The sequence below is a fragment of the uncultured Acetobacteroides sp. genome (assembly GCF_963667355.2).
Taxonomy (GTDB): Bacteria; Bacteroidota; Bacteroidia; order Bacteroidales; family ZOR0009; genus Acetobacteroides.
Genome location: NZ_OY763328.2, coordinates 1,382,387 through 1,497,729, shown reverse-complemented (window position 1 = coordinate 1,497,729; position 115,343 = coordinate 1,382,387). Strand labels below are relative to the sequence as shown.

Sequence of the window (115,343 nt, the reverse complement as noted above, 5' to 3'; positions counted from 1 at the left end):
AAAAGTAGGCTAAAGAGAGTTCTCTTAGGGAACTGAATCGGTAGTCTCTTAAGAACGAAGTCACGTGAGGTATTTATCAAATAGGAAAAGCAAGGATACATCATGTATCCTTGCTTTTCTTTATAGTTTACTATCTCGTTGTAGAGTATTTTACAGCCTTACTTTTACGGTTTTGGTAGGCTTGCTCTCGTTGTATAGGCGGTCAAGCGCAGTTACGCTAAAGTTGTAGCGTCTTCTGCCTTTCTCTCTCTTTATGAGGATAGAGGTATCCCTTGTTATCGTGTAAATGTTTGCTGGGTTGTTGTAGTCCATTTTATCTTTAAATCGGTATACAACAAAGTACCTAGCCTTATCAAGTTCCGAGGTTGTGGTGTCGTTTACCGACCAGTTAAGTTTAGCCCCTTCCTTACGATTTTTTACTGAGAAATGTGTTGGAGCATTTGGTGGAAGGCTATCGATAAAATTCATCTGAGGTATGAGAGCGGGATATTGGTAGAATTGGGCTTTCAGCTGCTCATTAACGTTAAGGTTATCGTCAAGGAACGACTTTGCACTGAAAAAGATGCTGCCTCCGATTCCTGGAATCGTCCGGTTAAGCGTCATCTGTCGGCTAATCTCCTTTCCATCGGCCCACTCCTTAGTTTTAGAATTAGAATCAACTCTGTAATATCCCTGTCCTATATATAGCGGAGTGCCGTTGCTGTTTTTGCTCCACCATTCAGCAAGCGTTTTGTAGTCAGCAACTTTTAATCCGATGTGCCAGTAGAGTTGGGGTACAACGTAGTCTATCCATTTATTCTGCATCCATAGCAAAATGTCGGCGTAGAGTTCGTCGTAGTTCGATCCTCCGTTAGTTTCTGATCCTCGAGGGTCGTTAGCCTTATTTCTCCAGATTCCAAATGGTGAGATCCCAAATTTGACGTATGGCTTAGCAGTTCGAATGCTATCGTGGAGCATTCGAATAATGAGGTTAACGTTATCGCGGCGCCACATTTCTTTTTGATCGGAGGTAAAACTGCGAGGATAGGTGGCAAACGAAGCACTGTCGGGAAAGTCCACACCTTTAATTTTGTAGGGGTAGAAGTAATCGTCGAAGTGAACACCGTCGATATCGTATCGTTTTACTACATCCATGATAACCTTAAGCACGTGCTCACGGGTTTGGGGTAATCCTGGATCGAAGTAGCGCTGGTTGCCATAGGTAACTAGCCATTCGGGGTGCTGCTTAATTATATGTGCTGGATCGATTTCTTTATAGGAGGTATCTTTAACGGTTCTGTAGGGATTAAACCATGCGTGAAACTCCATGCAGCGCTTGTGACACTCCTCTATCATAAACTTAAGAGGGTCGTAGAATGGATTTGGAGATACACCTTGCTTACCTGTGAGATACATTGACCATGGCTCAAGTTTGGAGTCGTAAAGAGCATCGGCACAAGGACGAATTTGAACGATGACGGCGTTTATGCCAACATTCTTAAGTCGATCGATCAACTTAATGAATTCTTGACGCTGCTGATCAGGGGGGAGATTCTTTGCTGATGGCCAGTCAATGTTCTCCACGGAAGCAATCCAGGCGGCTCGCATCTCATGTTTTGGACTTAAAGTTCTTGCTCCAGCGGTCGCTATTATGGCTAGTAGCAGAGCCGTCAGGATAGGACGTAAAAATGCTTTCTTCATGTGTTTAAAGGTTTCAATTTTAATCAAACTTGGTGCTATTTTTGATTGATGGTCTCTGTAGGATACAATAAAAGGGGACATCAAATAAGACGTCCCCCTTTTTATTACTTGTTGATAGCCTAGTCTAGTGTTTTCTTCACCTCAATTAGTTCGTAGCCTTCAATGAAGTCGCCAGTTTGAATGTCGCTATAGTTCTTAATGCTCAAACCACACTCGAAGCCGCTCTTAACCTCCTTAACGTCATCCTTAAAGCGCTTAAGCGAATCCAACTCTCCCGAGTGAACCACAATACCGTCGCGGATAATGCGGATCTTGGAGTTGCGAACAACTGTGCCCTCGCGAACAATACATCCGGCAATCGTCCCCACCTTGGTAATCTTGAATACTTCCATAACCTCAACAGAGCAGGTTGTCTCTTCCTTGATTTCAGGAGAAAGCATACCCTCGATCGCATCCTTAACCTCGTTGATAGCATCGTAGATGATCGAGTAGTGACGGATTTCAATACCCTCGTTCTCTGCAATACGGCGAGCGTTGGTTGATGGACGAACCTGGAATCCAACAACGATTGCATTTGATGCAGCAGCCAACAAAACATCAGATTCAGAGATTTGACCTACTGCCTTGTGGATTACGTTAACCTGTACCTCTTCGTTCGAAAGCTTGATGAGCGAGTCGGTAAGTGCTTCGATAGAACCATCCACGTCACCCTTAACGATGATGTTAAGTTCTTTGAAGTTTCCAACGGCAATACGGCGACCGATTTCGTCGAGTGTAATATGCTTGGTTGCACGTAGACCCTGCATACGCTGCAACTGCTCACGCTTGTTGGCGATATCCTTTGCCTCGCGCTCTTCAAGTACATTGAAGGTTTCACCTGCGGTTGGAGCTCCGTTCAAACCGAGCATCAGTACAGGAACAGATGGTCCTGCCTTGGTTATCTTCTTACCGCGCTCGTTGAACATTGCTTTTACGCGACCGTAGTATGGTCCCGAAAGAACAACGTCTCCAACTTTAAGCGTTCCTGCATGAACCAGCATAGTAGTAACGTAACCGCGACCCTTATCAAGAGTCGATTCGATAACGGAACCTACTGCATTCTTGTTTGGATTTGCTTTTAACTCTAGCATTTCGGCCTCTAGTAAAACTTTATCTAAAAGTTCCTGAATGCCTTCGCCCTTTTTGGCTGATATTTCTTGAACCTGATACTTACCGCCCCAATCCTCTACGAGGTAGTTCATGGCGGCAAGCTGTTCGCGAATTCTTTCTGGATTGGCTCCTGGTTTATCCACCTTGTTGATGGCGAATACCATTGGAACACCTGCGGCAACTGCGTGGTTGATGGCCTCCTTGGTTTGAGGCATCACGCTATCGTCTGCAGCAATAATGATGATGGCAATATCGGTAACCTTAGCTCCACGAGCACGCATCGCAGTAAATGCTTCGTGACCTGGGGTGTCGAGGAACGTAATTCTACGCTCGTCGTCGATCTTTACAGAGTAGGCTCCAATGTGCTGGGTGATACCACCTGCCTCACCGGCAATTACATTTGCTTTACGTATGTAGTCCAACAGCGATGTTTTACCGTGGTCTACGTGACCCATTACGGTAACAATTGGAGAGCGGGGGAGTAGATCCTCTGGCTTATCCTCCTCTTCCTGGATAGATTCTTGAATTTCAGCAGCAACGAACTCAACCTTATAGCCAAACTCTTCAGCTACCAAAACAAGGGCCTCTGCATCCAAACGCTGGTTGATAGATACCATCAAACCTAGGTTCATGCATGCTCCAATTACATCGGTAACCGGAACATCCATCATGTTAGCCAACTCGTTTACGGTAACAAACTCGGTTACTTTGATGATGCTACGTTCTGCCTCAGCAAGTTCTTGCTCAGCCATCATACGCTGACGAACATCGTCGCGCTTATCTCTACGATATTTCGAACTCTTGCTCTTCGCACCTTTTGCAGTAAGACGAGCTAGAGTATCCTTAATTTGCTTTTGTACATCTTCGTCGCTAACCTCTTTATGTATAGGTTTCTTAGCGGCAAACTTTGATCCACCTTTTTGTGGACCTGCTGGATTACGGTTAACCTGTAGACGGTTACCACCTCCTTGACCTTGCTGTGCTCCTGGCTGACCTTGGCGAGGTCCTTTTTGTGGACGGCTAGCGTCAGTTTGCTTTGGACCCTTTTCAAGTGGTTTTGCACGAGGTGGAAACTGAGGCTGACGAACGCCGTCTTGAGCCTTAGACTCTCCTTCTACGTTAACTTTTTGATCGGGCTTAATGCGCTTGCGCTTCTTCTTGTTCTTATCTCCTGCATTTGGGGTATTTGCCGAAGTAGCAACTGGCTTCTTCTTAGGCGCAAAAGCCGACAAGTCAATTTTGCCAACAACGGTTGGTCCCGAGAGCTTTTCTACGTCAGCCCTAAAAAGTTCTTCGCTGGTTTCGGTAGTTGTTTCAACCACCTCTTCTTTTACAACTACTTCTTTCACTAAATCTTTTTTCGTTTCTTCAACGCCCTTTTTAGGTTCTTCGGCGATTTCCGGCTCTTTCTCAGGTGCAGGAGTTGGCTTGGGGCGGTTTGGTTGTTTACCTTCGGTATCGTCAGGTGTTGCTGGCTTTTCTTGCACAGGCTTAACCTCTTCGACTATTTTATTCTCGACTGGTGCAGAAGGTTTATTTTCTGCAACTACTTTATCTTCTACAGCAACTACAGGAGTAGCAGGTTCTATTTCTGCCGCTTTTTCAATTTTGACTTCTTGTGTTTTTTCGATAGGCGAAGGTTCGGTTTTCTCCGCTTTAACCTCAGCAGCAGGTTGCGGTTTTACTTCCTCTTCGATAGGTGATTCGTTGGCAGCAGGACGGGCAACGCGCTTAGGCTCGAGATCTATTTTGCCTATGATGTTCGGTCCCTTAATCTTTGGAGTCTCAATTTTTTCCACCTCTGGCTCATGGTGCTTATGCCTTTCGGTGTTGGTGTTGTCCTTTAGGATGATGCTCCGTTCGCTATCGTCCTCGCTTTCATCTTCGTCGTCAGGGGTTGAGCCTTTAAGCACGTCGTCTATAGACACAGTAGCCTTTTTTTCTCGGATGCCCTTAAGGTCAACCTTGCTGGCTTCTGCTTTTAGCTTAAACTCCTTGCCGAATTCCTTCTCCAGCAATAGGTATGCTTCGGTGGTTATTTTGGAGTTAGGGTTCGAGTCGACCTCTATTCCCTTCTTATGAAGAAAATCTACAATGGTCTGAACCCCTACGTTTAACTCCTTAGCTGCTTTAAGGAGCCGTGTTGATTTATCCTGCGTCATACTTATCCTATCGATTTTTTAGTGAAGGCAAATTTAATACAATGTGCTACGCATCAAACTCCGAACGAAGAATGTTTACCACTTCGACTACAGTTTCTTCTTCTAAGTCGGTTCTGCGTACCAACTCGCTTACCGAAATTTCGAGTACGCTCTTAGCTGTATCGCAGCCAATATTCTTGAGCTGATCGATGATCCAGCCTTCGATTTCATCGCCGAATTCGTCTAGTGATACGTCTTCGTCGTTCTCTGAGTTTTCTCTGTAAACGTCGATTTCGTAACCGGTTAGCTGACCTGCCAACTTGATGTTGAGTCCACCCTTACCAATGGCAAGCGATACTTCGGTTGGTTTTAGGTACACATCTGCTTTGCTATTTTCCTCATCGAACTTAATGCTGCTAATCTTAGCGGGGCTAAGGGCACGAGAGATGTACAGCTGCGTGTTATGCGTAAAGTTGATAACGTCGATATTTTCGTTGCGAAGTTCACGAACGATTCCGTGAATGCGTGATCCTTTCATACCAACGCAAGCTCCAACTGGGTCGATGCGCTCGTCGTAGCTCTCTACGGCTACTTTTGCGCGCTCGCCAGGTACGCGTACAATCTTCTTTATGGTGATTAGCCCGTCGAAAATTTCGGGTACTTCCTGTTCGAAAAGGCGCTCTAGGAATACGGGTGATGTTCTTGAAAGGATGATAAGTGGGTTGCTGTTGCGCATTTCAACGCGAACAACTACTGCCTTTAGCGTATCGCCTTTGCGGTAGAAGTCAGATGGAATTTGTTCGGTGCGGGGCAGGATGAGCTCGTTGTTTTCATCGTCGATAACAAGGATCTCTTTCTTCCAAACTTGGTACACCTCTCCGTTGATCACTTGGCCTACCTTGTCTTTATACTTGTTGAAGATGCTCGCTTTTTCGAGATCCATGATTCGGCCTGCTAGATTTTGGCGGAGTGCAAGGATTGCGCGGCGTCCGAACTTCTCGAACCTGACCTCTTCAGATACTTCTTCGCCAACTTCGTAGTCCTCGTCAATCTTTTTGGCTTCGCTAAGCGGAATCTCTTTAGTCGGATCTTCCAACTCGCCATCGGCAACCACGATACGGTTGTGGTATATCTCAAGGTTCCCCTTGTCGATATTCACGATGATGTCGAAGTTTTCGTCGCTTCCGTAAAGTTTTACGAGAAGGCCACGAAATACGTCCTCAAGAACGCTCATCATGGTTGGACGGTCTATATTCTTGAGTTCTTTAAACTCTGCGAATGTTTCTATAAGGTTAAGATTTTCCATCTGCAACAAGCTTATATCTCTTTCTTACTTGAATGATATTGTTTCTTTAGTCGATTTCGCATCGGCAAAGGCAATGCGCTGCTTTACCTCTACGACCTGCTTTTTCTTGGTTCCCTCGATTTGCTCCTTTCTGGAGAAGGTAACCTCGAAATCCTCGGGAGTTACCTCGCTTAGGGTTCCGGCAACTTTGGTTCCGTCGAGCAGCTGCACCTCTACCAAACGGCCTACGGCTTTGGTGTACTGGTGGTGAACTTTGAAAGGTTGACCGACTCCAGGTGATGCAACCATTAACTCGAAATCTTCTTTTTCGCGGTCGAGCGAGCCCTCTACGGCGCGGCTAACTGCAATGCATTGGTCGATGCCTACTCCGTTATCGCCATCAATGGCAATGTCGATTTTGTTTGCGGTATCGATTTTCAAATCTACAAGGAACAGCTCCAGTTCGGCTAGTTTTTCCTCTACGATTTTTTTTACAAATGCCTGATCTACCATATATTTTTGATAACAAAAGGGGGGACATCGTGTCCCCCTCGGTATCGGATTTTCTCCTTTACGAGCGCAAATATAGTATATTTTCGGACGAAATTGAAAATATTGCTGAAAATTAAGCAAGTATAGTTGATTGGTTAGCTCTTCTCTGCTGCATAAATGCATTTTAGGCGTGTAAAATATTAGCGAAAAATAACAATACCTCTCCGTTTTCGTGCAATATTGGGGGTGTGCGACAGCTATTATCCGTTGTTGAGCGGCCAGAATGAAGGCTTCAAAATCGCCCTATCCCTAACTTTTCGAAGAACAAGGGCGGTGCGTGATGGCAGGTACAACTTGAGCCATTCCTTGCTGTTGCTCCTATGGAGGGGGGGCGGCTGAGTGAGGTGCTCTATGCTGTCGTCGTTGCTGCCAAAGCCACCAAACTCTTTGGCGTCGGTGTTGAGGATTACCGTGTACTTCCCGGTTGGGGCTAGGATGCCGTAGTCCGTGAATGACTGGTTGGGGTTAAAGTTGAAGACGAAGACGAGGTCGTTCCGCCCGAAGGCAAGTACTTGGTCGTCGTCTTTATCCCAGAGCTTGGCAAGGGCGGTGCGGTGAAAATCCTTCATCCCCTTTAGGAGGCTAACCATTGCCCTGTCGAACTTGGCTAGGTACTGGTACTTTAAACTTGGGTCGGTGGCTAGGCTCCACTGTCGTCGGGCGTACTTGTACGACCAGCCATTTCCTTCGCGGGGGAAGTCGATCCATTCGGGATGCCCAAATTCGTTGCCCATAAAGTTGAGGTATCCTCCGTTTATGGTTGCTGCCGTAATCAGGCGAATCATCTTGTGGAGGGCAATGCCCCGATTGACGGTCAAGTCGGCATCCTCAATCCGCATATGCCAGTACATCTTGGCATCGGTAAGCCTAAATATGATGGTCTTATCGCCTACAAGCGCTTGGTCGTGGCTCTCTGCGTAGCTGATTGTCTTTTCCTCCTTCCGGCGGTTGGTTAGCTGCCCGTAGATGTCGCTGGGCCTCCATTCCTCATCCGTATGATCTTTGGTGAGCTTTATCCAGTAGTCGGGGATGCCCATGGCCATGCGGTAGTCGAAGCCAAGGCCGCCATCTTCCTGCTTGGTGGCTACGCCGGGCATGCCGCTCATCTCTTCGGCTATGGTTATGGCATTGGGGTTGAACTGGTGTACCAGCTTGTTGGCAAGGGCAAGGTAGGCGATGGCGTCTTCGTCCTGGTTGCCGTTGTAGTAGTCGTTGTAGCTGGTAAAGGCTTGGTTGAGGCCGTGGGTGAGGTAGATCATGGAGGTTACGCCGTCGAAGCGGAATCCGTCGAACTTGAACTCTTGGAGCCAGTACTTGCAGTTGGAGAGGAGGTAGTGCTGCACTTGGGGCTTTGCGTAGTCGAAGCAGAGCGAATCCCAGGCGGGATGCTCTCGCCTCGATCCCTCGTGAAAGTACTGGAACGGGGTGCCGTCGAAGGATCCAAGCCCTTCCACCTCGTTTTTTACGGCGTGCGAGTGGACGAGGTCCATGATAACGGCAATGCCCAGCTCGTGGGCGGCATCTACGAGCTGCTTCAGCTCTTCGGGGGTGCCGAAGCGCGACGAGGGGGCAAAGAAGCTCGAGACGTGGTAGCCGAACGATCCGTAGTAGGGGTGCTCCTGAATGGCCATCAGCTGGATGGCGTTGTAGCCCAGCGCGGCAATGCGCGGAAGAACGTTCTCCCTAAACTCGTTGAAGATGCCAACTCGCTCCTGTTCGGTGGCCATCCCAATGTGGCACTCGTAGATGAGGAGCGGAGAGGTGTGGGGCTTAAAGTGCTTAACGCGAAATTCGTATTCGTACTGTGGATCCCAAACCTGCGCGGAGAATATCTTGGTGGAATCGTTTTGAACGACGCGGGTTGCCCACGCGGGGATGCGCTCGAACTTGCCGCTGCTGCTGTGGATGGACAGCTTGTAGTGCTGACCGTGCTGCAGCTGGCTGGGCTCTAGCCAAAGTTCCCAGACGCCATTTTCGAGGGGGTAGAGGCGGAACGTTTCCTGCTCCTGCCATCCGCTAAAGTCGCCGATCAGGTAGATGCGCGATGCTGCAGGAGCCCACTCCCGGAAAACCCAGCCGTCGGAGGTGCGGTTCAGGCCAAAGTACATGTGGCCGTTGGCGAATTCGCCAAGCGAAAGCTGGCCTTGCGTGAGCTCCATCTCCCGTTTTAGGATGTTGGCGTGCCGGCGGTTGATGGTGTCGGCGTAGGGCTGGAGCAGCCTGTCGTGCCGGATGATGCCTAGTTCGTTGTTCATGCTTCGGATGGCGTTTGGTAATCGTTGCTGCCCGCTGGGGCGATGGTAAATGTAGGGAATTATCAGGAGGGCTTCCACTGCTTTTGCAGTTTCCTGCCGCCAGATGGAGCGGAGATGTCGGGAGGATGTTTTGGGTTCCGATTGGTGCTTCCGTAGGTGTACGGAAGGTGTTTCTGGTTCCGGTTGGTGCTTCCGTAGGTGTACGGAAGGTTTTTTCGGTGCCGATTGAACCTTCCGTACTTGCTGTCATAAAACAAGAAAGCTACCCAATTCTTTGGGTAACTCTTTCGGGTTGATGTCCTTTACCGTATTTTCAGCAGGCTTCCGGATTCGCTTACCGAGAGCCGGTATCGCACGCCAAAAGCCATGGCGTAGTTGGGTTCGAGGTGCCCCGCCGGGATGCCAAAGCCTACCGGGATACCCAGCTGCTGGGTGTGCTCGTGAACGATCTGCTCGGCGGTTTTTCCAAATGGAATGGTGTTGTCGTTCATGTCGTTCAGGTAGCCCACCGCAATGCCGGCGAGCTGGTTTAGGACGCCGCTCTGCCTAAGGCTCAGCATGGTTCGGTCCATGTGGTAGAGGTACTCGTCAAGATCTTCAATAAAAAGAATCTTCCTCTCGGTGTCGTGCTGCAGGTCGGTTGCCATAAGGCTGTAGATGAGCGAAAGGTTGCCCCCCACAAGCACACCTTCGGCTTCGCCGGATACGTTCAGCGGGTTGGCGGCTGCGGCAAGGCTCGCATGCTTCCCCCTAAGGCTGTCGAACAAACTTCGGGTTGATGCGCTGGCCGACCCGTCCTTCGGAAAGTTGATGGGCATGGTGCTGTGCAGGCTTGCTATTCCCAGCCTGTTGTACAGCGCGTGCATTACGGTGACATCGCTATAGCCGCAAAACCACTTGGGGTGGGCCTTAATGGCGTCGTAGTCCAGATGGCCGAGGATGCGGGCCGAGCCGTATCCGCCTCTGGCGCATAGGATGGTTTTTACCTCGCCATCGTTCACCATTTGCATAACGTCGGCAGCGCGCTGCTGGTCGGTGCCGGCAAACTGGTTGTCTTCCTCAAAGAGGTTGTTCGCCAGCTTCACCCTAAATCCTTCGGCGGTAATCAGCCTAACGGCGGGCTCCAGCTCTTCGGGCGACACCTTGCGGGCCGTAGCCACGATGCCAATCGTATCGCCCGGCTCTAAGTATTTTGGGATCTCTATCATTTCCGGAACAAATTTTTGCAAATATAGTAGCGGGTTCTGGTGCATTGTCGTTTTTGGACTAAATTCCCTTAATCATGGCGGGCAACGATCTCCTGACCTTGCTCAGCGGGCTTCCCTTAAAGGTGTACCCTAGGCTCCAGTACAGGTACTGCGCCTGGCTGAATCGGGCGGCCCGTATGCCAAAGGTGCCAAAGAGGTTATCCTTCAGGAATACCTTCACCCCAATAACCTGATACAGCCGCTTGTCGTAGGAACTTCCGTGGATGATGTTGTACCCGAAGTTGGCAAAGATGGAGTAGTTGGGCAGCACCAGCTCGCCCTTGGCCGATAGGCCCGCCGAAAAGCGATGCCAGAACGGGCCAAGCGTTACCCGGTCGTAGATCTTTCCATCCAAGGGGTTGGTGGCGCGCCACGCCTTGGCGCCTGAGCTCTCGTCGTAGAGGATGTCGAGGCTAGCGCCGTACTTGTACTTGTAGCTGCGCACCAGCATGGGCGCAAACGAAAGGCCGTAAACGCCAAAGTTGCGGTCGATGTACTGCGACGGAAGGCCGGTGCCGGTGGTGTCGAACTTCTTCTGGCGCGAGGAGATGTTTACCAGCAAGTCGTAGTCGATTCGGGGCTCCACAACCGGGGGAATGAAGCGGCTCTTGCCGTTAAGCGAGAGCCTGCTGTCGAAGTTGTACTTAAACTCGAAGAAGGGGGCAAACAGGTTGACCCCCTTGTTGGGCAGGCGCGAGGCGCCGTTGGAGAAGTGGGTCATGCCAACCCCAAAGTCGAGGTCCCAGCGGGGAAGCAGCTGGTAGCTGGCGTAGAGGTTGAGGCCCACGTACACGTTGGAGGTGGAGCCTAGCGAAATATTCTCGTGGTTGGTAAACGCATCGTAGGGTTTCCAGTTGAACGAGGCGCCCAGCTGCCACTCGAACTTAATCTTAATCGGCTTCGAGTAGTCGTTAAGCGTCGTTCCCTGAAAGGCGAAGAGGGCAAACGGATTTCCGAGGGCATGGTTGTCGTTGTAGAAGTTGGCCGTGTAGAGGCCTATCCCGCCGTAGGGCATCCCGTAGGCGTAGTCCTCCCAGCAATCGCCCGCCGAGGAGTAGCCATACTTAAGGGTGTAGGAGGTAAACGAGGGGTTTGTCTTTTGCTTGGAGATAAAATCGTTGGTGGGCAGCACAATGCCCCCCTGGTAGTTGAGCGACAGAAATGGGTTTTGCAGCTTAGTTTTGCCTAGCGAGTCGAGGTTAATTATGCTGCTCGCCGAAGCTCCGTTAGCTATAAGTATAAGTAAGATGAGGAACCGCTTCTTCATTACTATTTGAAATAAGGTATGGTTGAAAATTAACGGACAAAAGTGCGAATAATAAAGATTTTAACCGTTTGGAGTTGGCTAATTTTAGCTGTTCGGGAGTACACGTATCACTCCAATTAGGCTAAAAAGTGCAGCTGGCAGCCGCCAAGCGGGGCAACGAACCCGGTATTTCGGCAGCAATTGGTAGGGGCCGAGCCAGCGGCTTCGTCCCTCGTTGTCCACTCTCCGCAATGGACATTCAAGAGGGCAAAAAAGTTCCGCGCAATGGGTATCCTGTGCCACTACCTCCACCAATCGCAGCCATTTTTTAGAGTTCCTAGAGCAAAAGGCCAATTTTGCCAATCGGTTTACTATTTTTGTTTGGCAGATATTTATCAACTCGAGGAGATAATGCTTTTTAAAGATATTGTAGGGCAAGATGAGCTGAAAGAGCGGCTAATACGGGGTGTTCGCGAAGGCCGTATCAGCCATGCGCAAATGTTTTTAGGGGAACCGGGTTCGGGGACTATTCCTTTGGCGATTGCCTACGCGCAATACCTCAACTGCCAGAATAGGGGCGAACACGACTCCTGCGGCGTTTGCCCATCGTGCCATAAGATGCAGAAGCTGCAGCATCCCGACATTCACTTCACCTTTCCCGTCAACAAAACTTCGGAAATTGGCGACAAGGTTGTGGTGAGCGACCTGTTTTTGAACCATTGGCGCTCAATTGTCGAAAAGCTCACCTACTTCGACGAGCAGGACTGGTACTCGCACATCGACTTGGGCAATAAGCAGGGGCTAATCAACGTGGCCGAAGCCGACAACATCATTAAAAAATTATCCTTTAAGTCGTACGAGGCGGAGTACAAGGTGCTCCTGATGTGGCTTCCCGAGCGGATGAACATTGCTGCCTCGAACACCCTGTTGAAGCTGGTCGAAGAGCCCCCTCCTAAAACCATATTTCTGATGGTTGCCCAAGAGGAGGGCAAGGTGCTTAAGACCATCCTTTCGCGAACTCAGATTATTCGCGTACCCCGCATCAAGTACGACGACATGGGCCGATCGCTAGCCGAAAGGTATCCCGCCTCATCGATGCCAATAGAGAGCGTTGCCAGGTTATCGTCGGGAAGCATGATTGAGGCTCGACGTCTGCTCGAACTCGACGAGGAGGGCGACGAGTTTTTTAACTACGTCATCGGATTGCTCCGCCTCTGCTACCAGTCGAACGTAATTGGGCTCATCGAATGGAGCGAGGAGGTGGCCACACTGGGGCGCGACCGCATTAAGCGCCTGCTGGCCTATGCCCAAAGGGTGGTCCGCGAGGCGTTTATGCTGAACCTCCGGATGGAGGCGGTTAGCTACCTTCCGCTCAACCCCGAGCAGCAGAAGTTCTACGCAAACTTTAAGCCTTTTATTAGGCCCAACAACATAGAGGAGACTTTTATGCTTCTCAACACCGCAGTTCACCACATAAACGCCAACGGCAACGCCAAGATTGTGCTTTCCGACATGGCGCTGAAAATGGTGAAACTGATTAAGCCGTAAATTTTTATTACTTTTGCAGATTGCAATAACACTATTCGAAAGATGAACGGAAACCCCCAAGATATAGATTTTTCACGCGGTTGCTGCTTCTCGCATAACGATCAGGATGAGTCTATAGCGCTTAGCCTCGACGGAGGTCAGAAGTTAAGCACCTACGACTGGCTGAGTGATTTACCTCAGACAGCTATTGAGCACGATGTATTTGAAGTACGCTTTAAGAATACCCGTAAGGGATACTACCGCAACGCTAATAAGCTGACTCTGAAAAAGGGCGACATTGTTGCCGTTGAGGCATCGCCCGGGCACGACATCGGCATTATCTCGCTTACCGGGGAGCTGGTGGCCCGCCAGATGAAAAAGACGGGTGTACATCCCAATAACCTCGATTTTAAGAAAATATACCGCAAGGCAAAACCTTCGGATGTTGATAAGTGGCAGGAGGCCATTGCCCGCGAGCAGGAAACCATGATCAAGTCGCGCCAGATTGCCAATCGGCTAAAGCTGAACATGAAGGTGGGCGACGTGGAGTTTCAGGGCGACAACACCAAGGCGATCTTCTACTACATTGCCGATGAGCGCGTCGATTTTCGCCAGCTGATAAAGGATTTGGCCGAGGCGTTCAAGATCCGCATAGAGATGCGCCAGATTGGTGCTCGGCAGGAGGCAGGGCGTATCGGCGGTATTGGGTCGTGCGGGCGCGAGCTTTGCTGCTCGACCTGGATAACCAACTTCTCGTCGGTTACCACCAACTCGGCCCGCCACCAGGAGATATCGCTTAACCCCCAGAAGCTGGCCGGCCAGTGCAGCAAGCTAAAGTGCTGCCTCAACTACGAGCTCGACACCTACGTGGACGCCCAAAAGGAGTTTCCTAGAGTGTCGGAGCCGCTGCAGCTGTTCGACGGTTTGGCATTCCTTCAAAAGACCGATATCCTAAAGGGGCTAATGTGGTTTAGCTCGGCCCCCGACTCGACGCTCAACCTTACCGCTGTATCGGTTGACCGGGTTAAGGAGATTCTAGCGCTTAACCGTCGCGGACAAAAGGCCGACAAGTTGCTTGGCGAAATTGGCGAGGAGATGCTGGCAAAGGCTAAGCTGATGGAAGAGCCCACATTCAAGAATGTGGTGGGCGAGGATAGCATCACCCGTTTCGACCGATCTGGCAAGCGTAGCAGCAGCTCGCGTGGCGGAAGGAACAGAGGCCGTGGCGGAAATTCCTCACAGAACAGCGGGCGTCAATCGCAGCCACCGCAGCAGTCTCAGCAGCCTCAACAGCAGGAGGCGCGCCCTAGCCGTGGTCCTCAGGATCGCCCTGAACGCCGTCCGAGCCAGAACCGCTCGGAGAATCGTCCTGCACGCGACGAGAATCAGGCGAGCGCTCCCGGACGTACCGAGGGGCAGCGCCCAGAGCAGGGGCTTCGTGGCGAACGAAATCCTCGCAGCGAGCAGCGCCGTCGTCCATCGAATGGCGGTAATCGCGAAGGTGGCAACCGTGAAGGGGGTAGCCGCGAGGGAGGAACCCGCGAGGGGGGCAGCAGGGGAGGCGATCGTCGCCCTAACCGGAATCGCCCCAGCCGTCCTAGCGAGGGAGATAGTAGCGGCAGCAACGGTAGTAACGAGTAGGAGCAGCTTCAGGCTTGCGGGCATGCAGCTGCATTTCGACAGATCTTCATAGAGCATCAAGAATGAAAACAATTAGAAATATAGCGCTCCTAGTAGCAGGAGCGCTTCTTATCTCGCTGGCCTCGTGCGATAAGTCGCGGGTGTACGAGCAGAGCAAGCCCTTGGGGGCGCTCTGGAGCAAGGATTCGCTGGCCCGCTTCGAGGTGAACATTGACGACACCCTGAGCACCCACAGCGTTTACGTGACCCTGAGGAACGCCAGCACCTACCCCTACAGTAACGTTTACCTGTTTGTGACCACGGTTGCCCCCTCGGGCGCGTTCGTGCGCGACACCATGGAGTGCGTCCTGGCCGACGAGTCGGGCCGATGGCTGGGGAAGGGGTTTTCCAAGTACTGGGATGGCCGCTTTGCCATGCGCAAGAACGTGAAGTTCCCCGAAAAGGGTGTCTACTCCTTTACCATCCAGCAGGGCATGCGCCTGGAGGAACTCCCCGGAATTCACGATGTTGGGATTAGAATTGAACGTGTAAAATCAAAATAGGACTATTTAGGTGGGAAAGAATAAGCTTCAGCGGTTTGCTGAGAACGAGACGTTTAAAAATTTGGTTCAGCCGGAGTTTGATGCCGTGTTTGGCTGCGACTATCACTTAAAGGGAAACTGGCACGCGAATTTTTTTGGCAACAGCAAGCCCATTGTTTTAGAGTTGGGCTGCGGGCGTGGCGAGTACACCGTTGCCCTAGGAGAAAAGTTCCCCGAAAAGAACTTCATCGGAATTGATGTGAAGGGCGCCCGCCTGTGGCGCGGAGCCAAGACGGCTACCGAGGGCAACATGGACAACGTGGGCTTCCTGCGCACCCGTATCGAGTTCATCCGCTCGCTATTCGGCAAGGACGAGGTGGCGGAGATCTGGGTTACCTTCCCCGATCCCCAGCTCAAGAAGAGCCGCCTCAAGAAGCGCCTCACCTGCTCGGGATTCCTGAACAGCTACCGCGAGTTCCTGGCCCCCGACGGCATCGTGCACCTGAAAACCGACAACCAGAACCTCCACTTCTACACCAAGAAGCTACTCGAGGAGAACGGCATGGAAATCCTGGTGGCCACCAACGACCTTTACAATAGCGGCATGGCCGACGAGATCCTCTCCGTAAAAACCAAGTACGAGCAGGACTACCTGGCCAAGGGGATGCCCATCACCTACCTCAAGTTCCGCATCAAGGGCGATGTGCCGCTGGTGGAGCCCGCCGATATCGAGCCGTTCGTGATCTAGGAAGCGTCGCGCGTCGCGCGACCTTCGACTAAAATATTCAGCTAGAATGCCGGGACCTCCCGGCATTCCTCGTTTTATGGCTATAGGAAGGGCGTAGCCGATCCTTCGAAGGGCGTCTCACAACCTGTGAGAGTAATATTCGACCCGCTGATCATCATCTCACAGCCTGTGAGAGCCAGGTTTGAGCCCCAGACCATCGTCTCACCGCTTGTGGGAGCTAGATCAGTGCCTCCGATCGTCGTCTCACCGCTTGTGAGAGTAGCATCCGACCCTCCGATGGCCATCTCACAGGCTGTGGAAGTGGTACTCGACCCTCCGATCACCGTTTCACAGCCTGTGAAAATCCCCTCAACCACCGTTCCTCTTATCTCTGCACTCGGTGGCTGGCCGCAGGATTCTCGTATGGTCTGCTGAAAAACTCAGCCATATTTACCCCCAACCCCCTAAAGGGGGCTACCGTACAGCACCTATCGTAACCAGAAGTCGAATAGACGTTCGAGATTTCTCCTGATGGCTGGGCTGCCTCGAAGTCCCCTTTAGGGGATTTAGGGGTGAATGCCACGTTTAGTCAATCGTAAAGGCAAAATTCTTGTGGTTCTTCGTGAGGAATCAAAATGTGCAGAAAAAGTTTTGAGTTAACGTTATTATGGATTATAAATGAATAATTAACTTAGCGATGTCTGATCAAAATACTACTACTATGAAATTTACAAGTATTCACTTTAGCAACATTCGAGTTAAAGAGCTTTCCGATTTTCTACATGTGATATTCCCAATCCTTAACGCGCTTGGCGTGCACAACGCCAAGCTCAAGGGACTGCTGGTGGGGCTGAGCCTGGCCATGGCGGAGCTCGACGCGGCCATCCCCAAGGTATCCCTTAAGGGCGAGACCCGTGGCATAAAAGAATGCGACGACCACCGCGATGGCGAGTTCCTCACTTTCCGCACCTTCATCGAGGCGTTTACCCACAGCCGCAACCCCACTATCCGCGAGCAGGCAATGCTGGTCTACGATACGCTGAAGTCCAACGGCTACCACACTCTCAACAGCCTGCCGATGAAGGAGGAGAGTACGGCCATCCGCACCCTCGATGCGCTGTTTAAGGTAGGCCGCCTGGCCGATGCGCTAGCGGCGCTTAACGGCAAGCCCCTTTGGCAAAACGTGGTGGTGGCCCAGGAGGAGTTCGATGGGGCCAAAACCAACCGCAGCGAGCTGGAGGTAGCCGAGGATGCCGGCGATGCCGCCTTCCAGGTGGGCAAGCGCGCCAAGGCCAAGTGCTCCGAGGTGTTCGACCTGGTGGAGGCGCTCTACATGGTGGAGGACAAGGCCGAGTACGCCGCCGCCATGACCAAGGTGAACCTGGAGATCGACGCCCTAATGGCGCTGATGCGCACCCGCGCCACCCTTGCCGCCAAGGCCAAGGAGGAGAAGAAAAAGAAGGAGGGCGACAAGCCATCGGCATAGGTCGTTAGCCCAATCAAGCATAGGTAAAGCGCAACCCACGGTTGCGCTTTACTTTTTGGGTATATTTGGTGGCGGCTTTGCCTAGCCTCAGACGCTGATGAAGGCTTCTAAGAGCGAGTAGGCTTTGGTTGACAGAGGAGCATATTAATTTAAAATTATGATTCAAAAATTATTATTGATTGCATTAGTTATCAGCACTACAAGTTGTATTTCTGCCGGAGATACGGTTGTAAGATGTTATAGCAGGCTTTATGCTGATGAAAAAAAGGTGGTTAAGGAGCTAAACGATTTTTGGGAGAAATATCCAGAAAATCGGGTAGATGGGAGCACCATACGCAAAATCCAAAAAGTTTATCCGAGAATGTTTGTAGCCAATATTTTTGTAGATACTTCTTCTAGCGGGTGTGTGCAATCATATGTTTTCAAAAGTGTGACTGTAAATGAGGATTTTAAAAGGGAAGAATGGTATGTAAAATCGGCTGATGGTAGAATGGTATTCATTGTGGATATTGCCAATAAAGGTGAATGGATAAATGGATTTAATTGTGATTTATGCTTAATGAGAGTACTCTTTATGGATAAAGTGAATTTGAATTTTAGAAATTGGGAATTGTCATCAAAAGAAAAGAAAGATGCTAGAGCTACTTTTGAAAATGATGTTCTGGTCAAATTGAAGAAGGTCCTTTCTGAAAGTAAATGACCTGTTAGGGAAATATGAAAACAGCAAAAGCCCGGAGCAATCCGGGCTTTTATCGTATACTTGCAGCCAAACAATCGGCGTATGACTTTCGATAAGCTATCGTTCTTCGAGCAGGTGTACCAGGTGGTGGAGCTTATCCCTGCGGGGAGGGTTACCTCCTACGGCGCCATTGCCCGCTATCTGGGTACGGGGCGCTCGTCGCGCATGGTGGGCTGGGCCATGAATGCCAGCCATACCTGCGGCCGCTACATCCCCGCCCATCGGGTGGTAAACCGCAATGGGCTGCTCACCGGCAAGCACTGCTTCGGCAGCCCTACGGCTATGGAGGAGCTGCTTAGGAGCGAAGGCATCGAGGTTGTCGACGATAAAATCGTCGGCTTCGAGCGCTACTTCTGGGATCCCTCCGTGGAGCTGGACATTAGCTAGCCTTGCTGCTGCTAAAGTACTTCACCTTAATAAAGGTGTAGATTGGCGGAACCAGCGATATGGCAATGATGGCGAATACCACCAGCGTAAAGTTCTGCTTTATGGTAGGGATGTTGCCAAAGAAGTTGCCGGCATAGGTAAACGACAATACCCAAAGGATGTTTCCAATTAGGCTGAAGGTGAAAAAGCGCAGGTACTTCATTTTTCCAACGCCTGCCACAAAGGGGGCAAAGGTGCGGATGATGGGCATAAAGCGCGCCACGATGAGGGTAGTCTTACCGTGCTTCTCGTAGAAGGTGTGGGTCTCGTCGAGGTACTTTCGCTTAATCAGCTTGTAATTTTTTTCGTACACCCGGTCGCCAATGAGGTGGCCAATCCAGTAGTTGGAGTTATCGCCCAGCACCGCAGCGCACAGGAGCGTTGGCACCAGCAGGTTTACGTCGATGGGGTTGCCCGGCATGGCCGAGATAGCGCCAGCGGCGAAAAGCAGCGAGTCGCCGGGCAGGAATGGGGTTACCACCAACCCGGTTTCGCAGAATATGATGGCAAACAGGATCAGGTAGGTCCACGTTTGGTAGTCGGTAACAATTTCTAAGAGATGCTTGTCGATGTGAAGGATGAAGTCGATAAGCTGCTGTAAAAGATCGAGCATGGTAAATTTTATTATTTTCTAGTAGTTACACGCTTAGGCGTGCATTCAACTGCGCGGTAAAGGTATCCATCAAACCCATTCGAGGTCTTAGGCACCCCCGCTATTTATAGGATTATCACAATTATTGACAAAATGCAACAGATGCATCCTCTACTCCTTTTTAGGCTGACGGATGTGGTGGGGCATCTCGAAGGGGATCACAAACGAGAACTCTACCAGTCCGGCAACCGCTCCATCCTTATACCATGGAGTTTGGTAGATGATCTTCTTCACATCGCCCTTTTCGATGGTGTAGGCGTTGGTTTCGGCGTTGGCAATTAGGCGCTCGATGGTTTCCTGCGAGCTGGCCTTGTGGCAGCCCATCATGTTTTGGCCTACCATGTTGCCGAATACCTCGGCAGCCTTATCGTTCATGTAAAGCACGTTTCCTTCGGTATCGCTTACGGTGATGCTTCCGCCTATGGTTTTAAAGAAGTCGAATTCCATCATAAAAAATTAAGATTAGTTAGGTGCGAAATTAATCCTATTTACGATACAGGTGGCGCACATCGGGGATTTGCTTTGGTTTTAACAATAACTTTGGGTTAACGATAATCTCGAACTAAACAATAAGCGATATGTCTTCAAGTAAGCTAGACGATGAAGCTCTGAGCTACCACGAGCAGGGTAAGCCAGGTAAGATAGAAGTTGTTCCTACTAAACCGTATAGCACGCAGCACGATCTGGCGCTGGCCTACTCGCCCGGAGTGGCAGCACCCTGCTTGGCTATAGAGGGAAACCCCGAAGATGCCTACCGGTATACCGCTAAGGGAAACTTGGTGGCCGTAATATCCAACGGTACGGCCGTACTCGGCTTGGGCAACATTGGCGCGCTGGCCGGCAAGCCGGTAATGGAGGGCAAGGGGCTGCTCTTTAAAATATTTGCCGATATCGATGTCTTCGACATTGAGGTAGACCAACCCGATGTCGACAAGTTTGTGGAGGCGGTTAAGGCTATTGCCCCCACCTTTGGCGGAATTAACCTCGAGGATATTAAGGCGCCCGAGTGCTTTGAGATAGAGGAGCGACTGAAGAATGAGCTCGACATCCCCGTAATGCACGACGACCAGCACGGCACGGCCATCATCTCGTCGGCGGCGCTGCTCAACGCGCTGGATATCGTGGGCAAGAAGATCGGTGAGGTTCAGCTGGTGGTAAACGGTGCTGGCGCCTCGGCGGTGGCCTGCACGAAGCTCTACATTGCGCTGGGCGTAAAGAAGGAGAACATCGTGATGTGCGACAGCAAGGGCGTTATCCGCACTACCCGCAAGAACCTTTCTGGCGCAAAAGCCTTCTTCGCTACCGATCGTAGCATCGAAACGCTGGAGGATGCGCTAGGCGGTGCCGACATATTCCTCGGCCTATCGGCAGCCGACGTGCTTACCCCAGATATGATCCGCAAGATGGCATCGAAACCCATCGTCTTTGCCCTAGCCAACCCCAATCCCGAAATTAGCTACGAGCTGGCCATGGCATCGCGCCCCGACATCATCTTTGCCACGGGGCGTTCCGACTATCCCAACCAGGTAAACAACGTGCTGGGCTTCCCCTACATCTTCCGTGGCGCTCTCGATGTGCGTGCCACCAGCATCAACGAGGCAATGAAGGTAGCCGCCGTTAGGGCGCTTGCCGCTTTGGCCAAGGAGCCAGTTCCCGATGTGGTATCCATTGCCTACAACAACAACAAGATCGTATACGGGCCCGAGTACCTCATCCCCAAGCCGCTCGATCCACGGCTTATCTCCACCATATCGGTGGCCGTTGCTAAGGCAGCTATAGAGTCGGGGGTGGCGCGTAAAACCATTGATGATTGGGATGCCTACGTGTTCGACCTCGAGCGTCGCATGGGTCACGATAACCGCCTTGCCCGCACGCTTCGCAACAAGGCCAAGAGCAACCTTAAGCGAATCGTATTCGCCGAAGGGGGCAACATCAACATCCTTCGCGCGGCTCAAAATGTGCTTAATGATAAGATTGGCATTCCTATTCTTCTTGGCAGTAGGGAGAAGATCATCCAAACGATCAAGGAGAATAACCTAGACCTTCAGGGCGTCGAGATTGTCGAGTTCTTTGGCGAGGAGGAGCGCTGCCGCCGCGAGAAGTACGCCGAGATGTACCACCGCAAGCTCGAGCGTAGCGGGGTGATCTATTCCGAAGCGGTAGAGCACATGTACACGCGCGACTACTTTGGTACCATGATGGTGGAGGCTGGCGATGCCGATGCCTTTATCTCGGGATACGCCAAGCGCTACTCCTACACCATCGAGCCCGCGCTCGAGTACTACGGGATGAACAATATGGGCAGCCGCCTAGCCGGGTTGTACATTGTAATGACCAAGCGCGGCCCTGTCTTCTTTGCCGATTCGAGTTCGATAAACCCCAATCCAAACGCTTCGGATCTGGTGAACACCACCCTTTTGGTGGCCGACGAGGTGCGCTCGTATGGCATTGAGCCTCGCATTGCGCTTCTCTCCAACTCCAACTTCGGGTCGGTAGCCGAGGGAGAACCTTCGGTTGTTCACGAGGCTACTCGTTTGCTACACGCCCACTACCCCGAAATTGAGGTGGATGGTGAGATGCAGGTACGCTTTGCCCTGAATGCCCAAAAACGGATGGCGCAGTATCCCTTTACGAAGCTAAGGGATCTGGAGGTAAACGTGCTGGTATTCCCCAACTTCTCGGCCAGCAATATTGGCTACAAGCTTATGCAGGACTTAGCCAGCTTCGAGGTTATTGGCCCGGTACTCCTTGGAATGCCCAAGTCCATCCACGTAGTACCGCTCGACAGCAGCGTGCGCGAAATCGTGAACATGGCCACCATTGCCGCCGTTGACGCCCAGCGCACCGATCGTTCCGAGTCACTCACCATCGACCCTGCCATCTAGCATCGATTCTACCAAAATAGAAGGCCCATCTGGCACAGCGCCGGATGGGCTTTTTTGGTTTTAGCTGAAGTCTTTGTACATGGTACAAATCCGTCGCCGGAGTTCCGTTGGCCGCTTTGTACATGGTACAAACCTTCCGCCGGAGTTCCGTTGGGCCATTTGTATATGGTACAAACCCTCCGCCGGAGTTCCGTTGGGCCATTTGTATATGGTACAAACCCTCCACCGGAGTTCCGTTGGCCGCTTTGTATATGGTACAAACCCATCACCGAAGTTCCGTTGGGTGCTTTGTATATAGTACAAAGGCTTCGTCGGAGTTCGGGTGAGCAATTTGTACATGGTACAACCCCTTGCTGATGCTCTGTTGGGCGTTTCATCAGCATAGCAGCGGCATCCTGCTACATGAAAATCTAGCAGGTTTCCAAAATCTGTTAGGCTTTACGCATATAGACTTTGCATGAGCGATCCTTGCGGGATGCCTTAGCGCACGATGCCGGGGATGGATATTCCGGTGATGTTACGGTAGAGCTCGAGGGCGTACACGTCGGTCATCCCCGAGATGAAGTCCACCACGGTCATCAGCTGCTCGTAGGGGGTGGCGGCGCTGTTGTGGTACTGTTCGGGGATGCGCGAGATGAGCTTCTGCGAGAGCATCCGCTTGGGGTGCAGCATCGCCTCGGTGTACTCGTGGCACAGCGTCGACAGGATGCGGTGGCCTGCAATCTCGATCTCCACAACGGTGTGGTGCTTGTAGATCTTTTGAATGGATAGCTGGGTGATGCGCTCGGCGGCATCGAGGTAGGTCTTGGGCAGCAGCTTAACGAGGGGCAGCACGGCCTCTCCCCGCTCAATCTTAACGATATTATCCATGTAGGCCGATGCGCAACCCTGTATCAGCTTGCTGATGCCCACCGCCCTCAGGTAGGCGATGCGCTCGTTGGGGTCGGTAACGATGTTGAGGTTGTCGTGGAGCTCGGCGCTGCTCTGCTCGTCGGAGGCGAGGGGAAGAAGGAGGTCGAACACCTCTCGGCTGGATAGGATGCCGAGCTTGTGGGCATCCTCCAGGTCCATCAGCAGGTAGCAGATGTCGTCGGCGGCCTCCACCAGGTAGGTGAGCGGGTAGCGGGCGATGTGAAGCGGATCGTCGCCGGTAACGTGCATCCCCAAGGCATCAGCCATGCGGCGCACCAGCTCCTTTTCGGACTGGAAGAAGCCGAACTTATTCTTGGTGGCCAGCGTCGACTCGTAGGGGTACTTGATGATGGAGGCCAGCGTGGAGTAGCTTAGCCCAAACCCGCCAGCCCTACGCCCATTGAGCTGGGCCGTGAGTAGGCGTAGCGCGTTGGCGTTACCGTCGAAGAAGATCAAGTCGTTCCACTCGCCCTTGGTCAACTTCTCCTGGTTGTAGAGGTATTCGCAATTATCCCTAAAGTATTCCGATATGATGGCTTCGCCCGCATGCCCAAAGGGCGGGTTGCCCATATCGTGCGCCAGGCAGGCCGCCGCTACGATGTGGGGTATCTCGGCCAGCTGGGGTAGGCTTGGGTAGAGGTTCAGCAGCTCGTCGGCCACCATCGAGCCAAGGGTGCGCCCCACCGAGGCCACCTCCAGCGAGTGCGTGAGGCGGTTGTGCACGAATACCGCTCCAGGCAGCGGAAACACCTGCGTCTTATTCTGCATCCTACGGAATGCCGACGAAAAGATCAAACGATCGTAGTCGCGCTGAAAGTGCGAACGCCCAATGGTAGGCGTAGTGGTAGATGTGCTGGTTTCCTTTCCGGTGCGTATCCCGCTGATGAGCTTATTCCACATGGGTACATTTTTTTATCAAGAATCAAGGCGCAAGAATCAAGGCTTAGTCGTAGAAAATGGTGGCCTTAGAAGGGGTAGGGGTGGGTAAATGACAACATGGTATATTACCTAATCCTTCTGTTTAACTTCAGAATAACTCCCCATTCACTACTCCCTCTCACTCTTGCATGGCAAAGATAGCCATCCGCCCCAACTTAATGCCGCTGCGGCATGCTGTCGAGCCGCATTATTCGTACATTTATTGCCGAATTAACAGAAAAAGTTGTAACCGAATTATACGCCACGCGTCTATCGTGTAAACAACCAAAAATTTTTAATCATGGACATTGGAGCATTAATTCCAATATTTGCGATTGTGTTTGGCAATGCATTCGCATTTGGAGTCATCTACTTCGCAATAGTGACGCGGAATAGAGAACGAATGGCGCTTATTGAGAAAGGGGCAACCGCTGAGGAAATCTATCAAAGCCGGAAGATATCGAAGTATTCCGCGCTAAAGAACGGGTTGTTCTTGATAGGAATTGCGGTTGGGCTAATTGTTGCAGCAATCGTATCGGCAACTACAACGCTGAACCCTGTTGCGGTTTACTTCGCGTTTATTCTTCTTTTTGGTGGACTAGGACTGGTTATCTTCTACCTTATCTACATTAAAAATGAGCGTAACCAGCCTGGAAGAGACTTCTGACCTTATCCTTGTACAAAGGGCAAAGGAGAACTACTCCCCTGCAGTGGCTGAACTCATCAACCGCTACAAAGGGATGGTGTATACTATTGCCCTTAAGGTGTTAAAGGATAAAGATGAAGCCGAGGAGGTTGCGCAGGAGTCTTTCGTGAAGGCTTTTACCAAGCTCAATCTTTTCAGGATGGATAGCGGTTTTTCGTCGTGGCTCTACCGCATTGCATACAACACGGCTATTTCGCGGACTCGTGAGAAGAAGCGCGAAATGGAATACAAGCAGGAAACGGTAGCCACCGAATCGTTCGAGCAGCAGGCTAAAGCCTTTAGCACGCTCGAACAGGACGATCGGAAGCGGTACCTGAACCAGGCCATGCAGCAGCTCAATAGCGACGACAGCTTGATGCTTATTCTCTTCTACTACGATGGGAAATCGCTTGAGGAGATCTCGCAGATAACCGGTTATTCCGACTCCAACGTCAAGGTTCGGCTCTACCGAGCGCGGAAAAAGCTGCACGAAGAGCTCGAAAAAATACTACATAACGAAACAAAAACGCTTCTATAGCCATGCTAAACGACGACAAATTCCTACGCGACATACTCTCCAGCGGCATCGAACAGCCATCATCCAACTTCACCAGTAAGGTAATGAAGGAGCTGGCAAAGGCACAGATAAAGCAGAAGCAGCAGGTCGAAATTCCAACTGCAATAATCTGGATGGCGGTGTTATTCCCACTCATTGCCCTTACGGTAAGCCTCGAATCGGTTTACAAGCAGGTAAGTGCGATACTTCAGGTGGTTGGCCTCGACAAAGTTCTAACACAGGAGACCATCATATTCGTATCGTTGGGCATACTCGCATTTAGTTTTATCGACATTGTGCTTATTAAGTGGTTCGTAAAGCACGAACACCACGAGAACTCTAGGGGTGGAGCATTCTTCTCCATTTAGGGCTGCAAAAAGTGAGGTGTAGGTTGTTTTTCCCTTTTATGTATTAGAGGAATATGCTTACTTTGGGCTGCTAATTTTACGGGTTATTCCAAACTTTAGATAGCTACCGAAGATGAAGAAATTTATTATTGGAATAGGAGTGGTTGCAGTACTCCTAATTGCCTTTTTTATTGTAAAGCCACGAATTGCTGAAAGCAAGTTCGAAAAAGCGGAGGCTCTTTTCAAGCAAAAGAAGTACGAGTTGGCTATTGACGGCTACACCTCCTCCATCGCATGGAGCGGTAAGGCTCAATACTACAATGCACGTGGTTTAGCCTACGAGGCACTTAAAAAAGATGCCGAAGCGCTTGCCGATTTTCTTAAGGCAACCGAAAAAGATGATGCAGCAGCAGCTTACTGGGCAAACCTCGGAGGTGCGCAGCGCAGGTTGGGCAAGGCTGATGATGCGCTTACCAGCGTAAACAAATCAATTAAGCTCGATTCGCTCAACTCAAAGGCATTCTTCAACCGAGGCTTAATCAAAGCCACAAAGCACGACTTTACCGGTGCCATTGCCGATTACACCAAGTCTATTCAGCTAGATGGTACGAACCTCGAAGCCTACTACAGCCGTGCCAACTCGCTTATGAACGTTAACGACTTTAAGAGCGCCGTAAGCGATTACGACAAGTTCCTAGGAAGCGGCAAGGAAAGCTTCGAAGCATACAAGCAACGTGGGCTGTTTAAGAATGGGTTAAAAGACTACAAGGGTGCCATCGCCGACTTAAGCAAAGCCGTAGCAATCAACAGCACCGATGCGCAGGTGTTCTACGAACTTGGATTAGCTTACTCCAACTCTAAGGGGCTTGCAAAGGCAATGGAGAACTACTCTAAGGCGATCAAGCTTAATCCTAAGTATAGCGAGGTTTATTACAGCCGTGGCATGGAGTACCTTTACCAAAATAACTTTAAAGGTTCGATTGCCGATCTTAGTCAAGCCATTAAGTATAACCCCAAATTCCTAAAGGCTATCTATAGCCGTGGTACCGCTAAGGCAATGTCGGGCGATTACAAGGGCTCAATTGCCGACTTCGATGCAACCATTAAGCTTAACCCTAAATACACCAGCGCATACTACAACCGCGCAGTTAGCAAAGGCATTTTAGGAATGCACAAGGAGGCAATTGTTGACTACAACGCCACCCTTAAGCTCGATCCTAAGCAGCCAGAAGCCTACTATAACCGCGGTATCTCGCGCGTAAATGTCAGCGATACGAAGGGTGCTTGCAGCGATTTCGATGCCGCAATCAAGATGGGTTATGCCGCTGCCAAGGAGATGAAGATTATCTACTGCGGTAAAATCTAAGATGATGAAAAGAACAACCCTAACCCTAATTCTTCTGGTGGTATGCACCATTGCCTTCGGTCAAGCCAAAAAGGCTAAGCGCGATACGCTCTACACCATCACCCAATCGCGCATCCACATAAAGGATGGGCAACCTACCAACGAGTTCGACATCATCAACCTGAAGTGGGCAGATACGCTTTGGCATGTTTCGCGCGATTTAGACATGGAGCAGCCCAATCTTGCCATTAACAACTATCGCTGGTTCTTCTACGATAGGGACAAGAATCTTACCCGTTTTGAGCGCTATGTCGCCCAAAAGTTGGATAGAAGGATTCTCTACAGGTACCAGAATAGACTTTTAACCGAGCGTGAGCACTATCAGCTTAGCGGAAATGATACTGTGCTAGTTCGGCGAGATTTACTTTCGCGAGGAGGTAACGGCTGGGTAAGTAGCATAAAAGTGGTAGACGCCAAGGGCAAAAAGATTGCCACCCAATCCTTCTCCTTCGATGAGAAGGGCAACGAGGTTAAAATGAAAGCCTCGATGAAGGTTGCCCTTGATGCCGATTCGGTATTGAACCGCCAAACCACCTACACCTACGACTCTGTTGGACGAATCGCCAAGAAGGCTGTGAAGTTGGTAAAAGCAGATAAGTCGAAGGACTTTACCCTGTATGCCTACACTTACAACAAGGATGGCAAGTTGCAGCTTACCTCAAGGTTCGATGCTAACGGCAAACTGCTCGGCAAGGAGGAGATTATCTACTACTCTGGCAGAGTGTCGCAGCGCAAGTACTACGATGGCAATGGCGTACTCTACGAGAATATGGCCTACCGCTACCGCAAGTTTGGCGCATCGCTCGACAACGATATGTACTAGATCAACCAGAAATTATACGAGGCGCCTCTTGAAAAAGAGGCGCTTCTCGTTCTTAGCGGATTGAAGCCTACTTTAACGCGGCGACTCTGAACTTTTCTTGTCGCCATTGTTACTCTGCAAACACGAAATATCAAGGCCATGAAAGGCAATGGAAATAAGCATACAGTCGTTATTGTTGGCGCTGGATTTGGTGGAATTGAGCTTGCTAGAAAACTTGCCAACACACCACTTGATGTTACCATTCTGGATAGGAACAACTATCACAACTTTCAACCACTGATGTATCAGGTGGCAACTGGAGGGTTGGGACCCGATAGCATTGCTTTCCCAATACGACGAATCTTCCGAAAGGCACGAAATGTCAGGTTTAGAATTGCCGAGGTTACCGAGATTCACACCGAAAGTAAGTTTCTTTCTACCTCTATCGGGGCGATCCACTACGACTCGCTGGTAATTGCAACCGGAAGCGCCACCAACTACTTTAACTTCGAGCCTCAAAAAGAAAATCTTCTATCGCTAAAGTCTATACCCGATGCTTTGGATATGCGAAGCACCATTATTCAAAACATCGAAAGGGCTGCCAATAAAGCAGACTTAAAGGGCGAACCACAGCCAATTAATGTAGTAATCATAGGGGGAGGTCCTGCAGGGGTTGAGTTGGCAGGTGCGCTTGCCGAGATGCGAAAGTACGTGCTCCCGAAAGACTTTCCTGAACTTGATTTTGCCAGAATGCGCATATACCTCTACGAAGCAGCACCTCGCCTGCTTGCATCCATGTCAGAGAAGGCTTCAAGCAAAACCTTAGAATACCTCGAGAAGCTTGGGATTATCGTAAGAGTTGGTGCGCGTGTAAAAGACTACGATGGTGTAAATGTTGTAACGGAGGATGGCAGCTTAATAGAAACTAAAACGGTGATATGGACGGCAGGCGTAAAAGGAGCCCCCTTCGATGGGCTACCCGAGGCATCTGTACTTCCTAATAAGCGCATCCTGGTTGATGATTTTAACCGCATCATAGGCGTAAAAGATGCCTACGCCATTGGCGATGTGGCGGCTTGCATTACCGAGGAGAATCCTCGAGGCGAAGCTATGCTCGCACAGGTGGCCATGGCCATTCAGCAGGGCAAACTGCTTGCCCGTAATCTACTAAATATGCAGCGAAATGAGGCTCCAATGCCCTTCTCCTACCATAACAAGGGCGTAATGGCAACCATTGGGCGACGTAAGGCGGTTGTGGATTTACCTGTACTCCACTTCCAAGGCGCTTTTGCCTGGTTTGTGTGGATGTTTGTTCACATCATGTCGCTGGTGGGGTTCAGAAATAAGCTTATTACGCTTACAGATTGGATCATCAACTATATTAACTACGATCGGCCACTTGGGCTTATGATTCGTCCGGCACGAAAGATCAAGAAGCTCTAAAAGAGCTACCGCACGCATATAGCAAAATAGGCAGCACCTCTACGATGCTGCCTATTCTGTATTCTTTATAAGCGTACCTTACGCTTCCTCTTTTGCCGGAATCAGCTTCGATAGAAGTATCGAAATGATAATTGTCGCTAGAATAAAGAGTAGGGAAACGCTGATCGGTATCTCGTATATGCTCGAAATGCACATCTTCACCCCAACAAACGAAAGGATGGCGGCTAGCCCATACTTCAGGTAGCGGAACAGACCCATAACCTCCGACACGGCAAAGTAGAGAGAGCGAAGCCCCATGATGGCAAAAATGTTGGAGGTAAAAACGATGTAGGTATCGTGGGATATCGAAAGAATTGCAGGGATTGAATCGACGGCAAAGATGAGGTCGGAAACCTCGATAAGCAGCAGCACGATGAAAAGTGGCGTGATGTGCAACTTTCTGTCGATACGCCTGAAGAAGCTTCCCTTTTCGTCGTTTGATGCTACGGGGTAGATGCGCTTAACCCATTTTACGATCGGGTTTTTCTCGGGATGTACCTCGTTGTCGTCATCCTCGAACAGCATCTTTATGCCGGTATACACCAGGAATGCTCCAAAGATGTAGATGATCCAATGGAACTGGTTGATGAGCGCTACGCCTGCAAAAATAAAGATGGCGCGTAGCCCAATGGCGCCTAGCACGCCCCAGAACAGCACCCTGTGCTGCATCTTCGATTCTACCTTGAAGAAGCCGAACAGCAGGATGAACACGAAGAGGTTGTCGATGCTCAGCGACTTTTCGACAACGTAGCCGGTAAGGAATTCGAGCGCCTTCTGCGGCCCCAAGGTGTAGTATATGCCAACGTTAAAGATCAGGGCGAGGGATATCCACACCCCACTCCAGATTAGCGCCTCCCTAACCTTAACCGTATGCTGCTTGCGGTGAAATACGCCCAAGTCGAGCGCTAGCATAAATATTACAAATAGGAGAAAACCTCCCCACATCAGTACTTCTTTTTCCATCTATCTAAATAATCGTTACGGTTAAGCGGCTCTCGCACGAGAAATCAGCCCTAGAGCCGCCGCCGCAAAGATATTCAAATACAGGAATTGCCCCTCCTATTTTTTATTAAGCGCCTTAGCCTCCTGGTATAGCTGCTTATCCTCGTCGGTGGCTGGAACGATCTCGATAAAGTGCTTGGCCGCACGGGTGTTCTCGTCGACATGGATAAAGGTAATGAACCCGCTAACGAATGGATTACCGTCTTTTTTGGAAACGGAAATGTGGGCAACCATGCTGGAGTTTCCGGTGCATACTATCTTCGACCTGAACTTGATGATCTCGCCAGGTTTTACCGGCTTGGTAAAGTACATGCCGTGAATCTTTAGGCATACTATCGACTTGGGATCTACGAGCATTGCAGCAGCGATGAAGCCCGACTCAACGAACCATTCGGCGGTGCGACCGGCAAAAAGGGTTCCGTGGTGGTTAAGGTCTTCGCTCTTTACCAGGCGGGTGGTGTAAGCCTCGAGGGGGGCGGTTTTCCTAATTTCCATAGCTCAAAAAATGTTTGAAATGATGCCGTAAAGGTACCCCATTCCTATTCCTTCCGCCTGCTATTTAACATCATAAAACATGATAAACAACACGGTTTGCTCCTCCTTACGTTGCTCGGGCAATGGTCTAGCATTACCTTCAATGGAGATGGTGCTACGCAGCCGCTACCACTCCTGCAAACTTTCGATGGGAATTCGGGTTAACTCCACATCCTCCTTGTTGGTGGCGTACGATACGTAGAGGTACCCACCCCAGACAACGCTCTTGGGGTAGCTGTAGCCTGGGCGCTTATACTTCCCGCTGAACCTTAGGGGCTGGAGGTCTTTGCCTCCGCTTCGCAGCAGGTAGGCCTTGTCGAAGAGGAAGCCATCCTTGCTTAGGGTTACTACCAGCGGAAAGCGGTTCTTGTTTCCCGAGGGATTGTTTACCATAAAGGCAATGCCGTTGGGGAGGTTGCCCGCACTCTGCTTGGCTCTTGAGTCGGGGGTGTCGATAATGGTGGGGGTGGTCCAGGTTGCCCCATTGTCCTTGCTAACGGCGGCGAGCTTCCTGAAGCTGCCCTCTTGATCGCGGAAGATCATCACCGCTGCTCTATCCTTTCGGAGGAACCAGCTAGGCTCTATTTCCCTGCTTATACCTTTTGCGGTTGTGGGCATGTTTTTCATTGCACCTGCCGTCCATCCTGTAATGCCAAGCGGATCGTCGGTATAAAAGGGGGTGGCGGTTAGGCCGGGTTGCATGTGGAATGCGGTAATAAGTCGGCCGTTGGGTAGGGCATGCACATCCTGCTCGATAACCCCGCATACGGGCAGCCCTGCGGCGTTTTCTACAGGTTTGGGTGAGGACCATCTGGCGCCATCGGTGGTGGTGATAAACTCGGTATAGCCCTCCTTAACTCCGTTGCTACGCATGGGCCACACGCAGATGTACGCCACAAGGGTGTGCCCATCGCTCCACCAGCCGCCGTTTGTTTTTATTCCTTGGGCCCATTTCGCGGTGAGGGCTGTTGGCTTCTCCCAATCCTTTCCGTTGGGGCTTCGGCTGTAAAACACGTGGGTGTCTTCTCCGTCCTCGTCGACCGAGGAGCTTTGCCATTGCGCGTACAGCATTCCCCGAAAGGGGAATAGCACCACGCCGTGGTTGTACTTATTATCGCCCTTCTTTGGCGCGAATATGGTGATCGTCTCCATCCCTTGGGCAGCCGGTAGCCCTAGCGTTTCGGGTTGGCTGAAGCTAAAGAGCGGGTTAACCGAAAATGGAGCATCGCCCGATTGTCCGTGCAGCGTTGCCGCTAAAAGGAGGAGGGGGAGCAGCAGCGCTGCTCTTTGAGATAGGTTCATGGCTTGCTGGTGAATTATGGTGCTTGGTACGGGGCTTCTTTTCTTATGGCTACCTGATATTTCGATCCTGATTGTTAGCGAAGCTGGCCCTTTATCCAATCTAGGATATGATGGCGGGTGGTCTGCGATATCCAATGCTCAGTAACAGGCGTAATCAGCGCTTCCTTTTTACAGCTTAGCACATTGTATACAATGTAGCTGGTGGTTGGAGGGCAAACATTATCGTTGTACCCCCAAGTCATAAATACGGGGACGGTGATCTGCTTTGCGAAGTTAACCACATCGTAGTACTCTAGGGTTTTAAGCTTTTCTGGGGTGTCCATTCCCTGAAAGCTGGTAAGCAGATGAGGATAACCGTCCGCCCTGTTGGCCTTGTAGCCCGCCATATCGCTTAATGCCGGATGGCTTGCAGCGCAGGCGGTTATTCTTTTGTCGAGCGCGGTGGCTACTAGGGCTAAGGCACCACCTTGGCTTCCTCCTTGCGCTATTACATTCTTTCCGTCCCATTCGGGAAGGGAGGTTAGGTAGTCGATCGCGCGTATGCACGATAGGTAAACCTTTTTCATGTAGTAGGAGTTTCGATTCTCCAGCCCGTTAACGAGGTAGCTGTTATTGCCCTTGCCAAAGGCTTGGCTGATTTCCTGGTAGGTTGCCTCGTCTAAGTCGGGCCGTATGCCATGGATCTCCATGTCGAAGCGGATGCAGCCGTTTTCGGCGTAGAAGATGTCCTTTGTTGGATTCATAGGCTTAATGCCGGCGCCTGGTGGCGAGAAGACGACGGGGTACTTGCCCGGTTGCTTGGGCAGCGTAAGGTAGCCGTACACGTACTGCCCCTTTTGGTAGGCCTGCAGCTTTACCAGGTAGCAGTCTACCTTGCTGCTCGAGTACGCAGGAACGGGCACCTTGGTTACCTCTATGGGGCATCGGGCGGCCTCCGCTTTTGCCTTTTCCCAAAAGGCAACGAAGTCGGAAGGAAGCTGCGTGTAGGGGAGGAGCTGGTCGGGCTGGAATCCAACCTTGATGTGGTGTGTATACACCTCGCCGTTGAGGATTACCTTAAGCTGGCAATCCTTAAAGCCCGGCTGATGCATGGTTCCCATCGATATTACCGCTTGTCCATTCTTTAGTACTGCAGTTCCTGTTCTTTCGGGGGGCATGAGCTCGGGACCAATGCTGTAGGAGACTTCGATGTCGCTCTTCTGGATGCCATACTCGTAGAGTGATACGGTAACCTTTGCCTCCTCGTTTAGCTGGTACAGCCATTGCGTATTGCTGGGAGTTGTTACCCATAAGACGTTGTCTTGGTAGGGATAGTTTTGCGCCGCGGTGGCTATAGCGGCAGCTAAATAGCAGATCAGTAGGAATGCTCTTCTCATGGTTGCTACGTTTTAGGTTAGGGGTGGCCTTCTTGTTGCCTCCGGCGTATCCGAAGGTGGCTGTCTTGTGACAGCGAAGATATAAACTTATCGATATGTTCTGCGAAAAGGATGCGCCTTGCACTCCGACACCTACCTCGCCTGGCGGCTATGGGGTTCTACCTTCGCCAGACGGGAGGACCGAACTTAAGGAGTGCCGCCAATCGGTAGCCGCATTACCGCAAAGATTGCTTACCTTTGCCGGCTAAGGCTGAAGTGCCACCAGAGGGCTGGTGGCGGGGATTCCCCTTTCGAACAACAAACAGAAACATGAATAGTAAGACAAAAGTGGAGCTGCTGCAGCTGTTGGCTGTGGCGGTGGTGGTTATTTTGCTCATCCTCTACCTGCTGCTGCAGGTGGGCAGGCATCAGCATATCACGGATGGTACACCTGCTGTAGGGATGGTTCTTGCCATTCGGTAGCGGCGATGCCGTGCCGTGCAGCCCCCTAGGCGATGCGGTTACTCGTTCTTGCCCTCATCATCAACTTCCTCTTCGAAGTCCTCTTCCTCGTCGTAGTCTTCGTCCTCCTCTTCGTCGTCGTAGTCTTCATCGTCGTCCTGCGGATTCCGTATCTCCTCGAGCTGAAACCGATGCTCCTCCAGCAGCTCGTCCTTTTCCTCGTCGGTAAGCACATCCATAATCTTGCCCACGCAGGTGTTTAGCTGGGCAACAAGCTCCACCATTTCGGGGTTAGACTCTACCATCTCCTGATTATCCCTCATGAAATCGACGATCCGCATGTACATGCATATCTGGTTGATTTCTTCATCGCTAAGGCTCATGCTCATGGCTACGTGTTTTGGACATAATTATAGGGTATTTGGGCGAAACATTCAAGGCCTCAGCGCAGCTTTTGGTGCCGATTGCTCGCTGTCGTAGCCCTCTTGCCTAGGCGGGAGGATAGCGTGCTGCTATTGGGCGTTTATCTTTTAGAATTTTGGGCGCGCGCGACGGCAATGAACCCCTCGTCCTTGCCCAGCGGAGCCTATTGCTTCCGCAGAAGCCGCTTCGCCAATTGCCTCGGTAGAATGTGCAGCGCAGAAGGTGTGCTGCCAAATGCCTCGGTAGAATTAGCAGCGCAGAAGCAACCGCGAGAATTCCTTCGGCATCATGTGCGCTGAAGAAGCCAGCTTGACTTTAGACGCGATAAGCTGTGCGCTGCATATTCTTGCTCACCAAATGGTGCGGCTTCATCTGCAATGCAGTAGCTACCAAGAAAATATTTGGGTGAGATTGTGCAGCGCAGAAGGTATGCTGCCAAAAGCCGCTATGCCTTGCGCAGCGCAGAAGGAGTTGCGGTAAAAGCAGCGGTGGATTGTGCAGCGCAGATGGCATGTAGGCGGGAGACGGCAAAAAATGTGCGCTGCACAAGGCATCTGCCCGAAAAAGTTGTAAATTAAGCGCGTAAACCTACCTTAAAACCTTCGGACCATGAAGCAGATTCAGCCATTAAGCCTTGCTCGGCTCCACGTTAAGGAGCGGAGCGCCTTTGCCGCCATCATCCTGGAGATCGTGGGGGAGCTGCAGGGGCAGAACCTCATCCCAGCGCTGCTGGTGGAGAGCCTTCGGGGCGCCATTAGCGTGCACAGCAACGCTACGCTGGGCAAGAGCAGCAAGTTGCTCACCGAGGCGGCGCGGCAGCTCGACCGGGAACGCGACGATACGATACGGGCCATCAAGGGGCTGATACGGGTGGCTCGCTACCGCCACGACGAGGCCCGCCGATGGGCGGGTATTCGGCTCGAGGAGGCCGTGCGCCACCGGGGCTGGGAGATGCAGGACGAGTCGCTTGCGGCTGAGACCAACTCCATTGTACAGTTGCTAAACGACATCAAGGAGCGCCCCGAGCTCGGCCAAGCCGTAGACCTGCTCGATGGACGCGACCTGGTAGACCACCTTGCCGCCCTCAACCTCCGCTTCGAGGAGAACGAGCAGCTCCGCCGCGAGTATACCCTAGCACACCCTGTTTTGAGCTCCGAGGCCAACGCGTCGCTCAACCACGCCCTGGCTAGGGTGCTGGACTTTGTGAACGCCGTTGCGGGCACCTCGCCCGAGATCGACAGCGCCATTGGCCTCATCAACGGGCACAGCAAGTCCTTCGCCGAGCTGCTTAAGGCCCGCGAAACCCGCAAGAAGAACCGCCAGAAGCGTCAGGAAGAACAGGAGGGTAGCGGCGAGGCCGAGGAGCCCGAGACGGCAGGGGAGGAGGAGTAGGCCGTAGCGGTGTAGGCTAAGCTTGAATTCAAAAGGACAAACGCCCAATAGCAGCACGTTATCCCCTCCACGGGAGGGGTAGGGGTGGGTTAAGAACGCGAGTGAAGCGAGAAATATTGATTTAAAAACGAGCCAACCCACCCCCTTCCCCCTCCAAGGAGGGGATAGCCAGTTTCAATCATGCACTACTGCTAGAGCACTAATTTTTATTACCTTGACGGCTATGGGTAGGAGCGTCAGCCGAACAGGGGAGTAGACTAGCGCCGCCCCGCAAAAGGCAAGGGCCTCCTGCTTGCGCAAAAGGCCCTTGGGTCTGTACTTATCAAAATTACTGGTCAATTACTATTTCTGCTTGTGGAAGCGCTTCCGGAAGCGGATCTGCATGTCGATAACCAGCGTGTAGGTTACCGGAACGATGATCAGCGTGAGGAAGGTGGCAAACGATAGCCCAAAGATGATGGACCACGAGATGGGCTTCCACATCGAAACGATATCGCCGCCGAAGTAGATGTTCGGGTCGAAGTGGGTAATCATCCCCACAAAGTCGATGTTGATGCCGATGGCCATGGGCACCAGCCCCAGTATGGTACATATGGCGGTAAGGATTACCGGACGGAGGCGGGTTTTTCCGGCCTCCTCCACGCACTCGCGGGCAACATCGCGGGGAAGCTCGAACGGCGACTCGAGCCCCAGCTCGTGGGTTTTGCGCAGCTTCAGCAGCTCGATATAGTCGATCATCACAATCCCGTTCTTCACCACAATACCGGCCAGCGAAACGATGCCGATCCCCGTCATGATGACGATGAAGTCCATCTTGAACGTGGCCAGCCCGCCAATCACCCCGATGAAGGAGAAGATAACGGTGGACATGATGATGAACGGCAGCAGCGTGGAGTTAAACTCGGTTACCATGATGATGTAGATGAGCGCGCAGGCCACCAGCAGCGCCCAGGCCAGGAAGCTCATCGACTCGGCCTGCTCCTCCTGCTCGCCGGTTTGGGCGATGGTGTAGCCCTCGGGCAGCTTAAAGTTGGGCAGGATGGTGCGCAGCTGGTCGTTGATGGCGTTGGCGTTGTAGCCCTCAATCACGTTGCTCCAAACGGTAATCACGCGCTTGCGGTCGAGGCGGTTCACCGACATGTAGGTATTGTCGTTCTCGAACGTGGCCACGGACGAGAGGGGAATCATCAGCACCTTGTTGTTGTCGTGCACGGCAATCTTCTGGTTGAGCAGCGACGAGAGGTTGTAGCGGTACTTATCCATCAGGCGTATCTGGATGGGGTAGTCATCCTCGCCCACCTTCATCTTCGATGCCTCCTTGCCGTAGAGCGCGGTGCGGATGGCCATGGCCACCTGCCCGGTGGAGAGGCCAAAGCGGCGGGCCTTGTCCCTGTCGATCTTCACCAGCAGTTCGGGCTTGCCGATGTCGATGTTCATCTTCAGCCCCTCGATACCCTCTAGGCGCTTGGAGTTGACAAACCCGATGAGCGAGTCGGAGAGCGATATCAGGCGGTTGAAGTCCTCGCCAGCAATCTCGATGTTGATGGGGTGCCCCACGGGTGGCCCGTTCGACTCCTTCTCCACGCTAACGATGATGCCGGGGTATTTTCCCACCAGGTTGTTGGCTATTTGGCGCTGGAGCTTTCGGGTGTCAACCCCATTTCTGTCGATATACTTAACGAACGATACGGTAATCATCCCCTTGTTGGGCTGCTCGGTACCCACAAATTCGTTGTCGCGGACCACCTTGCCCACGGTGGTAAGCATCGACTCCACCACCTGCTTGTTCGGCTTCAGGATGCTGTCTAGGTCGCTCTCGATGCGCTTTAGGGCCGTGTTGGTGGCCGATACATCGGAACCCGCAGGCAGTTCGGCAATAATCGAGAGGTAGTTGGGGTCGCTCTCGGGGAAGAACAGCACGTTGGGCTGTCGGATGCCAAATAGAATGAGGGCGAAGAAGAATAGCCCAATGGTGGCTAGGAAGAATTTGCGAGGGTGCTTGCCCTTTAGCGCAAAGCTAATGGCGCGCTTGTAGCCGTTCTCCAGCTTATCTAGCCCTTCGGACATAAACCACTTTTGCAACTTATGGAAGACGTAGATGTTAAGCAGCATGACGATGGCAATAATCACGATGATGTTGGCGATGGTGTACCAGCCAACCACGTAGAAGAGCACCGAAACGCCCAGCATAATTAGCGCTCGCTTAAGGATGGCCTTTCGCTTGGCCGTAAAGTCTTCGTACTTGTCGAGCCTGATGTAGGTAGCGGCAAATACGGGAACAATTACCAGCGCAACGAATAGCGAGGCGGTCATAACGATAATCAGCGTGATGGGGAGCTGCTTCATGAACTCGCCCATAATACCCTGCCAGAACATGAGCGGAAGGAATGCCGCCAGCGTGGTCATGGTGGTGGTGATAACCGGTATGGCAATCTCTCCGGTAGCCTTCTTGGCTGCCTCGAAGGGCTTGTAGCCGTTGTCCACAAATCGGTAGATGTTTTCGACCACCACAATGGAGTCGTCCACCAGCATACCTAGGGCAAGGATGAGCGAGAAGAGCGTCATCATGTTAATGGTGAAGCCTAGGAACTTCATCGTGGCAAAGGTGATGAGGATGGAGAGCGGAATGGCGCTGGCCACAAACATGGCGTTGCGCGTACCCAGGAAGTAGTAGAGCACCAGCAGCACCAGAATAATACCCAGCAGCATGTTGTTCTGTAGATCCTCAATCTGCATCTTAATGGCGTCGCTCTGGTCGTTGGTAAGGGTAACCACCAGATTTTGGGGAATCATGTTGTTCTGCTGTGCCTTCTTTAGTTCCGCGTTGATGTGGTCTACTGCTTCGAGCAGGTTCTGCCCGCTCTTCTTTACCACCTGAATGGAGAGCACGGGGTTGTGGTTTAGGCGGGCAATGGTTTTTGCCTCGGCGAAGCCATCCTTAACCTCGGCCACGTCCTTCAGGTAAACGCTCTTGTTGTTGTCGCGCTTAACAATGATATTCTCGATGTCGGCAATAGACTTAAACTCGCCATCGATGCGTACCGAGCGCTGCGTTGCGCCCAACTTGATCTCGCCACCCGATACCGAAAGGTTTTCGCCAGCAATGGCTCCCTCGATATCGTTAAACGAAAGGTTGTACGACTCAAGCTTGGCCAGGTCGACGTTAACCTTAATCTCTCGATCTTCGATACCTTGAATGTTTGCCTTCGAGATCTGGGGTAGCGCCTCAAACTGGTCTTGCAGGTAGTCGGCGTATTTCTTCAGCTCCTCGAGGCTAAAGTCGCCCGAGAGGTTGACGTTGATGATCGGAATCTCCGAGAAGTCGATGTCGTTAACCACGGGGTCCTGATCGAGGTCGTTGGGCAGGTCGCTCTTGGCCCTATCAACGGCGTCTTTTACGTTCTGCTTGGCGTCCTTCAGGTCGACGTTGGTGTTAAATTCCACAATCACCATCGATACATCCTGGTAGGAGGTGGAGGTTAGCTTCTTTACCCCCTTTACTGATTCAATTTCCTTCTCCAGATGGCGGGTAATCAGGTTCTCGATATCCACGGGCGAGTTTCCTGGGTAGATGGTTTGCACCATGATGGTGGGAACCGTTATCTCGGGGAAAAGCTCCTTGGGAAGGTTGGTGTAGGTGAAGATTCCGAACACCGATATCATAATCGTTGCCAGGAATACCGTTATCTTGTTTTTCAGAGCCCAGTTGGTTGGACCGAAGCTCCGCTTTATTTCTCGTTCAATGTGTTCAGACATGATGCTGCCGTTATATTATTTTACACTTAGCGGGCTACCCGAGCTTACCTGGTTAAATCCGGCAATGATAACCTTGTCGCCAGTCTTAAGACCGCTTGTTATGGTAGAGTTATCCTGATAGGTTAAGCCAGCCTTGACGTACACCTTCTTGGCAACAGGTCCCTTAGGTGTATCCTGCGCAACAAATAGGAACTGACCCTTTTCGTCGTTCTTTACGATGAGTGATGGCACCACAAATGCTTTAGGGTCGCTAAAGTCCTTAAGGATTAGCGTTGCCATTTGGTTGGGGAGTATCTTCGTTCCGTTGTTGGCAATGCTGTAGGTTACCTCTATGGGGAATGTGCGGCTTTGCATGTCCACCACGTTACCAACGCGGGTTACGGGCAGCTTCAGCTTAAGGTCGGGGTTAGATGGGAACTGCACATCCACCATTTGCCCCTTCTTGATGGTGCCGATGAAGCTCTCGGAGGCCTCAGCCTTAATCTTGATGGCCGATGGGTTAACCAGGTGCAGAACGGGTTGACCAGGCATGGCCAGCTCGCCTTCCTTCTGGTAGATGTCGTCTACCACGCCACTGAAGGCTGCCTTTACGGTAGACATGCTGAGCTGCGACCTGAGGGTGGCCAGCTTACGCTCGAGCGCCTCCTTGTTGTTCTTGGCCTGGAGGTACTGTATTTCCGATCCCACCTTCTGATCCCATAGCGCCTTCTGCTTTTCGTAGATATCCTTTGCTAGGCTAAGCTGGTTCTTCACCTCCATGATGGAGTTATCCATAATCTCGGTGGTAAGCCTAATCAGAGGTGTTCCAGCACTCACGTGCTGCCCCTTCTTTACTAGGATGCGCTTAATTTGTCCCGATGCTTCGGGGCTAACCATTGCGTCGTTTTCGGCTTCAACCGTTGCGCTAAGCTCTAGGTAGTGGTCGAAGTTTTGGGGGTTAACCATTTTTACCTCTACGGGGATAAGCCCACCCGCTTGCTTGGTACCCATGGTGGCGAGCTGCTTTTCGAGCTCCGTAATCTTCTTGTCAATCTCGAACGATTGGGTCTTTAAGTCGGATATCTCCTTACGGATCGATTCGGCAGTTGGCTTGCCAGAGCATCCTGCTAGAACGATGCTAAGGGCTATTGCTGTAATGAAACCTGTTTTCATGTTTCGTGTGATGTTTTTTATTTCTATAGATTGCTGGTTACCTTATCCAAGCGGATTTTTGCCTTCAGTAGGTCGAACTCTACGCTGTAGAGGTTGCTTACCGTTTGCAGCAGCTTGTCGTTGGCCTGCGTTAGGTCCATGCTCGATGCCATACCGTTGTTGTACTTAATGGTGACATCCTTAAATACCTTTTGCGCTAGGCTTTGGCTGCTCTTGCTGTTGAGGTACTTCTCCCAAGCGGTGTTAAAGTCTTCTCGGGCCTGCTGGTACTCCATGGTAAGCGCGCGGGCTGCCTGCTCGCGTGCATTCTCGGCCTTGTTCATCTTCAGCCGTGCCTGCTGAACCTTAGAGTAGCGCTGCCCGCTGCTGAAGATGGGGATGGTAACGCTTAAACCAAGCATCTGCTGCGGATTGAAGGAGAATACGGTCGATTTAAAATCCTTGTAGTACTGGTAGAAACCAGCTACCGTGGGTAGGTAATTAACCTGCTCGAGGTTATACAGCAGCTTGGTGGATTTTATGTTGGTAAGCGCCATTCGGTAGTCGATGTTGCTATCTAAAACGAAGGGCGTTTGAATAACTTTCTCACGATTGATGCCGCGCACGATGTCCTCGAGCTTATCCGAAAGCTCTATGCTGGTTTCGAGTTCGAGTCCGATCTGGAAGTTGAGCAGGCGACGCGCTACCTTCTCCTGATTAAGGATGCTTTCGAGCGAGAGCTTGAGGTCGTTGACCGAGAGGCGGAGCTGATCGACATCGGTTTCCTCGGCAAATCCCTTGTCGAGCATCTTCTGCGAGTCGTCGAGCAGCTTATTCAGGTTTCCTAGGTTTCCCTTAAGCACCTCGGCAGTTTGGTTGGTAAGCAGTATAAGGTAGTACGACTGAGCAACTGCGCTGCGTACGTCAATTTGCGTTTTCTCTAGGCTCTGCTGTACGATCTCCCTGTAGGTTTTCGAGGCCTTTAACCCCACGATGTACGATCCGCTAAATATGAGCTGAGACACCGTTGCGGTGAGGTTCGATGTGGTTCGCTGCATTATGGGAATCTCTTCGCCGTTAGGTCCCATCGGAAGTGTTGCTATGGAGCCGGGGTTGTAAGTAAAGTTGTACTTGGCGTCGGCTTGAGGTAGCCCTGTGGCCGTGGTCTCCCAAATCTTCTTTTGGGCCGCCTCTAAATCGTAGTTGGCATCCTTTATCGTAAGGGAGTTCTGCATGGCAGCATCTTGGGCCTGAGCGAGGGTTAGCACCTTCTTCTCCGCACCGTTATCTGCCGCAAGAGCACCCCCTGCTACGAGCATTAGCGCCAATGTGAGTACTACGGTTACCTGTTTCATGCTTGTTGTAAGAGGTTTATTTTAAAATTTACTGACTTTCTTAGATGCACTAAGCCTTGTGGGGTGCACATTCCCTTTAGCTGGTAGTAGAGGATGTGGTCGATGTCCGTTTCGCCCTTTATGAGCGGGATAAACCTGAAGTGCGAGAAGAAGAGGTTTTCCATGCCAAAGAGGAAGGATTTGCAAGCTAGGTTTACGTCGAGATCGCTTTCGAGGTAGCCCATGCTGACACCCTTGCTTAGGTTGAACTCAAGAAACTCCTGCAGCTCGTCCTTTCGCTTGGCGATGACGTTCTGTAGGCAGTCCTGGTAGCGGGGGGATACCTCGCGCTCAAACTTCTTATGGTAGTAGAGCGAACTGTTGTAGATCGATTTAGTTACCTGCACCATTAGTTCGATAGGATTAAGCCCCCTTTGGGTAAGGCTATGAATCTCTCGTTGCTGCCGAATGGCGAGGTGGTCTAAAAAGCTTTCTATCATCTCCTGCTTGCTCTCGAAGTAGTTGTATAGGGTCTTTTTGGTTACTCCAATCTTTTCGGCAATCATGTCGACGGTTAAGCTGCTGATGCCATTCGCCAAGAACACTTCCGAAATTTTACTGGTGTAGTAGAATCTTCTCGATTTCATCTTGCGTTATATCTGTTTGCAGTTTGGTTGGAACAGGATGGCGGCTGGTGGGGTGTAAGGTTCCTTAGCGCCTCGCTATTCTTCTTTCATCGATCAGTTGTGAAATTAGCCGTAAGTTAAGCTGTTCCAAAAGCATTCGCCATGGCTGCAATGTCAAAGTAGGTAAAGAACGCCATCACGATGGGCTATGCTTTATGGACTGTTACGTTAAGACGATAGTACTTCTGATCGATACAAAAATCGACATTGTGATTGATAAGCTGAAGGGATTTTCGACGAGAGGAGGAAACGGTCGGACGAATGGTTTGATTTTGGGGATGAGGCAGCCTCTGTGCTAACGTCGTTTAGACGATAAAAAAAGCGTAGGCAATTGCCTACGCTTTACAATGGTATTTATTAGGAGTATTTTCGGGTGTTACTGTCCAATACTTACTCCTCCGAAATGGCATAATGCTAGTAGTTCTCCGTTATAGCAGAGCTCGTTCTTCTTAACCAATCCTTTTACGCGATACTTAAGGAATGTATCGGCAATGCTTTGCCCGCAACTCCCCATTACATTCCAAACAATCTGAGATGCTGGGGTAAAGTCTTCTGTACAATCAGAAAGGATGTAGCTGTCGTAGTAGCTTTCGTCAACTTCAACAATCTTACCTTGGCTAAGGATGCGAACCAGCTTGTCGGATTGCGAAGATTTGATCCATTCCTGCTTATACTCTGCTTTCTTCTTGCTGTCGATAGGAGCAATGCTTTCAAGAAGCATCGATATGGTGTTGGAACTGCATTCGGCGAGCTTAATTGGCGTGTAGCCATGCTGATTTACCGTATTGGTAATGGCTGCTTCGTAAAGATTTTCTTCGGGTAGCAATGTGCATGCAAGGTATAGCAGCATTTTTTCCTGAATGTTGTTTCCGTGCCAGATTACAACCCTATCGTAACTGCCAAAATTGAAAGAATTAATGGAGCCTATCCCGATATGCGATTGGCAGAATCTTGTGTCAGAATCAGCATTCCGTTCAATATGAATGTTCTTGAGATAGCTAACCCTGTTCGAATTCCCCTGCTTTGTTTCCAACGCTGTTATGGGGCCAATTGACAGGTCGTCTCTAAAACAAAATACTACATCTGTTGAGTTTTGCCTTTCTTTCTTAAAGAAGGTTCTCAGCCTGCTTAACGCAGAATCCCCAAATACTACATGAACTGTTTTCATCCCTTTAAAGCTTAAGTCATTTTGTAGCATTGGCATCAAGATGCCTGCGCTACGTGATTCAAATAGAAGAAAGAGTTGCGGTCTATAATGCTTGCAGTACTCCACACACACAACTGTACCGTAAGCTTCAGCCTTTTGACTGCTGCAAATAAGTAAAAAATATTTTTTAAAATGCAATATTGTTAGATAATTATGTGCTTTAAACGGGTAAAACTGCTTAATAACATTGTTTCGTAGCGAAAATTAGTAAGTATGGGAGGTTCTGGGGCTCAGAAAAGCCTTCTTTAGGCGTTAGCTGCTTTCTGAAAAGTGAGTGTGTGGCTGGGAGTGCTGTCGGGTTTTGTTAGGCTCTGAGTGCTTACTGCGGTTGTATATGTTAGGACAACAAAAAAGGCAGAATTAACATCCTGCCTTTAGTTCTATCAGAGGGTTTCTTTTTACTTCAAGTTCCCCTGTTCTGCCTGATTAATCATGTTTTTGTTAGCCGTGATGTAGATTTCTACGCGGCGGTTCTTTGCACGGCCTTCGGCAGTTGAGTTATCGGCAACAGGCTCGTCCCATGCCTTACCCATGGTGGTCATACGGCTCATTGCAACGCCTTGTCCATTAAGGAAAGAGGCTACTGCATTTGCACGGTTCATCGAAAGGCTTTCGTTAACCTGACGGCTACCAGTATTATCTGTATGTCCGTAAATGGTAACGTCGGTTTCTGGAGTACTCTTTAGAGAGTTGGCAAAGTTGGTAAGAGCAGTCTTAGAGTTGCTGCTCAATGCGCTCTTCCCGGTTGCAAACAGAATACCGCTATCGAAGGTAACCTTGATGGCGTCGAGGTTGTTGGCATCTTTTACCGATTCAACCTGTGCACCTTGGATCTTTTCGAGTTCTGCCTTTTGCTTATCCATCTTGCGACCGATAAGTACGCCTGCGCCTGCACCAACAGCTCCACCTACGGCAGCACCAATGGCAGCACCTTTCCCATGTCCCGCTAGAGCACCAATACCTGCTCCAATTAGTGCACCACCTGCACCACCAATTAGTCCACCTTTAGTTGTATTGCTAGTACCTGCACAGCTGCTCAGTAGAATTGCGCCGCTTAAGAACATTGCGGCTAGTACGTTGAAATTTTTCATGTGTTGTTATTTTAGTTTGTTGTTAATAATCAATCTTTCAGATCAATTTTGAATAATGGGAGCCATTGAAGTTGTACTTAATGCAAAGATACCTAATCTCTGAAATGCTTTTGGGCTAATCTTGTTAATATTTGCTTTGTATATCTCTAACCCCTTTCACTTTTACGTGGTTAATGGATGCTGGTATTTGCTCTGAATTGGATGTGCTGTTATGTTTGAATCTTAACTAAATAGTAGCATTTTTCGCTTTTTTACATACAAAGTTATTATTCAATGTCATTCTAGTAGATGTTTGCGCAAGAATATGATCGTAAAAACGGAAATCTTATATTTTTCAGTTATTACAACGGGTAGATCTAACGCTTACATTGTCCATTTCCACAATTACAATGATATATTCCAACGGTTACAATGAGGTGTCTCATCAATTACATTGGCTAGTTCGATGATTACAATGCATGGTTCCAACGGCTGCATTGGCCAATTCGACGACTACAATGAGCGGGTTTGAAGCTACAATGACAGAATACATGGAATAAAGTAAGAGGTACTGCTAAATGTGCTGGGCGGAATTGCATTTTGAAGGCATAATCTGAAACCTAGATTCCTGTTTCAAGAGGTTCTTACTAGATAATTGCGATTTTGGGGGATGAACTTACTTCTTTTTTAGTCTATTTGTAAGGGCTAAGAGAGGTAGAAAATCTTTGGCACGAAATAACTCGTTCGGTTGCGGTGGAATCTTCCTGTTTCAAGGACTGTTTCTCGTCCTTTTATCGGGTTTGCGCTGATTAGTGTTGCAGTAGCTCTGTGTGCGAGCAGCTCGTGATGTGCTTTATCGAACATTACCGGAACCAATAGGAGCTTAGCGTGGCTAATTACTACCAGTTTGGCATGTTCCGTTGTCGGAATATTGGGTTGTCGGTTAGCACTCTCCGCTACGTCATGGTGTTTACGTGGTAATGTTTTATTTACTAAGAAGTTCGTTTGTCGTTGGTGGAGCATTCTTCCAGTAAACGTCCTATTCTAGCTGGCGTAATTTTTAAAAGCGAAATCCCGAACTAGTTACTTATCGTTCTCGATGTTGTTGTTTTTTGTTATTTTTGAAGCCTTAAGTGTTTTTAGTTTTAATTATTGGCTGTGTTTTTCTTGGAGTTTTTCCTTTGATTTAGTGCTGTTGGATTATTATCGTCAAACTAGATAATATTCTAAATATTTTTCTGTGGCATCTACTTATTATTTAGATGTTGTTAGTGATATTATAATAATAGAATTGGTTATGATAGGATGTAAAGTAGCAATTATAGATGATAATGCTGCTGCCATTGGTGCTTTACAAATGGCGTTGGGACGGAAGGGTTTTGTGGAAGTTGTTGGATATGCTGCGCTGTACGAGCAAGCAAAGAAGTTGGTGTTAGACTCGAGGCCAGATTTACTCTTTTTGGATATGGAGCTTCCTTGCTATAGCGGTATTCATCTGTTCGAAGAGCTTCGTTCGTTGGTTACTTGGCCTATGCAGGTTGTTTTCTATACCGCTTATGATAAGTATGTGATTGATGCGCTAAGGGTATCGGCTTTTGATGTGCTCTTAAAGCCTTTCTCTCTTGATGAATTGGACAAGATACTTGACCGATTCCAAGAAAGTAGAAAGGATCATGTTATCACGTCTCTTTCTGGTGCCGAATCGCCTTTGCCTAGTCCATCTTTTCTTGTTTCTACGGTGTATGGTTTTAAGGTTTTGTTTGCAAACCAGATAGGGGCCTTTACTTATAATAGGGTAAGGAGGCAATGGCTAATCCTTCATGTTGATAGTAGCGAATTGTATCTTAAAAGGAGTACTACCGCGAAGGAAATTTTAAGCTATTCTTCTTGCTTTGTGCAAATTAACCAGCAAACAATAATCAACGTTAATTGTCTTGCCCTAATAAAGGATATGCATTGTGTAATGCTACCTCCGTTCGATCGCCTAGATGATCTGAAAATTAGCAGGAAGTACTTTGGTCTGTTGGCCGAGGTTTTTCAGTTTGTTTAAATTCACACCTCTTAATTTGATGTTTTTGGGCAGTTGCCTCTTGATTACTTTTAATAAAAACGCCACCACGAATTACTCATGGTGGCGTTTCTTTATTTAATTATTGCGTTCTATTGCTTAATCAATGCTACTTGTTCTGGTTGTTGATTAGTGCAATAAGCGCATCTTTTTCCTTCGTTACTAGTTCAAACTCTGTTTGCATATCTGCAACTTCAGTGGTAATGCTTGTTATACTTTTGCGGAGGTCTGAAATAGTAAAATAGTAAAAGTTATTGTTGTCATTATAACCGGACTTCCTAAATGTATCAAGACTAACTTTCGCTCCTGCTAGATTGGCTTGTGTGGCTGCAACAGACTTCTCTGCATTAGCAATCTGAGCGTCTATACTAGTAATCCCGTTGTATAAACTGGTGTAGCCCGATAGATTCGAAGTAAGCAAAGATATGTATTTGCTTATAGAATTGGATTCATTATTCTTTGCACTATGAACTATTGTTGCCTGTTGCAGATTGTAGCTTAGCTCGTTACTGGTTGCACTGTAACTATTCATTGCATTTGAAATGCTAGTCTTTAGAATTTTCCAAGCATCTAATTCTGCTGCGGGAGGATTGGCCGATACTTTACTATTGACAAATGAGGCAATGGTGTTAAGTTGATTAATTAGGCCAATTCGGAGGTTCCAGTTCCCATTTTCATTATACCAATTTGAGGGAATACATCCTACGAAGGTATATGTCTTTAAATCTGATGACAGGAAGTTGAATTTCTTATCGAGATTGTTACTAAAATAGGTATTAAACTCTCCCGAAATAGCATTAGGTATGGAAATTTCAGCCTTGTAGTCGCATTTAGTATATAACAGGTTGTATGCTGTGCTATATGTTGTATATGCCTCTCTGCGATTGTTTTCAAGTATGTTCGCTTTAATTGTATTGGTTGCTATTTCTGCATTAAGTGCGTCAATTTTAGCTTTAAGGGCGTTTTTTTGTTCTTCCGCAGGTACCGTCTTAAGTGCTTTTAACGAGTTTAGTTGTTCTATGCTATTATCCAAAGTGTTTTGCCAAACTTTGATATTGTCATTTAAGCTATTTGCAATGCCTGCGGTATCTTTAGCCATTGTAAAGACTAACAAGAGGTTTTTACCAGTCAGATCCGACTGCTTTTGGCTGATGTTATATGAAAGGGTGTTGAGCCTATCCTTTAGGCCAAATAGTTTAGACTGATATTGCAGAGGAATATCGTTCTTTGTAAGTAGTTCAAGATTGGCAAGAGCTTGCTGATAGACCCTTTGTGCGTTTACTAAGTCTGTTTGGGCCCATGCTAACTTAATTTCGTCTTGAGCCTTAAGTAGCTTAAGCTGTTCTTCAAAAACAGCCTTGTCTTGTGCATTTTTTGTATCAGCAATCTTGTTTCGTAAATCTTGAGCCTTTACGTTAGCCTCCATCTGCATGGTTCTGGCATTTTCGGTAGCAGTTTGTGCTTCCTTAAGCTTTAACTCAGCAGCCTTGAGAGTTGTTTGCGCTTTAATAAAGTCAACTCTTGAAGTATAGACATCATCTATACCTTTTCCTTCTGGCATCTCTACGCAGCTGGTTGCCGTTACAGTTAGCATGGCTGCTGCAATAATATATAAATGTCTTCTTTTCATTTTGTTAATGTTGATGTTGCTTAAAATCTAACGCCTAACTTAAGCATAGGCATTTGAAATACTCTGAACTCGTGATTAGTTGCAGTAAACTTGTCGTAACCTGTTGGCTTAATAATTACGGCGCTGTAGGTGTAGGCAAATGGCTGTACCTCTAATCCAAGGGTTAGCCCTTGTGTAAGGGAGTAGTCGAAGCCCATTACCAAAGCACCTGAAGCTGCCCATGCATAACCTGAGCGCGATGAGGCTGTGGTTGCCTCAATGGGATCACCGTCTTTATCTACCTCTCCTGTATAGGGGCGGTCTGTAGCAATGGTTGCTAAAGCACCACTCCCAGCAATACCTAAGTAAGGGAAAAGGCGAGGGTTGTGAGTTGTAAACCAGTAGTTAGTACCAAGTTGAAGGAGGTAGTTGTTAGAGTAAACGCCATCCACCCATTTGTATGCAGGAATAGGCATGTCAGGAACGCTTAAATCTCCTTCGCCGTAGTTTACCTTTGGGGTGTGGGTGATGTTCATACTTGCCAACATGTTTACTTCTACTTTGTTGGTTAGAAAGTAGTGCCCTTGCATACCTACCATGTTAACCATCGAGTTGTCGTTTATGCTACCTAATCGAAGATAGGTAGCAGGCGAACCCGATTGGCTGCTGCTGCTAGGAAGCCCAACCGATGTAGTGTTGTAGGCTGATAGCAGGTATGATGTATTTTCGTTAATAAATTGGCCCTTGCCAAACACTAGCGAGAACTGGCAGTCGCCTTTCTTAGGTGCGAATCCTTCAGTTGTGCTCAGTGTTGCTTGTGCAAAAAGGCTAGTTGTTAGGAGGCAGAGTACTACCATCCCAGTTGCTTTTTGTAGTGTCATAATTACAACTATTTATTATTATAGTCGTTAATAAGCTTTACCAACTCATCTTTTTGCTTGGTTAAAGCATCAAACTTATCCTTTAGATTCTTAAGGTTGTTTTCTAGATTGGTGATGTCTAGTTGCATATTAGCTTTTTGGTTACTATAGTTACTCCAAGGGTCGTTTTGGTTTCTGCTATAGTCTTTTTGCCATGCTGCTAGATCTGCATTGGCCTCGTTTAATTCAACCTGAAGATCGGATACGTTTTTGGTGGCATTCTTAATATTATTCTCTAGGCTTGAGAAAAGATTCGTTAATAGATTATTGAAGGTGTTTTTTTGTCCTACAAGGTTGGATATGTAACTTGTTAGTGATTGTTTTTGTAGGTTTTTTGTGTCAATGTCATTTGTGAGGTCTATTCTTGCATCATTTAGATCTTTGAGCGTTTTTGTGTTCAACTCGTAGATTTTGTTGACATTACTTGCTAAAGTTGCCCAATCATCGCTTTGTGTTTTCTTGCTATCTGCAAAACTCTTTAGAGTTTGTAGGCGAATAATTAAATTGGTTAAACTTGCAGTTATGCTTAGCGAGGTAAGATCAGAACTGAATACACCGAGATAGCTAAATTGGTTCTTTATATCAGTTTTAATGCTAGATGGAATTGCAATAGTTGCATTGTAGTCTTGTTTCCCATTCCCGTTAATATCGAGATTAAAGTCAGATAAAGATTTTTGTGTGCCTAGATCTGCTAGTGTAATATTCAGCTTATCTAGTTGAGCATTGTAAGAATTCAAATCGGCGTTGATTGCAGTGAGCTTATTGTTTATTATAGTCTTTTGCTCATCAGCGTTTGCTTGATTCGTAGTCTTTAGCTGTTGTAGAGTGGCTAAGTCGCTCTGTGCTAGTTGTAAATTCTTTGTGCATTCGGCAACCCTATTTTTTAAAGCGTAGTCGTATAGTACAGCATCTTTTGCAACATAAAGGTTGAGTGCTAAGTTTTCACTTATAATACTATTTTCTGTAGAAGTTATCTGGTAAAGAACACTGGCAAGATTATTCTTGATATTGTCGAGTTTAGCCATGTATTCTTCAGGTATTGTTGTCGTCTTCAAAATGTTTAGTTCGAATAAAGCATTTTGATAGGCAATTTGTGCATTTGTTACCTGAGTTTGAAGGTTAAGTAAAGTTACCTGATTATTTGCTTGCATTTCTTTTAACTCTAGCTCAAATCTGGCTTTGTCTTGCTCGCTTTTTGCTTCATCAGCCGCATTTTGTAAATCTTTTGCTTTGGCATATGACTCCTGAAGTTTGGCGTTCGCTGCTTCGGTGGCTGCTTTTGCTTCAGTTAGTTTTGCTTCTGCAAGTTGCAGCGCTGTTTGTGCTTTTAAAAAGTCCACCTTGGCGCTTCTGATGTCTTGGATGCCTTTGGGTTCGTCGATTGAAACACATCCTACTAGGAATCCTCCCAATAGGACAAAACCTCCTAGGAGGTTTGCAAATCTCATTTTCATAGATTGTTGAATTTTTGTGATTGAATTGTCCCTTAAACCTTAAGTTACTTTAATTGAGACAAAGTTATTCATCTTAAACTCCTCTTAAAATGAGAGTCAAACGGATTAGGACTATACTATAGAGATGTGTGCATATGTTGCAAATAATATGTATATCCTGCCCAAATGGTGTTTTAGATAAAAGCATACTGAAAATGTATTTTGAGTGTTTCTGTAGATTGTATAAAAACAAGAAGCAGGACCATTAGCCCTGCTTCTCCCGTATATGCTGAAATTATTTTTTACATCAGCTGTGTAAGTAGCTTGCGCATCGAAACCTTTTCGTCCATGATGCCGCGAAGCGATGAGATAGGCACGCGCTCCTGCTTCATGGTGTCGCGGTAGCGGATGGTAACCATATTGTCTTCCAAGGTTTGGTGGTCGATGGTTACGCAGAAAGGAGTCCCAATGGCATCCTGACGGCGGTAGCGCTTGCCGATAGAGTCCTTTTCGTCATATTGGCACATGAAGTCGAACTTCAGCTCGTTGATAATTTCACGAGCTTTTTCGGGTAGGCCATCCTTCTTTACCAGCGGCATAACGGCCATCTTAATTGGAGCCAGTGCTGGAGGAATGCGCATTACCACGCGCTCGTCTACCGAGCCATCTTCTTTGGTAATCTTTTCTTCGTCGTAGGCGGTAGAAAGAACGGCAAGTACCATGCGGTCTACGCCAATGGAGGTTTCCACCACGTAGGGTACGTAGCTCTCGTTAGTTTCTGGGTCGAAGTAGCGGAGCTTCTTGCCCGAGAACTTCTCGTGGCTGCTCAGGTCGAAGTTGGTGCGCGAGTGAATACCTTCGAGCTCCTTAAAGCCGAATGGGAAGTCGAACTCGATGTCGGCAGCGGCGTTGGCGTAGTGGGCCAGCTTGTCGTGATCGTGGAAGCGGTACTTCTTATCACCTAGGCCAAGCGCCTTGTGCCACTTCAAGCGGAACTGCTTCCAGTGCTCGTACCACTCCATTTCACTTCCGGGGCGGATGAAGAACTGCATCTCCATCTGCTCGAACTCGCGCATGCGGAAGATGAACTGGCGGGCAACAATCTCGTTACGGAATGCCTTGCCGATTTGGGCGATACCGAATGGAAGCTTCATGCGGCCCGTCTTCTGCACGTTGAGGTAGTTGACGAAGATACCCTGAGCAGTTTCGGGGCGCAGGTAGATGACGTTGGCGTCCTCGCTCACCGAGCCCATTTGGGTGGAGAACATGAGGTTGAACTGGCGAACGTCGGTCCAGTTGCGGCTGCCCGAGATGGGGCAAACGATGTCGAGGTCGATGATGAGCTGGCGGAAAGCCTCCAGGTCGTTGGCGTTCATCACGTCGGCCAACTTGTGGCGAATTTCCTCTATCTTTTGGGTGTTCTCGAGCACGCGGGGGTTGGTGGTGCGGAACTGCTCCTCGTCGAACGATTCGCCGAAGCGCTTGCGGGCCTTCTCCACCTCCTTCTCGATCTTCTCCTCTATCTTGGCGATATGATCTTCAACCAGCACATCGGCGCGGTAGCGCTTCTTGGAGTCCTTGTTGTCGATTAGCGGGTCGTTGAACGCGCCCACGTGGCCTGATGCCTCCCAGATGCGGGGGTGCATGAAGATGGCAGAGTCGATGCCCACGATGTTCTCGTTGAGGCGAACCATGGCATCCCACCAGTAGCGCTTGATGTTGTTCTTGAGCTCTGCGCCCATCTGACCGTAATCGTAAACGGCTCCCAGCCCATCGTAAATCTCGCTCGATGGGAAGATAAACCCGTACTCCTTAGAGTGTGCAATTAGCTTTTTGAAGATATCCTCGTTCATGCTGCTCAATATTTTAAATGCATAGAACGCAAATGTAGCAAATTGTGGGGAAATAAGATTCAAGATTCAAGACACAAGACAACAGATATTAGACAATAGACAATAGATTTTAGAATTCTGGTGCTAGGCCTCGCGATTGAAAATAGAATATCGTAGTAGATAACTTTTCAAGGAGTTGCATTATGGAAAAAGGGAGAGAGGCGAAATACAAGTTCCGAGGATGAGAAATCATTAAGCCTAGCCTGTAAGGGTTAGGCGGGGATAGGCGAGGGGAGGGTGCTGTCAAGATTCAAGACACAAGACGTAAGATTGGTAGAACCATTGTGTTGAGTTTTGATACTCGAATCTTGTGCCTAGATTCCATACAGAGGCAGGTTCGCTACCGCATGTCCCCATATCTCAAATTGCCTATCTTGTAATTTAACACGTTTTTTGATATTGTTTATTACTTGTTCCTGTTGATACATAAAGGAGTCGTGTTTTTATTTTCAATCTTTGTAGGGTTATGTGCAGCAAAGTTGTACTAACTTTTGAATCGTATTTTGAATCGTAATGGGAATATCTGGCTAGGGGTATTCCAATTTTTTAAATCGAATAGGCTGTATGGTGAGGAGAACCAATGCTCGTATCACTAGGCGTTCGCTGTATGCTCTTGTGGCTATACTAAGTATTATTATTTCATCACCAAAGCAGGTGTTGGGGCAATGTCCTTTTGGTAGTGCTACAACCATAAGCTCCGCAACAACCGTAATTGGAAGTGGTGGCATTAAATCTCCCGATCAAGTTGTTATTACTCATGATGTGAGCCTAGGTACGGGGGATACTTTTTATATATCGGGAACACTAGAGCTAAGTGGTAATATTTCAACAGGGAAGAACTCCAATATATACGTTTGTAGTGGTGGGTTACTGGTTATTCGGGGAAATTTAGCCTTGGGTAATCAGGCAAATGTTGTTGTTCGAACGGGGGGAACCCTTATTGTATTAGGGAATGTTGATGGTGCGCAGGGGAACATAGATCTAGACAACGATGGTAAAATTGTTTTAGCAGGAACGGTTACCTTGAATGAGAATACATCGATGACGGGAAGTACAGGTGTAAGCTACATTTTTGATAGCAGCTTTGTTCCTAAGGTAGGCGCTGGTGGTACCGTCGGAAATTTCGACGACTTAATCCTTAACGATCCTGCTCTTCTCGATCTCTTCTCGCAGTACGCATGTCCTTCCAGCACGCCTTTTACGCTTACGGCAGCATTAAGCGGAGCGAACATTGTGCTAACGGCACCTTCGGGCTATGCTACCTACGACTTTTACGCAAAGATGCCCGGATCTCCCGACACGGTAGTTCCGCTATCTACAGGAGGCGTATCGCCAACGCTAAGTGTTGCAGCAAGTACCTACCTAGGAGCAAAGCAGTTTGTGGTTTACGCAAAGACGGGGACCTGCTTTCAGGCAGCAACGGCTCCCTGCATTCCTCCTGTTGCCACACTATCGCTTACAACGCCATCTCCCGATTGCAATGGGCCAATTGTTAAGCTCGATGTTGCCGGGGGGGCCACCGGTAGCAAGTACTCCTACTACATGGACGGCAGCAACTTCCTGTATCAGTCTAGCGCAAACTCCTTCGTGAAGGATAATATTGGCGCAGGTACCCACGCTTTTAAGGTTGACGTTGTTTCGGCTAACGGATGCAATGCTACTACAAATACGGTAAGCTACACCATGTCGGGGTCTACAACGCCTACCTGTAGTTGCGGCGGTAATGCATCGTACCAGTCTATTGACAACAGGGTGGAGAACTGGAGCGATGCCTCCACGTGGATGGTGCCCGATTGGCTAAGCCCCAAGGTGCCTGCGGGCATGGGAAGCCAACCCGTATACATAAAGGGTACGGTTACCTACACCGGGAATCTATCCATTAGCGGGGGGCACTTCATCGCCGATACGCTGATTGTGAAGGGCGACTTGACGGTTAACTCGTACAGCCTGAAGCTATGCCCGTCGAGCGTGCTTATCGTTCTTGGAAACTACAACGGTAACTCTGGTGGTGGAGGAAGTACCGACCTTCAGGGACGGGTTATTGTCGATGGGCTGATCAATAACTCCTACAGCAACACCGTTACCATTAGCAATGGGGGGCATCTTTACGGTGCAGGTGGGGCTACCAGCACCAACGGCATATCGGGTAGCGTTGAGACAAAGGACAACCTGCAGGCCAACGATCCATCGCTGTACGACTACTACATGCTGCTAAAGTGTGGAGGTTCGGGGGTGACGGGTGGTACTATTCTTCCTTCCGTAGGCGATCCGTTCTGCTTTACCGGCGCTGCCGTAAGCATTAACAGTACGCAGGCGGCAACACCTGCTGGTGCAACCTACAGCTGGCAGGGTAGCGTGGATAGCGGGAGCACCTGGTTTAACTACGGTGGTACATCTGCTGCTAATACGGTCTCGACCATGGACCTTACCGTTGCCGGAAGCCCCGTTGTTGCCACCATCCTTAAGCTGCGAAGGGTTGCTACCAGCGGAACATGCTCCGCATCCTCTAATACGATTACCGCCTACCGCCAGGCCCGAACCGGTGCCACCTACCATATTAGTAATGACGTGGCGAAGTAGGAGTGTGTAGTGAGGAACTGACTACCCTATAAGTAGCGTTGAGGCACCGTGTTGGTGCCTTTTCTGTTGGTACGCCATTGGGGATGGATGTACCGTGGTTCTGCTTTTTCATACCCTGTTAATATTCTTAATAGCTATTTATGTAAAGTGTAGTTCCCCGAAAAATGTTAATATTTGTCCTTTAGGTGGGGATGATATGGAAGAAGGGCGATGCAACCGCTCCTCTAGTATGCTATTCCCCTCCCGCTGGCTTTAAATATGCCTTAATATACATAAGACATTTACTTTTTACTATAGCTTTTAGGCCATGGGTAAGGGACATAAAACTTCTGCATTGCAGCAGCTGATGCTTGCTGCGCTTTTCATTCTGCTGCTAACCATTCCTAGAGTGGCATGGGGACAGTGCTCCTGTTCTGGGAGCACCTGGACAAACGCCACGGGGGTGACTGGCGATTGGATAAGTTCTTCTACTTGGGCAGGCAATCACGGTAGCCCAAACCCTTCTAACAATACCGAATCTATCTGTATTAGCGGAAATGTTGTGCTAAACAACGCCGCGGCAACCTTCCTCAGCAACTGGGGTGGTTCTATCACCGTGTGCGGGACCCTAGAGGTAAAGGGGGATATGACCGTTTTACCTAATCTTACGGTTTATGGAACGCTAAAGGTTGATGGGAATCTTACGGTTAATGGTGCTACATTCAATAATGCTACCGTTGCTGTAGGAAAGAACTTCGTTGCAAATAATGGGGGATCCGTAAACTTTAGTGGTAACGGTACCTCTACCTTATCTGTTGGGGGAAGTTTTACCTCCAACACATCAACGGTAATCAGCGGGTATAATATCGGAGTTAATGGTGATGTTACAGCCAATAGCAACGAGATAAAATTCTTAGGTAATGGGAGTAATACCTTAACGGTAGGCGGTAGCTTAACTTCCAATACCTCTACCCTTATAAGCGGCTATACCGCCGATATTGCAAAGGACTTGGTTTCAAGCAGCAACCCCGTTAACATAGGTACAGGGTCATCGGCATCTAAGGTAACGGTACATGGCAATCTGTCTACATCGAGCACGCCTATCAACGTGGGTGCTAGTGGCGAATTCCTCGTTCATGGCAACTGGGATGTAAAGAGCGGGTCGAATAGTACGATTACCGGAACCATGGCGGTAAAGGGTAGCCTTACCGCCGATCAGGGCGTTGACATCACCAATACCGGTAACCTGCTGATCTTTGGTGGGGCAAAGATCACGGGTGGTAGCGCGAATATCCAGGGAGACCTTCTGGTTGCTGGTAAATTGGATACACCTACCAACTATAACTCGGGTACAGGTGGCAATATCTACTCCTTTGATCCGACTAGCAAGATGGGGCAGAACGGGGCCAAAATTGGACCAGATGAGCTGAAGAAGAATGCTGATCTGTATAATCAATATACCCAGTACCAGGAGGCATTTGGTCTAGCGCCCCTGTCAGTAACGCTTACAGCATCGGTGGCCTCGCCTGTTTGTGCGGGCACCGAGGTAACCTTCACCGCCAAGTCGACCAAGGCCACCAGCTATACCTTCTACGTAAATGGGGCTGCCACTCCATCGCAGAGCGGCACCTCTAAAACATATGCCTATAAGCCTGCTAATGGCGACAAGGTGTCGGTGGTTGCCTCCGATGGTACCACTACCGCTAGCGCAACCTCCGAGGTCTATTCCGTTAATCCGCTACCTTCGTTTACTGGTTATACTTTCGATAAGCTTGCCGTATGTGCCGGGAGCGATGGCGCGGTGGTTATGAGCAGTTCTGAGAGCGGCATCAGCTACCAGTTATACGACGGTGTCGGAGCCGTAGGTATTTCTCAGACAGGTACGGGCAATGAGCTTACCATATCAATAGCAGCACCTGCTGCTACTGCTACATACCGTGTTGTTGCAACAAATCCGACTACGGGCTGTACGGCTTCGTTGCCCAACGCCTTTACCCTTGCGGTAAACACGCCACCATCGTTTATAGATAAAGCTACCTCTGCTATTTACCCTTTTACCGCTCCTGCCGTTTGTGCCGGAAGCGATGGCACGGTGGTTATGGGCGGCTCGGAGGCGGGTATCAGCTACCAGCTCTACAATGGAGCAACAGCGGTTGGTGCCCCATCGGTAGGAACGGGCTCTTCGGTATCGTTTACCATCCCTAGTCCTGCGGCTACTGCGAGTTACAACCTTGTCGCTACCAATCCGACTACGGGCTGTACGGCCTCGCTGGCTAGCGCCTTTGAGTTGAAGGTAAATCCGCTACCCTCGCTTACTGGTTATACCTTCGATAAGCTTGCCGTATGTGCCGGAAGCGATGGCAAGGTTACCATGAGCGCATCGGAGCTTAATACCAGCTACCAGCTGTACAAGGGAAGCGTGGCTGTTGGTGACGCTGTTTCAGGAACTGGTGCTGCCGTTACGTTTACGATACCAGCACCCTCGGCTACTGCAGCTTACTCGGTGAAGGCCACCAGTAGTACGGGATGCTCCGCCATCCTTGCCAATGCCTTTGAGCTAAAGGTTAATCCGCTACCCAACGTAGCTCTTACTTCGGATGCCGCTGGTGCGGTATGTGGCGGAAGTCCCGTTACCTTCGAGGCAACAGCAGGTATGAGCGCCTATACCTTTATGCTTGACAGCGGATCGATTACTCGCATCGACAATGCCGCTGTAAGCAGCTATACGGCCACCTCGCTTGCTGGCGATACCCGTGTATGGGTTGTTGCCACCGATGCTAAGGGATGTGTCGGAACGTCGAAGGCGTTGACTGTTGCGGTGTACCCTAATCCTACCGTATCGCTAAGTGTTGCTGGCGGCTCCACCGTTTGTGAGGGTGCTCCCGTGAAGCTTAGCGCCAGTGGGGCTGGCTCCAGCTACCTTGGGCTGCTATCAACCATAGCATCGTACGAGTTTTTGGTGAATGGAGCATCGGTACAGGTGGGCGATGCCTCCAAAAGCACTCTTACCTATGGCATGCCTGCCGGAAGCCCCGTTCCCGTAGCTGTTAAGGTTACCGACAGCCGGGGGTGCAGCAGCCGCGATGAGGTAAGCCTAACGGTGAACCCCAAGCCTGCTGCTGCCATACAGGTAACCAGCGGGAGCACCACCATCTGCAAGGGCGACAAGGTAACGCTATCGGCAAGCGGTGGAAGCCTCTACCAGTTTACCGTAGGCACCCAAGCGGCCGGAGTACTGGGTACCGAAAGCACCACTGAAACCACCTCGCTCGCTAATGGCGAGAGGGTGAGCGTGCTGGTAACCGACGGCAACGGCTGTTCGGCGACGGCCCAAACACAGCCCTTTACGGTGAAGGACTTGCCTACGGTGACGCTTACGGCCGATAAGGCGAAGATATGCGCGGGCGATGCGGTTACCTTTACAGCAGCGCCCGCCACCTACAGCGCCTACACCTTTACCCTCGATGGGACCAGCGTGGCTGGACCGTCAACAGCGTATGCCTACAAGACCACTACGCTGGGCAACCAAAGCGCCGTAACCGTTAGGGTGAAGGATGCCGCTACGGGATGCTGGGGCGAGTCGGCACCTGTAAAGACGACCGTTACCCCTCTGCCCGTTGTTACCTTAGGCATCGAGGATAACTCGAATATCCCCAACGACAATCAGGTATGTAAGGATAGCAAGGTAACGCTGGTTGCACCAAGTGGGGGCGATTCGTATAGCTTCGAACTGAACGGTAAGGTGCTTACCCCTGTAGGTAGCAGCAACCGTATGACGGTTGACCTTGCTAATCTTGCGGGCTATACCGTTAATGTAGGGAGTAATAAGCTTAAGGTTACCATGACGGCCAATGGATGTAGCGCCTCCTCTACCATGGAGTCGTTAAGGGTTTACAAAAGGGCAGGTAAGCCTACCGTTGATGGAAAAACTCTTGTTTGGTCGTGGGATGATGCTACGCAAACATACAGTGCAACAGGAATCTCTTTGCCAGATTCTTGCTACTGGAGGCTAAATCCCGTTGCATCGGGTGCTATTACCAATAACTGGAATAATAGCGTTGATGTTACCTGGAGCCGATTCCTGAACTCCTCCAGCGTAATCGCTGCTGGCTATAATACAGGTTGTGGTGTAGGACCAGAATCTGATCCTTTAAATGTTACAACCTTTCAGGCATTTGGTCCTCCAAGTCAGCCATCTTCCTCGTCTTCATCTTTTTGTGTCGGGTCCTCTATCGAATTTAAAACTACAAACCAATCTTTATACTTTGGCAAAAATAACTGGGAGATATACAATAGCGTATCCAATAAGCGCATTGCTACTTATACGGGATATACTACCTATGCATGGACTAGCTCCGCTGTAGGAACGTATAAGGTTAGGACGAAATACGATGGAGATGATCGCTGGTCGGACTTCTACGAGTTTACAGTAGAAGATGTTATCCCTGCTACTATCACGATGTCTACCAACAACGTATGCCCTGGCACCACCATCACCTTTACGGCTCCTACTGGTGCAAAGAAGTACCGCTTCTATAGGATTCGAGGTGGTGTTGAGGCGAATCTTCCCAATCAGCCCCAGGCGGAGAACTTTATATCGGTTAGCGCTACCACCAATATGGCTCTAGCTGCTGCTGTTGCCAATGGCGATAGGGTAGGCGTGCAGGTGATTAGCAGCTGCGGCGCGCCCACGGCCACATCGGATGCGGTGGTGGTGCATACCGACATCACCCCAACAATCAGCACCTCCAAGAGTTACGCCTGCTTCAACGATGCTGGCTCTATTGCTCTTACGGCAACCGACGGCGGGTCGAAGTATGAGTGGCTGGTTGATGGAGTAAAGGTGGGCGAGACAGCTGCGGGCAGCTACAGCGGCGTTGTGCCAAGTGCCCTGTCGGTTGGTGCCCACCAGCTGCAGGTGTACGTAACCTACTGCAGTCGCATGGCCTCCGACCCTATTCCGTTTACTGTGCTGCCAAGCCCATCGGGCTCGTTGAGCATCGATAAGCCATCGCCAATATGTGCTGGAACAGCCCTAACCCTTACCGCCACCAAGGGGTACGATCGGTATAAGTTCTTCATAAACGGCATATCGCAGGGCGAGCAGCTCACGGCCTCCAACCCTACGGCCAACCAGCTGCTGCTAAGCCCCACCGCTAACAGCACCTACACCGTTAGCGTGTATGGCTGCGGCGTGTGGTCGCCAGCGGCTCCCAGTATAGCGATGGTGGTTAACGATGTTCCCCCACAGCCTTCGCTGCTTCCTGCTTCGCCTGTTGTTTGTCCTGGCGAAAGCATCACGCTTACGGCACCTGCTGGCTACGATGGCTACCAGTTTTCCATCGGGGGAAGCGCTGGCGCTGAGGTTGGCCAGAATACGGTTGCCATCTCATCGTCCGATGCCGGTAAGGATATTGTGGTTAAGGCAAAGAACGGCTGCGGGTGGTCGGCTGCCAGCACACCTGTAAGTGTTGCGCTACGGTCGCTGCCATCGTACACCTGGGAGGAGCATAAGGATGGCGTATGCGCTGGATGCACCTACGAGTACAGGCTGTCCAACACCACGGCCACCTACAGCTGGTCGATCCGTACCGACAATAGTGGCATGGCGATAGACCCCTACAGCGATTTTGTACCTGCCAATCCGGCGGGGCGCGATGTGGCCATTCATTTTGGCAGCAATGCCTCCTACTATGTAGGGAACTCTATAGTCCCCATTAATCGCTACCTCTACGTAAAGATATCGGATGGGGGATGCAGCGTGTGGGAGACCAAGAAGATTACCATCTACAGGGTGCCTATTACCGGTTCACCCTACCACATCAGCAACAGCGTGGCCAAGTAACTAGGGGCGTGGAGTAGCCGCAGGGGGCTTTAGCTCCCTGCCCGCAGCTGCCCATGCTAAGCGCAGACGGTGCTTATGCTCTTATTTTGTGGTCTCCGGCATGGCATGGTGGCGATCCGAGGTTTTGGTTGCCAGTTCCTCACCAACATAGGCCAGCCCGCAGCAGGTTGCTAGCCTTTTGTGGGGAGTAGCTAGGCATTCTCCCATTATCGTTGCGCGCTGCCGTGCGATTCCCATTTTGGGGTAAACGTGGCGGTTGGGTGGCAGTAAATTCGAAATCTTGGCCGCTGGTGCTAACCCAAATTCTTCCATACAACGAGACGCATGCAATGCGTCTCTAACCTTGCGACGCTGATTCTGGCTGGTAGAGACGCGATGCTCGCGTCTCGAAACAAATTGAAGCATGGCTTTTCCCCAATGCCTGCCAACAAACCAATAATCAACGCTCGAAAAAATCCTAAAAGCGATATCCCTGACGCCAATACCCCTTTTCGGAATTAGCATTGGACTATCTATCGGCGCTAACAGCCGCTTTCCGATTTTGGGAATTAGCTGCTATCGGAATTACTTTCTTCTTCCGAATCTCGGATTTGATTTCCATCGGCATAAATAGCTGCTTCCGAATTCCGGATTTGGCTGCTATCGGCGATGGTAGTGGTTCCCGAGTTCCGGATTTGGCTGCTATCGGCACGAAAAGCTAATTCCGATTTTCGGATTTAGCTGTTATCGGCGATAGCAGCGGTTTCCGATTTTCGGATTTTACTGATATCGGCACGAATAGCTAATTCCGAATTTTAGATTTAGCTGTTGTCGGCGATAGCACTGCCTCCCGGAGGTGGTGCTTAGGCTGTTTTTGTCGTGATTTTTTGCTCCTAGCACCGAGTTGCTGGCTGCTTACTGCTATGCAGCGGTTGTTTTAATGTGTGGAATAGTAGTATGTTATGGATTTTGCTGCTGCTCTCGTGTGGGCACTTTTGCTGCGGCGTAGAATTCCCTATTGCCCTTATGGCAGGCAAAGTGTTGGCGTGCAATTTTGTTTAGAATCATTCCGAATTAAGGTATGGGGGGTTAAAAAATGTATCTGTTCCTATTGACAAGTTAATTTGCACTGCCGTAGATTTGAGTATTGTTAATTAATATTCTACTGCATATGGAGCTATTAAAGCTGGACTACCACCGATTAACCAATGGCGAATCGATTACCTATTTCGTTGATTTGCGCAGCACGGTAGAGGGCTACCCAACCATTAAAACGTTACTCGGCAAGGTGTACGCCCCATTTTCTGACGCCATCGATCTTACCATTCAGGCCTCCAGTAAGGTTGACAGCACGTTGTATAGCACTGCTCGGGCCGACTTGAATACGATTCGCCGAAAGGCGTTCCTTCACTTTAAGGGAGGCGCCGAATCGGCGCTTAAGAGTAGCGATCCGCAGGAATGCCAGCACGCGCAGCTGGTGGTAAACACCATTAAGCTGCACGGATGGAGGATGCAGGCCCTTCCGCCCGATAAGTTTAGCGCAAACCTGCAGTCGCTATTGAATGTCCTCGAAACCGAGAAGCTGAAAGCGGCCATTGCCGGTATCGGTATTGGTAAGGCGCTGGCCAACCTAAAGGGGGCCAATGCCAAGTTTCTGGATTCCGATAGGCAGCGGATAAGCGCCTGGGCCGAGCAGAACGATGTCTCCACCTCGACGGCGCTAAGGCATGTGGCCGAGACGACATCCAACCTCTTTGCCGTCATCGGCGGGTTGCTGTTAACCTCCGACGAGCCGCTCCTTAAGGAGATGGTGGAGAAGATGAACGTCATCACCGTTGGGAAGCAGCAAACGCTGAAGGCCAAGGCCACCCGCGCCGAAAACGCCAAGAAGGAGGGCAAGGATAAGGACAAGGATAAGGATAAAAACAAGGACAAGCCGGTGGAGAAGAAGTCCATGAGAAAGTTGGGTAAGAAGGGGGCGAAGGCACAGGATGGTTCGGAAGAGCCCGAAGACGAGGCCGCAGCCAACCAGCTCGTGGAGCAGCAGCTGGTGATGGAAAAACCTGCAGCTGCGCTACCAGCAGAAGATCAGGATGCTAAAATAATAAGCGAGAATAAAATGGATAATGTGGTTTAGGTTTATGGCCTATTTTTATGTTAGAATTTAAGAGGTTCTCCGCGTGAGCGGCGGCCTCTTTTTTTTGCATCTACCCGTCGCTAGGTTGGCTAGGGGTAGGCGTCGGCGTTCATCAAGCCATCACGTAATAGGTTGACAAGGATCGGTGGATTGCCAATGGCTTATGGGTAATTCGAATGCAAGCATCTTGCGATTTTGCCAGTCTATTTCGCGATGCTGCCTGCATCTATGGATATTCATATTTTATTTAGGTAATGTGATCATTGCTACTTCTGATGAATTTGTCTTGTATACGCCAATGTAATTGAATGGGTTCTGCATCGTAGTGACAGAGTTGACCAGCAAGTTAGAGGTTGCACACGGGTAGTAGAGTAAAATGCCCATGTTAAGTAGTGTATTATAGGTATTTTGCACCATGCTTGAGTATTATATGCTGCTAAGTTTAATAATTGCGATGTTAAATAGATTATTTATAAAAATAAAAGTTAATATTTGCAGTAGAATGGTGGATGAGTAAGACGGGATGATATTGTGGGTGCCCCATTCCCTAATCAACTTTGCGTTAATATTTATTACTGCTATGGATAAGTTGTGTCCTCCCGTCATTTCTAGGCTGCTATGCTCTATGGTAGCTATACTGCTCCTGTCGTTTTTGCCTGCTGTGGGGTGGGGGCAAACATCTAAAACATTTACTAAATCAGAATCTTTTACAGTACCTGAAGGTGTTACCTCTATTACGGTGGAGTGTTGGGGTGCTGGAGGCGGTGGCGGTAATACCTCTGGAGCAACTAGTGCTGGCGGTGGCGGTGGTGGTGCCTATACCAAGGGAATTTTTACCGTGGTATCTGGTGCTACGGTGAAAATAACTGTTGGCGCAGGTGGTGAACCCGGTAATGCGGGAGGTAATACTTCGGTTTCGTGCAACGGTATCACGCTTACGGCTAACGGTGGTTCTGCAGCAAGTGGAAAAAATGGTGGTGTAGGTGGTCTTATGCTGAATACCAATCCTGGAGTAACCTCTTTTACTTCATATGCTGGAGGAAATGGAGGAAGAGACGGGGTTAATGGAAGTAATAAATCTTCCACTGGATATGGAGGTGGAGGTGGAGGTGGTGGCTCCGCATTTCCAACGACTAGTGGTGGTTATGGCTATGATGGAGACGATGCTTATCGTTCTTTCGGATACTATACTGATGGTGCTGGAGGTTCCGGAGGTTCCGGTAGTGGATCTGGAGGATCTGGTAGTGATGGTGAGGGTGATGATGCTGGATCTGGAAATGCTCCTGGAGGTGGTGGCGGTGGCCGTGGTGGAAATGCTGGCAAGTCTGGTTCTGGTGCCGATGGTAATGTTGTTATTACGATTCCCCCTGGTGCATTAACAAATCCTAGTAGTGTAAACTTTGGCTATACTGCAGTAAATACATACTCAGGAGTTCAAGTAGTAACATATTTTGGGAACTATTTAACGCCATCTTCTTCTGGCACTATTTCTATAGCTGCCCCTCCATCAAACTTTGAAACTTCACTAGACAATGTTACATGGAGTACTTCTTCTAAAACCATAAGCTATACAGGAGGAAGCCTTACGGCAAACCTATATGTGAGATTTAAGCCAACAGCTGCCAATGCCAATTATAGTGGAACAATCACAGTTTCTGGTGGAGGGACTTCTCCTCAGACCATTGCTGTAAGCGGAAACTCTATACCGCCAACCCTCCCCCTATACTCCTACAAGTCGGGTAGCTGGTCGGATCCTACAACATGGACTCTCGACCCTAGTGGTACCACCCAAGTAGGCTCTGCTATTCCTGCCAGCAACGATTACGTTGTAATTCTATCAAACCGTAATGTTTACCTACCATCGGATATTGCTACTGTAAACCTTAAGGTTACCATTAACGATGGAGGAATACTTGATATTAGAACATATAGGTTTGCCAGTGGATTAAATACCCTTGCAGGTGATGGAGAGATCCGTATTGCCTCTGCCTACTTTCCTGCAGCAGCAAACAATCCCTTTGTACTGGCAGGGGGTGGTACTACCGAGTACTACAACGCATCGAACTTTACGCTACCATCGTCGCAGCAGGTGTTCAACAACCTCAACATTAACACCCCATCAGGAGTGGTGGCTACCCAGCAAAGCAACCTAACGCTAAATGGCTCGTTAACGCTGCTTGGTGGCACCTTTAGGATTAATGACGATGCCTCAACCGCTAAGCTTAACCTTACCATTAATGGCGATGTAACGGTGAATAGCGGTACATCGATGGTTGTTGGTAAAGGTTCAACAAATAGCTATACCGATCCTACCTCTGCTGCTCTTACAGGGGGGGCTGCTCCATTTCTGAACTACTACGAGCAGTTTCATAGGGTTGTGCTTTACGGCAACTTCTACAACTATGGAGGTACGGTAAAGTTTACCAACTTAGCACTTCCTGGTTATGCTAGCTTCCCGCCAATCGGCAGTGGCGCAACATCGGGTGCAGCTACGGTTTACTTTATGGGAGGCACAAGTTCTTCACTTGTCTGTAGTGGAACAACGAACTTCTACAACCTGGTAGTTGATAAGGTAGATCCCTCCGTTTCGTTAACCATAGATCCATCCTTACCAAAGAATTTTGTTCTTTATGGTGCCAATAATGCGGCCTATGAGGTTGGTGCTGATGCTGCAAATCCAAATATCAAGAAGGCTTTTTGGATGCGCACCGGTACGGTTATCCTTAAAGGTGCTACGGCCATTCCATCGCTAAGCGAGGGAACAACCGCAAATAGCGACTACTTTATTCCCCTTAAGGCCTCGCTGGTGCTAAACGGTCCCGATGTAATAGTTCTCTCAACTGCTGACGACTACTCCGAGGTTAATATTGCCAATGGTATAGGCGCAACAAGCAATGCATCATTGGGTATAAGTAACAACAACGCAAATGGCTCTTTAGGTCTTCTTGGGAATCTGATCGTCAACGATGGCTATCTATCCACAAGGGAATCCTCTGGCATTACCTACTGGAGCAATGGCTCCGGACAACTTATTATTAATGGGGGAAAGGTGGATGCCAAGCAACTTCTGGATGGCTCTGGGGCAAACAGCGGAATCCTAAACTATACCCAAAATGGAGGTACGCTCTATCTGAGAGGTAGGTTGCAGCATAAGCTTCAAACCTCAAAAGTTGATGACCTAACGCTTACCGATCTGAATACTGTTCGTGCTACAAATGGAATAGGCACAGGTGCTGCTACCTTCACCATTAATAGCAATACCTCCAGCGGCTTCTCTATGGGTGGTGGCGAGATACGTATCTACGATGGATGTGCTACTGGTAATGTCGGTGCGTTTACCGTTGCTTGTCCTGTTGCTAACATTAGTGTTACTGGAGGTACTCTTACCATGGTACCTACTGCAGGCTCCTCATTAGCCGATGCTACTACATTGGATGTTTCTACAGCTGCACCCTTGGCCAACTTTAATGTGAACTTGGCTTCTGGTTCTACCAATGTAAGGTTGATCAATAGCAACCTCTATGTTCTCAAGAATGTAAACCTAACAGCCGGGACATTAGATGCTAATGGAAAAGATCTATATATAGGTGGCAACTACACTATTGCAAGCGGATCAACCTACATGCCTAATAGCAATAGAACTGTATTTAATGGAAGTGGCAATCAAACCTTTTTAGTAAATACGGCAGGTGCATTGTCGCTTTACAGGATGAAGGTACTAAAGACAGCTCCTACGTCTGAGCTTGCATTTGCCGGAAGCCAAAAGGTTATTAATGTGTCAGATTCGCTATCCATTATTACCGGAAAGTTAAACGATAATGGTACCACTATTAATGCTAGTGGAGGTGTTTACAATTCTGGTACGCATTATGGGACGGGACGTATTGTTCTAAATGGAGCCGCGGCGCAAGGAATAGACGGCAATGGCAGCGGAGTATTCGGAAATCTTGAGCTGAATAATACAACAGCGTCAACGACCGCACCGATAAGCACCACTGCTAGCTTCACCATTAATGGAGTGTTATGGTTTACCTCCGATAAATCGTTGACAATAGGGTCGAACGGGTTGGTGATGTCCTCGACCGCAAGTTTCTCAGGTGCAGGTACAGGAAGCAATAGGTATATAGTTACCAATGGGCAAGCTGGCGATGGCGGATTAACTATAGCCTATTCTTCATCTAGCTTAAGTAAAACCTTCTATGTTGGAGCGGCCTCAACAAAGCGCACAACAGCCTCATATACTCCTGCTACCATAGGATTTAGTTCTACTCCCTCATCAATTGGGAGCGTTACTGTAATTCCTGTAGGTTACGAGCACCCGGCAACCACAGCTAAAGGAAAGAGTTTAGCCTACTTTTGGAAGGTTAAGTCTTCAGGATTCCCAACTTCGACAACAGGGGTTACCCATCGCTTTACTTATGTAGATGATGATGCTCAAGGTTCTGATTCAAACTACTTGCCCGCATACTACAATCGAACCACTTACTCTTGGATCGCAGGGGCTGCTGCTTCTGTAAATAAAGCCTCAAATGTTATATCGGATTGGACAACGAGCGGTACTCTTCTAGATGGAGACTATACGGCTGGTAATGGTGCGTTTGGAACTGCTAAAAAGTTTTACAGCTGCATAAATGGTTCTAGCTCAGGTTCAGGTTTATGGAGTGAATCTTCTAACTGGTCGTTTACTGGTAATGCAGGGCCTCCAAATACGAAAGGTGCTGTTCCTGGTCTAAATGATATCGTTATTATTGGGGGGGCTGATTCTTTATATCTTGCAACAGATAATACTGATATAGATATAGACGTTCAGTCTTGTGCAAGTCTTCAAATTGAAAAGGGTTCTGCATTGGATATCGGCTATAATCCCGGATGTAACTTCGCTATGGTGTTGAGCCATCCAAATGGGAATGGAAACTTTAGATTAACGACCTCTTATAATTCTGGTTCCACATATACTTTTCCTTCTGGTGATTTTTCCGAGTTTAACAAAAACTTGGGCACTACCGAACTTTATACAACGAATAGCAATAGTAACACAACTTACTGGTTGCCCAATGGTGTTGGCAGCTATGGGAATCTTATTATTTCGCCTCTTGGAGGTTCCAATGTTATCTTCCCCAATAATAACCTGTTAATTTATGGTGATTTAGTTATTCGCGGACAGAATCCGGATTCTTGGTTCTGTCCTACTTGGAAGTCTAGTTATCCTTCATTTCCCTCCTCCACAATCTCTAAAACCATTACTATTAATGGGAATATGACTATAGTTGGAGGCTCTTTTGGTTGGTATGGCAATGGTTCTGGTGGTGCTCAAGATGTAGTAGTTAATGGAAATGTTACGGTGTCTGCTAATGGAGGAATTGATGTATGGTCTGGTAACTCTAGCCAGAGTTTCTCCATCGGAGGTAGCCTTGTAAATAACACAACTGGTCGTGTTTACTCGGATCAATCTACCAACTACGTAAATCTTAGCCAGGTAAATGTATCTTTCTTTGGTAATAGTAATTCCGAGATTAGGAATACATCAGGTACGCCAATTACTAAATTTGGTAAAGTTACAGTAAGTAAAGGGGCATCACAATCAACAACATTAACATGCAATATAGGAGGCACCCTAACCACCCCTATCGATAATTGGCTAACGTTGCAAAATGGTACGTTTATATATAAGAGTCCAAACGATCTTAATATAAGTACGGTTACTCCATTTAATATTCCAAATACAGCGTCATTAGATATAAATACTCTCAATTCAATTTACATAGCCCAAGGGAATGTAAGCATGAACACGGTATCACTTGGTGGAAAACTTCTGGTCGAAAATGGTACTGTAAATGTTGGAAATGCGTCAAATACAAGTGTAAGCAACAGCATAGAATATGCAAGTGGAGGTTACTCCGAGATATCAATATCAGGAGGCACCTTGAATGTTAACGGACAGATAAGACGGAATCCGCTTAATGCAGCGGGTGTACTGGGCTACACCCAAACGGGTGGTACGGTAAACCTTTACGGCAATAAGGCATCGGGGGGAGCAAATGCAACGTTGGAGGTGGTGAATGATGGTAGCTGGTTCAACATGTCAGGAACTAGTGCCATTAATATTATTAATGGGGGAGGTGGCACCAACACTTTTGGAGACCTTTACCTTCGTCCTGCTAGCAGCTCAGTAACTGGAGGTACTATTACTTTTGGTAATACCACTGCGGAGACATTTGCAATGGATGCCAGCATTCCTCTCAACAATCTTGTGATAAATGGAACAGGTGGAACCAATATGCTTAATCTGATGGTGAATCCATTGTTACTTAATGGCTCTCTAACCTTGAGTAATGCTACGAGTGTTCTAAAGTCAAACAACGTCAATGTTTCACTTAAGGGTGATTTTATAAATAATGGAGCGGTTGGTTCCTACTTATATGGAACAAATACCACCACCTTTAATGGAAATATCCAAAATATAAAGGGTACTTCTTCTACTAACTTTTATAATCTAAACATCAACCCAATTACCTCGGTTACTCTTAATCGCAGCTTTACTGCCAATGGCGACCTAACTATTTCTTCGGGAACTCTTGCTTGTGGTGCCAATAAAATAACTCTGTTTGGCGATATTCTGAATAACGGAACCTATACCGATAATAGCGGAGGTGTTGTTCTAAATGGATCAACAGCCCAACAGCAAATCGGTGGGACGGGAACCTTTGGAACTTTAGAGTTGAATAATGTATATGGGGCAAAACTGTTGAACTCTGTGTCTTTCATAAGTAGCCTTTATATGACTGCAGGAATCCTAGACATCAACAGGTACTTGCTTTCTTTAGGACAAAATAGTGGCATTATTGCCAATGGGGCAGGTTTTAGTGCCTCTAAGATGATTGCCTCTGATGGTGTTTATAGCGATGTTGGCATAAAGAAGGTTGTTGGAACAGGAGCCTCCTCGTTTACTTTCCCTATAGGTTCTGGGGGTAAATACACTCCTGCTGTTCTTACGGTAACCTCCAATGGTTATGTAGGTGCTGTCCGAGTTAACAATATCAATGCCCGTCATCCTTCGGTTTTAGATCCTAACAATGCCTTGAGATACTACTGGGAGATAGAAAGTGCCGGCTTATCTGGATTTAGTGGAGGGCTTGCGTTTAGCTACAACCAAAGCGATGTGGTAGGCGATGAGGGCAAATATGAGGCATCTCGGTTGAGTATCCCCGACTACAATTGGTCTAAGAGCCTTCCTCCAACCGATAATGTAGATGAAGGTAGTAATGTCATTTCGTTTACTTTTCCTTCCAATTCTACTACAATAAGTGGTGAGTATACTGCAGGTGGCGATGCTGCTTTGCCTGCTGTAATTGCTACCTATACCTCTATTCGTGATGGAAATTGGTCTGATAAGACCATTTGGTCGCCAATTGCACCCGATGGTGGCCCTAATGGGTACATAGTTGTCATTGATAAAAATACAACTGTAACGGCTAGCTCTAACAATACGTTTGCCTATCGAACACAGATAAATAGTGGTGGAACATTAAAGGTTGATCCTTCAACCTCTGGACATAACCTTGGAACGGTAGTTGGGAATGGTACGCTGCATCTCGAGAGTGGACAGATGCCTGCAGGACGCTATGATTCTTTCTTCGATTGTTCGAGCAGTTCAACGTTGGAGTATGGAGGAAGTGGTGACTATACAATTGTTTCTGATTTATATACGAGTGTTCCTAATTTAGTTGTTTCGGGTACCGGAACTCGTTACTATCCGAATAAAGATTTAACTGTATGCAAAAAGCTGAATATTGATGGTCCAATACTGGACAATTCGCTTTACGATAGAAAATTGACGATACTTGGAAGTATGCTGCTTACGTCAGGTGGTTTCAGATCTGGCACTGGTGATGACGCTAGGGTCGTTTTTTCTGGTACAGCAAAGCAAGCGATAAGTACCGATGCTAATGCGTTCACAGGACTTAATAAATTCAACAGCATTGAGATTAATAATCCAAGTGGTCTTGATCTGACAGGTAAAATGGAATTGGGAGGTAATCTATATTTAACCAATGGCGTTATCAATACAAGTTCAACGAATACATTTACAATTACGAACCTAAGCGAAAGCTGCATATATCCTTCTGCAGGAACAGAGTTGTCATACATCAATGGTCCGTTAACTAAGTATATGAAGACGGGCAGTTATGACTTTGTTTTTCCTATTGGGCAGAATAGATATGGGTATCAGATAGCGTTGAAGGCAACCTTTAGTAATAGCGTACCTTGGACGGTACAGTATTTTAATAACAACCCGACAAGCACTTCGTTCAACACTCCAATTAGTGTGGTTAATTCCGATGAGTATTGGAGCGTTTCTTCTACTGATGCAAGTTCGAAGGGGTACGTGAGGCTTTACTGGAATTCTAGTAGCGGTCTAACTCCTGCTATGACAACTAATGGCTTGCCCGATATGCGTATTGCCGACTTAGAATCTGGTAAATGGACCGCATTGGCGACTAGTGCTTCGGGAGATAATACTAATGGTTCTGTAACCAATGCCAGTAGCTATGCGTTTAGTAGCGCTAATACTGCTTACAGTTTTACCACTGCTTCTGTTACGGGAATTATGCCTAAGGCAAAGTTTTCGCCAACAGGTGCAATTTGTGGCTCATCTTCCATTCCGGTGACCATCTTTACCAACGGAATGGCTATTGCCCCACCCTACATATTAACCTACTCCTTGAATGGCAAAATCCAATCTGTAACATTTAGTAATCTCACAGGTTACAGTTTGCCCGTGTCTGTAGCGGGAAACTATCAGCTGGTTAACTTTTCCTACAACAATGGTTCTGGTGTTGTAGATGCTAAAACTGTTGTTACCTCATACGATAGTCCAACGGCTGCAGCAGCAGGCCCTGATTTGTCGCTTTGCGGTGCAACTTTAGCGACGCTTGCAGGTAATGTCCCTACCGTCGGTAAAGGACTCTGGAGTATTGTATCGGGAACTGGAGGTACGGTTACCTCGCCAGATCTTTATAATAGCACATTAACAGGTACTAACGGTTCGTCGTACACTGCCCGATGGACTATCAGCAATGGTGGGTGTATCAGTTCCGATGATGTTAATATAAACTTTACCCTTAAGCCTAATGCTCCTGCTGCAGCTTCGCCTCAGGCATTCTGCTCTGGTGCTAATTTGAGTAATATAGCTACAACAGTTGGCACAGGTACCTCTATAAATTGGTATACTGTTGCTGCTGGAGGGACTGTGCTTAGTAGTGCAACTCCGTTGTCCAATACAACGTACTATGCAGAAGCAAGCAATGGATGTTTGAGCGATAGTAGAACTCCTGTTCAGGTTGCTATAACGCCGAATGTTTCAGTAACTCCAATTGTAAGCGTTGGAGCAGAACCTTCGTGTATGCTTTCGAGCGAATCTAGTACAACGTATACTTCTACAGTGAGCAACGCTACATCTTACCTGTGGAGTATTAACAATGGCAGCTTAGGCTCGATAAATAGCCTTACTGGTGAGGTTACGTGGAATCCAACCGTTACAGGTGCTGCAAACATTACAATTCAAGCAAGCGGTTGTGGTCCTGTAGCAACTGCAAGTAGAACGGTTACGGTGAATAGCTTACCTGCTCCTGAATTTAAAACGATTGCTCCAGCTTGTGCAGGACAGGGGGTGTCTTTATCATTAACTGCAGCTTACTCAACATATCTTTGGTCGGTTACTACTACAGGGTACTCGTTATCGAGCACCACAAGCGCAAATCCAACGCTCTATGCCCCCAGTAATGATACCCTATTTCCTCCAAGTAGTTCTTCTATGGTTTCGTACCCCGATGTTAAGGTGTTTGTAACTGATTCTAATGGATGTTCTAACTCTGTGCAAAATAGTTCGTCTGATAAGTCGCTAGTCATAAATAGAATACCACGTACGGGGCCTCCATACCATGTAGGCAATAGCGTGGCAAAGTAATAGTAGGGAAAATATGCCTCAAAGGTGGCTTTGGGGCATATTAGCGTAAGTATCGTGATAAAGCAGTCTTTTATATGATGCTATATATAGTGTGTACCTATGTGATCTTTAAGCTCGCATGTGTTACTTTATGTGTAAAAATGGGAAATGGGCAGTAATGCCTAATGGCTGTCGAAGTAAAATGTTAATATTTGTAGGTAAAATGGGGAATGTACTATGGCTGTGATAGAGATGGGCATTCAGGCTGAAATTACTTTTGAATATTTTAATTGGGTTTATAGGTGGGGAAGTAGCAACTGGCTGATTTAGAATTAATGATTGCAACAGTAGATAGCTTTGCATCGGTTTTAATCAAACCTTACCTATACCGTTTAAATTAAAGTGGTTTTTGTTAGCAACATCTAACAGATGTTGGCTGATTGGCGTATGTGTATACTTCGCTGAGTCGCTATTGCAGGTTTACGAGTATCTCCCCGTTTGAGCAACCATCCGGTTGTCTGCTGATTGTACTTATTTGCTTTCTACTTTATACCACTACTGCCATGGGTAAGGGATATGTTTTTAATACCACTCAACGACGTTTCGCTTTCGTATCTTTTCTGCTACTCGCTCTTTTACTTGCTCCGAGTGAGGGGTGGGGGCAACCACAGTCGCAAATATTTACTACTAGTGGAACCTTTGTGGTACCCGCTGGTGCGACCTCTATAACCGTAGAATGCTGGGGTGCTGGAGGTGCAGGTGGTGGGTCTACTGGTAGTGGCTCAGGAGGTTCTGGAGGTGGCGGAGGCGGTTATGCAAAGAAAATTCTTGCAGTTACTCCAAATCAGTCTATAGACTTTATTGTTGGGACTGGGGGGATAGGTGTCAATGGAGGAAATGGTAATCCAGGTTCTTCCTCTTCTTTCTTATCTTTGATTGCTAATGGAGGAGGTGGTGGTAAGACAAATAAACAGGCTGCAGGTTCTGGCGGTAATGCAACAGGAGGAACAACAAATACGACAGGAGGCAACGGTATTGTAGGTACTGCTACCGGAGGAGCAGGAGGTGCTGGTGCTAATGGAGGAGCAGGAGGTGCTGGTGCTACCAATAATGATGGGGGCAATGGTAACTCTCCTGGCGGTGGTGGCGGTGGTGGAGAAAAAGGTGGTGGTAATAAAGCCGGTGGTAATGGTGGTGATGGTCAGATTATCGTTACTTGGACAGTGCCAACATTTGCAGTCTCTACTGCAACCCTTGATTTTGGTTTTGCTGCAAATGGAAGTACTTCTACATCTCAAAGTGTTACCCTGTCGGGCATAAACCTAACGGGGGATCCAGGCAACGTGGTTATAAATGCTCCTGACAACTTCGAGGTTTCGTTGAGTGCTGGATCGGGATATGCATCATCGATAAACGTACCCTATGCCAGTGCAACATTAGCATCAACTACTATTTATGTTAGGTTTAAGCCTACTGAAGCCAATGTAGATTATATAGATTTTATTACAGTTAATGGAGGCGGCGCACCTGAGCAAAGTGTAACGGTGGTAGGAAATTCGAATCCTTCTTATTGTTCGTCAACAGGTAATACTAGTTACGCAACTAGTGTTACTAAGGTTCAGTTTAATACTATTAATAATACATCGGCAAAGCCATCTGCCTATAGCGATTATACTGCATTATCTACGTCGCTTGCAAAAAACAGTAGCTATAACCTTTCTGTAAATTTGAATACGGATGGGCCTTATTCTATCAATGCACGTGTTTGGATTGATTGGAATCAGAATGGTAGTTTTAATGATGCTGGTGAGGAATATGATTTGGGAACTACAAGCAATAGTGCAAATGGTCCAACAACGTTATCGCCATTAGCTATTAATGTGCCATCTACGGCGGCTCTTGGTAATACAAGAATGCGTGTATCTGCAAGATATAATTCCTATGCAGCATCTTGTGATAATGGTTATGATGGAGAAGTTGAAGATTACACGGTTAACGTCATGCAACCACCAACTGTATACTACTCAAGAGGTGGCGATCCAACTGTTTATGCTAATTGGAATACGGCACGAACGGGAGGAGGCTCTTCTCCAACCAGTTTTACTGCAAACAACCAGATATTTGTGGTGCAGCCTTCCTTTCCAATGACGGCTGTTTCGGTATGGGGTATTTTGGGTACAACAACTAAGTTGCAAATAGAAGATGGGTCCATGCTAACAGCCAATGCGCCCATCACGCTATCGGCAGCAACCACCCTCCAACTTGATGCCAACGCCACCTACAACCACAACGTGGACAGCGATGCGGTTTGGGGAGGTGTGGAGGTTATCGATCCAGCATCAACCATTTCGTATGGCTTTGCAGGTGCGCAGAATGTCATGGCGCTTAATTATGGTAACCTTACCATTGCTGGCGGTGGTACCAAAACCATGCAAGGTAACGTTACCGTTAATGGTACCCTGACCCTTGCTAATGGTAAGCTTAGCTTAGGATCGGGAACCAATAACCTTACGCTAGCCAGCGGCGCCACCATTGCAGGGGCTTTTGATGCTAACCACATGGTTGTATGCGATGGTACGGGTAGCCTTATTAGGCAAGGTACCTCCGCTGCCGATTTTGTAATGGCTTATCCTGTAGGTACGGGTACCAGCTATACGCCCTACGAAATTACCTCGTTTACCGCTACGGTAGCGGGAACGGCGAGCGTTGGCGTACGTGCGGTGCCCTCGTTAGCGCCTGGTCCTGTGGCTGCCAATGGGACCGACCTTAAGAAGTACTGGGCTGTAACTACCTCCAACCTTACCATAACGGATGCAAGCTTAAAGTTAACCTACGATATTGGAGAGGCTGGCTCAAGCAGCGCACAAGCAAATTATATCCCATACTACCATAATGGTTCGGCATGGTCGATACCTACGGTTGCCAGTGGTCCTGGTGCCAACCCCATGACGGTGTCGGGGGCAACTAGCATCGCCGGACAGTGGACCGCTCGCGAGCAACCGCTCTATAAAACCTACTACTCCTACCAGTCGGGCAATTGGAACATTGCCACCACATGGACAACCGACCCATCGGGTACCCTCTCGGTAGCACCGGCGGTGCCTACGGCAAACGATAGGGTGGTGATACTTAATGGTAGAACGGTAAAAACACCCGCTAATGGGTATGCCGTACTTTCCGTTCAGATTAACGAGGGTGGTACGCTCGACCTTGGTACTTTTACCACGCAGTCGTTTACCACCGTTCGTGGACAGGGTGTTGTACGCCTTAGCAACTCAGTATTCCCTACGGCCGACTGGAGCAACTTCGTTTCGGCGGGTGGCGGTACGGTTGAGTACTATAATGCTGCCAGCTTCAGCTTTGGGCAATTGGTGTACAACAACCTTATCATTAATCTTAGTACAACCGCACTAACCAGCACCCTTCTGGGAGATATGACGGTTAACGGTAACCTTACGGTAACTAGGGGTAAGTTTGCCATTAACAATGGTACTGCGGCGAGTCGAAATCTATCCATACAGGGTAACGTGTACGTATCGGCAAATGGTAGTATGGGTATTGGTACGGGTAATGCCAACCACCGCATCACCATCAATGGCGACTTTACCAACGATGGTAGCGTACGTTTTACCAATCAGGCTACCCCTGCATATACAAGCACACCTACAACAGGAACATCGGATGTTGTTTTTAATAATGGAACAGCCGATCAGAGTCTGCGATGTAACGGGCAGAGTGACTTCTACCGTATAGAGATAGATAAGGGGTTTGACCAAACTTATGTGCTGAATATTGATGCTACCGCTACCGCAAACTTTAGGCTGTTTGGCAGGAACGATCAGCAGCATTACCTGCCAACCCAAAGCCCACCAAATCTTCCAAATCCTAATGCGTTAGGGCTACTTGCAGGAACGGTAAGGTTAGGAAGCAATATATCAATTCCATGCTTGGGTACCGATAATGGCAATTATGGGGTCTATAATATAGATGAGGATGCGCGATTGTGGTTGGATGGAGCAACCGTAGTTTGGAATCCTGCGTACCAAAATTTTGACCCTGTAGTATATGGTACAATTCGTATAACCGGAAACTCCTATTTTGATATACGAAATGGAGCCAATGGATTGGTGATGCGTACAACAGGGCTATTAAGCATTGAAGGAGGTCAGTTAGACATTTCCTCACTTCGTGTATCCTCACAAGATGGTCTTGGAACTCACCGTGGGGCTTACTATCAATCAGGAGGAACCTTAAATGTAACAGGTGGTAGTACTGATTTCGCCGCTAGCTTTATGCTACCCTATAGTGCTATGGCGTTTAAGATGAGCGGAGGAATAATCAATATTCTCGCTCCTGCAATAACAGGTGGTAGTGGTAATAATTTTAGCTTAATAATTGGAGCGAATCCTAGTAATATAAGCGTCACAGGAGGTACTGTCAATATTACAACACCAGGTGGAGGTCAGGCAAACATTAACTCTTCGGCACCATTCTGGGATTTGAATATCCTCGGAACGGGAACATCCTACCTTGCCGACTATGCAGGTAATGCAAGCCTTCCTGCAGTTCCTGCGCTTACAGCACCCGCATTAGTTGTTCTTCATAATCTAGCGGTTAATGGATCGAGTAGACTTAATACAAATAATAAAAATGTTTCCGTTGCGGGCGATTTTATGCTTAGTGCGGGAACAACTTATTTGCCAGGGACTAATATGACCATATTTAATGGGTCGGGAGGTCAACGTTTTTCTAATATTGGTACAATAGGTGTTGGGGGCAACGGATTATACGATTTGATGATTACCAATAAGTCAAACGCCGACATCTTTACCAACAATCTTATAGTTCAAAATAACCTAACTATTGACGATGGCTGTTTCCTTAATGATGTGGGGCATAGTATACGCGTAAATGGTAACGTTACCAATTCGGGTACGCATACCAGCCAGGCGAGTGGTGCCATACTCCTGAACGGTACCTTTAACCAGGTTATTGGCGGTTCGGGGCTTGGGGTATTTGGCAATGTTAACCTCAATAATACGGCAGGGGCTACTCTAACGGCCAACCAGTCGCTTACAGGCAACCTACGCTTAGGGGCAGGTGTGCTAAACGTAGGCAACTTGAACCTAAAGTTGGGAAGTGCTAGTGCAGTGTACGATGCCCTTGCGGGTACCACCACTGCTGGTTTTTCGGGTACCAAGATGCTGAAGCTGGCAGGTTTCCAAAGCGATGCAGGTATAACCAAAACCTACAGTAGTACGGCCAACTTTCTATTCCCAATAGGTACTGGTGCTGACTATACGCCAGCTAATATACAGGTAGGCACAGCACCTTCTAATTGGGGGTCGGTAACTGTTCGTCCTGTAGCGCAACTACAGCCCTTTGCTACCTCTACCAATGCGCTTACTTACTACTGGAAGGTAACCAGTTCCGACTTTGCAGGTCTACAACCCAACTCGGTAACGCATAGCTACCAGTACGTAACATCTGATATTGTGGGAACCGAGGGTAGTTACATCCCTGCAGCCTACCGTCCCTACAGTTGGGTGCCCATTAACGACGTATCTAAGGTTGTTGATGGTACAAATACGGTGCTGTTTAACGGCATAAGCTTCATTGATGGCGACTATACCGCTGGCGAGTTGAGCGCATTTGCACCCGTAAAGGTGTTCTATAGCCGAACAGATGGCAATTGGAACGACTATAATACGTGGTCGACAGCATCAGTAGGCGGAGTTGCTGTTTCCGCCGGTGCTGTTGCTGGAATAAATATTCCTGGGCCAAGTAACCCGGTTGTTATTGGCGATGCATCCCATAACCATACCGTAACCATTCCTGCGGGCTTTAATAATATTACGACAGGTGGACTCCAGATTAACTCTGGTTCTACGCTCGATATTACAACAACTACGGGGCATAACTTCGGTTCTATTCCCGATACAAAGGTGTTGGGTACTGGGCTGCTGAAGATATCTTCGTCTGTTGGAATCGCGGTGTTTCCTGGTGGCGACTTTGGTAACTTCCTATCGAGCGGTGGAGGTACCGTAGAGTACTATAGTAATGGAGCAACATCGTTTACGCTGCCTACCACCTATGTATCGGCGGGTAGCACGGTAAATATTACCACCTACAATAACCTGGTAACGACACCTGCGGCAGGTCGAACGGTAACGTTACCGAATACCAACTTGATGGTATATGATACCTACAGGGTGGGAGGAACAGGAGTTTCGCAACTTAATAATGCTGCAACTCTTCAAACTCTTACAGTTGGAAAACTGCTTGACGTGCAGTCGAGTGGAACGCTTAGGTATACAAATACAGGAGCACAGAGCGTTGTGGCTAATGGCGATGTTTTAGTTAATGGTACCTTTGATGTAAACGCAGGAGGTACTGCAACCAACTTGTTAGCGGTTCAGGGCAACCTTACCAATAACGGAACCTTCGACATGTATAAGAGTGCTACAAGGGTTTGTAACGTTACCTTTACTGGCGATACTGATAAGGAAATAAATGGTACAGGAACAACCACCAACTTTAATACGATAACAGTCGATAAAGGATCGTCGCGTAATACGCTGCTTGAGGTAACGTCTAGCACTCTTTCGTTGAATACAACTCTTGCTACGGCGCTTACTCTAACCAACGGCACCTTTAGGCTAACAAGTCCATTAACCCTTGCCCTCACCAATTCGGGTAGCTTCTCTATTCCTATTTCAGGTTGTTTGTCTGCCAATGGAGGTACCATAAATATTGGAGGAGCAGGAGCCACCGATGCCACCGACCTTAAACTCGACGGTCGTTTGGAGGTACTAGATGGCGCTATTAATATAGGTACGCTTGGCACAAATCTTAATAACGACATTGAGTACTCCTCGGGTGGAACTCCCGAAATAGTTGTGGGTGGTGCCGGAAAACTTTTTGTAAATGGTCAAGTACGAAGGGTTACCACCATTAATACAGGCTCGCTGAACTATTCGCAAAGCGGAAGTAGTGAGGTTACCATTGCTGGACGTAATGCTAACAGTTCTCGCTCGATGCTCGAAATCCTTAATGCAGGTAGTAAGTTTGATATGAGCGGCACTAGCAAACTAACCATTACGGGTAACTTTAATAATGCCAGCTATACTGACCTGTATCTAAGTCCAGAGAGTAGTACTGTGACTGGAGGTACTATTGTATTTGGTGCTGGCACAACTGCTGCCAACTCAACCTTTAATATGGTGACATCCGTTCCTCTTTGGAATCTGGAGGTAGATGGAACAACAAATAGTAAGAATGTAGATTTGAATATCTACCCTTTGATATTGCAGGGTAATCTGACTATTAAAGGTAACTCGGCTTTTATGGCAAACGGGCTTGATGTAACCATTAATGGGAATCTAACAAATAGTAATACCAATGCGAGTTCTGGTGTAAACAGTGGAGGCTATCAGGCAGGGGCGTTAACGCAAACAACCTATTTTAAAGGGGCTTCAAGTCAGACTATTGCTGGTGCAGGTGCTAATCTTACCAACTTTGGTAATCTGGTTGTAGGAACATCGGGTACATTATCGCTTAGCTCGAATACAAACATACGGGTAAACAGGAATCTCTCTATTAACGCAGGGATATTCAGTGATGGTGGAAATACCATATCACAGATTGGGGATGTTTATAATCAGGCGACCCATATAAGTTCGGGTGCTACAGGAGGTATTAGTTTCGATGGAACACAACCTCAGCTGATATCTGGTAATGGGGCTGGCTTGTTTGGTAATATTACCATGAACAACTCGATGGGGGCTGTTGCAAAGGATAATTTCCAGATAAACGGTATTCTTACCTTTAATTCAGGTAGCATTTATATTGACGATTATCTCCTAACATTTGGTTCAAATGCCACTGTCGCAGGATCAACTGATAAGAATAGGATGCTTATCCTAAATGGGGTAATCTCTGATGCTGGGGTAAAGAAGATATTCAATGCTGGCGCATCTTCGTTTACTTATCCAATGGGTGTTGCTGGAAAGTACACTCCTGCTACCTATACCTTTACATCGAATACCAATAGCAATGGGGCCATAACCATTAAGCCAGTAAACTATATTCATCCATCGGCGGCAGCACCTGCAACGGATCAGCTAAAGTACTATTGGAATGTTGTATCGTCTGGTTTTTCAGGAGCATGTATCGTAGATCATTATTATAAGTATGAGGCGGCAGATGTTGTTGGAACCGAGACTGACTACGTTGCTGGTAGATTTGTTGGAGGTATTTGGAACCCATCGGGGGGGATTGCAGGAGGCGTAGATGCAGGAAACCATCAGGTTAAACTGATAGGACAGACCTTTATAGATGGGGAGTATACGGCAGGTGACGATCCTAACTTTGTGTCTTTGCCTGTACTATATAGCATAAAATCGGGTGACTGGTTTACATCGGGAACATGGTCTCTTACGGCTGGTGGACCCTCTTGCGGCTGTACTCCAAATGGGAATCCAGTGGTTGTCTCTGCAGGGCATACGGTTACACTTGGTTCTAATGGAGCAACGGCATATTCAGTGGATATTAAAGGAACTCTTGATGTTGGGTTGACGGTTTATCATAGTATTGGTCATGTGACTGGAGGTGGTAAGCTAATGCTTACTTCTACTGCCGATGGTATTTTCGTATTCCCTGGTGGTAACTTCGATGTCTTTGCGGGCACTACAGGCAGTACCATTGAATTTACTGGTAACAATGAGGCCACATTGCCCCTTAAACCAGGTAATAACTACAAACCCTATCAGAATGTAATATTCTCGGGTACAGGTAAGAAAATGATTACAGCAGAGGACCTGAAAGTGCTGGGAAATCTTACCATTAATGCAGGTGCAACCCTAAGTAACGAACTCTTCAATAGAACTATTACCGCTTTAGGTAATTGGACCGATAACAATACGTCTGCGACGGGTGGTTTTATTCCAGGTAAGGGAATGGTTAACTTTAACGGTGCAGTAGGGCAAACGCTTACCGTTGCTAATGGTGCAACTACTGAGCAGTTCTATAATCTTAAGATAGACAATGCTGCTGGGATGACCATTGCAGGTCTTGGGAACGCTGCTGTATCTAATCTTTTGTACCTAACCAATGGGAATGTAACAACAACATCAACGAACCTGTTGAGCATAACCAATACCAGCACTAGTGCTGTTGTTGGTGGTAGTCCTACCTCATTCGTAAATGGACCGCTTAGAAAGAGTATGAACGCTGGTGGTAATTTTGCTTTCCCTGTTGGTGATGCTAGTGGCTCTCGTTTTGGGAGGGTTGTTGTATCTGAAGTGTCTAGTGCAGGCAATTATACATCTCAATACTTTAGCCACAACCCCAACAACGAAGGGTATAACCCTTCTACAAAAACTGCCCCTGTTGATGTGGTGAGTAATACCGAATACTGGAAGGTTAATGGACCTGTTGGTGTTACCGGGAATGTTACCTTACGTTGGGATAGTTCTAGTGGTATAATTCCAGTTGCAGCGGCTTCTCGACAGAAACTTAGGGTGGTTGAATGGAATTCATCCTGGATTAATAGAGGTAATATGGTTACCGATGGAGGTGTTGCTAGTGGTACTATTAAGACGGCACCTACACCTATTGCATTGAATGGCGATCACATCCTTACAATAGGTGTCGAAAGTCTTCCAACCGCTACCATAACCGGCGGCACTGCCAGTATTTGTAATGATGGGACTAGTACAAGCATTCCGATCACCCTTACAGGTACTGGGCCTTGGAATATAAAGTATAAGATTAATGGGGCCAACGAAACCTCTATCTCTAACATCGCGACTTCGCCATATAGCTTGGTCGTATCTAATGCGTTACCCGCATTAGCAAGTGGTGGTCCTGGTGACTACGTGTTTACCATGTCGTATGTTCAGGATAATACAGGAAGCACGGGTATTAGCGATTTTACTACTTCGGCAACTATAACGTTGAAACCATCTCCAACGCCAGTGATCACAGGGTTAACCACGACGCCTGCGGGTTCTGTTGTAGCGTATAGTACGGCGAGTAGCGGTAATACTTACTCATGGACTATTACAGGTGGTACGCCCGTTTCGTCAAATATAAACCCAGTTTCAGTTACCTGGGGGGCAGGTGCTGCTGGTACGCTAAGGTTGACAGAAACTATAAATGGTTGTAGTGTTACTACTCCTGTTTACAATGTAACACTTACTGATATTCCTAATCCTTTAGTTAGCGGTAATAGTACGGTATGTCATAATTCTGTTAATACCTACTCGACCCCAAAGGTTGGAACGCACGCTTATGCTTGGACCGTTGTTGGAGGAACCTATACGGTTGGTGCTACTCCTAATATTATTAATGTTACTTGGACTGCGGCAGGGACAGGCTCTGTTGCTGTAAAGGAAACAGGATCTTCGTCTGTAACGAACTCATTAAGCGTTACTGTAAATCCACTACCTTCAGCAGCTAATACGGTTTCTGATCCTACCATTTGTAATGGTAGTTCTGCAAGTATCGTAATAACAGGTGCGGCTGGTGGTATAGAATACCAGCTTCGTCTTAATAGCGATAATACCAACGTAGGTTCATCGGTAAGTAGTATGGCAGGGGGAGATGTTACCTTAACGGCATCACCTGTGGCAAATACTGTTTACAATGTTTGGGCAACTAATGAATATAGCTGTAGCGTACAGCTTACCGATTTAAGTTCAACTACCGTAAACGCAAATCCAGTAATTGCTTGGGATGCCGCAAATGTTTATAAAGGCTGTGCTGATGGGAATACAGTGTTAAAGCTTAGCGACTCTTCTTTCCCTAATTATTTGTGGAGCGTAGAGGATGCTATTGGAGGTTTCACGCCCTCGAATAGCTATCAGCCAACAATTACTTGGCTGTCGAATGGTTCTATTTTCCCTAGTGGAGGAACTCAGGTTGATAAGATTGTTTCGGTTATTGTTACAGGAGCAAATGGATGTAAGACAACACTGACAAAAACAGTGACAATTTATCGAAAGCCCGTTACTGGTCCACCCTACCACGTTGGTAATAACATTGCAAAGTAATTATAGCAAAGAAGGCTGCCTCGGTTTGGGGCAGCCTTTCTTTTGCCAAGATTATCAAGGTACACGAGGCTTGGAGTAGGATTATGAGGCTGGGTGTAGCTGTTGTGTGACTTTGAGTTTTGCAGTTTGGTCTTTGTGGTTAATATCGAAATTTGCGGAAACCGTATTCCTATGTCTGTGTCAATTATGTTTTTGAACATGTTGTCGGTTCTTTCTACTGTTAGTCAATTCACCCTGTCCCAAATTTTTCATACTTTTGGTCCAACTTTAACAAAATAGTTTAGTTATGGCAGAAGATAAAGATGTTAAGTTATTTGCCGAATTCGCTCCTGTGACAACAGCCGAGTGGGATGCGGTAATTAACGTTGACCTTAAGGGTGCCGACTACGACAAGAAGCTGGTGTGGAAACCATTGGAAGGCTTCAGCGTACGTCCGTACTACCGTACTGAGGATATGAAGAATCTCGATCACCTTCAGTATCTCCCTGGTCAATTCCCATATGTTCGCGGAAACAAAACCAACAGCAACGCTTGGATGGTTCGTCAGGATATCCTTGTAGAGGATGTTAAGGCAGCCAATGCTAAGGCGCTGGATGTGCTCATGAAGGGCGTTGACTCGCTCGGATTCGTTTTCAACAGCTGCAAGGAGCTTACCGCTGCAGAGCTTGACACTCTTCTTAAAGGTATCAGCGTTTGCGCTATCGAGGTAAACTTTGTATGCTGCTGCAAGAGCCGTAATCTAGCTAAGCTATTCATCGAAAAGATGAAGAAGGACGGCGTTAACCTTGCTGCTGTTCGTGGATCAATCAACTACAGCCCACTTCGCAAGCTATCGCTCGAAGGTGCTTGGTGCTCCGACGAAGCTGCTGCTTTCACCAACACTAAGGAGATGATCGAAGGCGCTGCTGCCCTTCCTTGCTTCAAGACTGTTTCGGTTGATGGCTCTATCTTCCACAACTCGGGCTCAACCTCTGTTCAGGAGTTGGCTTTTGCCCTTTCGATGGGTAACGAGTACCTTGCTAAGCTTACCGATCTTGGCGCTTGCGCTACCATGGTGGCTAAGGCTATTCGCTTCAACTTCTCGGTTAGCTCCAACTACTTCATGGAGATTGCCAAGTTCCGCGCTGCTCGTATGCTTTGGGCAGAAATCGCAAAGAACTACGGCGTTGCCGAGAACGATGCTAAGATGAGCATCCACGCTGAAACATCGAAGTGGAACCAAACCGTTTACGACCCATACGTTAACCTACTTCGTGGTACTACCGAGGCTATGTCGGCTACCATTGCAGGTGTTGACTCGCTAACCGTAGTTCCTTTCGATGCTGCTTACCGCAAGTCAACTGAGTTCAGCGACCGTATCGCTCGCAACGCTCAGCTGCTGCTTAAGGAGGAGGCTCACTTCGACCTAGTGGTTGACCCAGCTGCTGGCTCATACTACATCGAGGAGCTAACTGCTTCTATCGCAAAGGCTGCTTGGACGCTATTCGTAGAGGTAGAGGGCAAGGGCGGATATGTTGCTGCAATTAAGGAAGGATTTATCCAAGCTGCAGTTAAGGCTACCGCTCAAAAGCGTGATATGAACATCGCTACTCGTCGCGATATTGTACTTGGTACCAACCAGTATCCTAACTTTACCGAGGTTGCTGAGGCTGATGTAACCCTTGAGGCTATCACCCGCGCTGAGGCTAAGAAGGGTGATGCTGCCGAGGCTCTTGCTCCATACCGTGGCGCAATGGCATTCGAGGCGCTTCGCTACAAGACTGATAAGAGCGGCAAGGAGCCTAAGGCTTTCATGCTAACCATCGGTGCTTTGGCAATGCGTCGTGCACGCGCTCAGTTTGCTTGCAACTTCTTTGCTTGCGCTGGCTTCCGTACCATCGACCATAATGGATACGCTTCTGTTGAGGAAGGTGTTAAGACTGCACTAGAGGCTAAGGCTGATATAGTTGTTATCTGTTCTTCGGATGATGATTACGCAACCTACGCTCCTGAGGCTTACGAAATGCTTAAGGGTAAGGCTATCTTCGTTGTTGCTGGAGCACCAGCTTGCGAAGCCGAGCTTAAAGCTAAGGGCATCACCAACTTCATCAGCGTAAAGAGCAACGTGCTTGAGACATTGAAAGGTTACCAAGCAGAGTTAGGGATTTAATTATTGAGATATTAGACGTTAGACATTAGACGTTAGAATATGCACAATTTTAAGGAGTTGAATGTATGGCAAAAGGCTAGGGCTTTCTCGAAAAGCATCTATTCTTTGACTTCGGACTTTCCGAAAGTGGAACAGTTCGGTGTTGTAAGCCAACTCCGCCGTGCTTCTGTCTCGATCTCATCAAACATTGCTGAGGGTTCGGGTAGAGGTTCCGATAAGGATATGTGTAGATTCTTGGATATCGCATTAGGATCAGCTTTTGAAGTTGAATCACTGCTATACATTGCTTTAGATTTGGGCTATATCAATCAAGATGACTTTGATAATTTGAATAGTCAAGTTCTTGAGATTGGCAAAATGCTTTCGAGTTTAAATCAATGTTTAGTTAAGCGACAACAGTCTAATATCTAAAATCTAACATCTAAAATCAAAAACAATTATCATGCGTCCTAAATTTGACGAACTTAAGATAGATAATACCTGGATGACTGCTGAGCAGATCCCGGTGAAGGAGGCATACTCTGCCGCCGACCTCGAAGGAATGGAGCACCTTAACTATGCTGCCGGTATTCCACCTTTCCTCCGCGGACCATACTCAACCATGTACGTAAACAAGCCTTGGACTGTTCGTCAGTATGCAGGTTTCTCTACTGCTGCCGAGTCTAACGCTTTCTACCGTCGTAACCTTGCTGCTGGACAGAAGGGTCTTTCGGTAGCATTTGACCTTGCTACTCACCGCGGATACGATGCTGACCACCCACGTGTAGTTGGCGACGTAGGTAAGGCTGGTGTGTCTATCTGCTCGGTTGAGGATATGAAGGTTCTTTTCGATGGTATCCCATTGGATCAGATGTCGGTTTCGATGACCATGAACGGTGCCGTACTTCCAGTATTGGCGTTCTACATCGTTGCTGGTATGGAGCAAGGTTGCTCGTTAGATCAGCTTGCTGGTACCATCCAGAACGACATCCTTAAGGAATTCATGGTGCGTAACACCTACATCTACCCACCAGAATTCTCGATGCAAATCATTGCTGATATCTTCGAGTACACCTCTAAGAACATGCCTAAGTTTAACTCGATCTCTATTTCGGGTTACCACATGCAGGAGGCTGGTGCTACCGCTGATATCGAGCTAGCATATACCCTTGCTGATGGTCTTGAGTACCTACGCACCGGAACTAAGGCTGGACTTTCTGTTGACAAGTTTGCTCCACGTCTTTCGTTCTTCTGGGCAATTGGTATGAACCACTTCATGGAGATTGCTAAGATGCGTGCCGGACGTTTAATCTGGGCTAAGCTGGTTAACCAGTTCGGACCTAAGAGCAACAAGTCGTTGGCATTGCGTACTCACTCGCAAACTTCAGGTTGGTCGCTTACCGAGCAAGATCCATTCAACAATGTTGGACGTACCGCTATCGAAGCTATGGCTGCTGCACTTGGTCACACCCAATCGCTGCATACCAATGCGCTTGACGAGGCTATCGCACTTCCAACCGATTTCTCTGCTCGTATCGCACGTAATACCCAGATCTACCTACAGGAAGAAACCAACATCTGCAAGGCTGTTGACCCATGGGCTGGTTCGTACTACGTAGAAACTCTTACCCAAGAGCTGGCTCAGAAGGCTTGGAAGCTTATCGAAGAGGTTGAAGAGCTTGGCGGTATGGCTAAGGCTATCGAGACTGGTATTCCAAAGATGCGTATCGAGGAAGCTGCGGCTCGTAAGCAGGCTCGTATCGACTCGGGCAACGATGCCATCATCGGTATCAACAAGTATCGTCTAGACAAGGAAGATCCATTGGATATCCTTGACGTAGACAATACCGCTGTTCGTCTTGAGCAGATCGAGCGTCTGAATACCCTTCGCGCAAACCGCGACGAGGCTAAGGTTAAGGCTGCTCTTGCTGCCATTACCAAGTGCGTGGAAACTAAGCAAGGTAACCTACTTGAGCTAGCCGTTGAGGCTGCTAAGCTTCGCGCTACCCTTGGCGAAATTTCTGATGCTTGCGAGGTAATCGTAGGACGTTACAAGGCTAAAATTCTTACCATCTCTGGCGTATACTCTAAGGAAGTGAAAAACGACGAAAGTTTTGCTCATGCAAAAGAGCTTTGCGAAAAGTTTGCTAAGCTCGATGGTCGTCAACCTCGTATCATGATCGCTAAGCTCGGTCAGGACGGACACGACCGCGGTGCTAAGGTTGTTGCAACCGGATATGCTGATATAGGTTTCGACGTGGATATGGGACCATTGTTCCAAACTCCAGAGGAAGCTGCTAAGCAAGCCGTAGAGAACGACGTTCACGTAGTAGGTGTTTCTTCGCTTGCTGCTGGTCACAAGACCCTCGTTCCTCAAATCGTTGCTGAGCTTAAGAAACTAGGTCGCGAAGACATTATGGTAATCGTGGGTGGTGTGATTCCTCACCAAGACTACCAGGTGCTTTACGATTCGGGTGCTTCGGCTATCTTCGGTCCTGGAACTCCAGTGTCTACCGCAGCTATCAAGATTCTTGAGCTGCTTCTTGCCGCTACTGAAGAGTAATCCTTTACCTTCACATAAACAAAAAGGTCTCCTGTTTCAGGAGACCTTTTTTTGTTTAGATGGTAGACCTTAGATGTTAGATTTTAGACTTTATCCGATGGAGTATTTCCCTAAGGATAAACTCTGTCCGCGCATTCCGATAGAGCTTTTACCTAAGGAGAAGCTTCGTCCGCAGGCTCCGATAGAACATTTACCTAAGGAGAAACTTCATCTGCGCATTCCGATAGAGCATTTACCTAAGGAAAAGTTCTGTCCGCAGCCTCCGATAGAGTTTTTCCTTAAGGAGAAGCTTTGTCCGCACATTCCGATAGAACTTTTATCTACGGAAATGCTTCATCTAAAAAGCTAGCGAAGCTACCCGTAAGGGATTCTGCAATAGTTACCCCATCTTGGTGCTATCCTTTGTGCCCTTTGTGGTAAATGGATCAGCGCAAATCTGCTGCATCAGTAAAAATCAGCGTTCCGAAGGCTAGAAATCAACATTAATGCTCGCCTTGTAGGTGATGGTCTTGTCCAGCGGCTGCTTTACCGCATCGCCGTAGGCTACGAATGCGCCGGCGCCGAATCCGAGGTACAGGAATCCGAATATCTTGTAGCGGAGGATGCTTCCGAGGATAAGTCCCGACTCGAAGTAGCCCTTGCGCATATCCCTGATGTCGAGCCCCTCGTAGCGGGCGCTGTTGGCAAGGCGCGACCATCCTGCCGCCTGGAATATCGATACGGTAGGCTTGAAGTTCTTCCGCGAGAAGAGCAGCGAGCCCAGGTCGTAGTAGGCAAACAGGCTGCCGTAGCGCGAGGAGGCGTACTCGAAGGGCTTGGCGCAGTTAAACGAGCTGTTTACCAGAAAGGGGAAGTAGCTGCTGTTGGTGCCGTTGGCGCCGTACAGGAGCGAGTAGGGGACATCGCCCTCCTGGTTGCCGGCTAGCGCCGTGATGCGCAGCACTCCCGCCTTGCGGAGGGTGAAGCGCTTGAAGATGCCCGCCTCGACGCTGGTGTAGCGGTAGTCGCCCCCAAATGCCGATAGCCCCTGACGAATGTTGAGCCCGATAACGGGGTATCCCTGCGTCTCGTAGAAGTAGGTGTTAAAGAACTTGGTCTCGCGCTCCTTGTAGCCCAGCCTTGCCGTTAGGTTTACCTCCGAGTTGTTGGTCCAAAGGCGCTGCTGCTCCACGCCCTTGTAGCGGTAGCTGTAGGTGGGGGCTAGCTGCGCCACCTTTCCGCCAAGGGCGAGGTCGATATCCCAGATGTGGGTGCTTGCGCTGGCGGCGTATTCGATGGTTCTATCGGCCCTGTCGAGCAGGAAGTGGTCGACGAGCGAGCTGCGCCTTTCGCCCACCAAGTAGAAGTGCGTGGCCATATCCACATCGTTGCGGTAGCTCAGCCGGATTGAGGTTTTCGGGTCGCCCTTGGGGAATAGCGTTACCGATCCGCCGTACTTCCACTGGGCATCGCGCGTTCCGTAGGCAAAGTAGCCCCCCAGCGAGGCGTACTTGGTGAGGCGGCGGTTGGTTTCGGCTGCCAGCCCAAAGCGGTTCTCCTCGTAGCGGTTGTTGCCGTACAGGGCGGTAAGCGGAAAGGAGAGCTTGCCGATGGGGATCCTCAGCTGCATAAGGTCTTCGATGAGGAACTGGAGCTTATCGAGGTCGTGCTTCTTGGTTAGCCTCTCGTAGGTCTTATAGGTGGTCGAATCTTTCCGGGTAAGGGGCGAGGGGCGGTAGCGTTCGATAGCCGCGTAGGCGCTGTTGGCGGTGTCGGCAATGGCAACCGTGCTCCGCTTTATGCTTTTAGGGGCAGCGCTGGATATGCTCACGTCGTACACCGTGCCCGTCCCCTCCATGAACGAGCAAACCCCGTAGCCGGGCGGGTAGTTGTTGAGCGTAACCTTGTGGCGGTACTGGCTGGGGAACCATTTTCCCCGCTGGAGGGTGTACTGCTGCTCTATCTTTATGTCGATGCCCGCCTTCTCGGCCCTTTCGGCCACCACATTCTGTATGGCCCACCCGTTGCTGTTGATGTGCACGAACCCCTTAAGCCCGTCGAAGTTGGTATTGCGGCGGGGGGTAAACTGTATCACAAAGGTGGTGTCCTTCTCCACGATTAGCGTGTCCTGAATCAGGAAGAAGTAGCTCCGGGTGCTGTTGGGGCTGATGGGGTTCAGGAAGTTCTTGTCGAGCAGCGTGATGTTGGTGCTGTAGAAGTGTATGGGCTGAAATGAGGTGGTGTTGAAGCTGAACAGCGGATTCTTGAAGCCGCTCACCCTGTTGGCAATCACCCTTTCCTCCGTAATATCCTTGTAGGCGTACACCCTGTCGGCAACCGATTCGGTAACCAGCATGTTCATCGTGTCGGAAAAGCTGCGGAACTTCGATTCGTACTTCGATTTGGGCAGCGGCTCTATCCGTAGGATGGTTTTGCTGTAGAGGCGGCAGCGGTACGACGGGTTTTCGTCGGGGTTGTTATCCCTGATGTGCGCAATGGCGTTGTTGATGATGCGGTGCGCGGGGTTCTCGGTGGGGTACACCGTTACCTCGTCGATGTTGTAGACCGATGGCGTTAGCAGCACCTCGTTTCCCGAAGGCTTCAGCGTGGATGTTGCCATCGAGCGGGGCTCGTAGCCCATGTAGCTCACAACGAGCTGCTGCTCCGTGGCGGTTGCGGCAATGGTAAACTCGCCGTGCAGGTTGGTGGTTACCCCGCGAGTCCTATTCTGAGAGGTAACAACGGTGGCAAAGGGGAGGGGCTTTAGCGTTACCGCATCGCGGACGGTGCCGCTGTACCGTTTTTGCGCGTAGCCCGCGTAGCATGCGAGCATTAGCAGAAGTAGTAGAATTCGTTTCATTCCCTTTAGTAGATATATTTTGAGATATTGATGCGCAATATAGCTTTTTTAGGATTAATACCTAGCGCAACTCGGGTGATGCCTCCTGCAATGGCATTCCCCTGCTCTGTAATGGCTTTCCCCTGCTCTGTAATGGCTTCCCCCTGCTCTGCAATGGCTTCCCTCTGCTCTGCAATGGCTTTCCCTCATTCTGTAATGGGTTCCCCCTCTTCTGTAACGGCTTTCCCTCGTTCTGTAACGGCTTTCCTCTCTTCTGCAATGGGTTTCCCCTGCTCTGTAATGGGTTTCCCCCGTTCTGTAATGGCTTTCCCTCGTTCTGTAACGGCTTTCCCCCGTTCTGTAATGGGTTTCCCCTGTTCTGTAATGGCTTTCCCCTGCTCTGTAATGGCTTTCCCCCGTTCTGTAATGGGTTTCCCCTGTTCTGTAATGGCTTTCCCCCGCTCTGTAACGGCTTTCCCCTGTTCTGTAATGGCTTCCCCCAGCTCTGTAATGGCTTTCCCCCGTTCTGTAATGGCTTTCCCCTCTTCTGCAAAGGCTTTTCCCCGTTTTGCAATGGCTTTCACCCGCTCTGTAATGGCTTCCCCCCATTCTGTAATGGCTTCCCCTCGTTCTGTAATGGCTTTCCCCCATTCTGCTACGCCTGTTCCCCCAACCATCACGCCAAGGCTCTTTCCCGTAGCCCAATGCCGTCAGCTTTTGCATGGTACACCATGCGAGGCGAGGACAACAAGGAGGTTGTACATCCCCTACGGGGAACAACGCGTGAATAAGATCGGTCGTCTACAATTCTATAACCGCTATGCGGTATTTTTACCTTACGAATATTGTTCGGAGGACATTCCGATTTGTAGCACTACCGCCGATAAGCCGCCAATTTCCTCGTAGAGGATAGCCTTGCTGTTGGCTCAGGGGCGTATATTCCTCGTTCTGCAGCGCCTATTCGCCTAGCCATCACGCCAAGGTTCTTTCCCGTAGCCCAATGCAGCCAGCCTTTGCATGGTACACCATTCGAGGCGAGGACAACTCGATGGTTGTACATCCCCTACGGGGAAAAACACGGGGACAAGATTGGTAGTCTACAGTCCTATAATCACTATGCGGTATTTTTACCTTACGAATATTGTCCGTAGGACATTACGATTTGTAGCACTACCGCCGTTAAGCCTCCAATTTCCTCGTAGAGGATAACCTCGATGTTGGCTCAAGGTCGCATTTCCCCGTTCAGCTTCGCCTGTTCTTACAGACATGTCTAGTTGTATTAAAGAATTTGGAGTATAAGAGAATTCCCTCTCCCTCCTTCCGTCCTTGCTAGCTCGTCTCGAATTATTTTTCTATTTTTGTTCGTCATTAGCGCTACGCTAAACCAACTTGTATACCAATGAAAAAGTTACTCCTCATTATAGCCGCAGCTATAGCATTTGCCTCCTGCAGCGACAACGATCAGGTTCTCTCAAAGCAGAAGATGGCTAACATCCTGCGCGATATCCACATCTCGGATGCGGTGCTCAACACCCAGCGGTATTCGCAGAACACCTTCGAGAACCTCGACTCGCTTTATCTCTACAAAGATGTTTTTAAGAAGAATGACGTATCGCGCGAAGAGTTTATCCATAGCCTTCAGTACTACAGCAAGTATCCCCGCAAGCTCGACGAGATCTACACCATGGTGGTAAACGAACTCTCGGCCCAGCAGACAAAGATGCGCGAGGATATGGAAAAGAAGGAAAAGGGAAAGGCGAAAACCCCGAAGCCGCTAAAGTAGCTGGGCGCCATTAATCGAGGCGAGCATGGATGCAGAAATTCACCGAAGTAGATGAAAGTCTGCATGCGCGCTGCACGTGGCCATCAACGAACAATTACTCTCACCTGAAATCTCCGTTCGGCAAGGCCTCCTGCCTTCGTTAAGCAAATGCTGAATTCAAAAGCTTAATACCTGCCACGTTATCCCCTCCGCTTAGGCGGGAGGTAGGGGTGGGGTAAATCAGCAACTCCTGCATTCTTTTCGATAGATCTGGTTACGTCGCAGCCTACGCGCCGTATGCGGCATTTGCGCAACGCGGCCTTCTGCCATGACGCAACCAAAGCAGAACGTAAACTTGCATGACGGCACCTCCAGCCGCTCGGAATTTCTCTTTTAGGATATGCTAAGCGTTGCATTTACCCATAAATCTCTGCTCCAACAGCCGAAAATGGCGCTGAATGGTCATCGCTTATTTACACTTTCTCGTCGAGTGCTTGAAAAAAATGACGTTTTTATTTAAAAAGGAATCGTAAATCTGAGGTAATGTTGCCTTTTCTATAGCCATTTTAGGGCCTATTGACGTTTATTTTCGTGTTGTACGAGGCTGAAAATTAAAACTATATCAAAAAAATCTTATTATGGTTAATAAATAATTAAATACGCTTTGGAAAGTTAACTACAATTCCTATTTTGCAGTGCTCGAAATCGGAGCAGTTAAGGTAGGCATAAAGTAATTGTACGGTAAATTGTGAATAGGCTATTGAATAATGATTAATGTGTATACCGCGAATACTTGCAATTCTTTGTTGTCTTTTGCTGTTCTGCGACGTGTTTAGCCCCTTGGTCGGTGGCTTTATGTGATTTAACTATAAACGATGCATGCCTTTGGCGTGTAGGCAAATGATAAAATGCTAGCGTGATGCTCCCATAGTAATTCCCTTTGACTGTATAGTATCATTCCCTTAATCCAACCTATACAGTCTACACCTTTTTGAATCGTATTGCACCCTGTAGCTTCAGCCCTACAGGGTGTTTTTTGTTTCTACGCTCGGTCTCGTCCATCTTTTTCGCCTTGCAGGCGCCAGCCCGTAGCCGTTAAGCTAAGGCTAGATTCAAAAAGATAGCAGCACGCGATTCTCCCGCTTAGGTCGAAGTAGGGGTGGCGTAAGACGTTATTACCTCTTCCCCCAACTCTTCATCTCTTCTCATCCCTATTATTAACCTCAATACCCAGCAATAATAGATTCGATACAACCGTCGCTTACCATTCTGCAACAGCTTATATCCGTGCCACCACCCCCTCTTTGCGAAGGCAATCTCGTTCTCCCCGTGTCGGCAGTCTTTCAATGCCATTCGGAGAGAGGGGGCAGGGGGTGAGTTGATATTATACATGAAAAAACTCCACAACCTTCCTTAATCTTGCGGCAATCCCCAACAACCTATGAACAACCCGAGGTTCGCAAGTTCCTTGCCAAAATCCGCGTTTTCGAAGCTGGGTAATTGTACCTACCACTCTTAAGTGACAATGCCCAGCTGCTCGCGTAACGAGCAAAATCGCAGCGTTTTAAGCGTTGTGTGCATAACAGCTAATGGTAAAGCCGATAGATGTACGTTTCCCGACCATGTGCAGCCATCTTTATGGGACATAAATCTTGCCAATTATACCCCTAAATCCGCAATTCAGGCATTGTAGTTGGTTTCTGCTACTTTAGCACCGTGTTTTTTATCTACATGCACGCCGAAATTATGATAATTGCGATTACCTGTAGTTAACTCGAAATAATATCAGACATGTTGCGTAAGCAGCAGATAAACAGTGCTAATATTGATTCAATGCACGTTAAAGTATATATTTAACGAAACATACCCTAAAAATGTGGTTTGGCATACGCTAAAAGTGTAAAATAATATGTTAATTTGCGGGTGACAATATGGGGAATAGTGTAGAAATGGGAATGAGCTGTGGAATTTGGGCACCAGTACCCGGTACTAAGGGATGCCTATCTCTATTTTTCCCACCCCTACGTTCGCTGTTTTTTGATGAATGCCCCGCTGCGCTTGCGCCGAGGAGCCTTACAGCATTGTATGATTTATAAACAACAATAGTAACAACGTTTTTAACACGCTTTTGGTATGAAAAAAACTAGAATTGTAGGGTTCGCTCTAACCCTTGCTGCAACGATGGTCGTTGGTGGCGCAATGGGGCAAACTTATGTCGCAGATACGTATTCGGCGAATTATGTGGAAGTTAAGTCGGGAACTGCGGCTGATGAAAATGTAGTTAGTTTGGTTCAGATTTCTAAGGCTCATGGATTTTTCGCTATTCCTGATGGTGCATTTCACCCTACTTATGCATCAGATGGTAAACTTACAAAGGATTTCCAATGGAAGTGGACAGTAAGTACAGGAGGTGCAGATGCTACAGGTGCTGGAACAAAAACAGCAACAGGAGCTGCTGGTAAAGAAAACTACGTTGAACTAACATTTAATAAAGCACAGAAATATATTGTTGATGTATCTGAAATTGCACCATCTGCATGGGGTGGGTGTTTTGATGTTCGTCAATTTACAGTTCATGCCTTTGATGCACCTTCTTTTGAAGCTACTACTGCTAGTGATGCTAAACCTACTTGCATGAGTACTGCAGATCTTCTTAAGAATGCTCACTTTAAATTATTTTCTTCAGGTACTCCTTATGTGAAATACAAAATAGTAAGAACAGTAATGACCATTGCAGCAGATGGTACTCTTGCAGAATCTACTGTTCCTGCTGATAAAACTAATTTTGTAGCGGAAGGTGCTGCTGAGCAGTTTACTGGAAATAATTGGACTTGGAATAATGCAATTGCAGAAAGTGCTGCGGGTCCTTTAGCTTTAGATGGTATTCGTGTAAAACTAACAACTCCATTGGATACTACGGGGCACAAGTTAGCTGAATATGATCTCGAAATTGCTAAAAAGATTACAAAGCCAACCGGTGCTGAAAGAATCGTTAAATATTCATTTGTGGTGACAGGTATTAATGGTCTTTTGTCTCGTAAAGCCGATTATGTACCTGCAACAGGTGCTCTTAAGGCTAGTGGCTTTGATTATTATAATACTGTTACTGCTACAAAGAGTGGTTCTGTAGATTTCTTAGTATCAGTAGCTCCAAAGACTGGTCCAGTTTACCACATTGGCAACAACGTTGCGAAGTAGTTTTTGCTAGCAACCAAAGATTAGAATCACCGACCACTCTTAGTAAACCGATAATACGAATTAATGCATAAAAGACTCCACATACTACTTTTTGTTGTGGTAGCCACACTACTTACCACGGCGGCGTATGGGCAAAACTTGCCCTACGCCTGCCAGGGTAGTGTAGAGCGCTATGGGGTAAAGGGGTTCAACGGGCTGTCGAACTTTTCCTGGCGCATTACCGATCCAAAGGGTACCGAGGTTCCTGCAAGTGCCATTAAAAGCGTCAACGCCGGTTCCGATTCGGTAGATGTTACCTGGAATTACGCCAACATGCCCGGCGGTATTTATACGTTTCATATTATAGAAAAAACACCCTGGGGCTGTACCGGCGAGGAGTACACCCAGGATATTGTGGTAAACACCCCCGAGGTGTACGTGCCCATATCCTCGTTTCTCAACACAAAAGATAACCTTATAAACCTCTGTAAGGGCAAGGACTACGAGCTAGAGGTGCAGCTAAAGGATGGCAAGCGAACCATTGCTACCAGCCTAAGCAAGTGGATGGATCTTAATGATGCCTTCAACGTAAAGCGAATAGTATCAACGGCAGGAACCTTCTCCGTAAAGGTGGTCGACGATCTGTCGTCGTGCTCGTACGACACCGTAAAAGTTGTTTCACACGAATTACCCAAGGTCGATCTTGGCCCAGATGTTACCATCTGCAAGTTTCAGCCTGCCACCATAGTGCCCAAAGTCGATAAGGGCAACATTTATTCATGGACCATCAACAACGAAGTGGTATCTACCGCCTCTAGCTACTATGCCGATCAGGCAAATATCGATCTGGCGCTGGCCGTTACCGACGAGTATGGCTGCGTGGGCTCCGATACCATAAAGGTTAATCAGTGCAGCGTCGAGAGCATCCGCGTTCCAGCGGCCTTTACGCCCAACGGCGACAGCTACAACGATAAGTGGACCATTCCCGACTTCGAAACCAAGTACGATGTAGAAAATCTACAGATAGAGGTGTTCTCCCGCTGGGGTAAGCTGGTTTGGAAGTATACTAAGGGTAAGTACGATCCTACCCAGATGTGGGATGGAAAGGACATGAGCGGCAAACCGCTGCCAGTTGATTCGTACCACTACATCATGAGTTTTAAGTATAACGGCAGCACGCAAAACCTTAAGGGGGCTGTAACCATCATCTTGTAGTATAAACAGGTAAAGGTTAATAATGATAAAACAAAGGAGATATACGCTAGCTGCTCTTGCTGGATTGCTTCTGGCTCTTGCGCCAATGGGCGTACGGGCGCAGCAAGAACCTCTTATTGGGCAGTACATGTTTAATCCGTACCTGATAAATCCGGCCTTTGCCGGCTCGGAGGGGTATACCTTCTTTACCTTTACGGCAAGCAACCAGTGGGCAGGCTACTCCAAGTCGCCCAAAACCTATATAGCTTCGTTTCAAACCAGCCAATCGGGCAGCCTCCTCAATATTTTCAAGAGTGGACGAGGTTGGAGCCGTCGTATGCGCAGCCGTAACTCGGCTAGCACCGGTATTGGCGCAATGATCTATAGCGATTGGAACGGCGATGTCTCGCGCAATGGCTTTCAGGGCACCTACGCCTACCATACGCCGCTTCGGGGCGACGATAAGCTATCGTTTGGCCTCTCGTTTAGCCTTTTCCAGTTCAGGGCCGATGTTACCAACGAGGATCTGCCCAATCCCGATAACGATCCGTTGCTGATGGCGGGAAAGCGGGTTTCGCAGATGTCACCTGAGGCCAACTTCGGCGCCTACTATACCAACAAGGGCTTCTTTGCCGGCTTTACAGCGAACAACCTTCTGCAATCGGCCGTCCGCTTTGCGGTAGACGATAAGGGCTCGAGGCCCGAGGTGCTCCGCCACTACTACCTCATGGGCGGTTACAAGATGAAGGCCAATTACCGTATTGATGTCGAGCCATCGATGATGTTAACTACCACCGAGCGCGGTCAGTTTAATACCGATATCAACATAAAGGGGTACTACAAAAACGACTACTGGGCTGGGCTATCGTATCGTACCTCAGGAGCAGTACTTGTTCTTGTGGGAGCACACTACCAGGATTTCCGCTTTGGCTACGCCTTTAACTTTGGCTTTGGCGATGTATCCACCTTCTCGAAGTTTGGCTCGCACGAGTTTATGGTGGGCTACTCCATTGGCGAAAGTCGTGGCCGCTACCGCTGGACGCGTCGTAGGTAGGGAAGTATGAAATATCGATTACTTCTAAATGAGGTAATCCATCGTTCCTAAGAGTTTTGAACACTGTTCGGCTAAGGCACGAGCCCATAGCCGTTAAGATATGAACTGTATAGTTCTATATTTAGAAAGAAAAGGATAGATATTAAGCACCAGCGCGTGATTGACCCTGTTTATCCCCTCCTTGGAGGGGTAGGGGTGGGTTAAGAACGCGAAGCAATGTTTAAACGTTGACATAAAACGCGAAACCTTCTGTTCGGCTGAAACAGAAGTCCATCGCTTTCACAAGCGGTGATGTTGGAATTGCTAGGCTACAAGGCTGAAGTTTGTGTCCTATTCTCATCTTCGGATTGAGGTGAAGAACCGTTCCGAAGAGTTGAAGTATTAGAATTATGAAGGGAATAAGTATGAATAATTTATTTGGAATCCGATCTTGGGCTGAATCACATTATTCCATGTTGCCATTAGGTATTTCTATGTCGAATGGCGAGAATATTTCCCTACAAAATATATTGTACGGCTTTTTGCAGATAGTTTCTGTGGCTTGCGCCGGTATGGCGCTGCCTAGCACAAGGTCTGCTATAGTCCTATATGGGCTGAATTGAGTATTAGAATTGTAAAAACCGCTTAATATATGAAAAGAACGCTCTTAGTATTGGCTATTTGTGCGTTGGCTGTTATTTCGAAGGCCAACAACCTGCAAATAGGTGCTGTAAAAATCTCAGCCGACAAGCAGCATGTCGAGTTTACCGTAAAATGGGATAATAGTTGGAAGGTTAACGGAGGCCCCGCAAACTACGATGCCGTTTGGGTCTTTATTAAGTATCAAGATTGTGCTACCAACAACCTACCTTGGCAGCATGTTGGGCTAAGCACCAACTCTGCCGATCATACGGTTGATGGAGGTGTGCTTACCATCGATGCAACAGCCGATGGTAAGGGTGTTTTTATCCGTCGTTCGGCGGCTGGTAGTGGAAATCTCTCTTCTGCCAATGTTTCCCTTAAAATGACTGTCACCGATAATAGTTTTAACTACCAGGTTAACGGCATCGAGATGGTGTACGTGCCACAGGGACCATTCTTTGCTGGCGATGGTAATCGCGGTAGTGGCAACAAGTGGGGCTTTGGTGCCACTGGTGGCGATAACTACCTTCAGATTGATGCTACCGTAAATACTAACGGGCTAAACTCTGCCGATTACGTGTCGAATCCTTCGTGGGGTTCTACGGCAAAGCTGCCCGGCAACGCCTACCCTTTTGGCTACAACGCCTATTACATGATGAAGTACGAGATTAGCCAGGAGGCCTACGCGAACTTCTTAAATACGCTAACATACGATCAGCAGCTTGGACGCTTTACCAATGCGCCAAACTCTGCACCCGGAACATTTGCTATTGCAGGTCTCTCCAATCCTCAAAACGGGCGTAACGGCATTAGAATAAAGTCGTCGGGTCAGGTGAGCAACGTTCCTGCCACCGTAGGTTGCGACCTTAACCTAAATGGTGTATTCGACGAGGCCGACGACGGGCAGAATATTGCCTGCAACTGGCTTAGCTGGGGCGATATGATTGCTTTCCTCGATTGGGCCGCACTTCGTCCAATGACCGAGTTTGAGTACGAGAAGGCTTGTCGTGGAGCCAGCATACCCGCAGTAGGCGAATACGCTTGGGGAAGTAATACTATTTTGGCCGCCAATTCGGGTGCTATCGTTTATCCGGGTGCTGCCAACGAGGTTTCCATTTCGGTGGGTGCTGGGTTGTGCGCGTATGGGGTCAACAACAATAACAACCGAGGCCCACTACGCTGTGGGTTTGCGGCAACGTCAACATCCAACCGCACGGTTGCTGGTGCATCTTTCTATGGCATCATGGAACTTACTGGTAATGTAGACGAGCAGTGCGTTGGCGGGTACAACTATAACTACAGCACCTTTACCTCGATAAGTGGCGATGGCGATCTTACTGTAAACGGTAATGCCAATACCGCCAACTGGCCCGCTAATGGTGGTGGTCAGGCAGGTGGCATTGCGCGTGGCGGAAACTGGTACGATGGTGGGAATATCCTAATGGTTAGCAATCGAGATTGGATGACTACCAACTTTAATCAAACCCGCGATGTTCGCAATGGAGGACGTGGCGTGAGAATGCCGTAGTTCTTTGCCGTGTTGTTACAGTATTCATCTCTTAAGCTTACATTCATGAAACGAATTATAGGATTACTGGCCGTTATGGTCTCGGCGTTGGTTGCAGGCGCCAATAACTTGCAGCTTACCAACTTTAAGGTAAACGACCCTACCCATATCCAGTTTGATATTAAGTGGGACAACAGCTGGAAGGTTTCTACCGGCCCCGCAAACTGGGATGCTGTTTGGATCTTTCTTAAGGTTCAGAATTGTTCTACGCCATACCAGCTGTGGCAGCATGTATCGTTGAGTACCACCTCTAGCGATCACACAGTGTCTGGTGGAATCTTAACCGTTGATGCCGCTGCCGATGGCAATGGTGTCTTTATCCGCCGTGCGGCAAACGGAAACGGAAATGTAGCCACAACCACAGTTGTACTAAAGATTACCAATCCCGATGCTGGCTATAACTACCAGCTTAACGGTGTCGAAATGGTTTACGTACCACAGGGCGACTTTAGCGTTGGCGATGGCAACCGAGGCGGAAGTGCTCAGTATGGTTTTACGGGCGATGGTGCTTTGGCTCCGAAGCTTATTAATGCAGCGGTACAATCGGGTGGGCTAACCAAAGCACAGTACTTGTCGAATACGGCATGGGGCGCTTCTGTTGATCTTCCTGCCACCTTCCCTTTTGGCTATAATGGTTTTTACACCATGAAGTATGAGGTTAGCCAGGAGGAGTACTGCTCGTTCCTGAACACGCTAACCTACGACCAGCAGGTTACCCGAATGGCTGCGGCTCCTAACTCGACTATCGGGACGCTTGCCGTATCTACGGCATCTATTCCGGCCAACTGCCGTAACTGGATCAAAATAAAAAAGCAGGGTGTGGTAAATAACATTCCTGCCGAAGTTGGCTGCGACATGAATAACAACGGAACTTTCGACGAGGCCGATGACGGCAAGGATGTAGCCTGCAACTGGCTTAGCTGGGCCGATCTGATTGCCTATCTCGACTGGGCTGCCCTTCGTCCGATGACCGAGTTCGAGTTCGAAAAGATTTGTCGTGGACCAAACACTCCTGTTGCCAACGAGTATCCTTGCGGTACAACCAACATACTTTCTGCTACTGCAGCTTCAATTGCCTACCCTGGCGCGGCTAATGAGTCGTCGCTGACCAATGGCGCGGGGCTTTGCGTTTATGCTGCAGGTTCTACAACCAGCCGTGGACCGCTGAGGGTTGGTATCACAGCTACCAACACCACAACCCGTACGCTTGCCGGTGCCGCATTCTATGGTGCCATGGATATGGCGGGTAATGTAAACGAGCAGTGCCTTGGCGGAATGACCTACAACTACAGCACCTTTACTACCGCTAATGGCGATGGAACCCTGTCGGGAACCGGAAGCGCTGATACGGCCAATTGGCCTGCTGTTGGTGGTGGTGGTCAAGGTGGCGTAATGCGTGGCGGAAACTGGTACGACAACGGTTGGCAGTACTGCATTGTTAGTAATCGCGACTGGATTGGCAATAACACAAACGCCACTCGCGACTATCGTGTTGGAGGTCGTGGCGTGCGATCGTTCTAGGCAGCTACAAATATCTTTTTACTGCATGGCTAGGCATCACGCTGATGGTGCCTAGGTAAGTTATACACACAGCTAAAAATATTTGTGGATGCAATTTCGGTTACTCATTTTGCTGGCAGTACTTGCACTTGTAAGCATAAGGTCCGATTTGTATGCTCAGTATTATAGGGGAGGTAGCGGTAATGGGGCTGCGCGGGTAGAGATTATCCCGGGTACCTGTACCCCCTCCGAGAATACGAGCATATACTTTGGTGGCGATGCCAACGGTGCAGGTGTGCTTAGGCTCAAGTCCGGTTCGTGCTCTGCGCCCGAAAACGTGAGCATCTACTTTGGGGGCGATGCCAACGGTGGCGGCATGCTTAGGCATGTGCAGACCCCGTGCACGACTCCCGAAAATCTGAACATATTTTCTGGTGGAGCTTCGGGAATGTTTGCGGTTCGTATAATGAGCTGTACGCCGTCCGAGTCTTCGGATATCTACTTTGGCGGTATTGCCAACGGCGCCGATGCTCCCCGTATCGTAATTTGTCCGTTGGCCGATGCTACTCCGGTAAACATCTTTTTAGGTGGCTCGGCCGAGGGGTTCTCGACCTCCAACCTGGCTCAGGCACCCTGCACAAACCCCGAAAACCTCAACATCTTTATGGGGGGCGATGCTGATGGATGCGATGGCGAGGTGCTGGTGCAGGCTCCCTGTACCCCTATGGTTAACCAGAGCATCTTCTTCGGGGGCGACGCCAATGGCGATGCGCTAGGGGCGCTTACGCAAAAGACGTGCGACCCCGTGGAAAATCTAAACATCTTTACGGGCGGCCGTACGGCTGGCTACGTGGGCATCTTGCTCGCACAGAAAACGTGTACGCCGATAGAGAACCTCTCCATCTTCTTTGGTGGTGCCTCCGATGGCTACGTGGGGAAGGACCTGATGCAGGCCATCTGCTCGCAGCCCGAAAACATCGACATCTTTACCGGTGGCGATGCCGATGGCTACGCCGCAGGGCTGCTTGCGCCTACGCCCTGCATGACTCCCGAGAATGTGAACATCTTCGTAGGCGGCAACGCCGATGGCTACACGGGCTACGTGCTCAGCCAAAAGAGCTGCCCAACGCCCGAAAATGTGAATATCTATATGGGTGGCGATGCCGACGGCTATACGGAGTCTACCCTGAGCCAGAAGGTGTGCGACGTGCCCGAGAATGTCAACATCTTTGCGGGAGGGGCTGCCGATGGCTTTGCCCCTGGGTATATTATCAGCTGCACGCACCCCGAGGTGGTAAACATCTACTTTGGCGGTACGGCCAACGGTGGCGCTGCCGACTACATCACGATGTGCCCGGTGGCTACCCCTATCAACTTCTATACTGGTGGCGATGCCAACGGCGGGGCTGTGCTGCGGCATATCCCGTTCCCTTGTGCGCCTGCGCAAAACCTCAGCATCTACTTTGGTGGGGTTGATAATGGCGGCGAGGCGTTGCGCTACATCAAGAACGCGTGTCCAACGCCCGAAAATCAGAATATCTACCTCGGTGGCGATGCCAATGGGGCCGACCTGCAGCTCTTTATTAAGGGTGCGTGTCTGCCGCCCGAGAACCTGAACATCTACCTTGGAACGGTGGGCAATGGTGCGGCCTACGTAATCGATAGGCCTACGGTATGCCCGCCAACCGAGAATCAAAACGTATTCTTCGGTGGCCGAGCCGACGGCTACGACGGTAAGCTGCTCGTGCAGCCCTACTACTGGACCGGAGCCGAGGATCACAACTGGCATAACCCCAACAACTGGTCGACCTACATGGTGCCCGACCTGAGCGCGCTGGCCATTATCCCCAACGTTGCTAACGATCCGATTATCTCCGATGGGCCGGCATCCGCCAAGGGCATCGTGCTTAAGGCTGGCGCTACGCTCGACGTGTCGGATAAGGACGTTACGGTGGCCAACGCCATCGACAGCGAGGGGGATATCAGCATCAGCGGCTCGCCAACGGTTACCATTGGGGGGAGCCTCACCTGCAACGCGGGCTCGTTTACCTCGGGCTCGTCGACGGTGGTGCTGAACGGCGATAGCGGTGTGCAGGAGGTTAAGCTGAACGTGGGCGACTTCTACGACCTGGAGGTGAGCACCACCTCGGGGGCTAGCGCCAAGCTGTACGGCTCGATGGGCATCCGCGGCAACCTCTCCATCAGCTCCGGCGAACTCGATGGCGGCTCGTCCACCATATCGCTGAAGGGCAGCTGGAGCAACTTTGGGGTGTTTACCCCATCAACCAGCACCGTTAGCTTTGGCGGAATGTACCAGACGGTTGATGCGGCATCGGCCGAAACCTTCTACAACGTGCAGGTGGGCGCGGCCACGCAGCTGGTCATTAACAACGACGCCAGCGTGGCCAACGAGCTGACGATGCTTGGCGGCGACATCATCACCGGAACCAACACCCTTACCGTGGGCCGAAGCGCTGCCCTTCCGGGCAACATCGGCTATACGGCCGGACGGGTGGTGGGCAGGCTCGAGAGGTGGGTGGCCGCAACGGGCACGTACCTGTTCCCCATCGGGTCGCCATCGCGCATGTACACCGTCAGCTTGGATGCTACGGCGGGCGTTACCCCCGGATCGGTGGTGGCCTACTTCGTGAACAGCAACCCTGGTGTGGGCGGTCTTCCGCTTACCGATGGCAGCGTTCCGGTGGAGAAAACCTTCACCGAGGGATTCTGGAACCTGACGGCGCAGCATGGCTTTGCCGTGGGCACCTACAACGTCTCTGTGAGGGCCGAAGGCTTTAGCAACTACACGCTGTCGGGCAGCACGCGTCTGCTTCGCCGAACCAACTCGGGTGGCTGGAAGATTGACGGCACGCATCTCGATGCGGTTGCGCCGGTGGTTAACCGTACGGGGCTAACCGGCGGGATATCGCCTCTTGGTACGCAGCTGGCGGTAGCGCCGGCGAGCTGTAGCGGAGGTCAAATCCTCGACAACTTCTCCATCTGTACCACCTCGGTTGTTCCTCCGTTTGCCAACCAAACGCAGGCCGTGGGCGGGGCCAGCAGCTTTAGCTACAAGTGGCAGTACTCCGACAACCTCAGCGCCACCCCTGGTGATGGCAGCTGGGTGGATGTGGCCAGCTCCAACACCCTCGGGTACGACGTGGGGGCAACCATCCCCAACTCGCGCCTGTACGTCCGCCAGGCGGTTGGCGTAGGATGCCCCACCCCGGTTTACTCCAATCCGGTGACGGTTACCGTTTACCCGCTCCCCAAAACTGGAGCCGTGTACCATATTGCCAACAACATTGCCAAGTAGCTCACGCTACCGGTAGATGCAGCATACAGTAAGGAAGGACAGGCGTTGCCTGTCCTTCCTTCTTTTTACATGGTGCGCCCGCATGTGAGTTAGTGGTGGTTTTTGCTGATGAGCATTCACTCTCAAGCGGAGGATTGCTTCTTTTGGCGAAGAACTTCCTCTCTGGCTGAGGATCGGTGTTTTTGACGATGAACGGTCTCTCTCCGGCTGAGAGTCGGTATTTTTTGCGGAGAATGCCCTCTCTCAGGTTGAGGATTGGTGTTTTTGGCGATGAACGGTCTCTCTTCGGCTGAGGATTGGTGTTTTTAGCGAAGAATGTACTCTCTCAAGCTGAGGATATACGTCTTTGGCGGCGAACACCCTCGCGTAAATTATTTGAGATCGTTTTGGGCGACGAATGCCCTCGTGTAAATTATTTGAGGTAGTTCTTTGACGAAGAACGTGCTCTCGTAAATTATTTGAGGCTGTTTTTGATGGAGAATGTCCTCGTGTAAGTTATTTGTGGCTGTTTGGGGTGACGAATGTCCTTGCGTAAATTATTTGAGGTAGTTTTTGACGGCGAATGTCCTCGTGTAAGTTATTTGCGGTAGCTTTTGGCGAAGCATCCCCTTGCGTAAATTATTTGCGACGATTCCTGACGGGGGACGCCCTCCCCGTCGCTAAGCCTGGTAGGTATGCAAGAAAAAAGGGCCCCGCAGGAGCCCTTTCTAGTATCTAGTCGATAAATGTTCTAATGCGTTCGGTCTTCACCTCGTAGGGGTCGTTGCTGTCGTGCAGGTAGATGAGCCCTTCCCAGGCGCGCTTGCTCTTAGGCCCCAGCCAGGTGTCGAACCCGTGGCGGAAGTCGAGCTGCTCCATGTCGCAGCTGTTCTGCAAGCCCTCGAAGATGCCGGTAACGATCAGCTCCTTGGCGTCGGTGCTGGGGTCTTGGAAGGCCTCCTCGATGTTGGCAAAAAGGGCGCTCAAATCGGAGGTGTCGTCGCTGCGGAATTTCTCTATGATGTAGTCGACAACGGTGATGATGTCGATCAGGTCTTGGCGGTTCTCCTGGTAGGCGCCTTCGTACTCTTCGTCGATGGTGTTATCCCAGTATGCCTTAAGTTCGGGGTTCGAGTTTACAATAAGCGCAATAGCCTCATCAACGGTTGTTTTACCCTCTTCGTTAATGGCCTCTTGGCTGGTGGAATCAACGTTTTCTTCTTGCATGGCGTCGTTTTTTGTAACTTTTTTGAATTGGCCAAAATTACGAAAACATTGGTGAGAATGTTAAATGCGGTCTCTAAATTATTTGATAAAATATGATATGGGGAGAAGGCACAAGATGAAAGGCGCAAGATAAAAGATTCAAGACACAAGCAGCATGGGGGAGGCTTTATAGAAGCCAAAATCCTGAGTCTTGATACTAGAGTCTTAATACTTGATACTTGTGCCTATTCCCTACTTAATCATCCCGGCCACAATCGGCCTCAGTCCGCTGAAGAAGAACTCCACGGCAATCACCATAACGATGAGGCCCATCAGGCGCATCATCACGTTGTTGCCGGTTTCGCCCATCACCTTAAGGATGCGCGACGAGCTGAAGAGGATGATGTAGGTGAGCAGCATCACCACCGTCAGGGCTGCGATGAGGATCAGCTTATGGGCGATGGAGGTGGCGTCCTCCATCAGCACGATGGCGTTGGTGATGGCGCCCGGACCGCAAATCATCGGTATGGCCAGCGGGGTGATGGAGATGTCGTTGACGTAGGCCTTTACCTCCGACTTCTTCACCTTGATGTGCACCAGCCTTGCCTGCAGCATGTCCAGCCCCATGATGAAGAAGATAACCCCACCTACAACGCGGAAACTGTTTACCGAGATCCCGAAGAACTTGAAGAGCAGCTGCCCCGAAAAGGCAAACGCCAGAATGGTGATGAATGCCGCAATGGTGGCCTTCTTGGCGGTGCGGGTGCGCTCGGCATCGTCGAGGGTCGAGGTCATCGTCATAAAGATGGTCATCGTGCCCAGCGGGTTAATCAGGGTAAAGAAGGAGGTGAAGGCCAAGAGGCCAAAGGAGAGGAGCTCGTTACTCATGGGTGGAATTTTGGTGATTTTGCCGTGCAAGTTAGCCATTATTACCAGGAGTGGGTGCGGCTTGGGCAGCTCTTGTATGCGTTAATTAAGATGAAAGGCTTGTGCGCATGGCGGGAAACGCCCTATCTTTGACCCATTGACCAAAATGGTCAAACAATATAACACGAAATGGTACTAATCACGCATTGTGGCGAAAATTGCGATAAGCTTAACGCCATCCTCGATGCAGCGCAGCGGCGTTTTGGCATGTACGGCTACGAGAAGACATCGGTAAGCGAGATCGCCGCCGACTTAAGCATGTCTAAGGCATCTATCTACTACTACTTCTCCGATAAGGGGGGGCTTTTTATGGCCGTAATCGACCGCGAGCACTCGGAATTTGTTCGTATGGTAGAGCAGGAGTGCGAACCGCTAACCGACCCTGCCGATATGCTTCGGGCCTACGTCAGGGTTAACATTGGCTTCTTCCGCAAGCTCCTCAACCTAACTAGGGTGAAGCATGCCGAGGTGATGCACAACAAGGAGATCCATCAGATGATCTGCCAGCTGCGCCAAAACGAGCAGGCCATTCTCGAAAAGGTGCTTGCCAGCGGCACTGACCTTGGCTTGTTCCGCATTGCCGATGCCAAGGAGATGTCCGAGCTCTTTCTCGACCTGCTGCGGGGGCTTCGGCGAATGGTTTTAGGGAAGAAGGACGTGTTCTACCTCAACGACGATGAGTTCAACAGCCTGGTGAAAAAGGTGGAGATCTTCACGGAGATCTTCATTAAGGGGATAAGCGCATAGGTTACGACACAAGTATCACGTCGATGTTTTGGAAGGTACTAGATGAAGCCCCGAAGGGGTGAAATCTTAGTAGCCCCGGGATTTATCCCGGGGAATCAAGGAATGACCCTACAATATGTCGCATCTGCAGTCTTATAAAAAAGGAATAACGATATATGCGGCATAATGCAGAGGTTTCATAAAGGAGAAAAAAGAGGCTCCGAATTGTTTTAATGCAGCTTTCCGAAAAGATCACCCCGAAGAGGGGTATAGCCTAAAAAGCGACAGTAAATGAAATTATAATATCAACCATGGGAAACCCAAAGAAGAAAAGTAAAAAGGTATTCATTCCGCTAGCGGCAGTAGCTGCGCTAATAATTGGTGGTGCGTACTACTACTACACCGAGTATTCGCGCTACATTAAGACGGACGATGCGCATGTCGATTCCGACAACGTTGCCGTTAGCGCAAAGATGCTCGGTCGAATTGCCAAGCTATACGTCGACGAGCAGGATTCGGTGAAGCAGGGACAGTTAGTGGCCGAACTCGACAGCACCGACCTGCTGGCGCAGAAGCGTCAGGCCGAGGCGCAGATAAGCCAGGCGCAGGCCAATCAGACCCAAGCCGAAGCAAAGTTGGCCTACGATCAGGACAATATTAAGGTGCTAGAGGTAAGCCTTGCGCGTGCCAGCGAGGACTACGAGCGAGCAAAGGAGCAGCTTGCTGGCGATGTGATAACCAAGGAGCAGTTTGCCCATACCAAGAAAACGTATGAGGCTGCAAAGGCTCAGCTTGCGGCGGCAAAAACGCAGCTTAACGTATCGCGCTCGCAGATATCCAGCGCCAGCGCCGCCATTGGTAGCGCTAATGCACAGGTTGGGGTAGTTGCCTCGCAGCTCCGCAACGCTAAGCTCTACGCCCCCATGGATGGCGTCATTGCCAAGCGCTGGCTGCTTGCGGGCGATGTTGCGCAGCCCAGCCAATCGATATACACCATAACGAATACCAAGAAGCTGTGGGTGGTGCTCTTCATCGAAGAATCTAATTTAGCGGGTATACATATGGGGCAGGCAACCGAGTTTACCCTCGACAGCTACCCAGGCGTAACGTTTACGGGCAAGGTGTACGCTATAGGATCGAACACCGCCGGACAGTTCTCACTAATCCCCGCTAACAATGCATCGGGAAACTTTACCAAGGTTACGCAGCGTGTCTCGGTAAAGGTTTCGATAGATGGAACAAAGAGTGGCGAGCCTGCTTCGAAGTATCGAATACTCTCAGGTATGTCGGCCGTCGTAAAAATCATTAAAGACTAGCCATGCGAAGGAGAACAACCCCTTCTCATAAAATACGCAAGCTCCTCCGAAAGCGAAATTCGTCGTTTCACCCCATGCATAAATCGTACAAGTGGTGGCTGCTGGGTAACGTGATGATAGGAACCTTTATGGCCGTGCTCGATGCAACCATCGTAAACGTAGGGTTGCCAAAGATAATGGCCTCTTTTGGGGTGGGGCTCGATAAGATAGAGTGGGTGATTACCGCCTACATGCTGGCCATGGCTGTTATGCTGCCTACTGCAGGGTGGCTGGCCGATCGTTTTGGATACAAGCGTATCTACTTTGTCGGCTTGATGCTCTTTACAGTAGGGTCGCTCCTGTGTGGAATGTCGGGCAATGAGAATATGCTCATCATCTCGCGAATTATCCAGGGATTTGGAGCTGGAGCCATTCAGCCGGTGGGTATGGCCATTGTAACGCGCGAGTTTCCTCCGCAGCAGCGTGGGGTTGCTCTTGGATTCTGGGCCATATCGGCTGCCGCATCGGTGTCGTTTGGTCCCCTAATTGGCGGCTATTTGGTAGATACCTTTAGCTGGCCGCTAATTTTTGATGTAAACGTACCTATTGGTATCATCGGATTGCTTGCTACTATTGTTATTCAGCGCGAGTACAAAAATCCTCGAATCAAGAGTTTCGACTTCTGGGGATTCATAACAGTGAGCACTTTCCTTCCGTTGGTGCTTTACGCCCTTACCGAAGGAAACGCGGCAACCAACTCGGCGGGATGGCATGCGCCGTATATCCTTGTTTGCTTTGCCATATCGGCATTAGCCTTTGTGGGGTTTATTACGGCCGAGTTAACCGTAAAGAATCCGCTTATAGACCTGCGGCTGCTAACCAACCACAACTTCGGATTGGCAAACCTTGTAACTTTCATCTTTAGCGTGGGGATGTTTGGGAGTACCTTTTTGCTCCCGTTGTATCTCCAAAACTCGTTAGGGTATACGGCAATTCAGTCGGGGGCAGTTTTTCTTCCGGTTGGTATAATTCAAGGGATGATGTCGCCGCTGTCGGGCTTAATGGGCGATAAGATTAACCCAAAGATTCCTATTGCAACGGGTATTGTGCTGTTGGCAACTTCGTTTTTCCTTAACTCGAAGCTGTCGTACCTAACCGAGCATCACTACGTAATGCTCAGCCTCTACATTCGAGGCTTTGCTCTAGGGATACTTTTTACTCCGCTAAGCGCGATCTCCTTGTCCGAGATTCCTCGCGAGAAGATGGGGCAGGCCTCCAGTATCTCGAACGTGATTCGCCAGCTGGCGGGAAGTTTTGGTGTTGCCATACTGGCCACCATGCTTACCACCCGTGTTACCTACCATACGCAGATGTATGCGCAGAGCGTCGATCCGCAGTCGCCTGCATATAAAACAGCAGTGGTAAAGGCTACAACTTACATACAAACACATGCAGGGAGTTCGCCGGCAAATGCTCAGGTGCAGGCAAAAACGCTGGTGGTGCAGCAGCTAAGCAAGGAGGCGTACATCCAGGGAATTGACGACGACTTCCTGATTGCCGGAGTGATAACGCTCCTAGGAGGTATTCCGCTATTTTGGCTGCATACCAAGAAACGATCATCAAAAAATGAAAAACCAGCTATCCATGAATAATATCATAGTAGCCAAAGGGCTTAGAACCATTGCTTGTAGCGCAATGACTGTAGCGTTACTTGCTATTACGGGCTACAGCGCAACGGCGCAGAAGGCAGATACGCTCTTTATAGATCAGGCCATTAAGGAGGCGGTAGATACGCATCCAACAGTATTGCAGGCGGCTGAGGCTCTTAAAGTAGCCGATGCTCGCATTGCACTTGCCAAGTCGAATTACCTGCCAACCGTAGATGGGGTGGCAACGGTGTCGCATATTGGACCAGTTCCGAGCATCGACTTTGGAGGAAAATCATTTAAAATGGCACCTGACAACAGCTACAATGCAGGTGTGAATGTCAACCAGCTCATATATGATTTTGGAAAGACCAAGAATGATGTTTCTGCCGAAACGCAAAGTAAAAATCTGGCAACGGTTACCATCGAACAGGCAAAGCAGCGTATTGCATCATCGGTGGTGGGTACCTACCTTTCGCTACTCTACCTTCAAAAGGCAAAAGACATAAAGAATGAGCAGCTAAGAACGCTGAATAGCCATCTCGATATTGTAACAAAGAAGAAGGCTACGGGATCGGCTACGGAGTACGAGATTCTTACTACTAAGGTGCGAATCTCGAATATCGAAAGCCAACGTTCTGATATCATAACCTCTTTAGGTGTTCAACAGGCTGTGTTAAATACATTGTTGGGGCGCGAGGTCGGCAGCCCTGTTGCTGTTGCAAAAAGCATCCCGGCAAATCAACCCAATGTGGCCGCCGATTCGCTTTACCGTTATGCATTTGCTAATAGAAGCGAGCTTAAGGCTGCATCCGAAAAAGCAACGTTAGCCGAGATGAAGTATAAGCTTGCCAAAATGCAGAATAGCCCAACGCTATCGGCATTTGCTAATGGAGGTGTTAAGAATGGCTATGTCCCTTACCTAAACGATCCTAAGATGAATTATGCCGTTGGCTTATCATTTCGTATCCCCATCTTTGATGGTAATCGTACCGCTACTAATGCGATAATTGCACATTCGGCAATAGTAAGCAGTGGCTACGATGCTGAGGCAATTCGTCGGAATGTGTCAATCGAGGTTGCTGAGGCAAAACTTAGCATGGAGGCTGCACAATCGAAGATTAGGCAGTTCGAAATGCAGCAGCAGCAAGCACTAAAGGCTCTTCAGTTGGCAGAAGCGAGCTACAAAGCAGGTTCCATTACAAACCTCGACTTACTTGATGCTACCACATCGCTTTCCGAGAGCCAGCTATACCTGATTAAATCCAAAATCGATTACAGCAATAGTCTATACAAGTTGAAGGTGGCATTGGGAGAGCATCTTTACTAGTGGAGGTGTGTAGAAGTGCTTGTCTTTTTCAAGTATAAAGTTAGAGGGCATCTCATTTTTGAGATGCCCTCTAACTTTAATACAGGACGCTTTCAATATGTTAGAATGTGACTTTGAATTCTACGCGTCGATTTAGGGCTCTTCCCTTATCAGAGTAGTTGTCGCTGACGGGTTGGGTGTCGCCAAAACCTGAGGTTTTAATGCGCTTTGTCGCTATTCCTTTCTCGATAAAATATGCTTTTACGGCATCGGCTCTTTCTTGGGATAGCTTTAGGTTGTGCTCTGGTGTTCCAATGTTGTCGGTATGCCCATCAATTTCGATGTTGTAGGAGGGGTTGTTGTTTAGTACACCAACGACCTCATCGATGATTGGATAGGAAACGCTAAGGATGATAGATTTACCAGACTGGAATTGGATGCCGCGAAGGGCTTTGTCGAATACCAACTTCTCTGCTGCAGTTATCTCTGGGCAACCCTTGTTTGCAGCGACTCCTGCTTGGTCGGGGCATTTGTCGTCGATATCAGGTATGCCATCGCCATCTCTGTCGGGGCAACCCTTAAGTGCCACAGGTCCTGCCATGCTTGGACATCTATCTAGAGGGTCTGGAATACCATCTCCATCACTATCGGGGCATCCTTGGAATTGTGCTAGACCTTTTGTTGTTGGACACTTGTCCTCGTAATCGGGTATTCCATCTTCGTCGCTGTCTGGACATCCTTGGAACTGTGCTAAGCCTTTTGTTGTTGGGCATCTATCTTCGGAATCTCTAATACCATCTCCATCTGTATCTGGACAACCTTCGAATTGAGCGAGCCCTTTTATGTTTGGGCATTGATCTTCGGAATCCTTAATTCCATCTCCATCAGAGTCGGGGCAGCCGGAGAGGGTTATTAAGCCTGGTATGTCAGGACAAAGATCGTACTTGTTTACTACTCCATCATTATCGTTGTCCTTGTTGCGTTTCCCTCCAATGCTGAATACAAAACCGATGGTGTGCGAGGCAAACTGGTCGTTATGCCCGTTTGCACGACCATCGCGCTTATCGCGGTTGGTGAAGTTGTAAAGCAGCTGGTACTGCATGGCAAAACTGTTGCAGAAGTTGTACTTAATGCCTCCTCCAACTGGGATGATGTAGTCGCGTCCATTCCAGATGCGGCCGCCGCTTACGTGGGCAAGCCCAAGACCTGCCGAGATGTATGGGGCTAGCTTAACCGTTTCGTTAAGGATGTAGCCGTTAGTTAACTTATAGGTCAGCAGTAGGCTGGCATCGGTTTTACTTCCAAAAAAACTGCGGGCTTCATCCTTCTTATAGCCATACTCGCCGTAGGAGGCAAAAAGGCCTACGTCGAAAGAACTGTTGATGTATCGGGTAAGCGAAATTGCTCCGATTGGATAGAATGCTTTGTTAAAGTCAAGAAAAGCATTTCCCCAATCTCCATTGTACTCCGTTTTACCACCGAATACTCCTATCGCCCACCTGTTTTCTGTGTTTTGTGCGACTGACACAGATAGCAAGCCGATTAGCAGTGATGATAAAAATAACTTTTTCATGATTGCTTCTTGGTTAATTGGTTCTCGCCCTACTCGTATGGCTTTTCGGTTCCGCCCAGTTTCTTGAGTGTTTTTTGGTTCGGCGAGTGGCTTGCTTGTAGATGTCTTCCCTGTTAGGGTTTCGTTTGTACCGTTATCTTGAACTTAAAAACGATGAAAGTTCTTTAATGTTTATTTCAGGTCGGGTTTTATTCTTTGGGATAGATTTAGCTGTAAACCAAACTTTGTAGAGTTGAGTTGGACTAGCTGCTTTGACAACCTTTGTCCTGATTGATGGAGGTTTAAGCCAAATAATAACATTAAAGGAAACTTAGAAATTGAAAAAGTTACCGGATTCGAATGGATTTTACCGCATTTTTTTGAAATATTTGCGGGACTATTTGAATTTGACATGAGGGTTAAGAGGGGATTGACTGTATTGTTTTGGGTTGTTCTGAGTGGGGTTGTATGCGAGGTTCATGCTCAGTATGTGAATATGCCGCTGGTGCATTATCTTACGGATACGACACTTAGTCGAAATCATAGCCCATTTCCGGATCCTTTTTATAAGGAGAAGTTGGATAATAATTTTCAGCGGGTTACCACCAGCAAGGTATTCCAGATTAGCTATATCCCAGCAG

General features: G+C 48.8%; 69 protein-coding genes (2 of these 69 running past the window's edge). 39 read left to right on the top strand and 30 right to left on the bottom strand.

Translation table 11 applies throughout. From position 1 onward, the window contains the following. Window positions 1–8 carry the 3' portion of a glycoside hydrolase family 16 protein gene (locus ACHZA1_RS06205; protein ID WP_320054363.1) on the top strand. It extends 880 nt beyond the left edge of the window, so 8 of the gene's 888 nt are visible here — the last part of the coding sequence; its start codon lies off the left edge, out of view; it ends in the stop codon at window positions 6–8. A 142-nt stretch (window positions 9–150) separates the two neighbouring features. On the opposite strand, the gene ACHZA1_RS06200 is transcribed toward ACHZA1_RS06205, so the two are convergent. From ACHZA1_RS06200 to ACHZA1_RS06170, 7 genes are all read right to left on the bottom strand, one after another. Then, complete coding sequence (locus tag ACHZA1_RS06200; RefSeq protein ID WP_320054362.1) at window positions 151–1,680, bottom strand: family 10 glycosylhydrolase; 1,530 nt, start codon at window positions 1,678–1,680, stop codon at window positions 151–153. Between the two features lie 119 nt (window positions 1,681–1,799). Next, window positions 1,800–4,991 carry a translation initiation factor IF-2 gene (gene infB, locus ACHZA1_RS06195; protein WP_320054361.1) on the bottom strand — a complete coding sequence of 1,064 codons (3,192 nt, stop codon included), beginning with the start codon at window positions 4,989–4,991 and terminating at the stop codon, window positions 1,800–1,802. A gap of 46 nt (window positions 4,992–5,037) precedes the next feature. Then, entirely contained in the window at window positions 5,038–6,276 is a 1,239-nt protein-coding gene (gene nusA / locus ACHZA1_RS06190; protein ID WP_320054360.1) for a transcription termination factor NusA, read from the bottom strand. Window positions 6,277–6,300: 24 nt separating this feature from the next. Further along, window positions 6,301–6,768 carry a ribosome assembly cofactor RimP gene (gene rimP, locus ACHZA1_RS06185; RefSeq protein ID WP_320054359.1) on the bottom strand — a complete coding sequence of 156 codons (468 nt, stop codon included), beginning with the start codon at window positions 6,766–6,768 and terminating at the stop codon, window positions 6,301–6,303. Between the two features lie 239 nt (window positions 6,769–7,007). Next, window positions 7,008–9,062, bottom strand: a complete 2,055-nt coding sequence (locus ACHZA1_RS06180) for an alpha amylase C-terminal domain-containing protein (RefSeq protein WP_320054358.1) — start codon at window positions 9,060–9,062, stop codon at window positions 7,008–7,010. A gap of 302 nt (window positions 9,063–9,364) precedes the next feature. Beyond that, complete coding sequence (locus ACHZA1_RS06175; protein ID WP_320054357.1) at window positions 9,365–10,270, bottom strand: LD-carboxypeptidase; 906 nt, start codon at window positions 10,268–10,270, stop codon at window positions 9,365–9,367. A 58-nt stretch (window positions 10,271–10,328) separates the two neighbouring features. Continuing rightward, a complete protein-coding gene (locus tag ACHZA1_RS06170) occupies window positions 10,329–11,576 on the bottom strand; it encodes an acyloxyacyl hydrolase (RefSeq protein WP_320054356.1) in 1,248 nt (415 codons plus the stop codon). 390 nt (window positions 11,577–11,966) lie between these two features. On the opposite strand from ACHZA1_RS06170, the gene ACHZA1_RS06165 reads away from it, so the two are divergent. The 7 genes from ACHZA1_RS06165 to ACHZA1_RS06135 all read left to right on the top strand — a co-directional run bounded on the left by ACHZA1_RS06165 (window position 11,967) and on the right by ACHZA1_RS06135 (window position 18,583). Continuing rightward, window positions 11,967–13,103: a DNA polymerase III subunit delta gene (locus tag ACHZA1_RS06165; protein WP_320054355.1), complete on the top strand. Its 1,137-nt coding sequence runs from the start codon at window positions 11,967–11,969 to the stop codon at window positions 13,101–13,103. A 42-nt stretch (window positions 13,104–13,145) separates the two neighbouring features. Then, window positions 13,146–14,723: a regulatory iron-sulfur-containing complex subunit RicT gene (ricT, locus tag ACHZA1_RS06160; protein ID WP_320054354.1), complete on the top strand. Its 1,578-nt coding sequence runs from the start codon at window positions 13,146–13,148 to the stop codon at window positions 14,721–14,723. Window positions 14,724–14,785: 62 nt separating this feature from the next. Further along, entirely contained in the window at window positions 14,786–15,265 is a 480-nt protein-coding gene (locus tag ACHZA1_RS06155) for a gliding motility lipoprotein GldH (RefSeq protein ID WP_320054353.1), read from the top strand. 10 nt (window positions 15,266–15,275) lie between these two features. After that, the gene (gene trmB / locus ACHZA1_RS06150; RefSeq protein WP_320054352.1) at window positions 15,276–15,992 is read left to right on the top strand and encodes a tRNA (guanosine(46)-N7)-methyltransferase TrmB; all 717 of its coding nucleotides are present in this window, start codon (window positions 15,276–15,278) and stop codon (window positions 15,990–15,992) included. Window positions 15,993–16,692: 700 nt separating this feature from the next. Continuing rightward, on the top strand, window positions 16,693–17,457 hold the full coding sequence (locus ACHZA1_RS06145; protein ID WP_320054351.1) for a DUF6261 family protein: 765 nt from the start codon (window positions 16,693–16,695) through the stop codon (window positions 17,455–17,457). Window positions 17,458–17,614: 157 nt separating this feature from the next. Next, window positions 17,615–18,157 (top strand): hypothetical protein, encoded by a 543-nt coding sequence (locus ACHZA1_RS06140; protein ID WP_320054350.1) that lies wholly within the window; start codon window positions 17,615–17,617, stop codon window positions 18,155–18,157. A gap of 81 nt (window positions 18,158–18,238) precedes the next feature. After that, a complete protein-coding gene (locus ACHZA1_RS06135; RefSeq protein ID WP_320054349.1) occupies window positions 18,239–18,583 on the top strand; it encodes an MGMT family protein in 345 nt (114 codons plus the stop codon). Here the strand turns inward: ACHZA1_RS06135 and ACHZA1_RS06130 are convergent. Continuing rightward, the gene (locus ACHZA1_RS06130) at window positions 18,576–19,235 is read right to left on the bottom strand and encodes a DedA family protein (RefSeq protein ID WP_320054348.1); all 660 of its coding nucleotides are present in this window, start codon (window positions 19,233–19,235) and stop codon (window positions 18,576–18,578) included. The genes ACHZA1_RS06135 and ACHZA1_RS06130 overlap by 8 nt on opposite strands. 150 nt (window positions 19,236–19,385) lie before the next feature. Continuing rightward, window positions 19,386–19,724, bottom strand: coding sequence for a diguanylate cyclase (locus tag ACHZA1_RS06125; RefSeq protein ID WP_394701067.1), 339 nt, complete (start codon window positions 19,722–19,724; stop codon window positions 19,386–19,388). Between the two features lie 128 nt (window positions 19,725–19,852). Here ACHZA1_RS06125 and ACHZA1_RS06120 point away from each other — a divergent pair, with 128 nt between their 5' ends. Next, the gene (locus ACHZA1_RS06120; protein WP_320054347.1) at window positions 19,853–22,159 is read left to right on the top strand and encodes an NADP-dependent malic enzyme; all 2,307 of its coding nucleotides are present in this window, start codon (window positions 19,853–19,855) and stop codon (window positions 22,157–22,159) included. A 480-nt stretch (window positions 22,160–22,639) separates the two neighbouring features. Here ACHZA1_RS06120 and dgt read toward each other — a convergent pair whose 3' ends face one another. Next, entirely contained in the window at window positions 22,640–23,971 is a 1,332-nt protein-coding gene (dgt, locus tag ACHZA1_RS06115; protein ID WP_320054346.1) for a dGTP triphosphohydrolase, read from the bottom strand. Window positions 23,972–24,290: 319 nt separating this feature from the next. On the opposite strand from dgt, the gene ACHZA1_RS06110 reads away from it, so the two are divergent. From ACHZA1_RS06110 to ACHZA1_RS06085, 6 genes are all read left to right on the top strand, one after another. Beyond that, window positions 24,291–24,656, top strand: coding sequence for a DUF6249 domain-containing protein (locus ACHZA1_RS06110; protein WP_320054345.1), 366 nt, complete (start codon window positions 24,291–24,293; stop codon window positions 24,654–24,656). After that, on the top strand, window positions 24,625–25,212 hold the full coding sequence (locus ACHZA1_RS06105) for a sigma-70 family RNA polymerase sigma factor (protein WP_320054344.1): 588 nt from the start codon (window positions 24,625–24,627) through the stop codon (window positions 25,210–25,212). Before ACHZA1_RS06110 ends, ACHZA1_RS06105 begins: the two co-directional genes overlap by 32 nt. A gap of 2 nt (window positions 25,213–25,214) precedes the next feature. Next, complete coding sequence (locus ACHZA1_RS06100) at window positions 25,215–25,598, top strand: hypothetical protein (protein ID WP_320054343.1); 384 nt, start codon at window positions 25,215–25,217, stop codon at window positions 25,596–25,598. A 112-nt stretch (window positions 25,599–25,710) separates the two neighbouring features. Beyond that, entirely contained in the window at window positions 25,711–26,943 is a 1,233-nt protein-coding gene (locus ACHZA1_RS06095) for a tetratricopeptide repeat protein (RefSeq protein WP_320054342.1), read from the top strand. Between the two features lie 4 nt (window positions 26,944–26,947). Then, window positions 26,948–27,805, top strand: coding sequence for a hypothetical protein (locus ACHZA1_RS06090; protein ID WP_320054341.1), 858 nt, complete (start codon window positions 26,948–26,950; stop codon window positions 27,803–27,805). Window positions 27,806–27,943: 138 nt separating this feature from the next. Then, window positions 27,944–29,227 carry an NAD(P)/FAD-dependent oxidoreductase gene (locus ACHZA1_RS06085; protein ID WP_320054340.1) on the top strand — a complete coding sequence of 428 codons (1,284 nt, stop codon included), beginning with the start codon at window positions 27,944–27,946 and terminating at the stop codon, window positions 29,225–29,227. A gap of 78 nt (window positions 29,228–29,305) precedes the next feature. Here the strand turns inward: ACHZA1_RS06085 and ACHZA1_RS06080 are convergent, their stop codons facing one another. From ACHZA1_RS06080 to ACHZA1_RS06065, 4 genes are all read right to left on the bottom strand, one after another. Beyond that, the gene (locus ACHZA1_RS06080; RefSeq protein ID WP_320054339.1) at window positions 29,306–30,229 is read right to left on the bottom strand and encodes a TerC family protein; all 924 of its coding nucleotides are present in this window, start codon (window positions 30,227–30,229) and stop codon (window positions 29,306–29,308) included. A gap of 96 nt (window positions 30,230–30,325) precedes the next feature. Beyond that, window positions 30,326–30,763: a hotdog domain-containing protein gene (locus tag ACHZA1_RS06075; RefSeq protein ID WP_320054338.1), complete on the bottom strand. Its 438-nt coding sequence runs from the start codon at window positions 30,761–30,763 to the stop codon at window positions 30,326–30,328. A 165-nt stretch (window positions 30,764–30,928) separates the two neighbouring features. Beyond that, on the bottom strand, window positions 30,929–32,104 hold the full coding sequence (locus ACHZA1_RS06070; protein WP_320054337.1) for a sialidase family protein: 1,176 nt from the start codon (window positions 32,102–32,104) through the stop codon (window positions 30,929–30,931). A 74-nt stretch (window positions 32,105–32,178) separates the two neighbouring features. After that, entirely contained in the window at window positions 32,179–33,480 is a 1,302-nt protein-coding gene (locus tag ACHZA1_RS06065; RefSeq protein WP_320054336.1) for an acetylxylan esterase, read from the bottom strand. Between the two features lie 309 nt (window positions 33,481–33,789). On the opposite strand from ACHZA1_RS06065, the gene ACHZA1_RS06060 reads away from it, so the two are divergent. Then, entirely contained in the window at window positions 33,790–33,942 is a 153-nt protein-coding gene (locus ACHZA1_RS06060) for a hypothetical protein (protein ID WP_320054335.1), read from the top strand. Between the two features lie 38 nt (window positions 33,943–33,980). On the opposite strand, the gene ACHZA1_RS06055 is transcribed toward ACHZA1_RS06060, so the two are convergent. Next, a complete protein-coding gene (locus ACHZA1_RS06055; RefSeq protein WP_320054334.1) occupies window positions 33,981–34,310 on the bottom strand; it encodes a hypothetical protein in 330 nt (109 codons plus the stop codon). A 643-nt stretch (window positions 34,311–34,953) separates the two neighbouring features. On the opposite strand from ACHZA1_RS06055, the gene ACHZA1_RS06050 reads away from it, so the two are divergent. Further along, a complete protein-coding gene (locus ACHZA1_RS06050; RefSeq protein ID WP_320054333.1) occupies window positions 34,954–35,736 on the top strand; it encodes a DUF6261 family protein in 783 nt (260 codons plus the stop codon). Between the two features lie 342 nt (window positions 35,737–36,078). On the opposite strand, the gene ACHZA1_RS06045 is transcribed toward ACHZA1_RS06050, so the two are convergent. From ACHZA1_RS06045 to ACHZA1_RS06020, 6 genes are all read right to left on the bottom strand, one after another. Then, on the bottom strand, window positions 36,079–39,492 hold the full coding sequence (locus tag ACHZA1_RS06045) for an efflux RND transporter permease subunit (RefSeq protein ID WP_320054332.1): 3,414 nt from the start codon (window positions 39,490–39,492) through the stop codon (window positions 36,079–36,081). A 15-nt stretch (window positions 39,493–39,507) separates the two neighbouring features. After that, window positions 39,508–40,644 (bottom strand): efflux RND transporter periplasmic adaptor subunit, encoded by a 1,137-nt coding sequence (locus tag ACHZA1_RS06040; protein ID WP_320054331.1) that lies wholly within the window; start codon window positions 40,642–40,644, stop codon window positions 39,508–39,510. Window positions 40,645–40,667: 23 nt separating this feature from the next. Next, window positions 40,668–41,978, bottom strand: a complete 1,311-nt coding sequence (locus tag ACHZA1_RS06035; protein ID WP_320054330.1) for a TolC family protein — start codon at window positions 41,976–41,978, stop codon at window positions 40,668–40,670. Further along, a complete protein-coding gene (locus tag ACHZA1_RS06030; RefSeq protein ID WP_320054329.1) occupies window positions 41,975–42,604 on the bottom strand; it encodes a TetR/AcrR family transcriptional regulator in 630 nt (209 codons plus the stop codon). The genes ACHZA1_RS06035 and ACHZA1_RS06030 overlap by 4 nt, the downstream gene beginning before the upstream one ends. Window positions 42,605–43,019: 415 nt before the next feature. After that, the gene (locus tag ACHZA1_RS06025) at window positions 43,020–43,811 is read right to left on the bottom strand and encodes a DUF3658 domain-containing protein (protein ID WP_320054328.1); all 792 of its coding nucleotides are present in this window, start codon (window positions 43,809–43,811) and stop codon (window positions 43,020–43,022) included. 437 nt (window positions 43,812–44,248) lie between these two features. Further along, window positions 44,249–44,941: an OmpA family protein gene (locus ACHZA1_RS06020; protein ID WP_320054327.1), complete on the bottom strand. Its 693-nt coding sequence runs from the start codon at window positions 44,939–44,941 to the stop codon at window positions 44,249–44,251. 1,276 nt (window positions 44,942–46,217) lie between these two features. On the opposite strand from ACHZA1_RS06020, the gene ACHZA1_RS06015 reads away from it, so the two are divergent. Next, window positions 46,218–46,970: a response regulator gene (locus tag ACHZA1_RS06015; protein WP_320054326.1), complete on the top strand. Its 753-nt coding sequence runs from the start codon at window positions 46,218–46,220 to the stop codon at window positions 46,968–46,970. Window positions 46,971–47,097: 127 nt separating this feature from the next. Here the strand turns inward: ACHZA1_RS06015 and ACHZA1_RS06010 are convergent, their stop codons facing one another. From ACHZA1_RS06010 to ACHZA1_RS05995, 4 genes are all read right to left on the bottom strand, one after another. Then, a complete protein-coding gene (locus ACHZA1_RS06010; protein WP_320054325.1) occupies window positions 47,098–48,618 on the bottom strand; it encodes a hypothetical protein in 1,521 nt (506 codons plus the stop codon). Between the two features lie 20 nt (window positions 48,619–48,638). After that, window positions 48,639–49,478 carry a BT1926 family outer membrane beta-barrel protein gene (locus tag ACHZA1_RS06005; protein ID WP_320054324.1) on the bottom strand — a complete coding sequence of 280 codons (840 nt, stop codon included), beginning with the start codon at window positions 49,476–49,478 and terminating at the stop codon, window positions 48,639–48,641. An 8-nt stretch (window positions 49,479–49,486) separates the two neighbouring features. Further along, window positions 49,487–50,971, bottom strand: coding sequence for a hypothetical protein (locus ACHZA1_RS06000; protein ID WP_320054323.1), 1,485 nt, complete (start codon window positions 50,969–50,971; stop codon window positions 49,487–49,489). Window positions 50,972–51,252: 281 nt separating this feature from the next. Continuing rightward, the gene (locus ACHZA1_RS05995; protein ID WP_320054322.1) at window positions 51,253–52,803 is read right to left on the bottom strand and encodes a glycine--tRNA ligase; all 1,551 of its coding nucleotides are present in this window, start codon (window positions 52,801–52,803) and stop codon (window positions 51,253–51,255) included. A 603-nt stretch (window positions 52,804–53,406) separates the two neighbouring features. Between ACHZA1_RS05995 and ACHZA1_RS05990 the strand changes: the two genes are divergently transcribed. The 9 genes from ACHZA1_RS05990 (at window position 53,407) to ACHZA1_RS05950 (ending at window position 89,402) form a co-directional block, all read left to right on the top strand. After that, window positions 53,407–55,422 (top strand): hypothetical protein, encoded by a 2,016-nt coding sequence (locus tag ACHZA1_RS05990; protein ID WP_320054321.1) that lies wholly within the window; start codon window positions 53,407–53,409, stop codon window positions 55,420–55,422. Between the two features lie 307 nt (window positions 55,423–55,729). Continuing rightward, a complete protein-coding gene (locus ACHZA1_RS05985) occupies window positions 55,730–61,246 on the top strand; it encodes a hypothetical protein (protein WP_320054320.1) in 5,517 nt (1,838 codons plus the stop codon). A gap of 1,150 nt (window positions 61,247–62,396) precedes the next feature. Further along, the gene (locus ACHZA1_RS05980; RefSeq protein ID WP_320054319.1) at window positions 62,397–63,362 is read left to right on the top strand and encodes a DUF6261 family protein; all 966 of its coding nucleotides are present in this window, start codon (window positions 62,397–62,399) and stop codon (window positions 63,360–63,362) included. 580 nt (window positions 63,363–63,942) lie between these two features. Next, the gene (locus ACHZA1_RS05975) at window positions 63,943–73,329 is read left to right on the top strand and encodes a glycine-rich domain-containing protein (RefSeq protein WP_320054318.1); all 9,387 of its coding nucleotides are present in this window, start codon (window positions 63,943–63,945) and stop codon (window positions 73,327–73,329) included. Between the two features lie 542 nt (window positions 73,330–73,871). Next, entirely contained in the window at window positions 73,872–84,362 is a 10,491-nt protein-coding gene (locus ACHZA1_RS05970; RefSeq protein ID WP_320054317.1) for a GEVED domain-containing protein, read from the top strand. 286 nt (window positions 84,363–84,648) lie between these two features. After that, window positions 84,649–86,511, top strand: a complete 1,863-nt coding sequence (locus ACHZA1_RS05965; RefSeq protein WP_320054316.1) for a methylmalonyl-CoA mutase family protein — start codon at window positions 84,649–84,651, stop codon at window positions 86,509–86,511. Window positions 86,512–86,550: 39 nt separating this feature from the next. Then, the gene (locus tag ACHZA1_RS05960) at window positions 86,551–86,922 is read left to right on the top strand and encodes a four helix bundle protein (protein WP_320054315.1); all 372 of its coding nucleotides are present in this window, start codon (window positions 86,551–86,553) and stop codon (window positions 86,920–86,922) included. Window positions 86,923–86,953: 31 nt separating this feature from the next. Then, complete coding sequence (gene scpA / locus ACHZA1_RS05955; protein ID WP_320054314.1) at window positions 86,954–89,053, top strand: methylmalonyl-CoA mutase; 2,100 nt, start codon at window positions 86,954–86,956, stop codon at window positions 89,051–89,053. Between the two features lie 97 nt (window positions 89,054–89,150). Continuing rightward, the gene (locus ACHZA1_RS05950; protein ID WP_320054313.1) at window positions 89,151–89,402 is read left to right on the top strand and encodes a hypothetical protein; all 252 of its coding nucleotides are present in this window, start codon (window positions 89,151–89,153) and stop codon (window positions 89,400–89,402) included. 120 nt (window positions 89,403–89,522) lie between these two features. Here ACHZA1_RS05950 and ACHZA1_RS05945 read toward each other — a convergent pair whose 3' ends face one another. Both ACHZA1_RS05945 and ACHZA1_RS05940 read right to left on the bottom strand, forming a co-directional pair. Further along, on the bottom strand, window positions 89,523–91,892 hold the full coding sequence (locus ACHZA1_RS05945) for a DUF5686 family protein (RefSeq protein WP_320054312.1): 2,370 nt from the start codon (window positions 91,890–91,892) through the stop codon (window positions 89,523–89,525). 185 nt (window positions 91,893–92,077) lie between these two features. Beyond that, window positions 92,078–92,551: a hypothetical protein gene (locus tag ACHZA1_RS05940; protein ID WP_320054311.1), complete on the bottom strand. Its 474-nt coding sequence runs from the start codon at window positions 92,549–92,551 to the stop codon at window positions 92,078–92,080. 719 nt (window positions 92,552–93,270) lie between these two features. Here ACHZA1_RS05940 and ACHZA1_RS05935 point away from each other — a divergent pair. The 7 genes from ACHZA1_RS05935 (at window position 93,271) to ACHZA1_RS05905 (ending at window position 106,062) form a co-directional block, all read left to right on the top strand. Further along, the gene (locus ACHZA1_RS05935) at window positions 93,271–93,654 is read left to right on the top strand and encodes a DUF4296 domain-containing protein (RefSeq protein ID WP_320054310.1); all 384 of its coding nucleotides are present in this window, start codon (window positions 93,271–93,273) and stop codon (window positions 93,652–93,654) included. A gap of 2,112 nt (window positions 93,655–95,766) precedes the next feature. Beyond that, the gene (locus ACHZA1_RS05930; protein ID WP_320054309.1) at window positions 95,767–96,831 is read left to right on the top strand and encodes a hypothetical protein; all 1,065 of its coding nucleotides are present in this window, start codon (window positions 95,767–95,769) and stop codon (window positions 96,829–96,831) included. A 63-nt stretch (window positions 96,832–96,894) separates the two neighbouring features. Continuing rightward, on the top strand, window positions 96,895–98,025 hold the full coding sequence (locus ACHZA1_RS05925) for a gliding motility-associated C-terminal domain-containing protein (protein ID WP_320054308.1): 1,131 nt from the start codon (window positions 96,895–96,897) through the stop codon (window positions 98,023–98,025). Window positions 98,026–98,047: 22 nt separating this feature from the next. Next, on the top strand, window positions 98,048–99,058 hold the full coding sequence (locus tag ACHZA1_RS05920) for a type IX secretion system membrane protein PorP/SprF (protein ID WP_320054307.1): 1,011 nt from the start codon (window positions 98,048–98,050) through the stop codon (window positions 99,056–99,058). A 631-nt stretch (window positions 99,059–99,689) separates the two neighbouring features. Next, a complete protein-coding gene (locus tag ACHZA1_RS05915) occupies window positions 99,690–101,207 on the top strand; it encodes an SUMF1/EgtB/PvdO family nonheme iron enzyme (RefSeq protein WP_320054306.1) in 1,518 nt (505 codons plus the stop codon). A gap of 45 nt (window positions 101,208–101,252) precedes the next feature. Beyond that, complete coding sequence (locus ACHZA1_RS05910) at window positions 101,253–102,767, top strand: SUMF1/EgtB/PvdO family nonheme iron enzyme (RefSeq protein ID WP_320054305.1); 1,515 nt, start codon at window positions 101,253–101,255, stop codon at window positions 102,765–102,767. An 88-nt stretch (window positions 102,768–102,855) separates the two neighbouring features. Further along, window positions 102,856–106,062 (top strand): hypothetical protein, encoded by a 3,207-nt coding sequence (locus ACHZA1_RS05905; protein WP_320054304.1) that lies wholly within the window; start codon window positions 102,856–102,858, stop codon window positions 106,060–106,062. Window positions 106,063–106,776: 714 nt separating this feature from the next. Here the strand turns inward: ACHZA1_RS05905 and ACHZA1_RS05900 are convergent. Both ACHZA1_RS05900 and ACHZA1_RS05895 read right to left on the bottom strand, forming a co-directional pair. Then, the gene (locus tag ACHZA1_RS05900) at window positions 106,777–107,268 is read right to left on the bottom strand and encodes a hypothetical protein (RefSeq protein ID WP_320054303.1); all 492 of its coding nucleotides are present in this window, start codon (window positions 107,266–107,268) and stop codon (window positions 106,777–106,779) included. Between the two features lie 231 nt (window positions 107,269–107,499). Further along, a complete protein-coding gene (locus ACHZA1_RS05895) occupies window positions 107,500–108,135 on the bottom strand; it encodes a MarC family protein (RefSeq protein WP_320054302.1) in 636 nt (211 codons plus the stop codon). A gap of 168 nt (window positions 108,136–108,303) precedes the next feature. Between ACHZA1_RS05895 and ACHZA1_RS05890 the strand changes: the two genes are divergently transcribed. From ACHZA1_RS05890 to ACHZA1_RS05875, 4 genes are all read left to right on the top strand, one after another. Further along, the gene (locus ACHZA1_RS05890) at window positions 108,304–108,921 is read left to right on the top strand and encodes a TetR/AcrR family transcriptional regulator (RefSeq protein WP_320054301.1); all 618 of its coding nucleotides are present in this window, start codon (window positions 108,304–108,306) and stop codon (window positions 108,919–108,921) included. Between the two features lie 290 nt (window positions 108,922–109,211). After that, complete coding sequence (locus ACHZA1_RS05885) at window positions 109,212–110,216, top strand: HlyD family secretion protein (RefSeq protein WP_320054300.1); 1,005 nt, start codon at window positions 109,212–109,214, stop codon at window positions 110,214–110,216. A gap of 74 nt (window positions 110,217–110,290) precedes the next feature. Next, window positions 110,291–111,847, top strand: coding sequence for a DHA2 family efflux MFS transporter permease subunit (locus ACHZA1_RS05880; protein ID WP_320054895.1), 1,557 nt, complete (start codon window positions 110,291–110,293; stop codon window positions 111,845–111,847). Beyond that, the gene (locus tag ACHZA1_RS05875; protein ID WP_320054299.1) at window positions 111,840–113,171 is read left to right on the top strand and encodes a TolC family protein; all 1,332 of its coding nucleotides are present in this window, start codon (window positions 111,840–111,842) and stop codon (window positions 113,169–113,171) included. Before ACHZA1_RS05880 ends, ACHZA1_RS05875 begins: the two co-directional genes overlap by 8 nt. Before the next feature lie 100 nt (window positions 113,172–113,271). On the opposite strand, the gene ACHZA1_RS05870 is transcribed toward ACHZA1_RS05875, so the two are convergent. After that, a complete protein-coding gene (locus ACHZA1_RS05870) occupies window positions 113,272–114,723 on the bottom strand; it encodes an OmpA family protein (RefSeq protein WP_320054298.1) in 1,452 nt (483 codons plus the stop codon). Between the two features lie 556 nt (window positions 114,724–115,279). Here ACHZA1_RS05870 and ACHZA1_RS05865 point away from each other — a divergent pair. Next, window positions 115,280–115,343: the 5' portion of a phosphatase PAP2 family protein gene (locus tag ACHZA1_RS05865; RefSeq protein ID WP_320054297.1), read on the top strand. Its footprint extends 1,226 nt past the window's final position; the window shows 64 of its 1,290 coding nt (coding positions 1–64); it begins with the start codon at window positions 115,280–115,282; its stop codon lies off the right edge, out of view.

Bases quoted from the DNA above. Each gene is read 5' to 3' on its own strand.
- ACHZA1_RS05910 (WP_320054305.1), top strand. From the start codon at position 101,253: ATGAAACGAATTATAGGATTACTGGCCGTTATGGTCTCGGCGTTGGTT.
- ACHZA1_RS05995 (WP_320054322.1), bottom strand. From the start codon at position 52,803: ATGAACGAGGATATCTTCAAAAAGCTAATTGCACACTCTAAGGAGTAC.
- ACHZA1_RS05915 (WP_320054306.1), top strand. From the start codon at position 99,690: ATGAAAAGAACGCTCTTAGTATTGGCTATTTGTGCGTTGGCTGTTATT.
- ACHZA1_RS06105 (WP_320054344.1), top strand. From the start codon at position 24,625: ATGAGCGTAACCAGCCTGGAAGAGACTTCTGACCTTATCCTTGTACAA.
- ACHZA1_RS05945 (WP_320054312.1), bottom strand. From the start codon at position 91,892: ATGAAACGAATTCTACTACTTCTGCTAATGCTCGCATGCTACGCGGGC.
- ACHZA1_RS05930 (WP_320054309.1), top strand. From the start codon at position 95,767: ATGAAAAAAACTAGAATTGTAGGGTTCGCTCTAACCCTTGCTGCAACG.
- ACHZA1_RS06025 (WP_320054328.1), bottom strand. From the start codon at position 43,811: ATGAAAACAGTTCATGTAGTATTTGGGGATTCTGCGTTAAGCAGGCTG.
- ACHZA1_RS06065 (WP_320054336.1), bottom strand. From the start codon at position 33,480: ATGAGAAGAGCATTCCTACTGATCTGCTATTTAGCTGCCGCTATAGCC.
- ACHZA1_RS06130 (WP_320054348.1), bottom strand. From the start codon at position 19,235: ATGCTCGATCTTTTACAGCAGCTTATCGACTTCATCCTTCACATCGAC.
- ACHZA1_RS06180 (WP_320054358.1), bottom strand. From the start codon at position 9,062: ATGAACAACGAACTAGGCATCATCCGGCACGACAGGCTGCTCCAGCCC.
- ACHZA1_RS06015 (WP_320054326.1), top strand. From the start codon at position 46,218: ATGATAGGATGTAAAGTAGCAATTATAGATGATAATGCTGCTGCCATT.
- ACHZA1_RS06040 (WP_320054331.1), bottom strand. From the start codon at position 40,644: ATGAAAACAGGTTTCATTACAGCAATAGCCCTTAGCATCGTTCTAGCA.
- ACHZA1_RS05985 (WP_320054320.1), top strand. From the start codon at position 55,730: ATGGGTAAGGGACATAAAACTTCTGCATTGCAGCAGCTGATGCTTGCT.
- ACHZA1_RS06140 (WP_320054350.1), top strand. From the start codon at position 17,615: ATGATTCAAAAATTATTATTGATTGCATTAGTTATCAGCACTACAAGT.
- ACHZA1_RS05900 (WP_320054303.1), bottom strand. From the start codon at position 107,268: ATGCAAGAAGAAAACGTTGATTCCACCAGCCAAGAGGCCATTAACGAA.
- ACHZA1_RS06030 (WP_320054329.1), bottom strand. From the start codon at position 42,604: ATGAAATCGAGAAGATTCTACTACACCAGTAAAATTTCGGAAGTGTTC.
- ACHZA1_RS06100 (WP_320054343.1), top strand. From the start codon at position 25,215: ATGCTAAACGACGACAAATTCCTACGCGACATACTCTCCAGCGGCATC.
- ACHZA1_RS05975 (WP_320054318.1), top strand. From the start codon at position 63,943: ATGGATAAGTTGTGTCCTCCCGTCATTTCTAGGCTGCTATGCTCTATG.
- ACHZA1_RS05965 (WP_320054316.1), top strand. From the start codon at position 84,649: ATGGCAGAAGATAAAGATGTTAAGTTATTTGCCGAATTCGCTCCTGTG.
- ACHZA1_RS06090 (WP_320054341.1), top strand. From the start codon at position 26,948: ATGAAAAGAACAACCCTAACCCTAATTCTTCTGGTGGTATGCACCATT.
- ACHZA1_RS06060 (WP_320054335.1), top strand. From the start codon at position 33,790: ATGAATAGTAAGACAAAAGTGGAGCTGCTGCAGCTGTTGGCTGTGGCG.
- ACHZA1_RS05990 (WP_320054321.1), top strand. From the start codon at position 53,407: ATGGTGAGGAGAACCAATGCTCGTATCACTAGGCGTTCGCTGTATGCT.
- ACHZA1_RS05935 (WP_320054310.1), top strand. From the start codon at position 93,271: ATGAAAAAGTTACTCCTCATTATAGCCGCAGCTATAGCATTTGCCTCC.
- ACHZA1_RS06055 (WP_320054334.1), bottom strand. From the start codon at position 34,310: ATGAGCATGAGCCTTAGCGATGAAGAAATCAACCAGATATGCATGTAC.
- ACHZA1_RS06120 (WP_320054347.1), top strand. From the start codon at position 19,853: ATGTCTTCAAGTAAGCTAGACGATGAAGCTCTGAGCTACCACGAGCAG.
- ACHZA1_RS05950 (WP_320054313.1), top strand. From the start codon at position 89,151: ATGGAGTATTTCCCTAAGGATAAACTCTGTCCGCGCATTCCGATAGAG.
- ACHZA1_RS06080 (WP_320054339.1), bottom strand. From the start codon at position 30,229: ATGGAAAAAGAAGTACTGATGTGGGGAGGTTTTCTCCTATTTGTAATA.
- ACHZA1_RS06125 (WP_394701067.1), bottom strand. From the start codon at position 19,724: ATGATGGAATTCGACTTCTTTAAAACCATAGGCGGAAGCATCACCGTA.
- ACHZA1_RS06000 (WP_320054323.1), bottom strand. From the start codon at position 50,971: ATGAAAATGAGATTTGCAAACCTCCTAGGAGGTTTTGTCCTATTGGGA.
- ACHZA1_RS05880 (WP_320054895.1), top strand. From the start codon at position 110,291: ATGCATAAATCGTACAAGTGGTGGCTGCTGGGTAACGTGATGATAGGA.
- ACHZA1_RS06070 (WP_320054337.1), bottom strand. From the start codon at position 32,104: ATGAACCTATCTCAAAGAGCAGCGCTGCTGCTCCCCCTCCTCCTTTTA.
- ACHZA1_RS05895 (WP_320054302.1), bottom strand. From the start codon at position 108,135: ATGAGTAACGAGCTCCTCTCCTTTGGCCTCTTGGCCTTCACCTCCTTC.
- ACHZA1_RS05980 (WP_320054319.1), top strand. From the start codon at position 62,397: ATGGAGCTATTAAAGCTGGACTACCACCGATTAACCAATGGCGAATCG.
- ACHZA1_RS05920 (WP_320054307.1), top strand. From the start codon at position 98,048: ATGATAAAACAAAGGAGATATACGCTAGCTGCTCTTGCTGGATTGCTT.
- ACHZA1_RS05970 (WP_320054317.1), top strand. From the start codon at position 73,872: ATGGGTAAGGGATATGTTTTTAATACCACTCAACGACGTTTCGCTTTC.
- ACHZA1_RS06020 (WP_320054327.1), bottom strand. From the start codon at position 44,941: ATGAAAAATTTCAACGTACTAGCCGCAATGTTCTTAAGCGGCGCAATT.
- ACHZA1_RS06200 (WP_320054362.1), bottom strand. From the start codon at position 1,680: ATGAAGAAAGCATTTTTACGTCCTATCCTGACGGCTCTGCTACTAGCC.
- ACHZA1_RS05890 (WP_320054301.1), top strand. From the start codon at position 108,304: ATGGTACTAATCACGCATTGTGGCGAAAATTGCGATAAGCTTAACGCC.
- ACHZA1_RS06045 (WP_320054332.1), bottom strand. From the start codon at position 39,492: ATGTCTGAACACATTGAACGAGAAATAAAGCGGAGCTTCGGTCCAACC.
- ACHZA1_RS05905 (WP_320054304.1), top strand. From the start codon at position 102,856: ATGCAATTTCGGTTACTCATTTTGCTGGCAGTACTTGCACTTGTAAGC.
- ACHZA1_RS06005 (WP_320054324.1), bottom strand. From the start codon at position 49,478: ATGACACTACAAAAAGCAACTGGGATGGTAGTACTCTGCCTCCTAACA.
- dgt (WP_320054346.1), bottom strand. From the start codon at position 23,971: ATGTGGAATAAGCTCATCAGCGGGATACGCACCGGAAAGGAAACCAGC.
- ACHZA1_RS06165 (WP_320054355.1), top strand. From the start codon at position 11,967: ATGCTTTTTAAAGATATTGTAGGGCAAGATGAGCTGAAAGAGCGGCTA.
- infB (WP_320054361.1), bottom strand. From the start codon at position 4,991: ATGACGCAGGATAAATCAACACGGCTCCTTAAAGCAGCTAAGGAGTTA.
- nusA (WP_320054360.1), bottom strand. From the start codon at position 6,276: ATGGAAAATCTTAACCTTATAGAAACATTCGCAGAGTTTAAAGAACTC.
- ACHZA1_RS06075 (WP_320054338.1), bottom strand. From the start codon at position 30,763: ATGGAAATTAGGAAAACCGCCCCCCTCGAGGCTTACACCACCCGCCTG.
- ACHZA1_RS06170 (WP_320054356.1), bottom strand. From the start codon at position 11,576: ATGAAGAAGCGGTTCCTCATCTTACTTATACTTATAGCTAACGGAGCT.
- ACHZA1_RS05960 (WP_320054315.1), top strand. From the start codon at position 86,551: ATGCACAATTTTAAGGAGTTGAATGTATGGCAAAAGGCTAGGGCTTTC.
- ACHZA1_RS05875 (WP_320054299.1), top strand. From the start codon at position 111,840: ATGAATAATATCATAGTAGCCAAAGGGCTTAGAACCATTGCTTGTAGC.
- ACHZA1_RS06010 (WP_320054325.1), bottom strand. From the start codon at position 48,618: ATGAAAAGAAGACATTTATATATTATTGCAGCAGCCATGCTAACTGTA.
- ACHZA1_RS05870 (WP_320054298.1), bottom strand. From the start codon at position 114,723: ATGAAAAAGTTATTTTTATCATCACTGCTAATCGGCTTGCTATCTGTG.
- scpA (WP_320054314.1), top strand. From the start codon at position 86,954: ATGCGTCCTAAATTTGACGAACTTAAGATAGATAATACCTGGATGACT.
- ACHZA1_RS05925 (WP_320054308.1), top strand. From the start codon at position 96,895: ATGCATAAAAGACTCCACATACTACTTTTTGTTGTGGTAGCCACACTA.
- ricT (WP_320054354.1), top strand. From the start codon at position 13,146: ATGAACGGAAACCCCCAAGATATAGATTTTTCACGCGGTTGCTGCTTC.
- ACHZA1_RS06155 (WP_320054353.1), top strand. From the start codon at position 14,786: ATGAAAACAATTAGAAATATAGCGCTCCTAGTAGCAGGAGCGCTTCTT.
- ACHZA1_RS05885 (WP_320054300.1), top strand. From the start codon at position 109,212: ATGGGAAACCCAAAGAAGAAAAGTAAAAAGGTATTCATTCCGCTAGCG.
- ACHZA1_RS06095 (WP_320054342.1), top strand. From the start codon at position 25,711: ATGAAGAAATTTATTATTGGAATAGGAGTGGTTGCAGTACTCCTAATT.
- ACHZA1_RS06145 (WP_320054351.1), top strand. From the start codon at position 16,693: ATGAAATTTACAAGTATTCACTTTAGCAACATTCGAGTTAAAGAGCTT.
- ACHZA1_RS06135 (WP_320054349.1), top strand. From the start codon at position 18,239: ATGACTTTCGATAAGCTATCGTTCTTCGAGCAGGTGTACCAGGTGGTG.
- ACHZA1_RS06035 (WP_320054330.1), bottom strand. From the start codon at position 41,978: ATGAAACAGGTAACCGTAGTACTCACATTGGCGCTAATGCTCGTAGCA.
- ACHZA1_RS06050 (WP_320054333.1), top strand. From the start codon at position 34,954: ATGAAGCAGATTCAGCCATTAAGCCTTGCTCGGCTCCACGTTAAGGAG.
- ACHZA1_RS06085 (WP_320054340.1), top strand. From the start codon at position 27,944: ATGAAAGGCAATGGAAATAAGCATACAGTCGTTATTGTTGGCGCTGGA.
- rimP (WP_320054359.1), bottom strand. From the start codon at position 6,768: ATGGTAGATCAGGCATTTGTAAAAAAAATCGTAGAGGAAAAACTAGCC.
- ACHZA1_RS06175 (WP_320054357.1), bottom strand. From the start codon at position 10,270: ATGATAGAGATCCCAAAATACTTAGAGCCGGGCGATACGATTGGCATC.
- ACHZA1_RS06110 (WP_320054345.1), top strand. From the start codon at position 24,291: ATGGACATTGGAGCATTAATTCCAATATTTGCGATTGTGTTTGGCAAT.